At 71.2% G+C, this 84,191-nt stretch carries 91 protein-coding genes (1 of these 91 running past the window's edge); 54 read left to right on the top strand and 37 right to left on the bottom strand.

All coding sequences use genetic code 11. From position 1 onward, the window contains the following. Nucleotides 1-26: 26 nt before the first annotated feature. Nucleotides 27-884 carry an alpha/beta fold hydrolase gene (locus tag KK097_RS01575; RefSeq protein WP_214543471.1) on the bottom strand — a complete coding sequence of 286 codons (858 nt, stop codon included), beginning with the start codon at nt 882-884 and terminating at the stop codon, nt 27-29. Between the two features lie 86 nt (nt 885-970). Here KK097_RS01575 and KK097_RS01570 point away from each other — a divergent pair, with 86 nt between their 5' ends. After that, nucleotides 971-1,603, top strand: coding sequence for a TetR/AcrR family transcriptional regulator (locus tag KK097_RS01570; protein ID WP_214543470.1), 633 nt, complete (start codon nt 971-973; stop codon nt 1,601-1,603). 72 nt (nt 1,604-1,675) lie between these two features. Here KK097_RS01570 and KK097_RS01565 read toward each other — a convergent pair whose 3' ends face one another. After that, nucleotides 1,676-2,251, bottom strand: a complete 576-nt coding sequence (locus KK097_RS01565) for a TetR/AcrR family transcriptional regulator (RefSeq protein ID WP_214543469.1) — start codon at nt 2,249-2,251, stop codon at nt 1,676-1,678. Between the two features lie 49 nt (nt 2,252-2,300). On the opposite strand from KK097_RS01565, the gene KK097_RS01560 reads away from it, so the two are divergent. Next, nucleotides 2,301-3,167, top strand: coding sequence for an SDR family oxidoreductase (locus KK097_RS01560; RefSeq protein WP_181433254.1), 867 nt, complete (start codon nt 2,301-2,303; stop codon nt 3,165-3,167). A gap of 35 nt (nt 3,168-3,202) precedes the next feature. Next, nucleotides 3,203-3,916 carry an SDR family oxidoreductase gene (locus tag KK097_RS01555; protein WP_214543468.1) on the top strand — a complete coding sequence of 238 codons (714 nt, stop codon included), beginning with the start codon at nt 3,203-3,205 and terminating at the stop codon, nt 3,914-3,916. 25 nt (nt 3,917-3,941) lie between these two features. Here the strand turns inward: KK097_RS01555 and KK097_RS01550 are convergent, their stop codons facing one another. Beyond that, entirely contained in the window at nt 3,942-5,345 is a 1,404-nt protein-coding gene (locus tag KK097_RS01550) for a hypothetical protein (RefSeq protein WP_214543467.1), read from the bottom strand. Nucleotides 5,346-5,483: 138 nt separating this feature from the next. Between KK097_RS01550 and KK097_RS01545 the strand changes: the two genes are divergently transcribed. Further along, nucleotides 5,484-6,206: an SDR family NAD(P)-dependent oxidoreductase gene (locus tag KK097_RS01545; protein WP_214543466.1), complete on the top strand. Its 723-nt coding sequence runs from the start codon at nt 5,484-5,486 to the stop codon at nt 6,204-6,206. A gap of 16 nt (nt 6,207-6,222) precedes the next feature. Here the strand turns inward: KK097_RS01545 and KK097_RS01540 are convergent, their stop codons facing one another. The 4 genes from KK097_RS01540 to KK097_RS01525 form a co-directional block, all read right to left on the bottom strand. Further along, nucleotides 6,223-7,185, bottom strand: a complete 963-nt coding sequence (locus KK097_RS01540; protein ID WP_214543465.1) for an AraC family transcriptional regulator — start codon at nt 7,183-7,185, stop codon at nt 6,223-6,225. A gap of 62 nt (nt 7,186-7,247) precedes the next feature. Next, entirely contained in the window at nt 7,248-7,682 is a 435-nt protein-coding gene (locus KK097_RS01535; protein ID WP_214543464.1) for an F-actin-capping protein subunit alpha, read from the bottom strand. Next, a complete protein-coding gene (locus KK097_RS01530; RefSeq protein WP_214543463.1) occupies nt 7,679-7,870 on the bottom strand; it encodes a hypothetical protein in 192 nt (63 codons plus the stop codon). Before KK097_RS01530 ends, KK097_RS01535 begins: the two co-directional genes overlap by 4 nt. Beyond that, nucleotides 7,867-8,085: a hypothetical protein gene (locus KK097_RS01525; protein ID WP_214543462.1), complete on the bottom strand. Its 219-nt coding sequence runs from the start codon at nt 8,083-8,085 to the stop codon at nt 7,867-7,869. The genes KK097_RS01530 and KK097_RS01525 overlap by 4 nt, the downstream gene beginning before the upstream one ends. A gap of 245 nt (nt 8,086-8,330) precedes the next feature. Between KK097_RS01525 and KK097_RS01520 the strand changes: the two genes are divergently transcribed. The 3 genes from KK097_RS01520 (at nt 8,331) to KK097_RS01510 (ending at nt 11,137) form a co-directional block, all read left to right on the top strand. Beyond that, nucleotides 8,331-9,023: a DUF6766 family protein gene (locus KK097_RS01520; protein WP_307858398.1), complete on the top strand. Its 693-nt coding sequence runs from the start codon at nt 8,331-8,333 to the stop codon at nt 9,021-9,023. A gap of 129 nt (nt 9,024-9,152) precedes the next feature. Beyond that, nucleotides 9,153-10,496, top strand: coding sequence for a sensor histidine kinase (locus tag KK097_RS01515; RefSeq protein ID WP_214543461.1), 1,344 nt, complete (start codon nt 9,153-9,155; stop codon nt 10,494-10,496). Next, nucleotides 10,493-11,137, top strand: coding sequence for a response regulator transcription factor (locus tag KK097_RS01510; RefSeq protein WP_214543460.1), 645 nt, complete (start codon nt 10,493-10,495; stop codon nt 11,135-11,137). Before KK097_RS01515 ends, KK097_RS01510 begins: the two co-directional genes overlap by 4 nt. 83 nt (nt 11,138-11,220) lie before the next feature. On the opposite strand, the gene KK097_RS01505 is transcribed toward KK097_RS01510, so the two are convergent. Beyond that, on the bottom strand, nt 11,221-11,616 hold the full coding sequence (locus KK097_RS01505; RefSeq protein ID WP_214543459.1) for a MerR family transcriptional regulator: 396 nt from the start codon (nt 11,614-11,616) through the stop codon (nt 11,221-11,223). 95 nt (nt 11,617-11,711) lie between these two features. On the opposite strand from KK097_RS01505, the gene KK097_RS01500 reads away from it, so the two are divergent. Together KK097_RS01500 and KK097_RS01495 are read left to right on the top strand one after the other, a co-directional pair. After that, a complete protein-coding gene (locus KK097_RS01500) occupies nt 11,712-12,413 on the top strand; it encodes an SDR family oxidoreductase (RefSeq protein WP_214543458.1) in 702 nt (233 codons plus the stop codon). Between the two features lie 158 nt (nt 12,414-12,571). Continuing rightward, nucleotides 12,572-13,558: a matrixin family metalloprotease gene (locus KK097_RS01495; RefSeq protein ID WP_214530657.1), complete on the top strand. Its 987-nt coding sequence runs from the start codon at nt 12,572-12,574 to the stop codon at nt 13,556-13,558. A gap of 75 nt (nt 13,559-13,633) precedes the next feature. Here KK097_RS01495 and KK097_RS01490 read toward each other — a convergent pair whose 3' ends face one another. After that, complete coding sequence (locus tag KK097_RS01490; RefSeq protein ID WP_214543457.1) at nt 13,634-14,284, bottom strand: SDR family oxidoreductase; 651 nt, start codon at nt 14,282-14,284, stop codon at nt 13,634-13,636. Between the two features lie 152 nt (nt 14,285-14,436). Here KK097_RS01490 and KK097_RS01485 point away from each other — a divergent pair, with 152 nt between their 5' ends. Then, entirely contained in the window at nt 14,437-14,922 is a 486-nt protein-coding gene (locus KK097_RS01485) for a DUF4126 family protein (RefSeq protein ID WP_214530655.1), read from the top strand. A gap of 97 nt (nt 14,923-15,019) precedes the next feature. Continuing rightward, on the top strand, nt 15,020-15,991 hold the full coding sequence (locus KK097_RS01480) for an NAD-dependent epimerase/dehydratase family protein (protein ID WP_214543456.1): 972 nt from the start codon (nt 15,020-15,022) through the stop codon (nt 15,989-15,991). Nucleotides 15,992-16,000: 9 nt separating this feature from the next. Here the strand turns inward: KK097_RS01480 and KK097_RS01475 are convergent, their stop codons facing one another. The 3 genes from KK097_RS01475 to KK097_RS01465 form a co-directional block, all read right to left on the bottom strand. After that, on the bottom strand, nt 16,001-17,194 hold the full coding sequence (locus tag KK097_RS01475) for an MFS transporter (protein WP_214530653.1): 1,194 nt from the start codon (nt 17,192-17,194) through the stop codon (nt 16,001-16,003). A 219-nt stretch (nt 17,195-17,413) separates the two neighbouring features. After that, nucleotides 17,414-18,292 (bottom strand): helix-turn-helix transcriptional regulator, encoded by an 879-nt coding sequence (locus tag KK097_RS01470; RefSeq protein WP_214543455.1) that lies wholly within the window; start codon nt 18,290-18,292, stop codon nt 17,414-17,416. Nucleotides 18,293-18,347: 55 nt separating this feature from the next. Then, complete coding sequence (locus tag KK097_RS01465) at nt 18,348-19,505, bottom strand: PQQ-dependent sugar dehydrogenase (protein WP_214543454.1); 1,158 nt, start codon at nt 19,503-19,505, stop codon at nt 18,348-18,350. A gap of 109 nt (nt 19,506-19,614) precedes the next feature. On the opposite strand from KK097_RS01465, the gene KK097_RS01460 reads away from it, so the two are divergent. Next, nucleotides 19,615-20,013, top strand: a complete 399-nt coding sequence (locus KK097_RS01460) for a (R)-mandelonitrile lyase (protein ID WP_214543453.1) — start codon at nt 19,615-19,617, stop codon at nt 20,011-20,013. Next, the gene (locus tag KK097_RS01455) at nt 20,010-20,681 is read left to right on the top strand and encodes an SDR family NAD(P)-dependent oxidoreductase (RefSeq protein ID WP_214543452.1); all 672 of its coding nucleotides are present in this window, start codon (nt 20,010-20,012) and stop codon (nt 20,679-20,681) included. Before KK097_RS01460 ends, KK097_RS01455 begins: the two co-directional genes overlap by 4 nt. Nucleotides 20,682-20,824: 143 nt before the next feature. Here KK097_RS01455 and KK097_RS01450 read toward each other — a convergent pair whose 3' ends face one another. From KK097_RS01450 to KK097_RS01420, 7 genes are all read right to left on the bottom strand, one after another. Next, the gene (locus tag KK097_RS01450) at nt 20,825-23,647 is read right to left on the bottom strand and encodes an ABC transporter permease (RefSeq protein WP_214543451.1); all 2,823 of its coding nucleotides are present in this window, start codon (nt 23,645-23,647) and stop codon (nt 20,825-20,827) included. Beyond that, the gene (locus KK097_RS01445; protein ID WP_027466859.1) at nt 23,644-24,372 is read right to left on the bottom strand and encodes an ABC transporter ATP-binding protein; all 729 of its coding nucleotides are present in this window, start codon (nt 24,370-24,372) and stop codon (nt 23,644-23,646) included. The genes KK097_RS01450 and KK097_RS01445 overlap by 4 nt, the downstream gene beginning before the upstream one ends. Continuing rightward, entirely contained in the window at nt 24,369-24,974 is a 606-nt protein-coding gene (locus KK097_RS01440; RefSeq protein WP_250896308.1) for a PadR family transcriptional regulator, read from the bottom strand. Before KK097_RS01440 ends, KK097_RS01445 begins: the two co-directional genes overlap by 4 nt. A gap of 158 nt (nt 24,975-25,132) precedes the next feature. Next, the gene (locus KK097_RS01435) at nt 25,133-26,014 is read right to left on the bottom strand and encodes an aldo/keto reductase (RefSeq protein ID WP_214530648.1); all 882 of its coding nucleotides are present in this window, start codon (nt 26,012-26,014) and stop codon (nt 25,133-25,135) included. Nucleotides 26,015-26,101: 87 nt separating this feature from the next. Next, entirely contained in the window at nt 26,102-26,689 is a 588-nt protein-coding gene (locus KK097_RS01430; protein ID WP_214543450.1) for a YdeI/OmpD-associated family protein, read from the bottom strand. A gap of 228 nt (nt 26,690-26,917) precedes the next feature. Continuing rightward, nucleotides 26,918-27,460 carry an acyl-CoA thioesterase gene (locus tag KK097_RS01425; protein WP_214543449.1) on the bottom strand — a complete coding sequence of 181 codons (543 nt, stop codon included), beginning with the start codon at nt 27,458-27,460 and terminating at the stop codon, nt 26,918-26,920. A gap of 123 nt (nt 27,461-27,583) precedes the next feature. Further along, nucleotides 27,584-27,820 carry a hypothetical protein gene (locus tag KK097_RS01420; RefSeq protein ID WP_214530645.1) on the bottom strand — a complete coding sequence of 79 codons (237 nt, stop codon included), beginning with the start codon at nt 27,818-27,820 and terminating at the stop codon, nt 27,584-27,586. A gap of 111 nt (nt 27,821-27,931) precedes the next feature. Between KK097_RS01420 and KK097_RS01415 the strand changes: the two genes are divergently transcribed. Then, on the top strand, nt 27,932-28,918 hold the full coding sequence (locus tag KK097_RS01415; RefSeq protein WP_214543448.1) for an aldo/keto reductase: 987 nt from the start codon (nt 27,932-27,934) through the stop codon (nt 28,916-28,918). A gap of 165 nt (nt 28,919-29,083) precedes the next feature. Here the strand turns inward: KK097_RS01415 and KK097_RS01410 are convergent, their stop codons facing one another. Then, entirely contained in the window at nt 29,084-29,566 is a 483-nt protein-coding gene (locus KK097_RS01410) for an FBP domain-containing protein (RefSeq protein ID WP_214543447.1), read from the bottom strand. A 239-nt stretch (nt 29,567-29,805) separates the two neighbouring features. Next, nucleotides 29,806-30,513 (bottom strand): class I SAM-dependent methyltransferase, encoded by a 708-nt coding sequence (locus KK097_RS01405; RefSeq protein WP_214543446.1) that lies wholly within the window; start codon nt 30,511-30,513, stop codon nt 29,806-29,808. 38 nt (nt 30,514-30,551) lie between these two features. Here KK097_RS01405 and KK097_RS01400 point away from each other — a divergent pair, with 38 nt between their 5' ends. Next, the gene (locus KK097_RS01400; RefSeq protein ID WP_017887883.1) at nt 30,552-30,755 is read left to right on the top strand and encodes a hypothetical protein; all 204 of its coding nucleotides are present in this window, start codon (nt 30,552-30,554) and stop codon (nt 30,753-30,755) included. 63 nt (nt 30,756-30,818) lie between these two features. On the opposite strand, the gene KK097_RS01395 is transcribed toward KK097_RS01400, so the two are convergent. The 3 genes from KK097_RS01395 to KK097_RS01385 form a co-directional block, all read right to left on the bottom strand. Further along, nucleotides 30,819-31,730: a helix-turn-helix transcriptional regulator gene (locus tag KK097_RS01395; RefSeq protein ID WP_214543445.1), complete on the bottom strand. Its 912-nt coding sequence runs from the start codon at nt 31,728-31,730 to the stop codon at nt 30,819-30,821. Nucleotides 31,731-31,966: 236 nt separating this feature from the next. Continuing rightward, nucleotides 31,967-33,226 carry a hemolysin family protein gene (locus KK097_RS01390; RefSeq protein WP_214530641.1) on the bottom strand — a complete coding sequence of 420 codons (1,260 nt, stop codon included), beginning with the start codon at nt 33,224-33,226 and terminating at the stop codon, nt 31,967-31,969. A gap of 145 nt (nt 33,227-33,371) precedes the next feature. Then, the gene (locus KK097_RS01385) at nt 33,372-34,496 is read right to left on the bottom strand and encodes a M23 family metallopeptidase (protein ID WP_214543444.1); all 1,125 of its coding nucleotides are present in this window, start codon (nt 34,494-34,496) and stop codon (nt 33,372-33,374) included. A gap of 162 nt (nt 34,497-34,658) precedes the next feature. Between KK097_RS01385 and KK097_RS01380 the strand changes: the two genes are divergently transcribed. After that, nucleotides 34,659-35,153 (top strand): hypothetical protein, encoded by a 495-nt coding sequence (locus KK097_RS01380; RefSeq protein ID WP_214543443.1) that lies wholly within the window; start codon nt 34,659-34,661, stop codon nt 35,151-35,153. 3 nt (nt 35,154-35,156) lie between these two features. Here the strand turns inward: KK097_RS01380 and KK097_RS01375 are convergent, their stop codons facing one another. Continuing rightward, nucleotides 35,157-35,522 carry a hypothetical protein gene (locus tag KK097_RS01375; protein ID WP_214543442.1) on the bottom strand — a complete coding sequence of 122 codons (366 nt, stop codon included), beginning with the start codon at nt 35,520-35,522 and terminating at the stop codon, nt 35,157-35,159. A 193-nt stretch (nt 35,523-35,715) separates the two neighbouring features. Here KK097_RS01375 and KK097_RS01370 point away from each other — a divergent pair, with 193 nt between their 5' ends. After that, nucleotides 35,716-37,926: an NADP-dependent isocitrate dehydrogenase gene (locus tag KK097_RS01370; RefSeq protein WP_214543441.1), complete on the top strand. Its 2,211-nt coding sequence runs from the start codon at nt 35,716-35,718 to the stop codon at nt 37,924-37,926. A gap of 170 nt (nt 37,927-38,096) precedes the next feature. Here KK097_RS01370 and KK097_RS01365 read toward each other — a convergent pair whose 3' ends face one another. Next, entirely contained in the window at nt 38,097-38,552 is a 456-nt protein-coding gene (locus KK097_RS01365; protein ID WP_214543440.1) for a DUF3817 domain-containing protein, read from the bottom strand. Nucleotides 38,553-38,652: 100 nt separating this feature from the next. Continuing rightward, on the bottom strand, nt 38,653-40,095 hold the full coding sequence (locus KK097_RS01360) for a DUF4832 domain-containing protein (RefSeq protein WP_214543439.1): 1,443 nt from the start codon (nt 40,093-40,095) through the stop codon (nt 38,653-38,655). A gap of 139 nt (nt 40,096-40,234) precedes the next feature. On the opposite strand from KK097_RS01360, the gene KK097_RS01355 reads away from it, so the two are divergent. Together KK097_RS01355 and KK097_RS01350 are read left to right on the top strand one after the other, a co-directional pair. Next, nucleotides 40,235-41,011, top strand: coding sequence for a ThuA domain-containing protein (locus KK097_RS01355; RefSeq protein ID WP_250896307.1), 777 nt, complete (start codon nt 40,235-40,237; stop codon nt 41,009-41,011). After that, a complete protein-coding gene (locus KK097_RS01350) occupies nt 41,008-42,165 on the top strand; it encodes a GAF domain-containing protein (RefSeq protein ID WP_214543438.1) in 1,158 nt (385 codons plus the stop codon). The genes KK097_RS01355 and KK097_RS01350 overlap by 4 nt, the downstream gene beginning before the upstream one ends. A 54-nt stretch (nt 42,166-42,219) precedes the next feature. Here KK097_RS01350 and KK097_RS01345 read toward each other — a convergent pair whose 3' ends face one another. Next, nucleotides 42,220-42,663, bottom strand: coding sequence for a hypothetical protein (locus tag KK097_RS01345; protein WP_214543437.1), 444 nt, complete (start codon nt 42,661-42,663; stop codon nt 42,220-42,222). Between the two features lie 90 nt (nt 42,664-42,753). On the opposite strand from KK097_RS01345, the gene KK097_RS01340 reads away from it, so the two are divergent. The 8 genes from KK097_RS01340 (at nt 42,754) to KK097_RS01305 (ending at nt 49,700) form a co-directional block, all read left to right on the top strand. Next, nucleotides 42,754-43,404 carry a ScbR family autoregulator-binding transcription factor gene (locus tag KK097_RS01340; RefSeq protein WP_214543436.1) on the top strand — a complete coding sequence of 217 codons (651 nt, stop codon included), beginning with the start codon at nt 42,754-42,756 and terminating at the stop codon, nt 43,402-43,404. Between the two features lie 116 nt (nt 43,405-43,520). Beyond that, nucleotides 43,521-44,399, top strand: coding sequence for an aminoglycoside phosphotransferase family protein (locus KK097_RS01335; RefSeq protein WP_214543435.1), 879 nt, complete (start codon nt 43,521-43,523; stop codon nt 44,397-44,399). Between the two features lie 58 nt (nt 44,400-44,457). After that, a complete protein-coding gene (locus tag KK097_RS01330; protein ID WP_214543434.1) occupies nt 44,458-45,069 on the top strand; it encodes a DUF6197 family protein in 612 nt (203 codons plus the stop codon). After that, nucleotides 45,066-45,803: a DinB family protein gene (locus KK097_RS01325; protein ID WP_214543433.1), complete on the top strand. Its 738-nt coding sequence runs from the start codon at nt 45,066-45,068 to the stop codon at nt 45,801-45,803. The genes KK097_RS01330 and KK097_RS01325 overlap by 4 nt, the downstream gene beginning before the upstream one ends. 208 nt (nt 45,804-46,011) lie before the next feature. Then, nucleotides 46,012-46,659, top strand: coding sequence for an ABC transporter permease (locus tag KK097_RS01320; protein WP_214543432.1), 648 nt, complete (start codon nt 46,012-46,014; stop codon nt 46,657-46,659). Further along, nucleotides 46,646-47,917: an ABC transporter ATP-binding protein gene (locus tag KK097_RS01315; RefSeq protein ID WP_017887899.1), complete on the top strand. Its 1,272-nt coding sequence runs from the start codon at nt 46,646-46,648 to the stop codon at nt 47,915-47,917. Before KK097_RS01320 ends, KK097_RS01315 begins: the two co-directional genes overlap by 14 nt. Next, on the top strand, nt 47,914-48,678 hold the full coding sequence (locus KK097_RS01310; protein WP_214543431.1) for an ABC transporter permease: 765 nt from the start codon (nt 47,914-47,916) through the stop codon (nt 48,676-48,678). Before KK097_RS01315 ends, KK097_RS01310 begins: the two co-directional genes overlap by 4 nt. Continuing rightward, nucleotides 48,675-49,700: a glycine betaine ABC transporter substrate-binding protein gene (locus KK097_RS01305; RefSeq protein WP_214543430.1), complete on the top strand. Its 1,026-nt coding sequence runs from the start codon at nt 48,675-48,677 to the stop codon at nt 49,698-49,700. The genes KK097_RS01310 and KK097_RS01305 overlap by 4 nt, the downstream gene beginning before the upstream one ends. Nucleotides 49,701-49,900: 200 nt before the next feature. On the opposite strand, the gene KK097_RS01300 is transcribed toward KK097_RS01305, so the two are convergent. Further along, the gene (locus KK097_RS01300; protein WP_214530625.1) at nt 49,901-50,530 is read right to left on the bottom strand and encodes a TetR/AcrR family transcriptional regulator; all 630 of its coding nucleotides are present in this window, start codon (nt 50,528-50,530) and stop codon (nt 49,901-49,903) included. 80 nt (nt 50,531-50,610) lie between these two features. Between KK097_RS01300 and KK097_RS01295 the strand changes: the two genes are divergently transcribed. Beyond that, a complete protein-coding gene (locus tag KK097_RS01295) occupies nt 50,611-51,339 on the top strand; it encodes an ABC transporter ATP-binding protein (RefSeq protein ID WP_214543429.1) in 729 nt (242 codons plus the stop codon). After that, nucleotides 51,336-52,613 carry an ABC transporter permease gene (locus KK097_RS01290; protein ID WP_214543428.1) on the top strand — a complete coding sequence of 426 codons (1,278 nt, stop codon included), beginning with the start codon at nt 51,336-51,338 and terminating at the stop codon, nt 52,611-52,613. Before KK097_RS01295 ends, KK097_RS01290 begins: the two co-directional genes overlap by 4 nt. 298 nt (nt 52,614-52,911) lie before the next feature. Here KK097_RS01290 and KK097_RS01285 read toward each other — a convergent pair whose 3' ends face one another. Continuing rightward, complete coding sequence (locus tag KK097_RS01285) at nt 52,912-53,631, bottom strand: PD-(D/E)XK nuclease family protein (RefSeq protein WP_214530622.1); 720 nt, start codon at nt 53,629-53,631, stop codon at nt 52,912-52,914. A 394-nt stretch (nt 53,632-54,025) separates the two neighbouring features. Beyond that, nucleotides 54,026-54,742: a hypothetical protein gene (locus KK097_RS01280; protein ID WP_214543427.1), complete on the bottom strand. Its 717-nt coding sequence runs from the start codon at nt 54,740-54,742 to the stop codon at nt 54,026-54,028. 828 nt (nt 54,743-55,570) lie between these two features. Between KK097_RS01280 and KK097_RS01275 the strand changes: the two genes are divergently transcribed. The 11 genes from KK097_RS01275 to KK097_RS01230 all read left to right on the top strand — a co-directional run bounded on the left by KK097_RS01275 (nt 55,571) and on the right by KK097_RS01230 (nt 63,552). After that, complete coding sequence (locus tag KK097_RS01275) at nt 55,571-56,269, top strand: hypothetical protein (protein ID WP_214530620.1); 699 nt, start codon at nt 55,571-55,573, stop codon at nt 56,267-56,269. Nucleotides 56,270-56,457: 188 nt separating this feature from the next. Beyond that, nucleotides 56,458-56,823 (top strand): hypothetical protein, encoded by a 366-nt coding sequence (locus tag KK097_RS01270; RefSeq protein WP_214530619.1) that lies wholly within the window; start codon nt 56,458-56,460, stop codon nt 56,821-56,823. 100 nt (nt 56,824-56,923) lie between these two features. Next, complete coding sequence (locus KK097_RS01265; RefSeq protein ID WP_214530618.1) at nt 56,924-57,781, top strand: hypothetical protein; 858 nt, start codon at nt 56,924-56,926, stop codon at nt 57,779-57,781. Between the two features lie 36 nt (nt 57,782-57,817). Continuing rightward, complete coding sequence (locus KK097_RS01260; RefSeq protein ID WP_214543426.1) at nt 57,818-58,597, top strand: hypothetical protein; 780 nt, start codon at nt 57,818-57,820, stop codon at nt 58,595-58,597. Then, nucleotides 58,594-59,316 carry a hypothetical protein gene (locus tag KK097_RS01255; protein ID WP_214543425.1) on the top strand — a complete coding sequence of 241 codons (723 nt, stop codon included), beginning with the start codon at nt 58,594-58,596 and terminating at the stop codon, nt 59,314-59,316. The genes KK097_RS01260 and KK097_RS01255 overlap by 4 nt, the downstream gene beginning before the upstream one ends. Before the next feature lie 81 nt (nt 59,317-59,397). Continuing rightward, complete coding sequence (locus KK097_RS18280) at nt 59,398-59,529, top strand: hypothetical protein (protein ID WP_284730993.1); 132 nt, start codon at nt 59,398-59,400, stop codon at nt 59,527-59,529. 27 nt (nt 59,530-59,556) lie between these two features. Beyond that, a complete protein-coding gene (locus KK097_RS01250; protein ID WP_214543424.1) occupies nt 59,557-60,084 on the top strand; it encodes a GNAT family N-acetyltransferase in 528 nt (175 codons plus the stop codon). A 54-nt stretch (nt 60,085-60,138) separates the two neighbouring features. Then, nucleotides 60,139-60,807: a hypothetical protein gene (locus tag KK097_RS01245; protein ID WP_214543423.1), complete on the top strand. Its 669-nt coding sequence runs from the start codon at nt 60,139-60,141 to the stop codon at nt 60,805-60,807. 118 nt (nt 60,808-60,925) lie between these two features. Continuing rightward, nucleotides 60,926-61,618 carry a hypothetical protein gene (locus tag KK097_RS01240; RefSeq protein ID WP_214543422.1) on the top strand — a complete coding sequence of 231 codons (693 nt, stop codon included), beginning with the start codon at nt 60,926-60,928 and terminating at the stop codon, nt 61,616-61,618. A 39-nt stretch (nt 61,619-61,657) separates the two neighbouring features. Then, entirely contained in the window at nt 61,658-63,103 is a 1,446-nt protein-coding gene (locus KK097_RS01235) for a phytoene desaturase family protein (protein ID WP_214543421.1), read from the top strand. 5 nt (nt 63,104-63,108) lie between these two features. Further along, nucleotides 63,109-63,552: an SRPBCC family protein gene (locus tag KK097_RS01230; RefSeq protein WP_214530613.1), complete on the top strand. Its 444-nt coding sequence runs from the start codon at nt 63,109-63,111 to the stop codon at nt 63,550-63,552. A 75-nt stretch (nt 63,553-63,627) separates the two neighbouring features. On the opposite strand, the gene KK097_RS01225 is transcribed toward KK097_RS01230, so the two are convergent. Then, entirely contained in the window at nt 63,628-64,446 is an 819-nt protein-coding gene (locus tag KK097_RS01225; RefSeq protein WP_214543420.1) for a shikimate 5-dehydrogenase, read from the bottom strand. A 79-nt stretch (nt 64,447-64,525) separates the two neighbouring features. Here KK097_RS01225 and KK097_RS01220 point away from each other — a divergent pair, with 79 nt between their 5' ends. From KK097_RS01220 to KK097_RS01210, 3 genes are all read left to right on the top strand, one after another. Beyond that, nucleotides 64,526-65,452, top strand: a complete 927-nt coding sequence (locus KK097_RS01220; protein WP_250896306.1) for an NADP-dependent oxidoreductase — start codon at nt 64,526-64,528, stop codon at nt 65,450-65,452. Nucleotides 65,453-65,544: 92 nt separating this feature from the next. Then, entirely contained in the window at nt 65,545-65,739 is a 195-nt protein-coding gene (locus KK097_RS01215; RefSeq protein WP_214530611.1) for a PspC domain-containing protein, read from the top strand. A 56-nt stretch (nt 65,740-65,795) separates the two neighbouring features. After that, nucleotides 65,796-67,217 carry an L-serine ammonia-lyase gene (locus KK097_RS01210; RefSeq protein WP_214543419.1) on the top strand — a complete coding sequence of 474 codons (1,422 nt, stop codon included), beginning with the start codon at nt 65,796-65,798 and terminating at the stop codon, nt 67,215-67,217. 16 nt (nt 67,218-67,233) lie between these two features. Here the strand turns inward: KK097_RS01210 and KK097_RS01205 are convergent, their stop codons facing one another. Genes KK097_RS01205 through KK097_RS01185 form a run of 5 tightly spaced genes read right to left on the bottom strand, consistent with a single transcriptional unit; the run spans nt 67,234 to nt 71,939 of the window. After that, nucleotides 67,234-68,070 carry a class II fructose-bisphosphate aldolase gene (locus KK097_RS01205; RefSeq protein ID WP_214543418.1) on the bottom strand — a complete coding sequence of 279 codons (837 nt, stop codon included), beginning with the start codon at nt 68,068-68,070 and terminating at the stop codon, nt 67,234-67,236. Beyond that, nucleotides 68,067-69,044: a 1-phosphofructokinase family hexose kinase gene (locus tag KK097_RS01200; RefSeq protein WP_214543417.1), complete on the bottom strand. Its 978-nt coding sequence runs from the start codon at nt 69,042-69,044 to the stop codon at nt 68,067-68,069. The genes KK097_RS01205 and KK097_RS01200 overlap by 4 nt, the downstream gene beginning before the upstream one ends. Next, entirely contained in the window at nt 69,041-70,159 is a 1,119-nt protein-coding gene (gene nagA / locus KK097_RS01195) for an N-acetylglucosamine-6-phosphate deacetylase (protein ID WP_214543416.1), read from the bottom strand. The genes KK097_RS01200 and nagA overlap by 4 nt, the downstream gene beginning before the upstream one ends. After that, complete coding sequence (locus KK097_RS01190; RefSeq protein ID WP_214543415.1) at nt 70,156-71,061, bottom strand: ROK family protein; 906 nt, start codon at nt 71,059-71,061, stop codon at nt 70,156-70,158. Before KK097_RS01190 ends, nagA begins: the two co-directional genes overlap by 4 nt. Further along, complete coding sequence (locus KK097_RS01185; RefSeq protein ID WP_214530605.1) at nt 71,061-71,939, bottom strand: SIS domain-containing protein; 879 nt, start codon at nt 71,937-71,939, stop codon at nt 71,061-71,063. Before KK097_RS01185 ends, KK097_RS01190 begins: the two co-directional genes overlap by 1 nt. A 133-nt stretch (nt 71,940-72,072) precedes the next feature. On the opposite strand from KK097_RS01185, the gene KK097_RS01180 reads away from it, so the two are divergent. From KK097_RS01180 to KK097_RS01130, 11 genes are all read left to right on the top strand, one after another. Next, nucleotides 72,073-72,861: a DeoR/GlpR family DNA-binding transcription regulator gene (locus KK097_RS01180; protein ID WP_250893250.1), complete on the top strand. Its 789-nt coding sequence runs from the start codon at nt 72,073-72,075 to the stop codon at nt 72,859-72,861. 147 nt (nt 72,862-73,008) lie between these two features. Continuing rightward, a complete protein-coding gene (locus KK097_RS01175) occupies nt 73,009-74,232 on the top strand; it encodes a Gfo/Idh/MocA family protein (protein ID WP_214543414.1) in 1,224 nt (407 codons plus the stop codon). 23 nt (nt 74,233-74,255) lie between these two features. Further along, nucleotides 74,256-75,578: an ABC transporter substrate-binding protein gene (locus KK097_RS01170; RefSeq protein WP_214543413.1), complete on the top strand. Its 1,323-nt coding sequence runs from the start codon at nt 74,256-74,258 to the stop codon at nt 75,576-75,578. 9 nt (nt 75,579-75,587) lie between these two features. After that, nucleotides 75,588-76,565: a carbohydrate ABC transporter permease gene (locus tag KK097_RS17810; RefSeq protein WP_214543412.1), complete on the top strand. Its 978-nt coding sequence runs from the start codon at nt 75,588-75,590 to the stop codon at nt 76,563-76,565. Beyond that, complete coding sequence (locus KK097_RS01160) at nt 76,562-77,422, top strand: carbohydrate ABC transporter permease (RefSeq protein WP_250896305.1); 861 nt, start codon at nt 76,562-76,564, stop codon at nt 77,420-77,422. The genes KK097_RS17810 and KK097_RS01160 overlap by 4 nt, the downstream gene beginning before the upstream one ends. After that, nucleotides 77,419-78,192: a hypothetical protein gene (locus KK097_RS18525; protein ID WP_214530600.1), complete on the top strand. Its 774-nt coding sequence runs from the start codon at nt 77,419-77,421 to the stop codon at nt 78,190-78,192. Before KK097_RS01160 ends, KK097_RS18525 begins: the two co-directional genes overlap by 4 nt. Nucleotides 78,193-78,226: 34 nt before the next feature. Further along, nucleotides 78,227-78,421 carry a hypothetical protein gene (locus tag KK097_RS01150; protein WP_017887924.1) on the top strand — a complete coding sequence of 65 codons (195 nt, stop codon included), beginning with the start codon at nt 78,227-78,229 and terminating at the stop codon, nt 78,419-78,421. Between the two features lie 54 nt (nt 78,422-78,475). Further along, a complete protein-coding gene (locus KK097_RS01145) occupies nt 78,476-80,161 on the top strand; it encodes a bifunctional 3'-5' exonuclease/DNA polymerase (protein WP_214543411.1) in 1,686 nt (561 codons plus the stop codon). A gap of 43 nt (nt 80,162-80,204) precedes the next feature. Next, on the top strand, nt 80,205-81,023 hold the full coding sequence (locus KK097_RS01140) for a phosphatase PAP2 family protein (RefSeq protein ID WP_214543410.1): 819 nt from the start codon (nt 80,205-80,207) through the stop codon (nt 81,021-81,023). A gap of 123 nt (nt 81,024-81,146) precedes the next feature. Continuing rightward, nucleotides 81,147-82,730 (top strand): serine/threonine-protein kinase, encoded by a 1,584-nt coding sequence (locus tag KK097_RS01135; RefSeq protein WP_214543409.1) that lies wholly within the window; start codon nt 81,147-81,149, stop codon nt 82,728-82,730. 46 nt (nt 82,731-82,776) lie between these two features. Beyond that, a protein-coding gene (locus KK097_RS01130; RefSeq protein WP_307858322.1) for a GH92 family glycosyl hydrolase crosses the window boundary here: on the top strand, nt 82,777-84,191 show its 5' portion. It continues 1,738 nt past the right edge of the window; only the first 1,415 of its 3,153 coding nucleotides appear in the window; it begins with the start codon at nt 82,777-82,779; the stop codon falls past the right edge of the window.

The following is an 84,191-nucleotide window of genomic DNA, read 5'->3' as shown; positions in this document are numbered from 1 at the left end:
GGTCTGGGGGTCTGGGGGACGGGGGGCTACTGGCCGAGCAGGTCGCGGACCGCGTCGACGACGGCCGTCCGGTCCTGGGAGACGACGCCGTGCCCGGCATCGGGGACGATCCGCACCGAGGCGTGTGGGAACCGATCGCGCAGGACGTCGACGTTGGTGACCGGGACCATCCGGTCGGAGTCGCCGTGCACGAGCAACGCGGGCCTGGTGAACCCGGACGGCGTCGGCACGAGGGGCCGATCGCCCCACCGGCGGACCGCGCGGAGTTGTGCCCGGAACACGGCTGGGCTGATCGCACGGTCTCGGTCCGCACGCGGACGGGCGAGTCGTGCCCGGTAGGCGGCTGCGGCACGGCGTCCGGTCGGTGTCCTGGTGAAGAACAGCAGGGTCGTGGGATCGGTGGCGGTGACGAGTCCCCGCAGGATCGTGCGGACGACGACACCTGTCATGTGTGCGAGACCGGGCCCGCCAGCCGGTCCTGATCCGGCCAGCACGAGGTGCTCCACGAGGCCGGGGGCGCGCTCGACGATCTCCTGCGCGACCATCCCGCCCATCGACAACCCGAACAGGTCGATCCGGTCGAGACCGAGTGCCCGGATCGCTGCGAGGGCATCGGTGGCCATCTCCTCGATCGAGTCGCGGGCGCGTCCTCCGGCGCCGCCGACTCCGCGGTAGCCGAGCAGGACCACGCCGCCGTGCTCGGCGAGCGGCTGGACGAGCTCGGGGTCGAAGCTGTCGAGGTTGGCGGCGAGGTGCGTCAGGACGACGAGCGGGGTGCCCGCGGTGGTGCTGCCGAGCGTGCGGGCCAGGACGGTCCCGCCCGGGACGCCGATCGCGCGGGTCGTCGTCGACCTGGTGCGCTCGGTGTGCGGTTCGTCGTCCATCGCCGTCCTCGTCTCGTGTGGTGCGCCTCGGGTTATCCGAGTATGCTCAATAATGAGCACACTCAGTAACGTTGTCAAGGAGCGCGATGGATTCCACCCTCGGTCGGCGGGAACGCGGACGGCAGGACAAGACCCGGCGCATCCTCGACGCCGCACGCACCCTGTTCCTGGAGCGGGGCGTCAGCGGTGTCACCACGCAGCAGATCGCCGACCGGGCGGACGTCGCCGTCGGCACCCTGTTCCGGTACGCGGCGACCAAGGCCGAGCTGTTGATCATGGTGCAGAACGAGCGGTTCGCAGCGGCGATCGACGACGGTCTCGTGGCGGTCGCGGCCGCCCCCGACGATGCCGATGCCGTGCCGGTCGTGCTCGCGCTGCTCGGACCGGTGGTGCGCTGTGTCCGGGAGCACCCCGAGAACGGCCGGACCTACCTGCACGAGCTGGTGTTCGGCGATCCGGCAGAACCGAACCGGCACCGCGGACTCGCCCTGGCCCAGCGTCTCGAGGACGGGGTGGCCGCGGTGCTCGAGCGGCACGCCCGGGTCACGACCGTCGACGCCCCGGTGCTCGCCCGGGTGGTCACCGCCGTGCTGCACATCGGGCTCACCGCCACCGTCCACCAGGCATTGACGACCGAGGAGCTGCTGCAGGACCTCAGTGCCCAGACCACCGCGGTCCTCGGGCCCGCGCTGCGAACGAGTGGGCGTGCAGCACGGTGAGCACTGCGCTCGGGGGTGAGTCCGGTGAGTCCGGTGAGTCCGGTGAGCCCGGTGAGCCCGGTGCCGCCCGGTTCAGGGCCGTTCTGCGACGAGCTGGACCAGCGCGGCGACCACCTCGTCCGGCGTCGTCTGCCACATCTGCGGTGACAAGTGTCCACTCGCGTCCATGCTGGCGATCCCGTGCGCACTCGTGAGCAGCATCGCGCCGTAGAGGTGTGCTCGCTCGGTGCCGACCACGTCACCCACGATGGCCAGGAACTCGGCCTGGGCCCGCGCTGCAGCGGCGATGGCTTCGTCCGGGTCGTTGGCCGGCAGGGTGAACATCATCCGGTAGACCTCCGGCTCGTCCTTCGCCACCGTCATCAAGGCCTCGAGTGCCGCCCGGAGGATGGCCTCGGACGACCGGTGTCCCCCCGCCCCGATCTGTGCGAGCTCCTCGGCGATGCGGTCCCAGCTCTCGGCGCCGACCGCGGCGAGCAGGCTCTCCTTGTCCGCGAAGTGCCGGTACGCGGCACCACGGGACACCTGGGCTCGGTTCCCCACTTCGCGGAGGGTGACACGCTGCGGCCCGCCCTCGTCGAGCAGCGACCTGGCGGCGTCGAGGAGCGAACGGCGCGTGATCGCAGCGGATTCTGCTCGGCTGACCATCCCACGATCATACAGTTGACAATGTCATCCGAAGTGCTACGTTACCCAGATGACAACGTCAACTGAAACTGGTTCGCTCTTCGTCGTGACCGGAGCCTCGACCGGCATGGGTGCAGCGACCGTCCGTGCGCTCGCTGCCCGGGGCCACCGTGTGCTCGCCGGTGTCCGACGGCCCGAGGACGGCCACGCCCTGCAGTCCGCGACCGTGCGCCCCGTCATCCTCGACATCACCGACCCCGCGCAGATCGCGGAACTCGCCGCCGTGGTCGACGCGGACGGTCACCCGCTGGCAGCCGTGGTCAACAACGCGGGCATCGCGGTGAACGCGCCGGTCGAGGTGCTCCCCATGGACGAGTGGCGGCGCCAGTTCGACGTGAACTTCTTCGGCCACATCGCCGTGACGCAGGCCCTGCTGCCCGCGCTGCTCCGGAGTCGTGGTCGTGTCGTCATGATGAGCTCCCTCGGAGGTCGCTTGGCCCAGCCGACCTACGGCGCGTACTCCGGGTCGAAGTTCGCACTCGAGGCCGTCAGCGATGCACTCCGCCGAGAGCTCGCGGCAGACGGCGTCGGAGTCGTGATCGTGGAGCCCGGAGCAGTCAAGACCGAGATGGTGGGGCGCGGTGGCACGACCGCGCGGCGCCTGGCCGACGCGATGACTCCGGACCAGCAGCGTCGGTACGGCGGGCTGATCCACGCGATCCTCGCCCAGTCGGACACCTTCCTGCGCGACGGGGTCACCGCTGCCGTCGCGGCGGAGACCATCGTGACTGCTGCGACCCACCCGCGCCCGAAGACCCGGTACACGATCGGGCGTGACGCGGCGCTCCTCACCCGTCTGGCCCGGATCCTCCCGGACCGTGCCCTCGACCGCGTGCTCGCCCGCGCACTCCGCCCGCTGTTGCCGTCCGCCCGCTGATCATCGTCCTCCCCACTCGACAGGAAGCAGACCCCATGCCCTCCCTCAACGACGCCGTCGTCCTGGTCACCGGAGCGAACGGCGGGATCGGCACCGAACTCGTCCGTGTCGCGCTCGAACGCGGCGCCGCCAAGGTCTACGCGACCGCACGCACACCCCGCGACTGGGACGACCCTCGCATCGTGCCGCTGCGGCTCGACGTCACCGATCGTTCCTCGATCGCGGCCGCCGTCGCCGCAGCCCAGGACGTCACCGTCGTGATCAACAACGCGGGCGTCCTCCCGCCGACGGCGAGCATGCTCGACCTGGACGAGCGGGACCTGCGGCAGGTGATGGAGAGCAACTTCTTCGCACCGGTCCAGGTCGCACAGGCGTTCGCACCGCTCCTGGTCGCGGCCCGCGGCACAGCACTCGTCACCATCCACTCCGTCGCCAGCTGGCTGGCGTACGGCGGCTCCTACAGTGCGTCGAAAGCGGCACTCTGGGCTGCCACCAACGCCATCCGCCTCGAACTCGCGCCGGCTGGGGTGCTCGTGACGGGCGTGCACGTCGGGTACGTGGACACGCGGATGGCTGCGCACACCGACGCCGCGAAGACGTCCCCGGCAGCCGTCGCGGAGATGGTGCTGGACGGCGTTGAGCAGGACGAGTACGAGGTCATCGCAGACGACCTGAGCGCGCACGTGAAAGCGAACCTGGGAGCACCGATCGAGGTGCTCTACCCCGAGCTCGCCCGCGAGACGCCCTGACCGACGGCCCGGCAGGGCGAGCCCGTCAGATGTCGAGCACCCCGTCCACCGCGTCCGACCGGTCGGCGATGTGCCCGGTGGCGATCTCCTCCTCCAGGTGCACCGTGACGTACGTCCAGTCCTCCACGTGCCCGGTGTCGTCGAACACCCGGTAGCGCCGGCGGAGCCGCAGGTACGGCACGGCGCGGTGCTCGAACGACACCACGAGCTCGGTCGCCGGCCACTCCCCCTCGACGGTGACCTCGACCGCCCGGTAGTCGCTCGCCGACCGGCGGGGCTCGGGGTGGTCGCGGGTCCACAGGATGCCGGGCTGGTCGAGGGCTTCGAACACGGCCACGAGGTCTGCGACCGCGCGCTCCCGTGCGGCAGCGTCCAGGTCGTGCAGCGGCCAGTGCGCGCCCTCGACGTCGGTCAGGTCGAACCGCTCCGTCCACGGAGCGAGGGCTGCTTCCAGGCGCTCCCGTTCGTCCTCCCACGACGTCTCGTCCTCGTCGCTCGCGGGGCGGGACGGCAGGTCCTCCGTGGTCACGGAGGCGGGCAGGCCGCCGGTCACGTCGAGGTCGACCTCGCGGGAGACGTAGACGACGCTCCGGAACACGGACGCGTCGGGGTCCCGTCGCGGACCGGTTGGTGCGTACCGGATGGTGAGCACCGAGCCCGAGCGGCGGACGTCCTCGACCAGGTGGTCGACGGCGATCGTCGTCCGGCTGCCGTCGTTGCGGACGAGCACCAGTTCAGTCGACGGGGTCTGCAGGGGCGGAGCGGGTTCCGCCTGCGGTTCAGGCGGCGGGACGAAGCCGCCCTCGACGCCGCCGAAGCTGACGCTCCAGTACCGGGGCCCATCGTCGTCATCGTCGTCCAGCAGCTCGGGGTCGTCGTCCTCCGGCTCGTCGCCGGCCGCCAGCGTCGCCGCCCACTCCTCCGGCGACGGCCAGAACGGCTCCGACGGCGCCCACGGCAGGGTCTCCGGGTCGACGCCGTCGAGCGGGTCGTCCGAGTCCTCGTCGTCCTCGACTGCCTCGTCGTCCTCCGGATCCCCGAGGCCCTCGTCCTCGTCCTCACCCATCCACATCGACGCGTCACGTGGGTCGCCGATCCACAGCCCCTCGACGTCCGCCCCAAGCACCCGTCGATCCCCGAGGTCGACCGCGCACGTCACCCCGGTCGGCGTGACGTGCACGGCCGTCCGCGACTCTGTGTCGAGGTCGCCTTCAGCGTCCTCGCGCGACACGTAGACCACCCAAGCGCCCTCGTCGGTCGCGAAGACCCGGACCTCGTCGACCGCACCGTCCGGCAACGGGGCGTCCGGCCACGTCACCCACCGCACGTCGTCGCCCGTGACGACCGCCGCGACCGGCCGTGTGGCGTCCGGCACGATCGTCGCGTCACCGACGCCGACGGCGTTGATCGGCTCGAGGAAGCTGCTCATGCAGCGACCGTACCGCGGCCCTGTGGCCGGGCCGTGAACAGCCGGGAGGCTCGTGGCGGGCCCGCACCGCGCCTCCCGTCCGCCCGTTGCCGGTCCCCCTGCCGGACCCGCCGCAGCGGTCGGGCGCATGATGGGCGGATGGCACGCATCCTCGTCACCGGATCCACCGACGGCCTCGGGCGGGGAACCGCCGACTCGCTGCTCCGCAGCGGACACGACGTCGTCGTCCACGCGCGCAACCCGGCCCGCGCCGAGGCGGTCGCCGACCTGGTGGAGCGGGGCGCCGAACTCGTCGTCGCCGACCTGGCGGACCGCGACGCCGTGATCGCCACCGCCCGGGAACTCGACGCTGGCACCCCGCTCGACGCCGTCGTGCACAACGCCGGCGTGATCTCCGGCCGTTCCCTGGTGCCCGTGAACGTCGTGGCGCCGTACCTGTTCACTGCGTTGCTCCGCTCGCCGGAGCGGCACGTGTACCTGAGCAGCGGGATGCACCGGGGCGGCCGTCCGCGCCTTGACACCGTCGACTGGACCGGCGCTTCGGAGACGAACTCGTACTCCGACACGAAGCTGTTCGTGACGGCGCTCGCCGCCGAGGTGCCGCTCCGACGCCCGGGCGTGCTGAGCAACGCCGTCGACCCGGGCTGGGTGGCGACCAAGATGGGCGGGGCCGGCGCTCCGGACGACTTCGAGCTCGGACACCGCACGCAGGAGACACTCGCGACCGACCCGGACCAAACCGCGACGTGTGGTTACTGGTTCCACGGGGAGCGGCAGGAGCCGCACCCGGCGGTCGCCGACCAGAGGTTCCGCACCGAACTGCTCGACGCGCTGGCGACGGCCACCGGCGTCACGCTCTGAGTCGCGCGCACCGCCGTCAGGAGCGGCGGAGCGTCTCGCTGGGGTACTCGCCGTGCTGTTCCGCGTACGCCCCGGAGAAGCGGCCGGCGTGCGCGAAGCCCCAGGCGCGGGCGACGTCGGCGACGTTGGTGGTGGCCGGGTCGGACGCCAGCAGCTCGGTGCGGATGCGGTCGAGGCGCACCGAGCGGATGTAGGCGTTCGGGGACATGCCGAGCAGCCGCTGGAACGCGGCCTGCAGTGCGCGGAGGCTGAGGTGCGCCATCTGGGCCAGGTCGGTGCTCGTGATCGGCAGGTGCGCGTGCTCGTGGACGTACTCGACGGCCTGGCGGATCCGACGGTGCTGCGGCAGCAGGAGCCCGGGCGGCAGGTCGGCGGTGGCGCGGGGGTAGAGCTCGAGCAGGGAGACAGCGGCCAGCCGGCACATCTCGGCCTGCAGGAGCGGGGACGCCTGCCGGTCCAGCGTCGTCGACGAGATGAGCTGGACCGTCTGTCGCCACTGTCGCACCGCGTCGTCGTCGATCTGGGCGGTGTGGTCGAAGCGGCGGAGCGACAGCCCACGCTCGGCGGCGACCGCCTCGACGGCGGCACGGTTGACCTGGACGAGCCGTTGGTCGTAGTCCTCGAAGCGGAACGTGAACGCCTCGTTCGGCCACATCTGCGGCCGACCCGGCACGAGGTGGATGGCGCTCCCGCCGTCGCCCAGGATGCCGAGCCCGCGGGTGATCCACTGCACGACGAAGTCGTCGCCGGCGGGCATCTCTCCGGTCAGACGTCCGCCGAAGTGCACGGCTCGGAGCGTCATCGTCCCGTCGCCGGCCGCCGTGTAGCGGTAGTCGAAGTCGTCACCCGTGGTGTCGGCGTGCCACGCGATGCCGTCGTACGCCGTCGCGAGCGTCTGCTTCGCCGCCGCGAGGTCGGTTCCGCGTTCGTCGACGCGGATGCGGTCGGGCCGCTCAGGTTGCTCGGTGTGGTCGTCCATGGTCGCTCGAGCAGTAGTTTCACACCGCCGTTCGAGCACGGCGCACCATTGTCCAGAACGGGTCAGAAGAGCGCTTCGCCCTCGTACACCGCGAGCAGCATGGCCGCTGCCGTGCGGGCCGTCCTGGCCGGCTGCGCGGACCGGTGGACCGCTGCTCCGACCCGGGCACCCTGGACCAGGAGCGTCAGCGCCTGGCCGAGGTGCACCGGCAGCGCGGCGTCGGCACAGCGTTCCGCGATGTGGGCCTCGACCTGCCGGAGGTGTTCCTGCACGAGGTCCGGATCGCTGTCGTCGTCGCAGTGGGGCCGACCGCTCGTGCCCTCGCGCTCGAGGTGGTCGAACACGGCCAGCACCCGGTCGCGGGGGTCCACGAACTCGGCTTCCCGCGCCAGGAGCCCCTGCATCCACTCCCGGTGCCGGGACCGGACGGACTCCGCGACGAGCTGCCGCACGGACGGGGCGGGCAGCTGCTCGACCACCGCGGTCGTCGTGCTCACGCGGTGACGAAGAAGTCCGCGTACGTGGGGTCCGCCGGTACGCCCCGTACGACGCCGGCCAACCGCCGTTCGACGATCGCGTCGAGTTCGGACGGCGGTGTCATCCCCCGCCGGTGCCACTCACCCGGTCGGCCGCGGAGCACGTCGAGGAACGGGTCACCCGGGACGTGACGGCTCGCCGCGCTCATGCGCCGAGGCCGATCACGACGACGGCCGCGGAGGCGGCGGCTGTGACGGAGACGATGCCGGTCGTGGTCGCGGCGACCATCAGGGCGCGCGTCCGGGCCTGCTCGCGGACCTCGGTGAACGGGCTGCGCTCGGAGACGCAGCGCGCCCGGCGTGCCACGGCGGTCCGGGCGTGCCTCGGCTCGAGTCCGGACTCTGTGGTGGTGAACGTGGTCATGGTGCCCATTCCTCTCTGTGTCCTCGCCGCTGCCGGCGACCCGGTCGATCGGGCTGGGGACGACGGTAGGTCGCGCTCCGCCGCGGTCACGGACGAGCGCGGGCCCACGGCGAAAGTCGGACAGCCGGGATGCGGAAGGTGTCCGGAACCGGCTGCGGCACCAGCGCGATCCGGCCAGGACACTCCTGCGAAGGCGTTCGTAGCGCCCGGACGAGGATGGCGGCACACGACGAACGGAGGACCGGGTGACCCTCGCCCTGCACAACGGACCGAGCGGATGGCAGCGCGTGCGACGGCACGGCCTGCTCATCGCGAACGTCGCCGTCTTCCTCGTGTGCTTCGTCGGCATGGTGTTCGCCGGGTGGCGGGTCTCGGTCGAGGAAGCGCTCCAGCACGGCCAGGCCGTCGAGTCGCTCTGGGGGTTCCTGTCGAGCGGGGAGTTCGCCGAGGCCACGTTCGAGAACTGGGAGAGCGAGTTCCTGCAGATGGGCGCGTACATCGTGTTCACGGTGTTCCTGTTCCAGAAGGGCTCGAGCGAGTCCGAGCCCCTGGACGAGGAGAGCCCGCAGGACGAGGACCCCCGGGAGCACGCCGACGACCCGCGAGCTCCGTGGCCGGTCCGTCGGGGCGGGATCGTGCTCGTGCTGTACGAGAACTCGCTGCTGATCCTGTTCGCCGTGCTGTTCCTCGCCAGTGTCGTGGGGCACGTGATCGGTGGCGCTGCGGCCTACAACGAGGAGCAGCTCGAGCACGGCGGCAGTGTGATCTCGGCGTGGGGCTACCTGGGGACGAGCCAGTTCTGGTTCGAGTCGATGCAGAACTGGCAGTCGGAGTTCCTCGTCATCTCGGTGATGGTCATCGCCACCGTGTCCCTGCGGCAGCGTGGGTCGAGCCAGTCGAAGCCCGTGGCGGCGCCGACCGAGCAGACGGGCGCCTGACCGGACCCGGCTGACGACGATCGCGGGCTTTCCCCACCGACCACGGGGGCCAGCACCGGTGTGCGGGACGACCCCCGCGGCGAGGCTGGTGTCGGGCAATAAGCTCGTCACCGACACGAAGAGGTCCGCATGTACACCGCCGTCGCCACCCCGGGCGAACCCACCACCGTCCCCCGGTTCCGACCGTTCCGCGCCGTCGCCGACGCCAGCACCTGGCGGGCGTACGCGTTCCACGTGGCGCACCTGCCGATCGCGATCGGGGCGCTGGCCTGGTTCGTCGTCGTGCTGGCCGTCGGCATCCCGGTGTCGCTGACCTGGGTCGGCCTGGTCGTCGCCGCGTTCCTGCTCGGCGGGTCGAACTGGTTCGCCGCGATCACCCGCCGGATGTCGGCCGCGCTGCTCGGGCAGACCGTCGTCGCTCCAGCACCGCCCCGGCGTGCGTCGACGCCGCTCGGCACCGCGTTCGCGCGGCTGTCGGACGGCCCGACCTGGCGGGCGTTCGCGTACCTGCTCGCCGGGTTCGTGCTGACCACCACCACGTTCGCCGTCTCGACCGCGGTGCTCGTCAGTGGTCTGGGCGCCATCACCCACGCGGCGTGGGGGCACTTCCTGCCGGCCCAGGAAGGTGCGGACGGCGAGCTCCACCACGGCGCGCAGTTCTTCGGCGTCTTCGTCGACACTCCGCCGCTGCAGGTCGCGTTCGCGGCGCTGGGCCTGCTCATCGTGCTGTTCCTCTGGCCGGCCGTGAACCACGGGCTCGCGGCGCTGCAGCGGGTCGTCATCCGGTCCCTGCTCGGTGCCACGGCCCGCGACCTGCGGCTCCGCCAGGTCACGGCATCCCGCGACGCCGCCGTGCTCGACGCCGACACCACCCTGCGGCGCATCGAGCGCGAGCTGCACGACGGCACGCAGGCCCGGCTCGTCGGCCTCGCGATGACCCTCGGCGACGCCCGTGACCGTCTGCAGACCGGCACCGACCCGGACGCGGTCACCGCACTGGTCGACCGGGCGCACGCCTCGACCAAGGAGGCACTGGTCGAGCTCCGCGCCCTGGCCCGCGGGATCCACCCGCCCGTCCTCGACGAGGGGCTCGAGGCCGCACTGGCCTCGGCGTGCTCCCGGACGCCGTTCCCCGTCGCGCTGTCCGTGGACCTGCCCGTCCGGCCGTCCCGCGTGGTGGAGGGGATCGCCTACTTCGGCGTGCTCGAGCTGCTGACGAACGTGTCGAAGCACGCCGGCGCATCGGCCACCGCCGTCCGGGTCGGCATGCTCGGCACCGACCTGCTCGTCGAGGTCGAGGACGACGGCCACGGCGGCGCGCACGTCGCCCTCGGGACGCCCGACGGACACGGCACCGGACTGGCCGGGGTGCTCGAACGCCTGCGCGCCGTCGACGGCGACCTGCAGGTGGACAGCCCAGCCGGTGGCCCGACCCGCGTCCGGATGCGCATGCCGAGCGGAGCCGAACGGTGAGGATCGTCGTCGCCGACGACAACACGATCGTGCGGGAGGGGCTGACGTCCCTGCTGCGCGGTCGGGGGCACGAGGTCGTGCCGGTGTCGGACGGCGACGCCGCGGTGGCGGCCGTCGCGCACGGCGAGGTCGACGTGGTGGTGATGGACATCCGGATGCCGCCGACGCACACCGACGAGGGCGTGCGCGCGGCGATGCGGGTGAAGGACGTCCGGCCAGACGTCGGGGTGCTCCTGTTCTCGCAGTACGCCGAGGCCCAGTGGGCGCGGGCCCTGCTCGACGTCGCGACGGTCGGGGTCGGGTACCTGCTCAAGGACCAGGTCGCCGAGGTCGGTACCTTCATCGACTCGCTGCACCAGGTCGCCGCCGGCAACGTCGTGCTCGACCCGGAGGTCGCGGCCGCGCTGGTCCAGGCGCCGCGTGCCACGAGCGGTCCGCTCGACTCGCTGACCGCCCGCGAGACGGACGTGCTCCGCCTGATGGCCGAGGGCCGGTCGAACGCCGCGATCGCGGACACGCTCTTCCTGTCCGGCGGGACCGTCGAGAAGCACGTCACCGCCGTCTTCACGAAGCTCGGGCTCGAGGCGACGCCGAACGAGAACCGGCGGGTGCTCGCGGTCCTGCGGTTCCTGGCGGACTGAGCGGGGCCCTGGACGGGCCGGAGGGCGGACGGGAGGCCCGTGGCGGGCCCGCACCGTGCCTCCTGTCCGTCCCGTCCCGCGTCTCAGGCCGCGACCGGCTCCGCAGGTCGCTCGCGCAGCGCCGGGCAGTGCTCGGCGGTGGGGTGCTCGGTGATCGCGATGACCTCGTCGAGTCGCCCCCTCGCCGCCTCGAGCTCGGCCAGCTGCGCGGTGATCCGGTCGCGCTCGGCGATGAGCAGGGCGAACGACTCCGGTGTCGACTCGCCGCGGTCGACGCACGGCAGCAGCTGCACGATCGTGCGGCTCGCGAGCCCGGCCGCGAACAGCTGCTGCACGAGCTGGACGCGCTCGACGGCGGTGTCGGCGTAGACCCGTTGCCCGCTCGGGGTGCGCGACGCGGTGAGCAGCCCCTGCTCCTCGTAGTACCGCAGCGAGCGGACGCTGACGTTCGTCTCGGCCGCGAGGTCCCCGATGCGCATGTGTGCTCCGATCCGGGCTTGCCCCTGACATCGATGTGAGGTCTTAGCGTAACCGAGCCACCGTGGGACACACCCGCGCGGCAGGAGGAGACACCATGGACATCGCTGGATCGGTCGCACTCGTCACCGGCTCGAACCGCGGCATCGGACGCCGCTTCGCCCTGGAGCTGCTGGAGCGCGGGGCCACCAAGGTCTACGCGACCGCACGCCGCCCCGAGCTCGTCGACGTCGAGGGCGTCATCGCGCTGCCCCTCGACATCACCGACCAGGCATCGGTCGACGCCGTGGCCGCCGCTGCGGGTGACGTCACGCTGCTCGTCAACAACGCGGGCATCTCCACGCAGGGGTCCCTGGTGACCGACGACCTGACCATCGTGCGCGCGGCGATGGACACGCACTTCTGGGGCAGCCTGTCGATGATCCGCGCCTTCGCGCCGGTCATCGAGCGGAACGGCGGCGGCGCGATCGTCAACGTGCTGTCGGCGCTGTCGTGGTTCGCGGCCCCCGGTGCCGGTGGGTACGCGGCGGCGAAGGCGGCCGAGTGGAACATGACGAACGCGGTCCGGCTCGAGCTCGCCGACCGCGGCATCAGCGTGCAGGGCCTCCACCTCGGCGCGGCCGACACCGACATGATGGCCGACTACGACGGCCCGAAGACGGACCCGACCGACGTGGCACGCTTGGCGCTGGACGGTGTGGAGCAGGGCACGGCCGAGGTGCTGGTCGACGACTGGAGCCGCATGGTGAAGGCGTCGCTCGCCGACGCACCGGAGCGCTTCTACTCGCAGATGGCCTGAGCATCCCCCGGCGGCTGGGCACGCGCCCCTGACCGGACACGCGCCCCTGACTGGGGGCGTGTCCTCGCAGCGCAGTCCTGGACCCGGTGCGGGGTCATCAGCGAGCATGGACCCCGATCAGGAACGGGGGGCACGTCGCCCGCCGCTGGAAGGGAACCATGCGTCCAGTCAGGAACGCACTCAGCGCCGGGGCGATCGTCGCGATCCTCGCAGGCCTCACCATCACCGCGGCACCCGCCCAGGCGGCGACCCCGGGGGCCGGCACGAGCTGTGCCCCCGGGACGCTCTCGGTGCAGACGCTCGAGACCGGCTGCACGGCGACGTCCGGCACCGTCGTCACGCCCGACGGCCGCACCTTCGCGCTCCCCGCACCGGGTGAGAGCGTCATGGCGAGCAGCTCGGCCGCGCCCGGCGCAGCCGAACTCGCCGACGTCCTCATCGCGAACAACGGCTCGGCCGGTGTCGCCGTCCGCGTCGACGAGGCCTGGACCGGCTCGGCCCCCGCCGTCGAGCAGGAGCGCGCCCAGAGCGCGACCGCCACGACCCAGGCGGCCCCGAGCGCCGCGACCGCCGCGAGCACGAAGTGCACGAGCACGGCGTGGGCCCCGTCCGGCTACAGCTGGGCGAGCACGGTGAAGTGGTACTACAACCAGACCGACCAGAAGTCGACGTACGCCAAGGACGCCCTGCGCAAGGGAGCGAACGCGTGGATCGGCACGATCTCGGCCTGCGACCGCACCGTGACGTCGACGGCCAAGAACGACTACCTGCGCCTCGCGACCCAGAAGCCCAACCTCACCGACCAGGGCGGCTGCTCGCGGAACAACGGCTACAACGTGATGGGCTGGGGCAAGCTGCCCACCGGCACGCTCGGCGTGACCTGCGTCTGGTTCGACGGCAACGGCAACGCCCGTGAAGCCGACCAGCGCTACGCCACGGGCTTCAAGTGGAGCTCGACGGCCACCTGCTCGGGTGCACGCTTCGACACCCAGGTCGTCGCGACGCACGAGTGGGGCCACCTGTACGGCCTCGACCACGTCGCAACCGGCACCGGTCAGGTCATGGAGCCGTCCGGCGGGTACTGCGAGCTCGAGGGGCGCACGCTCGGCCGCGGTGACATGACGGGCATCTCGACGCTCTACTGAGCTCGACGCTCTCGTGGGACAGCGACGGGGTCGCGGCGGAGAACCGCCGCGACCCCGTTCGTCTGTGGGTCTCGCTCAGACCGCGTCGGCGCGCAGGAAATCCGCCACCGGGGTCGACCCCGTGTTGAAGCGGAAGGTGTTGCCGGCCGTGCCGGGGTTCTCGACGACGTCGGCGAGCACGTGCGCCACGTCGCCGCGCGGCACCTGGGTCGACGAACCGTCCCAGTCCACGGACCCGGTCGGCTCGTCGTCGGTCAGGGTGCTCGGCGCGACGATCGTCCACTGCAGCCCCGAGTCGCGGAGCACGGCGTCGGCGATCATCTTGGACTGCGCGTACGCGAAGAAGTCCTGGTCCTGCGGGATCCCGTGGTCGAGCTGCGAGCCCGAGAACGACACCATCACGTAGCGGTCGACCCCGGCCTGCTTCGCGCCCTGGATCGACAGGACGGCGGCGTCGCGGTCGATGGCCCACGTGCGGTCCACGGAACCGCCACCGGCACCGGCCGACCAGACCACGGCGTCGTGCCCGCGGACGAGCTCGGCGAAGTCGTCCAGGGTCAGCTGCTGGATGTCGGCGAGGTGCGGCTCGCCGCCGTGTGCCCGGATCTCGTCGGACTGGTCGGCGTTCCGGATGACGGACGTGACCGTGTGTCCGCGCTCGGACAGGATGCGGGTGGCGAGGAGTGCGACCTTGCCGTGGCCGCCGAAGACGATGATGTTGCTCATGGGCCGGACGCTACTCGGGGCGGCTCCGTGCCCGGGGAACGCCGGCGATGGCGCCTGGCGCCCGGCGCGTCTCGTGCGTCTCGTGCGTCTCGATGCTCGGAACACCCGAGGTCAGCGTGCGTACCGTCGGGGGCAACACGACAGGAGTCACGATGAGCAAGCAGCACGAGCAGCACACCCTGGTCCGCACCCTGGTCCTCGGCATCCTGAGCGGCGGCCGGAGTGCCACCCCGCTCGCCGTCCTCGCACTGAACCACGACCGGTCCTCGCTGAAGGGTTCGTGGCAGCAGTGGAAGGTCTTCAGCACCCCGGTCGGTCGCGGGCTGCTCGTGGCCTCCGCCGTCGGTGAGCTCATCGGCGACAAGCTGCCGAAGACCCCGAACCGCATCGCCCCGTCCGCGCTGCTCGGCCGCGTCGCGTCCGGTGCCCTCGCCGGCGCCGCGCTCGGCACCACGGGCAAGCGCGACCTGCGCATCGAGGGTGCGATCCTCGGTGGCGTCGGCGCCCTCGTCGGCAGCTTCGTCGGCTGGGGTGCGCGCAAGCTCCTCGGGGGCGCGGGCCTGCCCGACCCCGTCGTCGCGCTCGCCGAGGACGCCGCGACCATCGCCGGCTCCGTGAAGGTCATCACCGCCGACTGAGCGTGCCGCTTGCGCGTTTCGTGAGCAGGTCGGGTCGCGCCGCCGCACCCGACCGTTCCTGCTCACGATCCGCACGCCTCGGCCTACGGTGGCCCCCATGCACATCGTCGTCATCGGAGCCACCGGCCACATCGGCTCGTTCCTGGTCCCCCGTCTCGTCCGGTCAGGCCACCGGGTCACCGCCGTCAGCCGCGGCACGAGCATCCCGTACGCCGACGCCCCGGAGTGGGAGCAGGTCGAGCGGGTCACCGCCGACCGCGAGCAGGAGGACCGCGACCGCACGTTCGGCAGCCGCATCGCCGCGCTCGGCGCCGACGCCGTCGTCGACCTCGTCTGCTTCACGGAATCCTCGGCCGCCGCGTTGGTCGATGCACTCCGCGGCACTGGCACGCACCTGGTGCACTGTGGCTCGATCTGGCGCGCCGGTGTCTCGCACGTGCTGCCGATCACCGAGCAGAACGCGACCTCGCCGTTCGGCGACTACGGCGTGCAGAAGGACGCCATCGCCCGGATGCTCCAGGAAGAAACCGCATCAGGCGGTTTGGTCACGACGTCGCTGCACCCCGGTCACATCAGCGGTCCGGGCTGGACGCCGATCGGTCCGCTCGGCAACCTCGACACCTCGGTGCTGACGAAGCTGTCCGCCGGCGAACCGCTCGAGGTCCCCGGTCTCGGCGCCGAGACGATGGCCCACGTGCACGCCGACGACGTCGCGCAGGCGTTCCAGCTCGCGGTCGAGCACCGCGACGCAGCGGCCGGCGAGGACTTCTTCATCACCGCTCCGACGGCGCTCACCGCGCGCGGGTACGCCCACCTGGCAGCGTCGTGGTTCGGCCAGGAGGCCCGTCTCGACCCCGTCGCGTGGGACCGGTTCCGCGAGACCACGGCTCCAGAGCACGCGGACGCCAGCTGGGAGCACCTGTCCCGCAGCCAGGTCTTCAGCACCGAGAAGGCTGCCCGTCTGCTCGGCTACGCCCCGGCGTTCACCGCCGAGGAGACCGTGCTGGACGCCGTGCGTTGGCTCGTCGACCACGGCGAGCTCGAGGTCGCGAACCCCCTGGTCCCCTGAGCCCCGGGGTCAGGCGCGTTCCGGCTCGACCACGAGCCCCCGGTTCCGGTGCACGACCCAGACCGTCGCGGCGAACCCCGCCAGCACCGCGGCGCCGATCGTGACCGCCGTCCAGCCCCCGGCGTTCCACAGCACCGACGCCAGCGCCGAACCGATCGCGCCGCCGATGAAGTTCGAGGTGACGAACGCCGTGTTGAGCCGGCTCCGCGCGGCCGGGTCGACCGAGAAGAGCCGGGTCTGGTTGAGCACGTTCGCGGCCTGCACGGCGACGTCGAGCAGCAGCACGGCGAGCAGCACCACGACGATCGAGTGCGCACCGATCCCGGCGACGACCAGCGAGACGAGCAGGAGCATGATCGCTCCACCGGTGACGGGCACCGACAACCCCCGGTCGTGCAGTCGCCCGACCCGCTGCGCCGCCACGGCACCCGCGAGCCCCACCAGGCCGACCAGTCCGATGCTGCTGGTGGAGAAGTCGTAGGGGGCGCTGCTCAGCAGGAAGGTCAGGGCGGTCCAGAACATCGTGAACACGGCGAAGACCGACGAGCTGATCACCAGCGTGACCTGGACGGTCCGGTGGGTCCGGACTGCACGGAACACCGACAGGATGAGCTGCGGGTACGGCACCTTGCCGCGGGCTTCGAGCTCCGGGACGGCCCGCCGCAACAGCACGGCGAGGACGACCGCGACGACGGCGGCGAGCACGTAGATCGCACGCCACCCGAACGCGTCCGCGACCACGCCGCTGATCGTCCGCGACACCAGGATGCCGGTGAGCACCCCGGACGCGATCGTGCCGACCACGCGTCCGCGCTGCGCGGGGTCGGCGAGGTCCCCGGCCAGCGGGATGAGGAGCTGACCGGCGACCGTGGTGAGCCCGACCAGCGCCAGGGCGACCAGGAGCGTCGCGAAGGTCGGGGCGATCGCGGCGAGCAGCAGCGCGACGGCGGAGGCGACGAGCACCCAGGGGATGAGTCGACGGCGGTCGAGGACGTCGCCGAGCGGCACGACGAGCAGGATGCCGAGGGCGTAGCCGACCTGGGTCAGCGTGACGAGCAGCCCGGCGAGCGACGCCGAGGTGCCGAGCGACGATGCGATGTCGTCGAGCAGCGGCTGCGACCAGTACAGGTTGCCGACCGCTGCTCCGCCGGCGACGGCGAACAGCAGGGTCCGGCCCGTCGTCATCCCGTGATCCGTGCTCATGCGTCGGGTGCTCCTTCGTCCGGGAGGTCCAGCTTCTGCTGTCGACGGAACAGCGCACCCAGGTGCTACGGCCCCGGTGTCGTTCATGCGCTGGTCGCGCCCTTCCTCGTCGTGATGGTGGACAGCCGGCACGGCGGTGCGACGCGACCGGCACCGGTCTGGAGGCGCGGTGCGGGCCCGCGCCGCGCCTCCAGACCGTGGGTGGTCGCGACCACCGCGTCAGGCGAGTTGGCGCGCCCGTTCCGCGATGCCCTCGGTCGCCGCCCATGAGGCCAGCACCCGCAGGGCGTCGGCCGTCGGGCTGCCCGGCGTCGCCGGGTAGATGGTGAGCGCGAGCCCCGGGTCCTCGGCGAGTTCGAGCGTCTGGAAGTGGAGTTCCATCGGGCCGACCACGCTGTGCCGGAACGCCTTGACGCCGGCGTAGTGGCGTCGGACGTCGTGTGCCGCCCAGAGCTCGCGGAAGTCGTCGCTCCGCATCGACAGCTCGCCGATCAGTGCAGCGAGGTCCTTGTCGTTCGGCGTCCGGCCCGCTTCGCGGCGCAGGATCGCGACGTTCGTGTGCGCGGCCCGCTGCCAGTCCTGGTAGAAGTTCCGCGCCTGCGGGTCGAGGAAGATGAAGCGCGAGAAGTTCATCGGCCGTGCCGGTGCCGCGACCAGGTCCGAGTGCATCGCGAAGCCGAGCGCGTTCGCCGCGACGATGTCCTGCCGGTTGTTGATGATCATCGCCGGGGCGTCCGTGACCACGTCGAGCAGGTACTGCAGCTCGGGCCGGACGGCGGCCACCGGGACGACGCGACCGGCGCGGCGGGGGGTCTCGTTCTGGTGCCGCGCGAGGTCGCGCAGGTGCTCGTGCTCGGCGGCGTCGAGCTGCAGCGCCCGGCCGATGGCGTCGAGCACGCTGTCCGAGACGCCCTGCAGGTTCCCGCGTTCGAGCCGCGTGTAGTAGTCGATGCTGACGCCGGCCAGGCGTGCGACCTCTTCGCGACGCAGCCCGGTGACGCGACGCCGCGTGCCGAAGGTCTCGACGCCGGCCTGCTCGGGGGTGATGCGGGCGCGACGGCTGGAGAGGAAGTCGCGCGCTTCGTCGCGGTGGTTCATGCCGTCACGGTACTTCGCGCGGTTCCGCGCGAGCGAGGGGCTGCGGGAACCCCTTTCACGCGCGCGTGAACGGGACGGAGACGATCCGGTCGTCTCCGCTCGACGGTGTCCCGCGGCCGTCGGTGTTGTTCGTGACGAACCAGAGGGTGTCCGACGGGCCCTCGAGCACGGTGCGGATGCGGCCGAAGTCGCCCGCGAAGTACTCGGTCGCGGTGCCGGGTTCGTCGGCGGGGATCGCCCGCAGCACCTCGCCGCGCAGGTTGGCGACGAACACCGTGTCGTCGATGACGGCCAGGCCGCTCGGAGACGCCTCGTCGGTGGACCACTGCTGCACGGGGTCGACGAAGCCCTGGTCCTCGCCACCGGTGCCCTCGACCTCGGGCCAGCCGTAGTTCGACCCGGGCTCGATGACGTTGAGCTCGTCGCGGGTGTTCTCCCCGAACTCCGACGCGAACATCGTGCCGTCCGACGACCAGCCCATGCCCTGCACGTTGCGGTGTCCGAGGGTCCACACCGGCGACCCGTCGATCGGGTTGTCGGCGGGGACGTCGCCGTCCGGGGTGAGCCGCAGGATCTTGCCCGCGAGCGACTCCTCGTCCTGCGCGTCCGTGCTCGCACCGGCGTCCCCGACGCTCGCGTAGAGCATGTCGTCGGGCCCGAACGCGATCCGCCCGCCGTCGTGGAACGTGTTCTTCGGCAGGCCGTCGATGATCGTCGTCGCCTCGCCGAGCCCCCACGACCCGGTGCTCCCCGTCAGCTCGTACCGCTGGATCCGGTTGCCGTCGTCCGCCGTCGAGTACACGAACAGGTCGTCGTCGTGCAGTGCGAGTCCGAGCAGGCCGCCCTCGCCGCCGTGGCTGACGCCGTCGACCGTGCCGACCTCGCGGGTGGAGCCGTCGGACCGCAGCTCGAGCACCCGGGCCGAGTCGCGCTCGCTGACCAGCGCGTCGCCGTCGCGACCGGTCAGGACCACCGACCAGGGGGCCTCCAGGCCGGTGACCACGTCGGTGGTGTCACCGTCGAGCGCCACCTGACCGGCCGACAGGTCGGCGGGCGCGCTCGCGCGGGCCGACGGCGAACCGACCCGGTCGGATCCGTCCCGCTCTGCTCCGTCGCCACTCGTGCAGGCGGCGAGGGCCAGCGTCGCGACGGCGGCGAGGCCGGCCACCGACCAGAGGCGGCGGCTGCGGGGCGTTCCGGCGGGTGTGTCCACGATGATCCTCCCGGGTCGTGCGTCGATCACACACGCCGTCGTCGGGAAACCCCTGAGGGGGTCTGCCGGCACCTCCCGACGGTGCGCACACCGGCCTACCGTCGTCGGCATGCAGATCCAACCGAAGCAGCCGACCGTCAAGAACCCGGCGGCGCATTTCACCGGAGACGTGTACCTCGACGCGATCGCCTCGCCCCAGGAGCCCGGTCAGACGATGACCGTCGCCAAGGTCCGGTTCCTGCCCGGCGCCCGCACCGCCTGGCACGCGCACGCCAAGGGCCAGACCCTGCACGTCACCGAGGGCGTCGCGTGGATGGGCACCCGGGACGGCCGCGTCATCGAGGTGCAGGCTGGACAGACCGTCTACACGCCGGCCGGCGAGGAACACTGGCACGGCGCGACCCCGACGGACTACATGGAACACCTCGCGATGCTCGAGGCCGCCGACGACCCGGCGACCACCACCACCTGGCTCGAGCACGTGAGCGACGAGGAGTACACCGCATGACCACCATCGCCATCGTCGGGGCCGGCAAGGGCCTCGGCCTCGCCGTCGCCGAGCGCTTCGCCCGCGAGGGCTTCGCCGTCGCCCTGATCTCCCGCAACCAGGACCGCCTGGACGGGCTCGCCGCGGAACTGCGCGAACGCGGCCACACCGCAGCCGGCTTCGCCGCGAACGTCCGCGACGGGGACTCCCTGCGCACCGCACTCGAGCGCGCCACCGAGCAGCTCGGCCCCATCGAGGTGCTGCAGTACAGCCCACTGCCCGCCAAGGAGTACATGCGGCCCGTGCTCGAGACCACGGCGGACGACCTGGTCGGCCCGATCGAGTTCTCGGTCTACGGCTCGGTCAACGCCGTCCGCCAGGTGCTGCCCGGCATGCGCGCGCTCGGCCACGGCACGATCCTGTTCGTGAACGGCGGCAGCGCGGTCCGACCGGGAGCCCGCGTCACCGGCACGTCCGTCGCCTTCGCGGCCGAGAGCGCCTACGCGCAGCTGCTGCACGACGCCGTCCGCGACGAGGACGTCCACGTCGGCCAGCTCATCATCCCGTTCGGCATCGACGACGGGCAGCCCGAGCACTCCGGGGAGTCCATCGCCGACCGCCTGTGGGCGATCCACACGGAGCGCGGCGACTTCCGCACCTACGCGGAGGCGCTGCCCGAGCTCGCGTGAGCGCGGCGCTCGCCGCTTCGTGAGCAGGAATGGTCGGGTCCGGCACAGCGACCCGACCATTCCTGCTCACCATGTGACGGACTGGAGGCCCGTGGCGACGCCGCCACGGGCCTCCAGTCCGTCCCGTGTGTGCGTGACGCGAGTCAGTGCGCCCGTCGCACCGCCACCCGGCGCCGACCCCGCGAGGTCAGCCACGCCCCGGCGGTCACCACGAGGGGCAGGCCGATCGCGAGCAGGGCCAGTACCGGCCAGTCCGCCACGAAGGGCATGTGGTTCACCCCGACCGGACTCTCGGTGAACCGCAGGGTCAGGGCGCGGATCGGCAGGAGCCCGAGGAGCGTCCCGATCACCGAGCCGACCGTCGCCAGGATCGCCGCCTGCCAGGTCGACACCCCTCGGCGCAGGCGCGGGGCGGCACCGATGGCGTCGAGCACCTCGTCGTCCCGCCGGCCGTCGGACCGTGCGAGCCCGATCGCCACCGCCGTCGCTCCGATGGTGACGGCCGCGGCCAGGGCGAGCACGATCGCCCGGATGAGCGCATCGCTGTCGGTCGGACCGGCCTCGTAGGCGAACGCAGGGCCGCTCCACCGTGCACGGTCGTCGCCGCCGAAGCTCTGCCACGCCGAGCTCAGCTCGTCCGACTGCACCGGCTCAATGTCCTGCGGCAACGTCGTGACGAGCATGCCGTCGACCACGGGGACGCCGTAGTGCTCTGCGGTGGCCTTCGTCATGAAGACGCCGACCTGGATCCGCGGGGTCTGCACGTCGAGCACGGCCGGGATCGACACGCTGGCAGCCGGTCGGCTGCGCTCCGTGAGCGGCTTGCTGTCCCACGTGCGGTCGTGGAAGGTGTCGATGCGGACCGCACCGTCGTGGGCGTACTCCGGCCAGAGCGACACGGCCTGCCCGCCCTCGAGCGCGTCCCGCACGGCGGCGGACGGCCGGTGTCCGGTGAGCACGGCGTAGTCGTCGACGGTCCCGGTCCAGATGTGCGGGCTCGACACGCTCGCCGTGTCCAGGTAGTACGAGCAGCTCGTGGTGTCGTTCACCGGGCAGTCGTACGGGGTCCACCGGTGCGGGACCGTGATGGTCGACGGGGCCTCGCCGGGCGTCTCCTGCGCGACGCCGAGCACCCGGATGCGGTCCTGGTCGAACACCCCGGCCACCACCTTCGCCGCGTGCGCGGTCAGCGCTGCGTCGTGGCGGCCGGTGGCACCGCCCTCCTCCGTCTCGGTCTGCACCTCGGACGTCGCGACCCCGACGGCGGTCCGGTACTCGTAGCCGCGGACGTACTGGGCGTGGGTCGAGGCGCTCCACGTGATGACGACCGACGCCACGAACACGACGCTCATCACGCTCGCGAGCACCGGCACCGTGCGCACCGGGTTGCGACGGGCGTCACGGGCGGCCAGCCGTGCGGACAGCCCAGCCCGAGCGGTGAGCCGGGTCACCAGGGCGAGCAGCCACGGTGAGCAGACGGCGATCCCGAGCTGGATCAGGCACGGACCGATCGCGACGCCGGCACCGACGACGAACGCCCAGCGGTCCTCCTGCACCGGGCGGTCGTTGAGCATGAGCACGCCGACGCCGCACGCCATCGTCATCACGGCTCCGAGGACCATGAGCAGCGGACCCCAGATGCGCCGCCGACGACGGGCCGGACGGCTCACCGGCACGGGACGGAGCGAGCCCCGCAGCGCCGCGAGCACGTTGATCCGGGTGGCCGACCGTGCGGCGACGAGTGCGGAGACGAGTCCGGCGAGCACGCCGGCCACGGCGATCGACAGCAGCAGGAGCGGCGGCACGTGCAACCCGGGGAACGACACCACGTTGCCGTTGTCGATCAATCGGAACGCGAGCACGCCGATGCCGGTGCCGACCGCGACCCCGAGGACCGCGCCGACGAGCCCGAGCACCAGGCCGGAGCCGGCGACGATCGTGCGGACGAACCGCTTGTCACCGCCGACGCTCGTGACGATGGCGTAGGAGCGGGTGTCCGCCCGGGTGCCGACCAGGAACGCAGCCCCGGCGAGCAGGGCGACCTCGAACATCGCGAAGACGCCGAGCAGCGCCATCGCGCCGAGGTACCAGCCGAGCGACGAGCCCGCGGCACCACCCGGCAGGCGGGCGTCCGGCGGATCGAGCACGACCGGCCGCGACTGCACGACGATGCCGTGCGCGTTGAGCTGCCGGATCTCGGACCACGTCGGGGCGTCCGACGGCAGGTACACGGTGACGTCGGTGAGCCCGGCGTCGTCGGTGGTGTCGGTCGTCGAGAGCGTCGTGCCCCAGGGCAGGAACACGCCCTGCGAACCCGGGTCCGTCCCCAGGTCGGTCATGGTGCCGGTGATCGTGAAGCGCTTGGTGACCGGGTCGGTCAGGTCCACCGCGTCGCCGATCTGCGCCCCGAGCCGGTCGAGCGTCGCGGGCGTGACCATGAGCTCGCTGCGGGTGGTCGGCCTCGAGCCGTCGAGCACGTGCCAGTGCCCCTCGAGCGACGGGTCCCAGACGCTGCCTTCCACGGCCGTCAGCCCGATCGGACCCTTCGGCCCCTGGAGCACGACGGGCGCGCCGCCGACCGGGATCGCCAGCGCGCCGTCGGGCACGTGGGCCAGGACGTTCGCGAAGGGCGAGTCCTCGTCCGACTTCGTGACGGGGCTGTTCTTCTTCGAGTCCGTGGACTGCCACTCGACGGGGTCCTGCACCATGCCGGGCAGGTCCGGACCGGACACCCGCATCTGCGCCGATGCCTGGCCGAGGTCGTGGTCGAGCTGCTCGGTGACCGTGGCCTGCGTCGACTGCACCACGACGGCGACGGCGGCGAACCCGGCGGTGGGGATCCCGATGAGCGCGATGATCAGTGCCGCGCGGCCCGCCTTCGCGAACGCCAGCCGACGCCCCAGTCGGAGCGCCGGTCGGAGGGCGAACGGCGTCCGGGTGGTCCCGTCACGCCGACCGTGGCTCACGACGCGGTCCGGTCCGTCAGTGCTGCTTCGACACCCGAGTACACGGTCTCGTCGACCACACGGCCGTCGCGCAGGAACACGATGCGGTCCGCCCAGGCGGCGTGCCGGGCGTCGTGGGTGACCAGGAGCGCTCCGGCTCCGGCGTCGACGTGCCGACGGAGCATGCGGAGCACGACCTCGCCGGTCTGCGAGTCGAGCGCACCCGTCGGCTCGTCGGCGAGCACGAGTCGACGCTCACCGACCACGCCGCGGGCGATCGCCACGCGCTGCTGCTGTCCGCCGGACAGGTCGTCCGGGTAGGCGTCGGCACGGTGCGACAACTCGACGTTGTCGAGCGCGAGCTCCGCGGCACGGCGGGCCTGCGAGGCCTTCCACCCGTCGAGCTCGAGCGGCAGCGCCACGTTCTCGACCGCGGTCAGCGAGGGGATCAGGTTGAAGTCCTGGAACACGAAGCCGATCAGTCGGCGTCGCAGCGCCGCGAGCTCCTTGGCGGGACGGTCGGACACGAAGGCGCCGTCGATCAGCACCTCACCGCTCGTGGGCGGGAGCAGGGTGCCGGCGCAGGCGAGCAGCGTCGACTTCCCCGAGCCCGAGGTGCCCATCACGGCCACCATCTCGCCGCGCTCGACCCGCAGGTCGATGCCGGCCAGTGCCGTGACGGCCTTCGCACCGGATCCGTAGTGCACGCTCACGGCGTCGAGCTGCAGGAGCGGTGCGGCGGTCACCGTGCACTCCCCGCACCGGCAGGGGCAGCGGCAGACGATGCGGCAGCACCGGCAGCACCGGCAGCGGTCGGCGTCGCCGGGTGCTCGTCCGGCCGGTACCGCGCCACGCTCGACTCCACGTGGTCGAGCCAGCGCACCTCGGCCTCGGCCTGGAACACCATCGACTCGAGCACGAGCGACCATGCCAGGTCCGTCTCCGGATCGGTCGTGCGCTTCAGCCGGGTCAGGTCCTGCAGGTTGCGGATCGCGGCACCGCGCTGCACCTGCACCAGCCGGGCAACGTCGACCCCGGGCACCGTGACCGCGAGGGCGAACTTGATCGCCAGCTCGTCGCGGCCGCGCTTGGCCGGCACGGGCTCGCTGAACCAGCGGGCCACTTCCTCGCGGCCGGAGTCGGTCGCGGTGTAGACGACGTGTCCGTCGTCGTCGGTGTCGCCGCGGGCCACGAGGCCGTCGCGTTCCAGGCGGTCGAGGGTCGTGTAGACCTGGCCGATGTTCAGCGGCCAGCTCCCGCCGGTGCGGTGCTCGAACTCCCCCCGGAGCTGGTACCCGTAGCCGGGTCCGCCCACCAACAGCGCGAGTACGCCCATCCGAACGCTCATGACACTTCCCCTGTCTCGGGCCACCGTGGCCATACTGAGTATCCACATACCCGGTATGCCTGCGCAAGCGCGGATCTGGACAGGGCGGAAAAGCGGACGGGAGGCGCGGTGCCAGCTGGCACCGCGCCTCCCGTCCGTCTGCTGGTCACGTCCCGGGGTCAGTGACCCAGCTTCGCCAGCTCCTCGAACTCGTCGTCGGTCAGCTCGACGGTGGCACCCGCGAGGTTGTCCTCCAGGTGCGCGACGCTCGACGTGCCGGGGATCGGCAGCATCACCGGGGAGCGCTTGAGCAGCCAGGCGAGCGCGAGCTGCGCCGGGGTGGCGCCCTTGCGCTCGGCGATCTCGGTGAGCGGCGAGTCCTCGCCGGTCAGGCCGCCCGTGGCCAGGGGGAACCACGGGATGAAGCCGATGCCCTGCTCTTCGGACCAGTCGAGCAGTGCCTCCGAGGAACGGTCGGTGAGGTTGTAGAGGTTCTGCACGGAGACGATCGTGGCGATCTCCTGCGCGGCCTTGACCTCGTCGACGGAGACCTCGGAGAGACCGATGTGGCGGATCTTGCCCTCGTCCTGCAGCTTCTTCAGCTCACCGACCTGGTCCTCGAGCGGGACCTTCGGGTCGATGCGGTGCAGCTGGAACAGGTCGATGCGCTCGAGGCCCAGGCGGCGGAGGCTCATCTCGGCCTCCTGGCGCAGGTACTCCGGGCGGCCGACCGGCGGCCACTCGTTCGGGCCGGTGCGGGTCAGGCCGGCCTTCGTCGCGATCAGGACGTCGTCGCCGTACGGGTGCAGGGCCTCCTTGAGGAGTTCCTCGGCGACGTACGGGCCGTACGAGTCGGCGGTGTCGAAGAAGTTCACACCGAGCTCGACGGCACGCTTGAGGACGCGGATCGCCTCGTCGTGGTCCTTCGGCGGTCCCCAGACGCCGGGGCCCGTGAGCTGCATGGTGCCGTAGCCGAGTCGGTTGACCTCGAGGTCGCCGCCGATGCGGAAGGTGCCGGAGGACGCGGCCGGACGGTTCGTGGTGTCAGTGCCTGTGGTCATGTCCCCGGTCTACGCCCGAAGCGTTGCCGGTCCCTGAGTCGGTGTCCCCCGACCGCTTGCCGTGTTCGCAGGTCGCGGGCGTGCGTGTCACGGGCGGGTGGGCCGTGGGTACGGGGTCTCGCCCCGTTCGAGTCCGCCGACGAGCTTGGTGAGCCGGTTGCTCCGCACGGTGGCGTTCGGGGCGGTGGTGATGCGGTGCAGCACGGCGTACCGGTTCGTCGCGTCGAGCTCGGCGAACAGTGCGGCGGCTGCGGGGACGGCGTCGAGCGCGGCCTGCAGGTCTTCGGGAACCGTGGCGGTGGCCGAGCCGGCGTAGGCGCGGTCCCACCGACCGTCGCCCTTGGCGCGCTCGATCTCGGCGTGCCCGCGCTCCCGCATCCGCCCTTCGGCGATGAGTGCCGCGACCAGGCCGAGGTTCCGCTGCGACCACAGCGAGGCCTTCCGGCGCGGGGTGAACCGCTGCCGGAACGTGTTGTCGTCACGCCCGCGCCGCTGCCCGTCGATCCAGCCGGAGCACAGGGCCTCGTCGAGGGCCGTGTCGTACGTCAGGGTCGTCGGCTCCGTGACGCCCTTCTTCGCGAGGACGAGCCAGACGCCGTCGGGTTCGGCCTCGTGGTCGTCGAGCCAGGCGCGCCACGCGGCAGGGTCCGGCAGCACCAGGTCGACGATGTCCATGCGGTCATCGTAGGGCGCTGCCGGCCGTGGGCCCGGTCGAGTTTCGCGCTGAGCGACAGTTCACGGGGTGCAGGACGCGTGAGGTGTCGCTGGGGCCGAAACCCGGACCGCGCGCACCGTCCCCGGGCCGTCGTCAGACCCAGTGCGACCGACTCCGCCGGCGATGAGCGCGCGGCGTGAGGTGGCGGTCGTCCGGCGGGAGCCTGCTGGTTCGGTCACCGGACCTGTCTACGCCGCGCTGCTGCTGATCCGGGTCGCGCTCGCCCAGTCGTGCACCCAGTCCGGCACGGTCAGGTCACGGTCCGCCCCGCCCGCGGCCTCGAGCAGCTCCGCCGTCGACACCGTCCCACCGGAGCGCCGCAGGAACCGGGCCTGCACGACGGCACGAGCCATCACGGCACCTCGTCGCACGAACGTCTGCTCGAGGTACACGGCACGGTCGTCGACCCCGAGCACGTGGGTCCGGAGCTCGAACCGCTGCCCCAGTGTCAGCGACCGCTTGTACGTGATCGTCTGCGCGGACACGACCGGGTACCAGCCGTGCTCGGAGAGCGCCGCCCAGTACCCCGAGCGGAGCATCAGGTCGAGCCGACCGAGGTCGAGCATCGACAGGTACTTGCCGTTGTTGACGTGGCGCAGCGGGTCGAGGTCGGTGGGCACGACCCGGAACGGCGTCCGCACCTCGTCCCACAGCGATGTCCGGCGTCCGGCGACCCGGGGGCGCAGACGGATGCGGAGCTGCAGCAGGAGCAGTCGGAAGTACAGGTTCACGGGACGATCACACCAGTGCGCAGAGCACCCGTGCCAGCACCTTGGAGGAACCTCACGAAGCGCGAGCACCTCGGGTGACCGCCGACCGGCGGCTCCCGACAACCGCCGGAGCGGTCAGGTGGGTCAGCCCGGGAACATCCCGCCGGCGCCGCTGCCACCCGGGTGCGCGGCCTTCGAGACCCCTTCGGCCGTCGAGCGAGCCGCGTCCGCGTCGTGCATCGCGCGCGCGCCAGCAGTGGGGTCGGAGAAGTCCTCGAGGTCCGCGAGCGCTCGCCGCCGACGACGGTTCTGCACCTCGAGCACGATGAGCAGGGCGCCGAGCACGACGACCACGGCGATGACGATCCAGACGACGACCACGACATTCCCCCGAGCCCGGGGCGTCTGCCCCGTCCCTCGCAGCGTAGCGGTGCGGAGGCGGGTACAGCCAGTGCCTCCCGCCGTCCTGTGGACCGGGAGTAGACCTGCAGCATGCAGACACGCAAGCTCGCAGACCTCGAGGTCGGCCCGATCGGCCTCGGAACCATGGGCATGAGCGCCTTCTACACGGGCGCCGGCACCGACGACGACGAGTCGATCCGCACCATCCACCGCGCGATCGACCTCGGCGTCACCCTGTTCGACACCGCCGAGGCGTACGGCCCCTACACGAACGAGGAACTCCTGCGCCGCGCGCTCGAGGGCCGCCGGGACGACGTCGTCATCGCGACGAAGTTCGGGCTGTACCACCACGAAGCCGGCGAGGAGACGCCGACCCAGCAGCGCGGCATCTCCAGCCGGCCGGAGTCCGTGCGCGAGGCCCTCGAGGGCTCCCTCCGTCGCCTCGGCACCGACCACATCGACCTCTACTACCAGCACCGCGTCGACCCGGCCGTCCCGATCGAGGACGTGATCGGTCAGCTCGCCGGCTTCGTGCAGGAGGGCAAGATCCGGCACATCGGGCTGTCCGAGGCGAGCGCGGCGACCATCCGCAAGGCCCACGCCGTCCACCCGATCACCGCGCTGCAGAGCGAGTACTCGCTGTGGACGCGCGACCCCGAAGGCGACGTCCTCGACACGCTCCGCGAGCTCGGCATCGGGCTCGTGCCGTACTCGCCGCTCGGTCGTGGGTTCCTGACGGGTGCCATCACGAAGCCGTCCGACCTGGACTCCGACGACTTCCGCCTGGCGAACCCGCGCTTCCAGCAGGAGGCGTTCGAGCAGAACATGCGCATCGTCGAGGCGGTCAAGGAGATCGCGACCGAAGCCGGCGCCACCCCGGCGCAGGTGTCGCTCGCCTGGCTGCAGGCCCAGGGCGACGACGTCGTCCCGATCCCCGGCACGAAGCGGGTCTCCCGCCTCGAGGAGAACGTCGGCGCAGCCGACCTGACCCTCACCGCGGACCAGCTGTCGCGCCTGTCGGCGCTGCCCGTCCCGACCGGCGACCGCTACCCCGACATGTCGACCATCGGCCGGTAGACGCGACCACCTGACGGCCTGGAGGCCCGTGGCGGATCCGTCACGGGCCTCCCGTCCGTCGTTCAGTCGCGTTTGCGGACGCGAGACGCCGGCGTCAGCGTCAGACGCCCCCGAATTCGGCGGCGTCTCGCTGACTCGGCGGCGTCTTCCGAGGACGCCGGCGTCTCAGACCTCGGCGGCGAAGGACGCGGCCCGGAGCTGCAGGTCCTCGATGCGCCGGAGGCGTGCGGCCTCGACGTCGTAGCCCTCGTAGGCGGGCGGCGGCAGCTTCCGCACGTTCCGCGAGCACTGGAAGTCCTGGCAGACCAGGGTGCCGACGGTGTTGCCGTTCCGTCCAGCCGGCCCGGACCGCTTCGCGCTGTAGAACGCGACGTCGTTCGGCAGCGTGACGTCCTGGCACCACGAGCACTGCGCGCGGGAGCGGGGCGAGGCCTCGGCCTGCCGGAACAGGACGCCGATCAGCTCGCCGTCCAGGGTCGGCACGACGGCGTACGCACGCCGCCCGATCTTCGGGTCGCGCCAGCCGAGGTAGTCGAGCGCGTCCCAGTCGAGCGTCTCGAAGCCGGCGGGCAGCGTGAGGTCGGACACCTCCTTGCGTGAGGCGTTGACGAAGGACGTGCGGAGGGTCTTCTCCACGATGGGGAGCATGGATGATCGCTTTCGTGCGGGCCCGGGGCGTGCGGACGCACACCGCACCGGGCGGAGGAGGTCAGGGTTCGACGAGGGCGGCCGCACCCGAGGGCACGACCGAGGGCCTCACGCCCTGATGCCGGCGATACGGGCGCCGACCACCTCCTGGAAGCTCACCCGACCAGCCTACGACCGGGTGTCAAGCCCGGGCACGGTCGGGTCTGACCGGCCAGCGCCGCCGCTATGTTCGTCCGCGGTCAGTTCGGCGTCGCCGTGACCAGGACGAGCGACCCCTCGTACGTCGGGCGGATCCGGAGCGACCCGTGCCGTCGGTCCCACTCCCCCGATTCGAGCGCGGTCCGGAGCGCCGACACCGACCGCCGCACGGTGAACTCGTCGACCAGGCCCCACGCCGGGTCCGCCCGGCGCACGCCGGGGTCGAGCAGGCGCTCGGGGCGGGCGTAGTACGCCTCGGCGAACCCGTCGACGCACGTGAACGGGATCGGCAACGGGGTGCTCGTCACGGTGTCGTCGCCCAGTGCGTCGGCGATCCGCGGCAGTGCCGGATGGCGACGGGCGTCGGCCGACAGCACCTCGGGCGCGTACTCGGCGAGCCAGGAGCGCTCGATGCGGTCGGGGTCGAACGTCAGGACCACGATGGGGCCCCGGGTCACGCGACGCGCCTCGGCGAGCACGCGTTCGAGGTCGTGCCACTCGTGCAGCGAGAACGTCGTCATCGCGGCGTCGAAGGTGTCGTCGGCGAAGGGCAGTTCTCCGGCGGGCTCCACGGCGGTCACGTCGCGATCGGTCGGCGCGTACGAAGGGGAACCGGCACCGGCACCGATGTCGAGCACGGTCCGGGCGTCTCCGAGTGCCTTCGCGACCGCGCGGGCGAACGCGGGTTCGGGCCGGCGGTGCTGCCGGTGGTCCGCGTCCCCTGCTGAGCCGTCCGTGGTCCTCGTCACGTCCCCACCCTACGAACCCGCGCTGCTATGTTCGACGGATGCTCGCAGACAGTGGTCTCGGATTCGTCGTCGTCCTCTACGCCCTGTTCGTGCTGGCGCTCGCCGTGCTGGCCGTCGCCCTCATCGTGCTCGTGTTCGCCGCGATCCGTGTGCTGCGGTTGTCGGCGACGGAGCGGCAGCTGCGCATCGAGCGGATGCGCTCGCCGGAGCTGTTCGACGGCGACGTGCCGCCCCAGGCGTGACGGTCCGGCCTCGGGGCTGACGTTCCTGACGTTCCTGACGCTCCTGGCGGTCCGGGGTCGAGGTCAGTCGACCGACTCGGACTCGGACTCCGACTCGCGCAGGGCCGCGTACTGCTCGGCCCGCTCCGTCGCCGCCCAGCTGCCGAGCAGTGCGAGTGACCGCTCGGACTCGCTGCCCGGCTCGGCCGAGTACGAGAACAACGTCAGGCCCGGGTCGGCGACCAGGTCGAGCGCCTCGTAGGACAGCCGCAGCTCCCCCACGATCGGGTGGTCGATGCGCTTCTTGCCGGTCCGCTGCATCCGGACGTCGTGGGCAGCCCACCAGCCGCGGAACTCCTCGCTCCGGGTGGAGAGCTCACCGACGAGCGTGATGAGCCCGGGCTCGCAGGGGTTCGACACCGCGGCGGTCCGGAGCACGGCCACGGCGTCCTTCGCGGTCTGCGCCCAGTCCGGGAAGAAGTCGCGGGCCGCCGGGTCGAGGAACGTGAAGCGCGCGGTGTTCACCGGGCGTCCGGGGCCGGCGAAGAGCGGTGCGTAGAGCGCACGACCGAGCTCGTTCGTCGCGACGACGTCCCCGCGCTCGTTCCGCACCCAGGCGGGTGCGCCGGTGATGGCGTCGAGGAGCCGCTGGACCCCGGGGCGCACGCGGGTCGGCACGTTCCGGTGCATGACCTTGACGCCGGAGTTCGCCAGGCGCGTGAGGTCCCACAGGTGCGCGCGCTCGTCCTCGTCGAGCTGCAGGGCGCTCGCCAGACCTTCGAGCACGCTGTCCGAGACGCCCTTGAGCGAGCCGCGCTCGAGTCGCGTGTAGTAGTCGACGCTGACGCCGGCGAGCATCGCGACCTCGTGCCGACGTAGTCCGGGGACCCGTCGGACCCCGCCGCCGAACGACGGCATGCCGACCTGCTCGGGGGTGAGCCGCGCCCGCCTGGAGGACAGGAAGTCGCGGATCTCGTTGCGCACGTCGATACCCATGGGACGAGCGTACGTGCCCGGGCCGTGCGTCCGGCAGGCACGGGCGGTACCCGTCAGGCCCCGGTGCGCAGAAGCGACACTTCGCGGGTCGCCCTGCCGTCCGGTCGGCGAAAGCGACGGATCGTGCCCGAACGTTCGCGGGATTCTGTCGCTTCGACGGGGTGGACGCGACCAGGGCCGGTCGGGAGGGCCGTGGCGGGGCCGCCACGGGCCTCCCGTCCGACGCGGGGGCGCGATCAGGGCGCGGAGTCGGCTCCGATGCGCACGCGAGCCACGCGGTGACCGTCCATGGCGGTCACCTCGAGGCGGTGGGCTCCGACCAGGACGACGTCGCCGACCTCGGGCACGCGGTCGAGCTGCACCTGCACGAGCCCACCCACGGTCTCGTAGTCACCGTCCGGCAGCACCGGTCCCCCGTCGGCCGCCAGGTCCTCGAGCACGGTGGCGCCGTCGACGCCGTCGTGCTCGGCCACCGGTTCGTCGTACTCGTCCCGGATGCGGCCGACCAGGTCCTCGAGCAGTGCCTCGAGCGTGACCATGCCGGCGCTGCCGCCGTACTCGTCGACGACCAGGGCGATCTGGTGCCCGTCGGTGCGCATGTCCGCGATCGCGCTCGACAGCGACTTCGTCTCGGGCAGCGCGAGCACCGGGCGGACGAGCGTGGCGACCGGAGCAGCGGGGTCGACCGGACGGAGCAGGTCGCGGAGGTGCACGAAGCCATCGACCTCGTCGCGCCCACCGGAGGTCACGAGGTACCGGGTGTGCCCGGCCGCGATTGCCTGGTCGGTGGCCTCGGCGACGGACAGCCCGGCGTCGAGCGTCGACACGTCGTACCAGGGACGCATCGACTCGCGCAGGATGCGGTCACCGGCGTCCAGGGCGCTGCGGGCGATGCGGCGCCCCTGCTCGTCGACGCCGGTGTGCTCGTCGACCAGCCCGCGGAGTTCCTCGGTGCTCATCGACTCGCTGCGGGCGTCCGGGTCGCCGCCGAGCAGTCGCACCACGGTGTCGGTGGACTTCGAGAGCAGCCAGATCACCGGCCGCATCAGCACGGCGAAGCGCTCCAGGGTCGGGGCGACGGCCATCGAGAAGCCCTCGGCACGCTGCAGTGCGAGGCGCTTCGGCACGAGCTCGCCGAACACGAGCGACAGGTACGCGATGACGAGGGTCATGAGCACCAGCGCGACGGCTTCGGCCGTGCCCTGCTCGAGACCGAGACCCTGGAACAGCGGTGCGACGTCGGGCGCGATCGAGGACGCTCCGTACGCGGCGGAGAAGAACCCCGCGACGGTCACGCCGATCTGCACGGCGGACAGGAACCGGTTCGGGTCACGGCCGAGCTCGGCGACCCGCATCCCGCGGGGGCCACGGCGTTCGAGCTGCTGCAGCTGGGATTCGCGGAGGGAGACGAGTGCGATCTCGGCGGCCGCGAAGACCCCGCCGACGAGCACGAAGAGGATGACGAGCCCGAAGGCGATCCAGGTGTCGGCGCCCATCAGCGGGCTGCCGTTCCGGATCGACGACGGGCGGGCGGTCTGTGGGGATCGTCCATGCCTGTGAGTCTGCACAGGAGGACTGGGACATCACCGTGCTGCCGCTCGAAAGCGGCTGTGGATCCTGCCTCGCGACGGGGAGTGGTCGCTACAGCGTGAGCGAACGGCCGATGCGGGCTTCGAGCCACGCCTCGGGGTCGATCGGCGTGACGCCGTCCATCAGGACCTCGAGGTGCAGGTGTGCACCGGTCGAGACGCCGGACGACCCGACGAGCCCGATGAACTGCCCGGCAGCGACGGTGTCGCCGACCTTGAGCGGCGACGACCCGGGGATCATGTGGCCGTACAGCGTCGAGACCTGGCGGCCGTCGATCACGTGGTCGATGATGACCGCGTTGCCGTACGAGAAGTAGGTGCCGGAGACCCGGACCTTGCCGGCGGCGACGGCACCGATCGGCGTGCCCATGCCCGGAGTGAAGTCGAGTCCCTGGTGCAGGGACGAGCACGCGCCGCACGGAGCCGAGCGGTAGCCGAAGCCGGAGCTCATCTGCACCGGGCCGGGGAACGGCGAGCGGACGGCGCCACCGAACGAGACGGCACCGCCGGCGGTCCCGGTCGTGTCCGCGGAACCCGCGGTCTTCGCGGTGACGGTCGAGCCTCCGCCGACGGTGAACCCGTCGCGGTCGAACCCGGCGGCCGTGACCGCCTGGGTCACGGCGTAGTCCTGGGTGCGCACGATCGGCGCGATGGTCGAGGTGGCCATCGAGGTGCCGGCGCTGGCGTGTGCGGGCATCGCCGACGCGGCGAACATGGCGATGGCGGCGGCGGCGCTGGTGAGCGTGATGCGACCGGCGCGGGCCGACCGGGAGGCCCGGGGTGCGCTGGTCGCGCGCGTCACCTTGGGTGCCGGGCGGCGGACGACGCGCTGGATGCGGTCGTCGACGTGCTCGGTGGTGGCGCGGGCGGCGGCGGCACGGCGGCCGGTCGGCTCGGCGGTGGAGATGGTCGACGTCGTGGCGACGACGACGGTCTTCGTGGCCTTCGGTGCCTTGGCGGGCTTCGCGACCTTGGCGGGCTTCGCGACCTTCGCCGCCTTCGCGACCTTGGCGGGCTTCGCCGCCTTGGGGGCCTTCTCGACCTGGGGGACCGGGGCCGCCTTGCTGCGACGCTGCGGTCCGCGGGCTGCGGCGCGCTCGGCCTCGAGGGCAGCGCGACGGGACAGGTGCACCACCGGGGTCTCCGGGTGCTGGTCGAGTTCGGGTGCAGTCGTCATGGCCGCCCACCATTCTGCACGACTCTGTCGCTTTGTACAGGGCCTACCGTGATCTTTTCGTTACCGAGTGTGCTGAGAGGCGCCTGATCACTCCGGGCTGCGGCGTCCCCCGGACCCCGTCGATCGGTACCGTCATGGGAAAGCGACGGAAGGACCCGCACCATGGCCCGATCGCCGCGTGAGCGGTACGGAACGGTCGACCTGGCGTCGGCCGACGTCGTGCTGGCCGGCACCCAGGAACTCCTGCCCGTCCTGCGGGCAGCGGCCGTTCGGGCCGGGATCGACGCCGCGCGGATGCGGGTCGTCGGGGTGGACGACCTGCCGGATCCCGAGGGCACCTGGGACGCAGCGCTGGCGGTCATCGCGATCCGGCGTCCCGGTGACGACCCCGCCTTCCACCGAGCCCAGGAGGCGGCCGAACTGATCGCGCCGATGCTCGCCCCGCACGCCGTGCGCATCGTCGTCACGGTGTCCGGGGTGACCCGGCTCGCGCCGAAGCTCGAGCGCACCCTGACCTCCGAGGTCCTGCACCAGATCGATGCCGCGTCGGCGTCGTCCGGGTTCCGGCGTCCCTTCCGTCCCCTGCGCATGCGGCTCGGGCTCGCCGGGCTCCGTGCCGCGGGCGTCCGGGTGTTCCGCGTCTCGATCGGCGACTGAGGCTCAGGCTCCGTCGGGGCCCGGACCGTGGACGGCACCGGCCTGCACCGAGTGCTGCGGCGGTGCGGTGTGCGCGACGACGGAGACGCTGCCGACCGCGAGCACGAGCGCCAGTGCTCCGGCGGTGCAGGCCGTACCGACCCGCCGCCGTCTCGATCGGCTGCCACGCTGTCGCGGTGCGAACCGGCGAGCACTCCCCCGGGGCTCCGGGCCGACGAGCCAGGGGCCGGACCCGTCGGGGTCGTAGGAGAAGGGTCCGGAGCCGTCCGGCGCGTACCGGTAGGGGCCGCTGCCGTCCGAGGCGTATGCGGACCGCAGGTCCTCCGCCCTCCAGCCGAAGTCGTCCGGGGTCTGCCGTGTCGTGGTCATGCGCGCTCTCCCTCGCTCTGGTGCTGCGGGAGGCCAGTCCACGCACCGTTCCTATGTGTCGACGGTGTGCCTCCAGGGTGTGGGCCGAGCATCTGCCGCGCGGAAGCAGGGGCCATGTATCTTGATGTCGAGACATCCTGCGCCACGAGTACCGTGGACGTACCGACGGTCGAACAAGGGAGTACCCGCCAGCATGGCCAAGATCATCTACACCCTCACGGACGAGGCGCCGTTCCTCGCCACCCACTCCTTCCTCCCGGTCATCCAGGCCTTCGCCGGCACCGCGGGTGTCGACGTCGAGACCCGCGACATCTCGCTCGCCGGCCGGATCATCGCCCAGTTCCCGGAGCGGCTCACTGCCGAGCAGCGCCTGGACGACGCCCTCGCCGAGCTCGGCGACCTGGCGAAGACCCCCGAGGCGAACATCATCAAGCTGCCGAACATCTCGGCGTCGATCCCCCAGCTCAAGGTCGCGATCAAGGAACTGCAGGCGCAGGGCTACGACCTGCCCGACTACCCGGACGAGGCCACGACCGACGAGCAGCGCGACGTCCGCGCCCGCTACGGCCGCGTCCAGGGCAGCGCCGTCAACCCGGTCCTGCGCGAGGGCAACTCGGACCGCCGCGCACCGCTCTCCGTGAAGAACTACGCCCGCAAGCACCCGCACCGCATGGGTGCCTGGTCGCGTGACTCGAAGACGAACGTCAGCACCATGGGCGTCGACGACTTCCGGTCGAACGAGAAGTCCTGGATCGCCCCCGCCGACGACGTCCTGACGATCACCTTCGTGGCCGAGGACGGCACCGAGCAGGTCCTCAAGCAGTCGATCCCCGTGCTGCAGGGCGAGGTCGTCGACGGCACCGTGCTGCACGTGGCCGCACTCGAGTCGTTCCTGCGGGAGCAGATCGAGCGCGCCGCGGCCGAGGACGTCCTGTTCTCCGTGCACCTCAAGGCCACGATGATGAAGATCTCCGACCCGATCATCTTCGGCCACGTCATCAAGGCGTTCTTCCCGTCGGTGTTCGAGCGCTACGGCGCCGACCTCGCCGCCGCGGGCCTGACCCCGAACGACGGTCTCGGCTCGATCCTCGCCGGCCTCGGTGCACTGCCGAACGGCGCCGAGATCGAGCGCGCCTTCAAGCAGGGCATCGCCGACGGCCCCGAGCTCGCCATGGTCGACTCGGACAAGGGCATCACGAACCTGCACGTGCCGAGCGACGTCATCGTCGACGCGTCGATGCCCGCGATGATCCGCACCTCGGGGCACATGTGGGGTCCGGACGGCGACGAGCACGACACCCTCGCCGTCATCCCCGACTCGAGCTACGCCGGCATCTACCAGGCCGTGCTCGACGACTGCCGCGCCCATGGCGCCTTCGACCCGTCGACGATGGGCTCCGTGCCCAACGTCGGCCTGATGGCGCAGAAGGCCGAGGAGTACGGCTCGCACGACAAGACGTTCGAGCTCCCCGGTGCCGGCGTCGTCCGCGTCACGACCGCCTCGGGTGACGTCGTCATCGAGCACGACGTCGAGCCCGGCGACATCTGGCGTGCCTGCCAGACCAAGGACGTCGCCATCCGCGACTGGGTGAAGCTCGCCGTCACCCGCGCCCGTGCCTCCGCGACGCCCGCCGTGTTCTGGCTCGACGAGACCCGCGCCCACGACGCCAACCTCATCGGGCTGGTCCGCACGTACCTCGGCGAGCACGACACCGAGGGCCTGCAGATCGAGATCCTCGCGCCCGAGGACGCCATGCGCTTCTCGCTCGAGCGCATCCGACGTGGCGAGGACACCATCTCCGTCACCGGCAACGTCCTGCGCGACTACCTGACCGACCTGTTCCCGATCATGGAGCTCGGCACCTCGGCGAAGATGCTCTCCGTCGTCCCGCTGCTGGGCGGCGGCGGCCTGTTCGAGACCGGTGCCGGTGGTTCCGCGCCGAAGCACGTGCAGCAGCTCGTGCAGCAGAACTACCTGCGCTGGGACAGCCTGGGCGAGTTCCTCGCGCTGGCCGTCAGCCTCGAGCACCTCGCGGGGGTGACGGGCAACGAGCGGGCGAAGATCCTCGGCGAGACCCTCGACCGCGCCACCGGCACCTTCCTCGAGGAGGACAAGTCCCCCGGGCGGAAGCTCGGCTCGATCGACAACCGCGGCAGCCACTTCTACCTGGCGAAGTACTGGGCCGAGGAGCTCGCGGCGCAGACCCAGGACACCGAGCTCGCGGCGTCGTTCGCGGACCTCGCGGCGAAGCTCGGTGAGCAGGAGCGCACCATCGTCGACGAGCTCGTCTCGGTGCAGGGGCACCCGGCCGACATCGGCGGCTACTACCGCCCCGACGACGCGAAGACGAGCGCGGTCATGCGCCCGTCCGCCACGTTGAACGCGGCGCTGGCAGCGCTCTAGCAGCGACCGGCCACGGACGGGAGGCCCGGTGCCAGCTGGCACCGGGCCTCCCGTCCGTCCGTGGTCGCCACCGCGGCCGCGCTTCGTGAGCAGGAATGGTCGGGTCCGCACCACGAACCCGACCATTGCTGCTCACGAAGTGACGCGTGGGGACGCGCGGGGGCGCGCGCTCAGCCGCGGGGCGGCACGGGCGGTCCGGCGGCCAGCAGCCCCGTGAAGACCAGGGCGACGGCCACGACCCCGATGCCGGCGGCCAGCGCGGGGCGACGCACCACGAAGAACAGCAGGCGGTCCCAGAACCCGGATTGAGCGTCGGGTGAGCGGCGCCAGGAGCCCTCGAGCATGCCGCGGCGGGCGACGGCGACCTCGAACGGCACCGTGGCGTACGGCACGACGGCACTGGCCCAGCCGAGCACGAGCGCACCGAACGACCACCGCTGGTTCACCGCGACGACGGTCGTGACCACCAGGTACGCCAGGAACACGAAGCCGTGCACACCGCCACCGATGCGGACGGCCCAGTCGCCGGCGTCCAGGCCGTACTTCAGCACCATCCCGAGGATGAGCAGGGTCCAGGTCACGAGTTCGGCGACCGCGGCGGCGCGGAACAGGGAGCGTGGGGTCATGGCGTCCATGGTGGCGGACCCTGGTTGACAGACAGCAGGACGCTCCGGCGGACAGCAGGGCGCCCCGGGCCGTTCGACCCGGGGCGCCCTCGACGTCCGATCAGTGCTGCACGACCACCGTCTGGCCGAGCCGGTTCACGCCGGTGTCCGCGTCCCACGTGCCCGTGTTCGCCGTCTGGATCGCGAACGCGGGGTCCGCGGTTACCGAGGCCTCCGGGGCGGGCAGGGCGAGGGCGACGCTCCAGCGTCCGTTCGGCACGTCCGCCAGCGACGCCCGGACCGTCACGGTCTGGCCCGGCTGCCAGGACGACGCGTCGGCGTCCACCGGCACGGTCACCCGGCGGTCGCCGTCGGTCAGCACGAGCTGCACCGGACGGCTGTTGTACGGCGCCGCCCAGCCGTCGTTCCGGATCGACACGGCCACCGACGCCTGCGCACCCGAGGTGGCGGTGCTCGAGGTCATCGTGAAGCGGTAGCCGAGCTTCTTGGCGGCGTCGGTCATGCCAGCCGTACCCCAGCTCGCCAGCACGTCCTTGTTGTAGTCGAGGTTGAGGTAGCTGTAGTGGTACTTCGCCATCTCGGCCGAGGCGGACGGGTACAGGGTCCGCGGAGCGTTCACGGCGCAGGTCTCACCACCGACTGGGACGTACCGCGACTCGGCCGCCAGGTAGTCCTGGTCGAGGGACAGCGGGTTGCTCAGGAACGTGCCGAAGTCGTCCGGCGAGGCGAGGAAGCAGTCGTTGTGGTGCCCGACGCGTGACGCTGCCGAGCCGTCGTGCGCCTGCTCCGGGGTGAGTGCCCCGGCCGTGCCCGACGGGGTGCGGAGGGCGTCCTGCTTCATCTGCATGGTGCGGGCCTGGACCGAGCGGCTCGACGGCAGGGCGGCGAGTTCGGCCTGGAGCACCTGGCGTCGGGCGTCCTTGTCGGCCTCGGTCAGCACGCCCGGGTTCGCCGGGTCGCTGGCGAAGTGGTCGGTGTAGTAGCCCTCGCCCCAGAGCCCGATGAAGCCCCCCTGCAGGGTCGGGATGACGTCGGCGTTCCGGCGGAGCGTCGGGGTGAGCTGCTCGATGTGCCCGAGCACGGTCGGCAGGTCGGCGTCGCCGTAGGGCGCGGTGTACGGCCCCGAGCCGCCCTGGACGTACGCGAACCGGGTGATCACGCCCACACCCGCTTGCCGTGCGGTGTCGTAGTCGTGCTGCACGAGGTCGAGCCAGGCCTGGCTGAGCTGTCGCTGCTCGGCGAAGGCCTCCATGTAGAACACCCGGACGACCTGCGTGACGCCGTCGGCCCGGTAGCCGCGCAGCGTCGCGGCGTCGAGCGGTGTGTACCCGGTGCCGTCGGCGCGGTAGTGCGTCTCGGTGGTGTGGTCGAACCCGCGTGAGGGGTTCGGGATGACCGCGTCGCTCGCCGTGTAGGTCACGGTCGAGGTGGTCGCGGTGCGGGTCGGGTGGTGACCGGTGGGCGAGGATGCCCATGCGGTGGTCGGTACGGCGAGTGCGAGTACCGCCGCGAGCGCGACGGTGGAGATGGTGCGGTGCTGCATCGGACGAGCCCCTGTCCTCGGCGCGGACGGTGATCGACGCCCCCTGGCGTCGCCGTCTGCGCGATAGTGATCCGAAGGTAGGTCAAACGATCAGAAAACGCCAGTGCCTGCGCGTACCGATCACGGGTAGCGTGGGCGCATGTCGCCGTCGACCGAGAACCGTCCCCTGAACATCGTCGTCTGGAACGAGAACGTGCACGAGACCCGCGGTGACGCGACGGTCGTCGGGCACTACCCCGACGGCATGCACGCCGTGATCGCCGAGGCGCTCCGGCGGCTGCAGCCCGGGGCCGACGTCTCGACCGCCACCCTGCAGGAACCCGACCACGGCATCACCGCCGAACGCCTGGCCGCCACGGACGTGCTGTTCTGGTGGGGGCACGCCGCCCACGACGAGGTGAGCGACGCCGCCGTCGACCTGGTCGTCGACGCCGTGCACGCCGGCATGGGCCTGGTGGTGCTGCACTCCGGCCACTACTCCAAGCCGTTCAAGCGCCTGATGGGCACGACCTGCTCGCTGAAGTGGCGGAACGACGGTGAGCGCGAACTCGTCTGGACCGTCGCACCCGAACACCCGATCGCCGCGGGGGTGCCGCACCCGATCGTCATCGACCGGCAGGAGATGTACGGCGAGTACTTCGACATCCCGCGCCCCGACGAAGAGGTGTTCCTGTCGACCTTCGCCGGCGGCGAGGTCTTCCGCTCCGGCGTCGCGTACCGCCGGGGCCTGGGGAAGGTCTTCTACTTCTCGCCGGGCGACCAGGAGTACCCCGTCTACCACCACCCGGACATCCAGCGCGTGCTGTCGAACGCCGCCGTGTGGGCTGCCCCGGTGTCCGAGCGCCGCGAGCTGACGGCCGACCCCCACCCGCGGGACTGGTTCCTGTCGGACGATCGGGGTAGACAGGCCGGGTGACCAACCATCTCCACGGTGCGGACAGGCGCACCGCGGTGGTCGAGGCGCTCGCCATCTTGGGATCAGGACCCGAGGAGCGTTTCGACCGCATCACCCGCATGGCCCACGAGGCGTTCGACGTCCCGTTGACCTTCCTCAACCTCGTCCACCACGACCTCGTCACCACGCAGTCGACGTTCGGCTGGCACCAGGGGTCGAGCGTCCCCGCCAGCGAGCAGTTCTGTGCGACGACGGTCCTCGCTCGCGAGCCCATGGTGATCCCGGACGCGTCGCTCGACGCCCGGTTCGCCGACACGGCGGCGGTGGCGGAGCACGGCATCCGGTTCTACGCCGGGGCACCGTTGACCATGGTCGACGGCACCCGGGTGGGCACGCTGTGCCTGATGGACGCCGTGCCGCGGGTGTTCTCGGACGAGGACCTCGCCCTGCTGCGCGACCTGGCCCGGTGGACCGAGCGGGAGCTCGGCGTCGCGATCGACCGCGGGCGGGTGCGCCGGGCGCTCGACGGCCTGGTGCCCGACCCGGTCGACGTCCCCGGGTACGCCCTCGACTCCCTGGTCGCCCAGCACGACGGCGGCGGAGGTGACGTCGCCGACTGGCGCGTCGCGCCGGACGGCGCCCTGCACGTGACCGTCGGTCGCGTCAGCGCCGCCGGACCGGCCTCGGGGCTGCTCGCCGCGGCGGTCCGCGGAGCGGTGGCGGCACGGACCGCGACCGGTATGCAGGACGCGATCGGCGGCCTGGAGGCGCAGGTCACCGCCGACCTGTCGGCTGCGGACGCCGTCGGCTCGCTCTTCCACCTGCGGCTCGACCCGACGTCGGGTCACGTCGACTTCGGCGACGCCGGGCACGGGCTGGCGGTGCTCGTCCGGGCGGACGGCTCCGCCCGGGTCCTGCACCCCCTCGACCTGCCGCTCGGCCTGCAGCCGGAGTCGATCCCCCGGTCGCCCGGGGCACTCGACCTCGCGCCGGGCGACCGGCTCGCGGTGTGCACCCAGGGCGTCCTGACGTTGGACGGGCTCCGGCACCTGGACGACCTCGCCGCGCTGGTGCGCTCGGCTCCGGACGGGGCCGCCGCGGTCGAACGGGTGCGCACGGCCGTCCCCACGGACGCAGTGGTCGACGTCACGCTGGTGGTGCTCACGCGGCACTGAGCGTGCGTGCCGCGCCATCCGGTCGTGCCGCGCCACCTGATCGTGCCGCGCGCGTCAGGAGCGGAAGCGGTCCTGCCGCGGGCGCGGAGTGCCGGTCAGCGCGACCACGAGCAGCGTGGCGAGCAGGGCGAACCCGGCGAGCTCGATGCCCAGGCCGGCAAGCTGCCAGTACGCGCTGCCGACGTGCTGCGGCTGCGTGATCGATTCCGGCCACCACGACTGGATGAGCGGGAACGAGCCCGGGAACGGGTCGAGGCCGAACACGACGAGCCCGCCGAGCAGCATCACCACGCCGAGGCCGGCCATCGCACCGCGCGACCGGCCGAGCATGTGCACGACGAGCGCCGCTGCCATGCCGGCGAGTCCGACGACGGCGATCAGGAAGGCCAGCACCACGATGGTCTGCGGCGCGAGCGCGACCCAGTCGAGCACCGCGATCGGCAGCAGCAGCCACCGCCCCGTCCGTGCCCAGCGCGCAGGGTTCCGCCATCCGTCCATGGCGACCGACCGTAGGGCACCCGGCCGAACGCCTGCCGAATGCGGCCAGGGAACCCCGGCCGTCGGATGCGCTGACTACGATCGGACCCCATGGCGCAGGACCGACCGACCCGGCAAGAGCGATCGCTCGCGACCCGCACCGCGATCATCGAGGGCGCGGCCGCGGAGTTCGACGAACGCGGGTACGTCGGCGCCTCGATGGACGGCATCGCCGAGCGCATCGGGATGACCAAGGGCGCGCTGTACTTCCACTTCACCTCGAAGGCCGACATGGCGGGCGCCGTGGTCGCCGAGCAGCACGCGATCTCCCGCCGGTACGGCGAGGCAGCGCTGGCTCGGGGCGCCACCCCGCTCGAGTCGATCATGTGGCTGTGCCAGGGGCTCGCGGTCCAGATGACCGCCGAGGTCGTCGTGAGCGCCGGTGTCCGGCTGTCGACCGACGTGGCCGCGAGCGACGTCGACCGGCGGGACCCGTACACCGACTGGACCGAGGTGATCGCCGGCTTCGCGCGCAAGGCGATCGACGCGGGTGAGATCGACCCGCGGTGGGACCCAGAGCTCGTCGGCCGGGTCGTCGTGCGTGCGTACACGGGCGTGCAGACGGTGTCGGACGCGATGACCCGCCGATCCGACATCTTCGAGCAACTGCGGGAACTCTGGACGGTCCTGCTGGACGCGTTCGTCTCCGAACGGCTGCGTCCGGAGATCCCGCGGCTCGTCGCGGTGATCGCTCCGGAGTGACGCGGGTCCCCCCAGGGAAACACCCACGTCACCTCGCTACGACAATACCGAGAAGGGTGTCGCGCCAACGGCCCCAGTTCGCGGGCGTGTGTCGTCCGGCCCACTAGCCTGACCCGGTGCCCACCCCGTCCGCCGAGGTCGACGTCGACGTCCCGCTCGTCCGGTCCCTGCTGCGCGACCAGCACCCGGACCTGGCCGGCCAGCCGCTCGAGGTCGTCGCGAACGGCTGGGACAACGTCGTGCTGCGCCTGGGCGACGACCTGGCCGTGCGGGTCCCCCGCCGGGCGATGGCCGCGCGCCTGGTCGAACACGAGCAACGCTGGCTGCCGGAGATCGCCGCCCGGGTCGGTCCGGTCGTGCCGGTCCCGGCACCGGTCCGCACGGGACGTCCCGCCCTCGGTTACCCGTGGTCGTGGAGCATCGTGCCGTGGCTGCCCGGCGCGCCCATCGGTGCACGGGCTGCCGGGGTGTCCGTGGCCGAGGCGCTCGCCGCGTTCGTCGGTCGCCTGCACGTCCCGGCTCCGGCCGACGCTCCCGCGAACCCGTTCCGCGGCGTCCCGCTCGCATCGCGCAGCGACGCCGTGCTGGCGCGACTCGACGGGCACGACGTGCCCCGTGCCGGAGAGCTGGCCACGCTGTGGCGGACCGCAGCGGCCGCGCCCGCGCACGCCGGGCCTCCCGTCTGGGTGCACGGCGACCTGCACCCCTTCAACCTGCTCGTCGACCGGGCACCGGACGGCGTCGACCGCCTGTCGGCGGTGATCGACTTCGGCGACGTCACCGCGGGGGATCCCGCCGTCGACCTCGCGACCGCCTGGCTGACGCTCGACCAGCGGGGGCGTCGCGCGTTCCGGACGCACGTCGTCGCCACGGACGTCACCTGGCAGCGCGCACGCGGGTGGGCCGTCGCGCTCGCGTCCGCGCTCGCGACCGCCGACGAACGCGCCTTCCGGAGCGTCGCACGACGGAGCATCGACGCGGTGCTGGACGACTGAGTCCCGGCGGGGCTATCGTGACCGCACCATCCGTGCACAGCCGATCGGAGGGGCCGCCATGACCCTCGAGCTCCGCGTCCAGCACGACGTCGCCACCGACGCCTCCCCCGTCCACGTCCGGCCCGAACGACGGGGACTCCGCGGTCTCCTCGACCGGCTCGCGGACCGTCGCGCCGCCGCACGCGCGCGTCGGGTCGACGACCGGGTCCGGGAACTCGCCGAACTCGTCCACCTGCTCTCCGACGCCCGCGCCGTCGTCGAACGCGGTTGGATCCAGCACGCCTGGTTCGCCTACCTCGACGAGCACGGCCGGGAGCGGAAGGCCTCGAGTGCCGCTGCGATGGACGTGCAGGGACGGCCGCTCGTCGGCGCCTGCCTGGTGGGGGCCGTCGTGTCCGCCGCCGGCGGGCCGCACGCGGTGCACGCGCCACGGGTGCAGCACGCGCTCGACGTCGTGTGGCACGCCCTCGCCCGCGACGAGGGCGAGCCCGTGCTGTGGTGCCCCGCGCCGGACATCCGGATGGGCCGCGTGCGTGACCTGACGAGCTGGAACGACGCCCCGGCACGCACCGGCGCCGAGGTCGCCGGGCTGCTGCTGACCGCCGAACGGGTCGCCGTGCAGGAGTCGACGCGCCTGCAGGAGCTCCGGGTGGCACGATCGGGGGCATGAGCGACGTCGAAGCGGTCCCCGAGGTGCACCCCGCGAGCACCAGCACCCTGGCCGCGAGCGGCAACGCCCTGCTGTCGGACGAAGGGTCCACGCGGAACCCCGACGCCGCGACGGTCGCGGACGGCGCGGTCACCGACGCCGCTGCCGCCGACGCCGCGGTGAAGCGGACGCTGCACCGGTACCTGCAGAAGCACCGTGCGGCCCTGCTGGCCAAGCTCGACGGGCTCGCGGAGCGGCAGGCCCGCTGGCCGGTGACGCCGACGGGGACGAACGTCCTCGGGCTGGTGAAGCACGTCGCCGGGGTCCAGGCCGGCTACTTCGGCGAGGTGTTCGGGCGGCCGTTGCCGGACCAGCCCGCCTGGCTCGAGTCGAAGGACGGCGAGGACATGTACGCCTCGCTCGACGAGACCATGGCCGACATCGTGGCCTTCCACCACCGGAGTGCCGCCCACGCCGACGCCACGATCGAGGCGCTCGACCTCACCGCCACCGGGACCGTGCCGTGGTGGCCGGAGGAGCACCGGGACGTCACGCTGCACCGCATCCTGGTGCACATGGCCTACGAGACCGCCCGGCACGCAGGCCACGCCGACATCGTGCGCGAGATGCTCGACGGCCTGGCGGGCGACGGCGACGGCAACCTGGCCGACAAGACCCCGGACGAGTGGGTCCGGTGGCGCGAGCAACTCGTCGACATCGCGGAGCGGGCCGGGTTGCGCAACCTCGACGCATAGCCGAGTGCGCTGGCCGATCGTTACCGTTCTCCCAGGCTCGGCAGGGTGAACCGGCCCTGACCAGGGGTTGTCTTCATCGCAACTGCGAGGGAAACCGCGGTCCTGACGGGGTTGCGTTGTACAACCGGTCCAGGTGTTGCATAGCTTTGGCCGAGCTCGTGCCCCGATCTGTGGGCAGTTCAGCCGACCGGAAGGGGAGCACCCACCCGTGTTCCAGTACGTCGTGGAGCGATGGAACCAGATCTGGTTCGCATCGTGGCAGCACTTCTCACTGGTCGTCCAGTGCGTCGTCCTCGCCACGGTCATCGCCGTGGTGCTCGCCACACTCGTCTACCGCAGCCCCCGCCTGACCTCGGTCGCGAACGGGGTGTCCGCCATCGGCCTCACCCTGCCGTCCTTCGCGGTCATCGGCCTGCTCATCGTCCCGCTCGGCTTCGGCGTCCTGCCGTCGGTCGTGACGGTCGTCTTCTTCGCCGCGCTGCCGATCCTGCGCAACGCGGTCGTCGGCCTCGCCGAGATCCCGCCTGCCGTCGTCGAGTCGGCGCGCGGCATCGGCATGGGGCGGTTCCGCACCCTGCTGCAGGTCGAACTGCCGATGGCGTGGCCGATCATCCTCAGCGGCGTCCGTGTGTCCGCGCAGATGGTGATGGGCATCGCCGCCATCGCCGCCTACGCGCTCGGCCCGGGACTCGGCGGCTTCATCTTCTCCGGGCTCTCCCGCCTCGGCGGCGCCAACGCGCTGTCCTCCGTCGTGGTCGGGGTGGTCGGCGTCGTCCTGCTCGCCCTCGTCCTCGACCTGCTCCTCCTCGGCCTCGGCCGCCTGACCATCTCGAGAGGTATCCGTGTCCAGCACTGACTCCGCCACCACCACCGCGCCCGACGGGGACGTCACCGGACGCAGCATCCTGCTCGACGAGGTCACGAAGCGGTACCCCGGGCAGTCGAAGCCCGCCGTCGACGGCATCACGCTCGAGATCCCGGCCGGCAAGATCGTCATGCTCGTCGGCCCGTCCGGTTGCGGCAAGACGACGACCCTCAAGATGATCAACCGCCTGATCGAGCCCACCCAGGGCCGGATCGTCGTCGGCGACGACGACGTCACCGGCATCGACGGCGACGAACTCCGCCGCCGCATGGGCTACGTGATCCAGGCCGGCGGACTCTTCCCGCACATGACCGTCGCGGCGAACATCGCGATCGTGCCGAAGATGCTCGGCTGGTCGAAGGAGAAGATCGCGGCGCGCGTCGACGAGCTGCTCGACCTGGTCTCGCTCGACCCCGACACCTACCGCGACCGGTTCCCCCGCGAACTCTCCGGTGGGCAGCAGCAGCGCGTCGGCGTGGCCCGTGCGCTCGCGGCGGACCCGCCCGTTCTGCTCATGGACGAGCCGTTCGGCGCCGTCGACCCGATCACCCGCCAGCGCCTGCAGGACGAGCTCCTGCGCATCCAGGAGGAGCTGCACAAGACGATCGTCATCGTCACGCACGACTTCGACGAGGCCGTGAAGCTCGGCGACTGGATCGTCATCTTCACCGAGGGCGCACACATCGTGCAGTACGACACCCCCGAGCGGATCCTGGCCGAGCCGGCGAACGAGTTCGTCGAGAACTTCATCGGTTCCGGCGCCGGCCTGAAGCAGCTCACGCTGAACCGCGTGCGCGACGTCGAGGTCGAGTCCGCTGTGACCTGCTCCCCGGGCGAAGAGGTCAAGGCCGTGCTGCAGCGGATGAACGAGGCCGGCGGGCACCAGCACGCCGTCGTCGTCGACCACCGCCAGCGTCCGATCGGGTGGCCCTCGCGCCGCCAGCTCGAGCGCCTCGACCGCATCCCCGACGGTGTCGAGCCCGGCCTGCCCGTCGTGGGCGAGGCCGCGACCCTCAACGACGCGCTCGACACCATGCTCGTCTCGAGCGCCGGCGCCGCACTGGTCACCGGTCGTCGTGACGCCTTCCGCGGGGTCATCACCGTCGAGACCGTGATGGAGGCGATCACCCGCTCCCGCGCGACCGCCGCCGGTGACCAGGCCTACACGCCGGTCGGCACGAACACGAACCCGATCGAGACCATGCCGTCGTCGCCGGTGTCGGCGATGCCCACCGGAGAAGACCTGTGAGCGCAGTCGCCGTCGCCGGCCCCGCCACCGGTGCGAGCACCTCGTGGAAGGGCCTGCTGTTCCAGCCGATCGCGATCCTGGTCGTCCTGGCCGGCTTCGCGGTGTGGCTCGCGACGGCGGACCTGACCCCGACGGAGCGCACGACGCTCAACCCGGCGGACATCCTCGCCCTGACCGGCCAGCACCTCGTGCTGACGCTCCAGTCGACGGTCCTGGTGCTCTTGATCGGCATCCCGCTCGGTGTCGTCCTCACCCGCGGGCCGCTGCGCCGGGCGAGCCCGTACGTCCTCGCCGTCGCGAACTTCGGGCAGGCGGCCCCGGCCGTCGGCCTCATCGTGCTGCTCGCCGCCTGGCTCGGCCTGAACAGCTCGTCGGCCGTCATCGCGCTCGTGCTCTACGCGATCCTGCCGGTCCTCCGGAACACCATGATCGGCGTGCAGAGCGTCGACGCGCGGCTGGTCGAGGCCGGTCGGGGCATGGGCATGAGCGCCTTCAGCGTGCTGATGCGCGTCGAACTGCCGCTCGCGGTGCCCGTGATGCTCTCGGGCATCCGGACCGCACTGGTGCTGCTCGTCGGCACGGCGAGCCTCGCCACCTTCGTCGGTGCGGGTGGCCTCGGCCTGCTCATCACCACGGGCGTGACGCTGTTCCTGCCGAAGGTGCTCATCGCCGGGGCGCTCCTGGTGGCCCTGCTCGCCCTCTCCATCGACTGGCTCGGCCGCGTGGTCGAGACGGTCGCACGACCGAAGGGACTCCGATGACCCGCCGCACCCGCAGCACCCGCCGCACCCGTACCCGGGTCGGAGCCGCCGCGTTCGTCGCCGGTGCCACCGCCCTCGTCCTGACCGGCTGCGGCCTGCAGCCCGCCACCTCGTTCGTGCCGGAGGCCGGTGCCGGCTCCATCCAGCGCATCGACGACCTGCCGGCCGACGCACACATCACCGTGACGTCGAAGAACTTCACCGAGCAGCTCGTGCTCGGCAAGATCGCCGTGCTCGCCGCCAAGGCCGCCGGGTTCGACGTCACCGACGAGACGAACGTGCCCGGCAGCGTCGCGGTCCGTGAGCTCATGACCTCACACGCGGCCGACTTCACGTACGAGTACACCGGCACCGCCTGGCTGACCTTCATGGGCCACGCGGAGGGGATCCCGGACAAGACCGAGCAGTGGACGGCGGTGAAGAAGGAGGACGCCGGCAACGGGCTGACCTGGCTCAATCCGGCGCCGATGAACAACACCTACGCGTTCGCGGTCCGCGACGAAGCGGTCAAGGAGCTCGGGGACGTCAAGACGCTCTCCGACATCACGAAGCTGCCGGTCGACCAGCGCACGTTCTGTGTCGAGTCGGAGTTCAACTCGCGTGCCGACGGCTTCAAGCCGATGCTCAAGAAGTACGGCTTGGAGCTCGGTGGATCGGGCGCGAACGGGGTGCCGAGCCGCAACGTCAGCATCCTCGACACCGGCACGGTCTACACGGCCACCGATCGCGGCAAGTGCAACTTCGGCGAGGTCTTCACGACCGACGGCCGCATCAAGTCGCTCGGGCTGACGGTGCTCGACGACGACCAGGGCTTCTTCCCGGCGTACAACGTCGCTCCGGTCATCGACTCGGAGACGCTCAAGGAGTACCCGCAGCTCGAGGGGATCTACGACCAGATCTCGCCGAAGCTCACCGACGCCGTGCTGCAGGAGCTGAACCGCCAGGTCGACGTCGAGGGGCGTGAGCCGGCCGACGTCGCCTTCGACTGGATGGTGAAGGAGGGCTTCATCACGAAGCCCTGACCGTTCTCGACGCACCCACCGACGGACGGGAGGCGCGGTGCCAGCCGGCACCGTCCCTCCAGGCACGGCCGTCACCCCGCTGGCGCGGTGTGCCGGTACCGGCTGGTGGGGCCCACCTCCAGGCACGGCCGTCACCCCGCTGGCGCGGTGTGCCGGTACCGGCTGGTGGGGCCCACCTCCCGTCCGTTCGTGGTCGCGTCTCAGGCCGCGGCGATGCGCGCTGCCGTGTCGCGGATCGACGCGACCACCGCGGCCCGCACCTGCTCCGGGTCGGACCCCTCGTGCCGGGCCGAGCTCCGCAACCCCGTCATGCACATGCCGAGCAGCATCTCCGCCGCCTGCGGGGTCGCGGCCTCGGGGCCCCAGGCCGGGTCGCGCTCGAGGATGGTGCGCACCGCGCCGGTCATCGCCTCGGCGACCGTGGTCATCCGCGCCACCTGCCGCCGCATCAGCTGGGGGAACCGCACGATGACCTCCTTGCGCTCGAGTCGCTCGTGCTCGTCACCGAACGACGACCCGAACACCAGGAACGCCAGGTCGACCACGGCCTGCGCCGCCGGTTCGCCCGCGACGGCTGCCAGGTGCGCCTCGAGGGTGGCGGGATCGAGGTCGAGCTCGGTGTGCCCGAGGACCGCGTCCTCCTTGCTCTCGAAGTAGTTGAAGAACGTCCGCGGGGACACGTCGGCGCGGGCGGCGATCTGCTCGATCGTGGTGCCGTCGACGCCCTGCTCGAGCGCCAGGGACCGAGCCGCGTCGGCGATGCGGTTGCGGGTCTCGATGCGCTTGCGGTCACGGAGACCGAGTTCGGACGGCGTCGCGGAGTCGGGCATGGCCCGACTGTAACCGGAACGTCACATGATCTACGGCAAACGCAAACTTGCAGTCGTGCACCGGACACTACGGTGAACCCATGACCACTCCCGTGCTCGAGGCCCGTGACCTCGCCAGGACCTACGGCCGCGGCGCGACGCGGTTCGACGCCCTCAAGGGGGTGTCGCTGGCGGTGCACCAGGGCGAGAGCCTGGCCATCGTCGGCAAGTCCGGCTCCGGCAAGTCGACGCTCATGCACCTGCTGGCGCTGCTGGACAAGCCGTCGGCCGGGCAGGTGCTGCTCGACGGCACCGACGCGGCGACGCTGGGCGCGCGACAGGTGAACCGCACCCGCAACAGCACCTTCGGGTTCGTGTTCCAGCAGTTCTTCCTGACGCCGAAGACCTCGGTGCTCGACAACGTCGTGCTCCCGCTCAAGATCGCCGGTGTCTCCGGCGCCGAGCGGAAGCGCCGGGGCATGGCGGCGCTCGACGCCCTCGGCCTGGCCGACAAGGCGAAGAACGACGCGAACGACCTGTCCGGTGGGCAGAAGCAGCGCGTGGTCATCGCCCGTGCGCTGGTCGGCGAGCCGAGCGTCATCTTCGCCGACGAGCCGACCGGCAACCTCGACACGAACACCGGGCAGGTGGTCGAGGACATGCTGTTCGGGCTGCAGCGCGAGCGGGGGATCACGCTCGTCGTGGTCACGCACGACGAAGAGCTCGCCGCACGTTGCGACCGCAGCGTGAACGTCCGCGACGGCCTGATCGTCGGCGGCTCGGACGACGCGGTCGACGCGTCGGCCACCCACGGAAGGCACTCCGCATGAACGTCCTCGACCTCCTGCGCACCGCGGTCGCCAACACCTTCCGCTCGAAGCTGCGCACGACCCTGACCGTCATCGCGATCTTCATCGGCGCGTTCACGATCACGCTCACCTCGGCCATCGGCACGGGCGTCAGCAACTACATCGACAGCCAGGTCTCCTCGATCGGTGACGACGGCACCCTCGTCGTCACGAAGGCCGTGGACAGCACCTCGACCGACAGCGGCCCGGCCAAGTACGACCCCGAGGCGTCCGGTCAGAGCGTCGACCGCGGGCCGGCGTCGTTCGCGTACCTGTCGCAGTCGGACATCGACGCCATCGAGAAGACCGACGGCATCACGAGCCTCCGCCCCGCGGTCGCCCTCGCGCCGAAGTACGCCGAGTACGGCGACCAGGGCAAGTACGTCGTCTCGCTCACGGCCAACGCCGGGGAGCTCGACGCCGACCTGGCGAGCGGGAAGCAGCTCGACGACCAGACCGACACCAACCAGGTGATGCTGCCGACCGACTACCTGAAGAACATGGGCCTCGGCAGCGCCTCCGCCGCCGTGGGCAAGGAGCTCACGTTCGCCGTCGACGACTACCAGGGCAAGGCGCACACGCTCACCGCCACGGTCGTCGGGGTGCAGAACGAGTCGCTGTTCGGCAGCGGAGCCGGTGCGAACGCCGCACTGACCGACGCGATGCAGGCCGCGCAGGAGATCGGCAAGCCCGACTCGATCGCGACGTCCTACGCAAGCGCCACCGCGACGCTCGACTCCGACGCCTCCGTCACCGCGGTCAAGAAGTCCCTGGCCGACGACGGGTACCTCGGCCAGACCATCCAGGACCAGCTCGGCCAGTTCCAGACGGTCATCAGCGGCATCGTGGGGGTCCTGAACGCCTTCGCGGTGATCGCCCTCATCGCCGCCGGCTTCGGCATCATCAACACCCTGCTCATGAGCGTGCAGGAGCGCACCCGCGAGATCGGCCTGATGAAGGCGATGGGCATGGGCGGCGGCAAGGTCTACACGCTGTTCTCGCTCGAGGCGGTGTTCATCGGGTTCCTCGGCAGCGCGATCGGGGCCGGGGCCGCGATCCTGCTCGGCACGGGCATCTCGAACGTCCTGGCCGGCACGCTGCTGAAGGACCTGCCGGGGCTGCAGATCATGCAGTTCGCGCCGGGATCGGTCGCGACGATCATCCTCGTCGTGATGTTCATCGCGTTCCTGGCGGGCACCCTGCCGGCACGACGAGCCGCACGGCAGAACCCGATCGAGGCGCTCCGGTACGAGTGACAGGCAGGGGTGCCTAGCGCCGGAACGCGAGGCCATCGCCCTGCACACGGAGCGGCTGCTCGGTCAGTTCGCGAAGGACCGCGCGCTGCCCTGCGCCGTCCGCGCGGACCACCGGGTCTTCATCGCTCGGCTACTGGGTGGACGCCGGACAGGAGGGCCGTGGTGTCGTCCGGCGGGCCACCACCGTGCTGATCGGGGTCGCCCGGGCGCGCGGGTTCGCACGGATGGAGATCAAGGTCCTCACCTTGCGCAAGCCCGACCCGCCCCAGCCACCGGACCACGACAGATGCGATCCGTGTCAGACCGCGATGTCCTGCCACGGCGACCAGTGACGTGTGGGCCGGCCCTTCGCTTGCCCCACGAACAGCAGCCGGCCACGCACGCGTCGACCGGTGCCCTCCATACCTACCCGAACCGCTTCGAGGTAGCGGTGCAGCTGCTCCGTATCGCGCTGGATGACCCACTCTGGCGGCTTAGCGTTGCCGAACTTGAGATCCACTACCTCAACATCGCCATCCGACCGGTAGATCAGCAGATCCGCACGCAAGTGCTCTGCATCTGGTGACAACACACCGTGAGTCCCAGCGATCGCGAACAGCGGCACCTCGCTCCACGCGTGGGTAAAGGGCTTTCCCGTAACTGAGCGTGTGCCGAATCGGACGGCCAACGCCTGCGCAGCGTTCGCAACCATCGGCCGCAACCCGTCCAATACCGCGTCCCGCTGGCTCGCAGAGAGCTTCCGCCACTCCGCGACGAACGAGTCAGCCCCATCGTTGGGGCCATCGACGTTCAACAGCCCCTGTGCGACGTGCCGCCGCGGCTCAGACGAGGGCTCCGCGGTCACCGCCCGGAGCGCTGCCTCGAGCACATCGACTGCGACATCCGTCTCACCTACGAAATGCTCGCCGTCATGGAAGAACTCGAACCGCTTCCCATACAGCGGCCTCACGAACGGCCAGAGCACCGCTCGGTGCGCCAGGATGCCCTTCATTGTGAACTCCGTGTGTCGATCCACCATGCCACCAACCTTGCACACACCCGCCGACACAGCGTTCGCGTTATCGAACTCCGTACCTACTGATGAGGCGTGAACTCCTGCCTCCGTCGAACCTTCGGAGCCCCACACCGCCCGGTGTACGGTTCAAAAACGGTCAACTACCTCGATGATCGGCGGAGACTAGACGAGGGGGATTGGGTCACCCTCTACAAAAAGTCAATGCGTAGGACGGCCCGGGAACACCTCTGCGGCTGACCGACTTCGCAGCGGGAGAAGAAGGGTACGCCACGGGCCGCCGGAACGTTTACAAGGATTCGTATGATTCGGATTCAGCGTTGCTGCGCCGTGGTGACGAATCGTTGGTAGAACCGACCTACAAGGGCGAATACCAGATCGACGACGACAGCATTAGCCGTCAGAAGTAGTCCGGCAAAAAGTGGAATTGCCGATAGCTCTTTCGGACGTTGAACCTGCCGCCATCGAGACGGCGCTGCACAAGCACAACGATGGTGTCGACGTCGTTCGGACGCATGCCCAGCGCGCGGCACTTTGCGCGGACCTGATCAGGCGAGACGCCGTCCCATCGGGACCTGCGGTTCATGAGATCCGCCTTGAGCTTGTCTTCCTCGTTCCACTTCAGCCCCGACGAGTAGCCCGCTGCCTGCGACGCGAGGTACTCGAGGATCCCATCGATGCCGTTCGGCAGAGCCTGCAGGGGGTCGGCCAGGATCGGCGCAGTCGGGTGTAGGCCATCGGCGAGCAGCCGCGTCGGTTGCGCATCCTCAATCCAGTCGTGGGTGTCCCGCTGACCGTGCTCAATGACCGCGAGGGCGTCCAGCTGTATGCCCCACAGTCCATTGAGGAGGTCCCGATCGGGCCAGGCGAGGAGGACGCGGCTTCGTGTGAGCGACCCTATCGAGAGACCACGCCACGACAGGTGCGTCACTCCAGCCGACGCCGCGAACGCTTTGACGACACCGCGAACGTCTTTCCGCGGTGTGACGACGACAACCGGGCCGCCCTTCTGCGCACGCAACCACGCGATTGCGCGGGCGTCGCGCGCGGCAGGGGTATCGCCTTCACTCACCTGCGACACCGCGGCGGGGTATGGATAGCTTTCGGTCGGCATCACGGCCCTCCCGGTCCCTGGGCACGCTACCGGCCCCCTCCGACATCCCTTCCCTTACCCTGCGAGCCCATTGCCTGATCGACTCGGAGGCCAAGGGTACGAGTCACGACAATGACCGCTCCCACGGCGATGACGCCCAACGGGACCCAGGAAAGGAGTCCTCCGTCGCCGCCGTGCAGGAAGCCAGTGATCAGCAGGCCGTAGAGGGCGGCCATGAGCGAGAGTGTTGAGAGCAGTTCACTTGTCAGCGTCTGTGATCGCCGTCCGATTACGCGGAGCACCACGAACTGAACCTCATCCGAGGCTCGGAGAAAACACCGCACGTCGTCGCGCGTGACATGGTGCGTCCGCCCCTTGGAAGGAGCGTTGCAACAGGCGCTATCCGCGACCATTCCCACGTCTTGCTCACCGCCCGTACGTCCTGCGATCGGCGACCGCGGTCACGGACTGGAGCTCGCCGACCTTGACCGTGGTCTGTGACTGCACGTTCAGGGCCGCGATCGGGCCGTCCACGTCGCCACCGCGCCCCCCCCAGGGCGAAGTCGCCGTAACAGGGAACGTGCCGCCCTTGGACGGGTGTTCGGCGGTCGTGTGGGCTGTGGCTCGCGGGGTGTCTGTGGCTGTTTGTGCTGCGGTGGTGGGGAATCGGGTTGCGACGGATTCGCCGTCGTGTGGGCTCCGGCATCAGCACAGAACTGCTGAACTGCTGAACACGTCACTGGACTACGGAAATACTCCACACACGGAGCTACAACACCCCCCACCGCGACAAGATGAGGGATGGCTATCTCTCTTAGTGCGCAGCACGAGGCCGGGCTTCGACACCTTGTGTTGCTCGAGTTCGCGACCGACCGTCATGTGGCCGCTGCCGCCGTGGCACAAGTCAGTCCCTTTCGTGGACTCGGACTGTCCGGCGTCTTCGGGCTTCACCACATCGCTGACGATTTAGTGGCGCTAGGCCTCGCGACGAGCGAGCGCGGCGGCTATGTACCCACGGATGCTGGACACCGGGCGCTCGCAAATATTGACGCCGCGACAGAGGCCGCCGCACGCCGCACGCCCGACAGTGCGCCGGTGGCCGTCATTGGCGTGGCACGAGAGCGTGTGTTCTACACCGCCATCCTCGGACAGCTCATCGACCTCACCGACGTGCTCGTCGTCGACCCGTACCTTGGCGCAGACGACGTGCAGGTACTCACGCGCATCACGTCGGTGTCCCGCGTCCTGACCGGACCCCGACCCGTGCGGGACCGCAACGAAAAGGACGAGACCTCACGACGCGACCACCTAGCACTCGCTGCGGGTAGCCGACCAGGCTTGGAGGTCCGGCTGACGACCGCGATCCACGATCGATACATGCTGCCGAGCGAGGGGGCCGGCCTCATGCTCGGCGCGTCCCTCGGCGGCTCCAAGGTGACCACCGCGGTCGAGCTCTCCGACGACACCACCGCGGAGCACCGGAGCACGTTCGACACGATCTGGGCCGGCGCCGACCCGGTGGATCCGATCATCATCCCGGCTAAGTACTGACCTGCTGAGATGAAGTCTTCGCCCGGGAGTCGGCGACTGAGCTCCCACGTAGCCATCCTGAACGAATCGAGGCATCTGATGCTGCTTCATAATGCGTGGGTCAGTATCTACAGGGTTCAGTGGCTACTGACCTGTGGCGCTGATGTGCCGGAGCTGGGGTGTCGGTGGGTGCTGGCACAATGCACCCTATGCCTTGGGAGTCGGTGGAATCGGAGTGCGTCGTGAAGCGCTGCTCGGAGCAGGCCACGCATTTGTGGGACGCGTACCTGGTCTGTGGCTTCCACGCGACTGCGTTGAGCGAGGGTGAGCTCTACGCGATCGAGGACATGAACGTGCTCCCCATGAACCTGCTGATGGGTCAGGATATGCCGCCAGAGGTCGTCAGCGTGCAGCTGCACCAGTCGATGAAGAGTACGCCGGTGGCCGTGTTGCAGGTTGGGCACGACGGTGTGCACGAGCGTGACATCACTTTGCGGATCAGTCTCGCGCAAGCCCGCGGGCTGGTCTTCATGCTCGAGCGGTGGGACACCCGGCCCGATAGTCAGCCCGAATAGCGCCCCGCACGTAGGGCACTGAGCACTGACCTGTGGGCGAAGACGACCGACAGAGCTAGGGACCCCGGCAGTTCCGGGGGTTGGAGGGACCAGGGGATCAATGTTCGAAGCGCGCAACGGGATCACCGACGACACAATCACCGCGCAAGAATTCGAGCACGCCGCCGATCGCCAAGCGATCGCTCTGCGCCTGACTTGCCTCGGCTGCGGTGCGGACGCGATGTTCCGACGCCAGTCGATCGATGGGCGCAAGGCGACGTTCTGGGCTCGTCATGCAAAGAGTGATTGCCTCTACGCATCGGGCGGTGCGGGCGACACCGAGTATCGGGCGCTCCAAGAGACCGAACCGAGAACTCCAGCCGAGAACGTGGTCAAGGTCCGCCCGGCCCAGCGCGGAGGGGCCGCGGCAATGGGTCCGCGCCTCGAGCATGATCCCGACGCTCCCCCAGCTGAGCCGGGAACGCGCAGCCGTCGCACCGCGCCTGGTGAGACTGCTACCGAAGCCATCCCGACTCAAGGGCTTCGTGCGATCCTGCGTTCGCTGATCCGCAACCCGAAATACCGCACCAGCTCGAAACAGCTCCTCTTGCCCGGACGCGACAAGGATTACACCCAGCTGGTTCGACGGGCTTGCGTGCGCACGCTCGACGTCACAACCGAGCATGTCGAACTGCCTCGGAGGCGGCTGTACTGGGGTGAGATCCGCTGGGCCGCCGCCGCCGGTGGCTCCTACTGGCTCAACACCGAACGCTGGGGCACCCTCACTGTGCGCGTCCCCCCGGATGCGATGGCGGACCTGCTCACGACCTACCGGCTCGACGACGTCGAAGACCTCATCGGTGCCCGTTTCATTGTCTACGGCTGGCTGAATACCAAGGACGATCGCTCGTTCGTGCACGTCAAGGACCCGGAGTGGTTCGACGTCCGGCTCCCTGCCGAAGATCCCGCGATCGCGTAGCGACGCTGAAGAATCATTCGATAGGAGCAACACTCAATGGACAAACCCCCGCCGACGTGGGACAAATTCAAGTCCGCTGTGCGCAAGATAGATCGTGACAGTTTGCTTGTGCATGCCGCTGCAACGAGCGCGTTGCTCGCGAGCGACGAAATACCCGAGGATTTGCGGCGCCGTGGCTTTACTCCGTGGAACGTGGCAGATGTGGCGCGGACAGCATTAGCTTGGGGACGGTTTCAGGCCAAGCGTGCCGACAGCGAAACCTTGCTCCGGCTCGCGAACATGAACGTCCAGATCACTGACGCACCGCCCGCGAAAATTGACCCCTCCGAACGACTAGCGCGGATCCTGGCGCGCATATTCTTCGAGCAATTCCCGTCACAACGCTCAGATCTAGCAGAGTTTGTGCGGACCATCCTCCTATTCGGCTCAGCAGCAGAGACGCCGCACAACTTCAATCCCGAGGCAATGACACAAGGGTGGTTCGAGAACGCCGCGGACGGGCTCACCCTCGATGAGTATGTCGAGTCCATATTTCTCATTTCTGTGGGCGCAATTAGTAACAACGGCCAGTTTGACCCCAGCTGGCTCGATGGCCCCCAGTTCAAGCCGATCGGAGACCTCGTTTCCCTCGAAGCCCTGGGAAACCGTTTAGAGACCGACTCCTCACAACAGTGGGCGGTTTCAAAGCGGCGAATAGAGCAAGTCAGGCGTCACTGCCTGACAATGAAAAGAAATTTGCCTTCAATCCGCTCGATGATAAGCCTTTCATCGCGGATGTTGCGGCCACGCCGATCACCCCTGCAGTTCACGCAGTGATCGCGAAAGCGCGACCGCCGGCGATTTACCATCTCGGGGTCGAGGCATATGGGGTAGCTTTCACCCGTGACCTCGGACACGTCTTCCAGCATTACACCGGGCGGCAGCTTGAACTCATCAGTGGTGATCGAACGGTCCTACCGGAGGTCCCCTACGGCCCGCGCAAGGAGCGCTTGGACTCTTGCGACTGGTTCCTCGATCTTCCTGACCTACTAGTTCTGATTGAGTGCAAAGCCCGGCAACCGATTGAATCACTTAGGACGGGCGGCGCCGATTGGCTGCAATCAGTTGAGGGAAGTATCGGTAAGGGCATCAGGCAGCTCAATCGTTCAAACGCTCATATTGACCGTATCAGCGATGCGTCGGAGGCCATCGACCGCACTAAGCGGCGCGTGGGACTTGTCGTGACTCTTGAGCCGTTTTATTTGAACCAAAACCGGTTCGTTTGGGATCGTTTAGGGGCGCGGGATCTGCCCATCGGCGTTATCTCGATCAGTGAACTCGAATCTCTGGTGTGCCTCGACGCGGAGGAGCTCGCACAGGTTCTGACGGACGCGGCCAACACAGCCGTCGAGGGGGCTCTTTTGCTGGTGGACGCTCTCAACACAGTGGCCGCTACCGATCGGGAGAATTCGCTGCTTGTCGAGACCTGGGATGCGGTTGGAATGTTCACCCGTTTGGATGGCGTCGCCGAATCACTCGGGTCATCACCTGAATAGTGCAGACACGTTCGGGATGAGAAACCGCAGAGCAGTCCTCCCTTGATGGGTGGAGGGGCGCTCTAGGGTGACGACTACGCCTTGTCGCAGTTCGCGCCGGGGTCCGTCGCCACGATCATCCTCGTCGTGATGTTCATCGCGTTCCTGGCGGGCACCCTGCCGGCACGACGAGCCGCTCGGCAGAACCCGATCGAGGCGCTCCGGTACGAGTGACAGGCAGGGGTGCCTAGTGTCTGGGCGGTGACGACGTTCGGACGCGACCTCGGTGACGGCTACGCGCTGACGCTGCGCGACCTGACGACGGTCGACCAGGTACTCGCACTGGTGCACGCCAACACCGATCGTCTGCGGGCCGCGGAGCCCTGGGCCTGGGATCCCCAGACCCGCGAGGCCATCGCCCTGCACACGGAGCGGCTGCTCGGCCAGTTCGCGATGGACCGCGCGCTGCCCTGCGTCATCCGCGCCCACGACCGGATCGTCGGGGTGGCCTCGCTGACGTTCGACCCGTACCTGGGACAGGCATCGCTCGGCTACTGGGTTGACGCCGGACAGGAGGGCCGGGGTGTCGCCCGGCGGGCCGCCACCGTCCTGATCGGGGTCGCCGGGGCGCGCGGCGTGGCACGCATGGAGATCCGGACGGCCGTCGACAACGTCCGGAGTCGCGGGCTCGCCGAGCGGCTCGGCTTCGCGCACGAGGGCACCCTGCGCGGCGCCCTGCCGCTCGGACCGGAGCGGGTCGACGTGGCGGTCTACGGCCTGCTGCTCTGAGCCAGCCCGCCCTCGTGCAGACGGACCGACACCGGTCGCCGGTATCGTCGGAGCATGGCCCTGTTCGGACGACGCAACCACGACGTGCGCGATCGACCCATCAGCCAGGTCGAACTGAAGCGGGCGGTCGACGAGGGCTTCCTCATCGCGAAGGCCGCCGTCACGATCGCGGTGGCCAACCGCATCATCACGAACGCCCTGCGCGACCAGGGGTACTTCGACCACGCGCTCATCGCCGAGGCCACGCGGCAGGAACTCCACCGCATGGCCGAGGAACAGCGGGGTGACGCCGAACGCATGCGCGCGATCCGGTCCACCTCGAGCAAGCAGAAGGGCCGCTCCCGCCACCAGCACGACTACCGGCGGGGCGACGATCTGAAGCTCCGGATGCGCGAGGCCACGTACGAGCAGCTCGCTACCATGCTCGACAAACGACGCGACGACCAGCACTTCGTCGACGGCATCGTCCTCGCCGCCCGGGCCCGGGCCTGGGACGACATCGGCACCACCGTCGTGGGTCGGCTGGGGTGGGCGCAGCGCCCGGCGGACGACTACGAGATCGGTCGCGACGACCGGCTGCAGCAGATGCTCGACGAGGACTTCGCCGAGCTGCTCGCCGAGCACCCGGTCGGCTCGACCCCGGTCGGCTCCGACGAGCCCGACGACGCGGACGGTGACCAGGACGAGTCCGACCCGGCCGATCCGGACGCGTCGCGCACCTGACCGGTACTTGATATACCGACTCGTCTTCGATACGCTCATCGAGTAACGCCCCAGGACCATTCGGCTCGCCGGACTCCTGGGGCGATTGCTGTGTCAGAGGGGTGCGACGAGGGGCGCGATGATCGATCCAGCCACGCTGCAGGCACTCCCGAGGCTGCTCAGCGCAGCGCGTTTCGGCCGTTACGCCGCTCGCTACGACGGCCGTACCGACCTCGCTGCCCGGCTCTACGCCTGGAACTCAGAGATCGCGTCGGCGTTCTGGGGTCCCGTCGGTTGCCTCGAAGTGTTCGTCCGGAATGCCCTCCACGACGAACTCCGCCGGGGGCGTCGGGACGACTGGTGGAACGACCCCGCAGTGCACCTGCTGGAACGCGAACGCAGAGCGGTCGACGACGCCACTCGAACCCTGCGTCGACGGGGCTTCTCCGATCCAGAACCGGATCAGGTGGTCGCTGCGACGAGCTTCGGTTTCTGGGTCGGCCTCACCGATGCGGGCATCCCCCGAGACCCGATCTGGAGCTACGAGACGACGCTCTGGCAGCCCCGGCTCGTGCACGCGTTCCCCGGCCTGGGGGCGGTCCGACGCAAGCAGCTGCACCGGCGACTCGATGCCGTGCGGAGATTCCGGAACCGGCTCGCTCACCACGAACCCATCCACAACGCGCCGTTGGCGGCCATCCGCGACGACATCGTCGCGATCGCCGGAGCGATCGATCCCGACGCAGCGGCCTTCATCACCGGTGCGCACCGTATCGACGACGTCCTGGCTCGGAAGCGGATGGCGGTGTCGACAGGCGCTTCGGTGATCTGACCGACACCACACGCAGTCACGAGTCCCTAGGCTCGGTGCATGGTTGATGCGGTGGTCGTCGGTGCCGGACCCAACGGGCTCGCGGCAGCGGTGACGCTCGCGCGCGCCGGGCTGTCGGTCGAGGTCGTCGAACGGAACGACACGATCGGCGGCGGCGCCCGCACGGCCGAGCTCACCCTGCCCGGCTTCCTGCACGACGTCTGCTCCGCCGTGCACCCGATGGCCCTGCAGTCCGAGTTCTTCCGGCTGTTCCGCATGGAGGAGCGCATCGAGCTCCGCCTGCCCGAGGTGCAGTACGGCCACCCGCTCGACGGCGGCCGCGCGGGCATCGCGTACCAGGACCTCGACCGCACCGCCGCTGAACTCGGTGTCGACGGACCGGCCTTCAAGCACCTGATGGCCCCGCTGTCCCGGAACGCCGACCAGGTCGCCGACTTCGCGACCGACGCGCTCCTGCACGTGCCGCGCCACCCCCTCACCGTGCTGCGGTTCGGTCTTCGGGCGCTCGAGCAGGGCACCGCCGCCTGGAACCTGCGCTTCCGTGGTGAGGCCGCGCCCGCGATGGTGTCCGGCGTCGCCGCACACTCGATCCAGCACCTGCCCTCGCTCTCCACCGCCGCGGCCGCCCTGTCGCTCGGCTCGTACGCGCACGCCCGCGGGTGGCCGGTGCCGATCGGCGGCAGCCAGGCGATCGTCGACGCGCTCGCCGCGGACCTCGTCGCGCACGGCGGTCGGATCGTCACGGGGCAGGAGGTCCGGTCGCTCGGCGACCTGACCCCGGCCAAGGCGGTGCTGTTCGACACGAGCGTCCCGGGCATGCTCCGGATCGCTGGCAAGCAGATCCCGACGCCGAAGCGCGGCGCACTCCGCCGCTTCCGGTTCGGCAACGCGGCGGCGAAGGTCGACTTCGCGCTGTCGGACCCGGTGCCGTGGACCAACGACGACCTCCGCCGCGCCGGGACGGTGCACATCGGCGGCACCCGGGCGGAGATCGCGGCAGCCGAACGCGCCGTCGCGCACGGGCAGCACGCCGAGCGCCCGTACGTGCTCGGCGCGGAGCCGACGGTGGTCGACCCGACCCGGGCCCCGAAGGGCAAGCACGTCTTCTGGGCCTACGCACACGTCCCCGCCGGGTCGGACGTCGACCCCACTGAGGCCGTCACCCGCCAGATCGAGCGCTTCGCGCCGGGGTTCCGCGACACGATCCTGTCGTCGAGCTCGCGCACGGCCGTGCAGATGGGCGAGTACAACCCGAACTACGTCGGCGGCGACATCGCCGCCGGTGCCGCGAGCTTCTGGCAGCTCGTCAAGCGGCCCGTCCTGTCCAGTGACCCGTGGCGGATGGGCGGTGGCATGTACCTGTGCTCCGAGTCGTCCGCCCCCGGCCCCGGTGTGCACGGCATGGCCGGGTGGCACGCCGCGAAGAGCGCACTCCGGCACACCTTCGGGTTGCCGGAGGACGTCGACCTCACCCCGGAAGGCTGAACCACATGGCGAAGAACGTCCGCATCCTGCACTGCCGCCCCGAAGCCGTCTTCGACGTGCTCGGTGACGGCTGGCTCTACACGACCTGGGTGGTCGGGGCCTCGCGCATGCGCCAGGAGGAGTCCGAGTGGCCCCAGGTCGGCGCCCGGCTGCACCACTCGTTCGGCGCGTGGCCGATCGTGATCAACGACGTCACCACCTCGCTCGTCTGGGATCCGCCCCGCCGCATGGTCATCCAGCCCCAGGGCTGGCCGATCGGTGAAGCCCGCGTCGAACTCACGGTCGAGCCGCACCGGCACGGCTGCAAGGTCACGATCGTGGAGAACGCCGTGGCCGGTCCCGGCTCGTACGTGCCCGACTTCCTCATGCAGCCGCTCATCTGGATCCGCAACCGCGAGACGCTCCGCCGCCTCGAGTGGGTGTCCGTCGGGCGCGCGGCCAACGCCTGAGACGTCCCAGCAGACGGACGGGAGGCCCGTGGCGGCGTCGCCACGGGCCTCCCGTCCGTCCTGTGGGTGCGTCGACTACTCAGCCCGCGAGAACTCGCTGGCGCGCGCCACCTGGTCGTCGGTCAGGGCGACGCCTGTGTACCGCTCGAACTGGCGCGCTGCCTGCAGGGCGATGACCTCGGCGCCGGTGATGACGTGCTTGCCGGCATCGCGGCCTGCGCGCACGAGCGGGGTCTCCGACGGGAACGCGACCACGTCGAAGACGGTGTGTGCCGCCTCGATCCGTTCCGGCGCGAAGGCGAGCGCGTCCTGCTGATCGCCGCGCATGCCGAGCGGGGTGACGTTGACCACCAGGTCCGTCTCCCCCGCCTCGCGTTCCTCGGCGACCCACTCGTAGCCGTACTGCGACGCGAGCGCCGGGCCGGTCTGCTCGTTCCGGGCGACGACCGTCAACCGGTCGAAGCCGGCACCGCGGAACGCCGCGGTGACGGCCTTGGCCATGCCGCCGGAACCACGCAGCAGCACGCGCGACGTGGGGTCGACCCGGTGGGAGCCGAGGAGCGCGGCGATCGCCTCGTAGTCGGTGTTCGACGCGGTGAGCACACCGTCGTCGTTCACGACCGTGTTGACCGACTGGATGGCGGCGGCGGAGTCCTCGATGTGGTCGACGAGCGGGATGATCGCCTCCTTGAAGGGCATCGACACCGAGCAGCCGCGGATCCCGAGCGCGCGGATGCCGGCGACGGCGCCCGGCAGGTCGGTCGTGGTGAACGCCTTGTACAGGAAGTTGAGCCCCAGCTCGTCGTACAGGAAGTTGTGGAACCGGGTGCCGATGTTGCTCGGTCGGGCGGCCAGCGACATGCAGACCCGCATGTCCTTGTTCAGGATGGGCATGTCCACAGTCTCCCACTCCCCCGCCGATGGAGCGGTCCACACGGACCGGTCGCGGCGCTCCGGGGTAGCGTCGGGGGTGATGACTGAGATCCCGGAGACCATGCGCGCTGTCCGCTTCGACGAGTGGGGTGACCGATCGGTCCTGCACGTCGCCGAGGTGCCCGTCCCCGAGGTGTCGCCCGGTCGGGTGCTCGTCCGCGTGCGCGCGGCGGGCATCAACCCCGGCGAGTCGGCGATCCGCCAGGGCGCGTTCGGCGGCGACCTCCCGTCCGGGCAGGGCACCGACTTCGCCGGCATCGTCGTGGCCGTCGGCGCCGAGGTCGACGGCGTCGACGAGGGCGAAGAGGTCATCGGCTGGTCGTGGGACCGTGCGAGCCAGGCCGAGTACGTCTCCGTGCCGGCCGTCCAGGTCGTGCAGAAGCCTCGCTTGCTCGACTGGACCGTCGCCGGCGGGCTCGACGTGGTCGCGACCACCGCGGCCGCCGCCGTCCGCGCCGTGGATCCGCGTCCCGGCGAGACCGTCGTGGTGTCCGGCGCCGCCGGTGGGGTGGGCGGCTTCGTCACCCAGCTGCTCGCGAACGAGGGCATCGACGTCATCGCCGTCGCGTCCGAGGCGAACCACGAGTGGCTCCGGTCCAAGCGTGCGCGGCCGGTCGCGTACGGCGACGGGCTGCAGGAGCGCATCACCGAACTCGCGACGAACGGCGTCGACGCGGTGATCGACACCCACGGCGCCGAGTACGTCCGGCTCGGCATCGCCCTCGGGGTACCGGTCGACCGCATCGAGACGATCATCGCGTTCGACGAGGCCGCCGAGGTCGGGGCGAAGACCTCGGGCAGCGCGGACACCGCCGACCCGGAGATCCTCGGGGCGCTCGCGCTCGAGGTCGCGAACGGCGCGATCGAGGTGCCCGTCGCCGCGACCTACCCGCTCGACCGCGTGCAGGACGCCTTCGCTGAGCTCGAGCAGGGCCACACCCGCGGCAAGATCGTCCTCATCCCCTGATCGTCCGCCCGGCGGACCCGGGGGTTTCCCCCACCACACTCGGGGTGCGCCCCGGATGCGCGGGGTCGGCGGGGTTGCGTAGCGTCGTCCCCATGAGCACACTCTCCCGTCCCCGCAACGGTCGTCTCCTCGCCGGTGTCTGCGCCGGTCTCGCCGACCGCTTCAACCTGTCCCGCACGCTGCTCCGGGTGGTCTGGGTCATCCTGAGCTTCTTCCCCGGACCGCTGTGGATCGCCTACGTCGTGCTGTGGTTCGTGATGCCGCCCGAGGGTGGCCGTCGGCGCTGAGTCCTTCCGCGCCGGGCGCTGGGCACCGCGCCGTCCGGACGGGTTAGTGTGGCCGCGTGCCGGTCTCCGTCTTCGATCTGTTCAGCGTCGGTGTCGGCCCCTCGAGCTCGCACACCGTCGGGCCGATGCGGGCCGGTGCCGAGTTCGCCGCCCTCGTCCGTGACCTCCCGGTCGCGTCCGTCGTGGTCGACCTGTACGGGTCCCTCGCATCGACCGGGCAGGGTCACGGCACCCTCGGCGCCGTCGTCGCCGGGCTCATGGGGTCGCACCCGGAGACCGTCGACCCCGATGCGATGGTCCTCGCGCTCGAGACCCTCGAGCGCGACGGTGTCCTGCGGCTCGACGGTCGTGCGACCGTGCCGTTCCGCCTCGCCGACATCGTCCTGCACCCCCTGACGATGCTGCCCCGACATCCCAACGCCATGCGGCTGCGCGCCCGTGACGCCGCGGGCACCGACCTGGCCGACGAGACGTACTACTCGATCGGTGGTGGGTTCATCGCCCGGGACGAGGAGGCCGAACCCCGGGGCCGCACGGATGCCGACGGCGCGTCGGCCGCTGTCGCCGGGGCCGCCATCCCCGTGGACGACACCGTGCCGTACCCGTTCTCGAGCGGTGCCGAGCTGCTCGCCGCCTGTGCGCGCTCGGGCCTGCCGATCAGCGGCGTCGCGCTCGCCAACGAGGCCGTCACCCGCTCGGTCCCCGAGGTCCGCTCCGGGCTGCTCGGCATCCACGGTGTGATGGAGTCGTGCGTCGAGCGCTCCGTGCTCCGCGGTGGCTGCCTGCCCGGCGGGCTCGACGTCCGACGTCGAGCCGCCACCTGGTACGAGCAGCTCACCCGCGAGGACCCCGACCACGACCCGCTGTTCGCGATGGAGTGGGTGAACCTCGTCGCCATGGCCGTCAACGAGGAGAACGCCACCGGTGGCCGCGTCGTCACCGCTCCGACGAACGGCGCCGCCGGCATCATCCCCGCGGTGCTGTACTACGTGCTCACGTACGTGCCGACGGTCTCCGGGGCCTCCACGGCGGAGCGGGACGACGCCGTGGTCCGGTTCCTGCTCACCGCCGGGGCGATCGGGTCGATCTACAAGGAACGGGCGTCGATCTCCGGAGCCGAGGTCGGGTGCCAGGGCGAGGTCGGGTCGGCCGCCTCGATGGCCGCGGCCGGGCTCGCCGAGGTCCTCGGCGGCACCCCGGAGCAGGTCGAGAACGCCGCCGAGATCGCGATGGAGCACAACCTCGGGCTGACCTGCGACCCGATTGGCGGCCTCGTGCAGATCCCGTGCATCGAGCGGAACGCGATCGCCGCGAACAAGGCCGTCAACGCCGCACGGATGGCCCTGCGCGGCGACGGGGTGCACCACGTCTCGCTCGACCAGGTCGTCGAGACGATGCGGCAGACCGGGGCGGACATGTCGTCGAAGTACAAGGAGACCGCGATGGGCGGGCTCGCGGTGAACGTCCCGCTCTGCTGAGCGTCGCGGTCGCGCCTCAGGCGTGCAGGAGCGTCAGCAGCCGTGCGGTCTCGGTGGCGATCGCGTCGCGGCCCGCCGACACGTACTTGCGCGGGTCGACGATGTCCGGCCGCTCGTCGAGCACGGTACGGAGCGCCCGGGTGAACAGGCCGTTCAGGTGCGTCGAGATGTTGATCTTCGTCATCCCGGCGTGCACGGCGCCGCGGAGTTCGTCGTCGGACAGACCCGAGGACCCGTGCAGCACGAGCGGCACCGGCACCGTGGCACGGAGCCGCTCGACGAGGTCACGGTCCACCGAGGCCTCGCGCGTCTGCATCGCGTGCGAGGTCCCCACCGCGACCGCCAGGGCATCGACCCCGGTGTCGGCCACGAACGCGGCGGCGTCGGTCGGATCGGTCCGGACGCCCGGCGCGTGCACGCCGTCCTTGCCGCCGACCTCACCGAGCTCCGCCTCGATCGCGACGCCGGCGACGTGGCAGCGCTCGGCGAGTTCGCGGGTCGCAGCCACGTTGGCCGCGAAGTCCAGGTGCGAACCGTCGTACATGATCGAGTCGACGCCGAGGTCGACCCCGGCGACGACGAGTTCCGGGTCCTCGATGTGGTCGAGGTGCACGAGGACCTCGACGTCGGCGGCGCGGGCGATGGCCTGGGTCGCGGTCGTGATCGGTGCGAGACCGCCGTGGTACCGGACGCAGTTCTCACTGATCTGCAGGATGACCGGCAGTCCGGCCAGTTCGGCGCCGGACACGATCGCCTCGGCGTGCTCGAGCAGGACGACGTTGAACGCGCCGACGCCGCGGCGGGCCGAGCGGGCGGTGTCGAGCAAGCCGGTGAGGGCGAGGTCGGTGATCATGCTGGGGTCCTCGTTCGGTCGTGGGCGGGATCGGGCGGGGTGGACAGGAACCGGTCGACGTCGGCCGGGTCGACCTCGCCCGCCACCGGTCGGAGGACGGCGGCGGCCCCGAACGCTGCGGCCGACCGCAGTGCGCGGAGCAGGGTCGCGTCGTCGGTTGCGATGTCGGTCTCGGCACTCGTGAGGGCACGGACGAGCCCGGCGGTCGCGGCGTCACCGGCACCGGTCGGGTTGCCCGAGACCCCCGCGACCGCCGGGACCTCGAGGACGTGCTGGGTGGTGTGGGCGGCGATGCCCTCCGAGCCGCGTGAGACCACGACGACGGTCGCGCCGAGTCCGAGGAGACGGAGTGCCCCGGCGCGTTCGTCGTCGGTGCCGGTGGCGTCGAGCAGTTCCTCGCGGTTGGGCTTGCAGACGGTCACGCCGGCCGAAGCGGCTGCCACCAGTGCCGCACCGGAGCAGTCGACCACGGAGGGGACGCCACTTCGGCGAGCGGCGGCGACCCAGCGGGCGACGACCGCGGGATCGGTGTCCCGGGGCAGGGAACCGGACACGACCAGGGCAGTGGCGTGGGGGGCACCGGATGCACCGCCGTCGAGCAGCGTTCCGACCGCGGTGGTGACGGCGTCCCACTCGTCCGGGCTGAGCACGGGTCCGGGCTCACCGAACATCGTCGGGTGTGCGAGGTCGTCCACCACCGTCACGGTCGTGCGGGTCTCGCCGAGCACGTCGACGTCGGTGTGGGCGAGTCCGAGGGCGTCGAGGGTGTGGCTGATCCAGCGCCCGCCGTCGCCGCCGAGGGGCAGCACGGCGTGGGTCGGGACTCCGGTGGCCGCGAGGACCCGGCCGACGTTCAGCCCCTTGCCGCCGGGTCGCCGCTGGACCTCGAGCACGCGCTGGGTCTCGCCGATGCGCTGTTCGGCGACCCGGTAGGTCACGTCGACCGCCGGGTTCGGGGTGACGACGAGGATCACGCGACCACCGCCGTCGGCAGGGCTCGGACGCTGCCGTGCACCGGGTCGACCACGAGCAGGTCCGCCGGGGCACCCACGCTGAGCGGTGCCGGCGACCCGAGCAGCTGCGCCGCACGCCCCGCGGACGCGGCCACGACCTCGGGAAGGGGTGTCCCCGCCTCGAGCAGGTGGCGGACCGCGTCGGCGACCGTGATCGTGCTGCCCGCCAGCGATGAGCCGTCGGCGAGGACGGCGACACCGTCACGGACGGACACTGCCGACCCGGCGACCGTGTAGGAGCCGTCCGGGCAACCGGTGGCGGCCATGGCGTCCGAGACCAGGACCATCCGACCCGGAGCGCTGCGCTGGACGACGTCGACGGTCACCGGGTCGAGGTGGTGCCCGTCGACGATGCACTCGAGCAGCACACGGTCGTCGGACAGGGCGACCCCGACCGGCCCGGGTGCACGGTGGTGGAGCGGCGGCATCCCGTTGAACAGGTGGGTGACGAGCGAGGCACCGGCGTCGATCGCGCGGCGGGTCTGCTCGGCGGTGGCGTCGGTGTGGCCGATGGCGACGACGATCCCGGCCGCGACGAAGCGGGCGACGGCGTCGAGCGCGCCCGGGAGCTCCGGTGCCAGCGTGACGATCCGCAGTGCGCCGTCCGCTGCGTCGCAGTAGGCGTCGACCTCGGCCGGCTCCGGTGCGTGCAGCAGGTCGACGCGGTGAGCCCCGCGCCGGGCCGGAGCGAGCCACGGCCCCTCCAGGTGCAGTCCGGCGAGCGTGCCGTCCGCCACGAGCGGCCGGAGTCGTGTGAGGGCTGCGACGGTGTCCGCGCGCTCCCCCGTGGCGACCGACCCGACCAGGGTGGTGGTGCCGCGCGACCGGTGGTGCGCGGCGGCGGCGCGGGCGTCCTCGGCGGAGCACCCGGCGAAGTCGTGCCCCAGGGCCCCGTGGGCGTGCAGGTCGACGAACCCGGGCAGGACCGCGCCGTCGACCGTGACGGCGGTGTCCGTGCGCATCGGGGACCCGGTGCCGGTCGCCAGGACGGTGTCGTCGTCGCCGATGACGAGCCAGCCGTCGTGCAGGTCGGCTCCGGCCGTCACGATGCGCGGGGCGCGGACGAGGGTCGTCACAGCAGGACCCCCGTGTCGAGCAGCGCCCGTGCGAGGAGCCCCGCGCCGATGGCACCGGCTGCATCGCCGTGCCGGGCCGGGGCGATGACGGGGACGCGGACGCCCTGGAGGCGTGCCGTCACGGCGGCGCGCAGCGGGTCGAGCAGCAGCGGGCCGGACTCGGCGAGTCCCCCGCCGACGATGATCGTGTGGCAGCCGGCGACCGCGGTGGTCCAGGCGAGGGCATCGGCGAGCACCCCGACGCAGTCGTCCCAGACGGCGGTGGCTGCGGGGTCGCCGTCGCGGACCCGGAGCATCACGGCGTGCGCGGACGGAGCCCCGGCACGGCGTGCGACTCCCCCGGCGGACGCGATCTCCTCGACGCGGCTGCCCGCGTGCGGCCCGCTCTGGATCCGGACCTGTCCGATCTCCCCGGCCCAGCCACCGCCGGGGACGACGGCGCCGTCGACCACGAGGGCGCTCGCCAGCCCGGTGCCGACCGGCACGAAGGAGACCGACCCCCGAGCGAGTTCGGGGTCGCCGGCGCGGACCTCGGCCAGTGCGCCGGCGCGGACGTCGTGGCCGAAGGCGAGCGGGACGTCGATCCCCCGACGCAGGAGTTCGGCGCGGACGACACCACGCACGGGCACGTCCCGCCATCCGAGGTTGACCGACAGGACCACGGTGCCGCGGGTCTCCTCGACGACGCCCGGGGTCACCAGTCCGATCGCCCCGAGCGGCGTGCGCTGCGAGGCCCGTACAGCCAGTTCGGCGACGACCGTGGCGAGCCGTCCGCCGTCCGGGTCGTCGCGAGGCGTCGGTACCCGGGTCTCGTCGAGGACGAGTCCGTCGGCATCCGTCAGCCGGGCCTTGATGCCCGTGCCGCCGACGTCGACGCCGAGCACCGCGCCTGCGCCGCCCATCAGGTGAGGATGACCGACCGGGTCAGCGACCGGGGGTTGTCCGGGTCGAGGCCGCGCCCTTCGGCCAGGGCGACGGCGAACCGGTGCACCACGACGAGTCCGGCGATCGGGTCGAGGTCGTGCTGGACGAAGCGGGCGCCGGTGGCTGCGACCTCGTCGGCCAGGCCGTCGGGTGCGGCACCGAGCGACCACACGAGCCGGCCGGGCTGCGCGATCGCGATGGGTCCGTGCCGGTAGTCCATCGCCGGGTAGGACTCCGCCCAGAACTGTGCGGCCTCACGCGTCTTCAGCGCGGCCTCGAACGTCAGGCCGACGGCGGCACCACGACCGACGAACGAGACCTGCTCGGCGTCGAGCAGGTCGTCGATGGGCAGCGTGAGCGCGGTCTCGGCCTGGGCCGCGAGCGCGTCGACGTCGTCACCGATGGACGCCCGCAGCAGCGCGAGCGCCGTGGTGGCGAAGCGGGTCTGGACGACCGAGCGCTCGTCGGCGAAGGGCAGCGCGACCACCTGGTCGGCGACGGCTGCGGCGGGGCTGTCTGCGACGGCGGTGATCAGGACGGTCCGCTGGGACGGCAGGGCCTGCAGCAGGTCGACGATCTCGGTCGTCGTGCCCGAGCGGCTGATCGTGAGCACGCGGTCGTACTCACGGGACGCGGGGTACTCGGACCCGGCGAAGGCGTCGGTCACGCCGAGGCCTGCCTGCTCACGTGCGACGGCGTAGCTCATGGCGATGAACCAGCTCGTACCGCAGCCGACCACGGCCACGCGTTCGCCCGGCTGGGGGAGCGCGTCGGCGAACGTCGGCAGGAGTGCGGCGGCTGCGCGCCAGGTCTCCGGCTGCGAGGCCAGTTCAGCGCTCACGAAGGTGTCGGTCATGGGAGCCTTCCGGGTCCGGATCGATCCGGGTGATCGATGATCAGGAAGCGTAGCGAGCGATCGTGCGCAAGGGAAGGGCAAAACGTCATTTCCGATCACCGGGCGTCGGTGGCGACGCCGTAGGATGACGGGCATGACCCCCCAACAGCGGCTCAACGCCCTGCTCGAACTGGTGAGCGAACGCGGCAACGTGTCGATCGCCGAGATCGGGGAGCTGCTCGGGATCTCCGCCGCGACGGCCCGACGCGACCTCGCCATGCTGGCCGACCAACGGCTCGTCACGCGCACGCACGGGGGAGCGGCAGCACTCGGCGCCGGGTACGAGCTGCCGCTGCAGTACAAGATCGCCCGCCAGGCCGAGGCCAAGACGGCGATCGCCCGTGCCGCGGCCCGGCTGGTGCAGCCCGGCGAGACGGTCGGGCTGAACGGCGGGACGACGACGACCGAGGTCGCGCGTGAACTCGGCAAGAGCGAGCGGTTCATCCGCGCCGACGGCGAGTTCGGCATCACGATCGTGACGAACGCCCTGAACGTCGGGTACGAGCTCTCCGTCCGCGCGAACGTCAAGATCGTGGTCACCGGCGGTGTCGCCAGGCGGCAGTCCTACGAGCTCGTCGGGCCGCTGGTCCGGGACACCCTCGACGAGTTCGCCCTCGACCTCGTGGTCCTCGGCGTCGACGGGCTCACCGGGCAGTACGGGGCGACGACCATGCACGAGGGCGAGGCCGAGGTCAGCCGGCACTTCGCCTCGGTCGGGCGACGCGTGGTCGTTGTCGCCGACTCCACGAAGATCGAACGCGCGACCTTCGCCCGGATCTGCCCGCTGGACCGCATCGACGTCCTGGTCACGGACCAGCCGGTGCCGTCGTCGTTCGCCGCCGACCTCTCGGCCGCCGGCGTGGAGCTCGTCGTCGCGGACTGACCGTTCTGCCCGCCCCGGCGGGACCGGACCCGACGTTTCCATCGTGTAAAACCCTGCTCGGCGTGGATGCGTGAGCGATCCGTGAGCGCCTATTGTGCATTCATGATCGATTCGGCATCATGGTCGTCACATTCACGCAAGGGAGCGATGAGCATGGGCGCTGACAACGCAGGACTCCGCGTCGCGGTGATCGGGATGGGCCAGCGGTCCGCCATCGCGCGGCACGTGGCCGACGCCACGGCCACCGACCCGGCGCTGGCCGCACGGGTCGTCGCCGTCGCGGACGTCACCGCGGCGGGCCGGGAGCGTGGGCACGCCGAGTACCCGGACGCCGTGGTGGTCGGACACCACCGCGACCTCACCGGCCACGTGGACGCCGCGATCGTCACCACGCCGGACTGGACCCACGCCGAGATCGCGATCGACCTGCTCCGCGCGGGGATCGCCGTCTACCTCGAGAAGCCACTGGCCATCACGGTCGAGGACGCCGACGCGGTGCTGAACACCGCGGCCGAGACCGGGACGCCGCTGTACGTCGGCCACAACTTCCGGCACGCCGCCGTGGTCCGCCTGATGCGCGAGGTCATCGCCCGTGGCGAGATCGGCGAGGTCAAGGCCGTCTGGTGCCGGCACTTCGTCGGCAACGGCGGTGACTACTACTTCAAGGACTGGCACGCCGACCGCACCAAGGTGAACTCCCTGCTCCTGCAGAAGGCGAGCCACGACCTCGACGTGATCCACGCCCTCGGCGGTGGCGACACGGCCCGCGTCGTCGGCATGGGCTCGCTGTCCGTGTACGGCGAGGTGACCGATCGGCGCGACCGCAGCGGTGAGCTCATGGGGGACTGGTTCTCCCACGACAACTGGCCGCCGCTCGCCCAGACCGGGCTCAACCCCGTCGTCGACGTCGAGGACGTCTCGATGGTGATGATGACGCTCGACAACGGCGTGCAGGCCAGCTACGAGCAGTGCCACTTCACCCCCGACTACTGGCGGAACTACACCGTCATCGGCACCGAGGGGCGTCTCGAGAACATCGGCGACACCGGCGGCGGCGTCGTGAAGGTCTGGACCCACCGACGCGGCTGGGACACCGCGGGGGACCGGGAGTACCCGATCGACGGCGTCGAGGACGGCCACGCCGACGCCGACCTGCTCACCATGACCGAGTTCCTGCGGTCCGTCGCCCTCGGCGAACCGGCGGAGCTCTCCCCGATCGCGGCCCGCGCCGCGGTCGCCGCCGGCGCGCTGGCCACGCGCTCGCTCCGCACCGGGTCCGTCCCCATCGACGTCCCGCCGCTGCCGGCCGAGACCATCGCGCACTTCACCCACCCCACCACCACCCACCCCGCCCAGACCGTCGGCTCCTGACGGCCGTGCGAAAGGACCTCCCGATGACCGCACACATGCCCACCCGAGGAACCGGCGTGCGCCGCGCCCTCCTCGGTGCCGTCGCCGCACTCGGCGCGGCCGCACTCCTCGCCGGCTGCTCCTCGTCGTCCGGGGCGTCGAGCTCCGGCGACTACGAGGCCGCGCCGAAGGACACCAAGGCGTCCCTGACGTACGCCGTCTGGGACGAGAACCAGGTCAAGGCGATCAAGGCCAACCTGAAGGGCTTCAACGAGGAGTACCCGGACATCAAGGTCAGCGTCGACGTCACGCCGTACGCCAACTACTGGACGAAGCTGCAGACGCAGGGCTCGAGCAACACGCTGCCCGACCTGTTCTGGATGAACGGCCCGAACTTCCAGCTCTACGCAGCCAACGGCAAGCTCGCGCCGATCACCGGCGAGGTCGAGTCCGGTGACATCGACGCGTCGAAGTACTCGAGCGCGCTCAACGACCTGTACACGTACGAGGACACCCAGTACGGCGTGCCGAAGGACTTCGACACCATCGGTGTCTGGGTCAACAAGTCGCTGTTCGAGCAGGCCGGCATGGACCTGCCGTCGAAGGACTGGACCTGGGACGACTTCCAGCAGACCAGCGCCGAACTGTCCGAGAAGCTCAAGGCGAAGGGCGCCTACGGGGCGGCCGGCGGCATGGACGGGCAGACCACGTACTACAACACGATCCTGCAGGCCGGGGGAGCGGTCCTGAACGCGGACGGCACGGAGTCCGAGTACGCCACGAAGGCCTCCGAGGACGGCCTGCGGTTCTGGACCGACCTGATCGACTCCGGCGCCTCGCCGTCGATCAAGCAGCTCACCGACACCACCGCCGACCAGTGGTTCACCTCGGGCAAGCTCGCGATGTACCAGGGCGGCAGCTGGTTCCGATCGGCCCTGACCGGCACCGAGCTCGAGCAGGACGTCGTCGCCTACCCGCTGCCGAAGGGCAAAGAGCAGGCGACCGTCATCCACGGCGTCTCGAACGTCGTGTCCGAGGCGAGCAAGGACAAGGCCGCGGCGCAGGCGCTGCAGGTCTACCTCGCGGGCAAGACGGCCCAGCAGCAGCAGGGCGACATGGGCGCGGTCATCCCCGCGTACGAAGGCACGCAGGGCGCGTTCACGAAGACGATGCCCGACGCGGACCTGCAGGTGTTCCTCGACGCGGTCGACTACGCGAAGCCGCTGCCGGTGTCGAAGAACACCGCCGCGTGGAACACCCTCGAGACCACCCTGCTGCCGAGCGCCTTCGACGGGTCGAAGCCCGTCGACCAGGTGGCGGAGGACCTCGCACAGAAGATGGACGCCGCCCTCGCCAAGGAGAAGTAGGTCCCACCCGTGACGATCAACACCGAGCGGCCCCCGGCCGCAGCCACCCCCGCCCGGACGACGCGTTCGTCCGGGCGGGGTGCCCCCGGCCCACGAGCCGACGGCGGGCGAGCACCGCGACGGACCGACGGCTGGTGGCCGTGGCTCTTCGTCCTCCCGCTGCTCGTCGGAATCGGCACCTTCTACATCTGGCCGATCATCCAGACGTTCTGGTACTCGTTCACCAGCTGGGGCGTCTTCGGCGGAGCGACGTTCACCGGGGTCGCGAACTACGTCCGGCTGGTCGGCGACCCGCAGCTGTACCAGTCGCTGCTCAACACGGTGATCTACACGCTCGTCGTCCTCGCCGGCATCCCGATCGCGGTGTGGCTCGCCAGCCTGCTGAACACCCCGGGGCTGCGGTTCGCCCAGTTCTACCGGGTGCTCTTCTTCCTGCCGTACGTCGCCATGCCCGCGGCGATCGCCCTGGTCTGGCGGATCATGTACAACGGCGACTACGGCATCGTGAACTGGTTCCTCGGGAACTTCGGCATCGACGGCCCGTACTGGATCTCGACGCCCGGGTTCGCGCTCGTCGCGGTGAGCCTCGTCGGCCTCTGGTCGTCCCTCGGGTTCTCGATGATCATCCTCGGCGCCGGACTCAAGGACATCCCGCCGGAACTCTACGAGGCCGCGGAGCTCGACGGCGCGAGCCGGTGGCGGCAGTTCCGGTCGGTGACCGTGCCCCTGCTCAGCCCGAGCATCTTCTTCGTGGTGATCGTCACGACGATCTCGAGCTTCCAGCTCTTCGACCTGCTGTACGCCATCCTCGGCAGCACCAACCCGGTGATCCCGAAGACGATGTCGCTCGTCTTCTACTTCTACAGCGCCGGGTTCATCGACAACGACAAGGGCTTCGCGGCCGCGATCGCCATGGTGATCTTCCTGCTCATCGGCATCGTCACGCTCGTGCAGTTCCGCGTCCAACGGAAGTGGGTGCAGGGATGACCGCCACCGTCACACCTCCTCGGGCCGCACGTCGGCCGGGCCGTCGCGGCGGCAGCCACTGGTGGATCCACGTCGTCCTCGGCATCGGCGGGTTCGCGATGGCGTTCCCGTTCCTGTGGCAGATCATCATGTCGTTGTCCACGAACACGCAGGTGCAGTCCGTCACGCCGGTCTTCTGGCCGGGCGAGCTGCAGTGGCAGAACTACGCGCAGGTCTTCGAACGCCTGCCGTTCCTCAGTCAGCTCGGCACGTCGGTGTACGTCACGATCATCCGGACGCTCGCGCAGATCGTCCTCTGCACGCTCGCCGGGTACGCCTTCGCGCGGATGCGGTTCCGCGGCCGGGCGGCCCTGCTCGCGATCGTGCTGTCGATCCTGCTCGTGCCCTCGCAGGTCTACCTGATCTCGCAGTACCAGATCGTGCAGGGGCTGGGCTGGCTCGACACCCTGATGGGGATCGTGGCGCCCGGACTGTTCAGCGCGTTCGGCACCTTCCTGATGCGGACCGCGTTCCTGAACATGCCGCCCGAGCTCGAAGAGGCCGCGCGGATGGACGGCGCGAACCCGTTCCAGACGTTCTGGCGGATCATGCTGCCCCTGGCCCGGCCCTCGATCAGCGTGCTCGCGATCACGACCGTGCTGTGGTCGTGGAACGAGCTGCTCTGGCCGCTCGTGGTCTCCACCCGAGCCGAGGACATGCCCCTCGCGGCTGGCCTGGCGACGCTGTCCAGCGACCGCACGATCGACTACCCGGTGCTGATGGCCGCCAGCCTGATGGCGATGGCGCCGGTGCTCATCATGTTCGTCGTGCTGCAGCGTCGGGTGATGGACGGGCTCGCGTCGTCCGGTCTGAAGTGACCCCCGCGACCCCCGGCCTGGAGGCCCGTCCCGCGTCCGTCGCGGTCCTCGCCGCCGCCGTGGGGTCACCGGACGACTCCGCCACGGTGGCGGCCGCGCTGGCCGCCACCGTGGCCGACGCCCGACCCGCGGAGCGGGACGCGCTGCTGGTCGCAGCGCTCCGCGCCGCCGTGCCGGACACCGCCGTCGCCCTCGCGGAGCGAGGGTTCCCGCGGAGCCTGGCCGAGGCGTCGGTCGCCGACGTCGACCGGAAGCTCGCACGCTACGGGCTGCAGGGCACGGGGCTGGAGTGGCTCGTCGCGGTGGCGACCGGGCGCGTGGTGGCCGTGGGGCGCCTCCAGTTCGAACTCGGCGACCACCTGGCGGACGGCACGCCTGCCTGGGGCGTGCACGTGCCGGAGACCGGCCCGCTCGACCCCGCCGCCTGTGACCGGTCGTTCGCCCGCGCACCCGAGGTCCTGCGTGGCCTCGCGCCGCAGCTCGCCGCGGACCGGTGGCAGTGCCGCTCCTGGATGCTCGATCCGGGGCTGCCCGCCGCGCTCGGTCCCGACGCCAACCTCGTGCGCTTCGCCCGGCGCTTCCGCCTCGTCGCGCCAGGGGAGCACGACGCGACCGAGGGGGACGCCAGCGTGGCCAAGTTCGTCTTCGGGGTCCCGCTGGTGACCGCACGTGCCGCGGCGCCGACCGGCCGGTTGCGTGCGGCCGTGCTCGACCGGTGGGCGAGCGGCGCGCACTGGACCGAACGGACCGGCACCGCACCGGTGACCTGATCACCCGACGCCGAGGCCGCGTACCGTGCACGGCATGACGAAGCCCGACCACGACCACCTCGACGACGGCGTCGACATGACCTTCGAGGAACGCCGGCAGGACACGTTCCGCCGCATGTCCGGATCCGACGAGCACGACGCCGATCCGCGGGTCGAGGTCTCCCGTGCCGAGGACGGCGACGTCCGCATCGACGTCGCCGACACCGCGGCGGTCCGACCCGGCGAGTGACGCCCGTTCCTGCCCTGGTCCGTCGGGGTCGGTGGGGCACGGCATGATCGTGTCGTGCACCTCGTCCTCCGCCGCGTCGACGGCGGCGTCCTCGCGACGCCCCTGACCGACGCGGGGACCGCCGGGGGCGAGCCGGTCCGCCTGGACGAGCCGGGCCTCCCGGCCTTCGTCGCGGCCCACGACGCACCGGGCGTGCGCTGGGTGTGGGACGACACCGCGCGCTGGTACCCGGCCGTGCTGGCCGCGGGCGGCCGGGTCGGTCGCTGCGTCGACCTGCGGCTCGGTCGTCGCGTGCTGCGTGCTGCGCTCGCAGCACGGGGGTCAGCGCTGGCCGCGGCACCCCCCGATGCCCTCGACGCGCCCGTCGCGGAGGCCCGGGTCGTCCGGCCGACGCAGGCCCAGCTCTTCGACGACGCCCTGTTCACCGCCTCCGTGCCGGACGACGAGGTCGACCCGGTCGCGGAGTTCCGGGCGCAGCTCGCCGCCGTGGCCGGGTCGACCGCTCCCGGAGCGCTCCGCCTGCTGCTCACCGCCGAGTCCGCAGGGGCCCTCGTCGCGGCCGAGATGTTGCACGCCGGATTGCCGTGGCGCGCCGACGTGCACGAGCGCCTGCTCGAGGACGCCCTCGGACCGCGCGTGCCCTACGGCGTCCGGCCGCGTCGCCTCGAGGAGATCGCCGCCGTCGTGCGCGAGCGCCTCGACGACCCCGGGCTCAACCCGGACTCGCCCGCCGACGTCCTGAAGGCGCTCCGCCGGGTCGGCCTGATGGTCACCAGCACCCGGAAGTGGGAGCTGCAGGAGATCGAGCACCCCGTCATCGAGCCGCTGCTCGAGTACAAGCGGCTGGCACGGCTGCTCACCGCCAACGGTTGGACCTGGCTGGACGACTGGATCCGCGACGGCCGGTTCCACCCGAAGTACGTCGTCGGTGGCGTCGTCACCGGGCGCTGGGCGGCCGACGGTGGGGGAGCGATGCAGTTGCCGAAGGGCATCCGCGGGGCGGTCGTCGCCGACCCGGGGTGGAAGCTCGTCGTGGCCGACGCCGCGCAGCTGGAGCCCCGGGTGCTCGCCGCGATGTCCGGCGACCGGGCGATGGCGGCGGCCGGCGACGGGCGCGACCTGTACGACGGCGTGGTTGCCTCGGGCGCCGTCGAGACCCGGCAGCAGGCGAAGGTGGCGATGCTCGGCGCGATGTACGGGGCGACCCAGGGCGAGGGCGGTCGGCTCGTGCCACGCCTGGTCCGGGCGTTCCCGCAGGCGCTCGACATGGTGGAACGGGCCGCACGGGCGGGGGAGCGCGGTGAACCCGTGACGACGCTGCTCGGGCGGACCTCGCCGGTGCCCGAGGACTCGTGGTTCGAGGCGCGGAACCAGGCGTACACGGTCGAGGGCACACCGGCGATGCAGCGTGCGGTCGAGTCCCGTGCCCGGAGCTGGGGGCGGTTCACCCGGAACTTCGTGGTGCAGGGGACCGCCGCGGAGTGGGCGCTCGCGTGGATGGGGTCCCTGCGGTCACGGTTGCTCGCGCGGTTCCCCGGCGCGGTGACGGACGGGCCGCACCTGGTGTTCTTCGTGCACGACGAGATCGTGGTGCACGCGCCGGCGGAGCACGCCGAGTGGGTGGCGCAGCAGATCCGGGAGGCCGCGGTCGATGCCGGACGGCTGTTGTTCCAGGACTTCCCGGTGACGTTCCCACTGTCGGTCGGGGTGGTGGGGGCGTACTCGGAGGCGAAGGACTGACGCGGCCGGGACGGCTCCCGGCGGCTTCGGGCAGGGTGGACGGATGCACACCGAACACGGGGACGCCGCCGACCGCACCGTCGGCGAAGTCGACCTGACCCGCTGGCGCTCCCGTGCCGGCCGCAGTGTCGCCGGTGCGTGGACCGCGCTCGGCAAGCGCTTCGGGGCCATGCCGCTCCTGCTGTTGACGCTCGCCATCGGGCTGGGTGTCGCCGTCCTCGCCACGTGGATCGCCTCCGAGGTCTACGACGCCGTCCGTGAAGCCGACGACGTCGCGGTGCTCGACCGACCCGTCCTCGACTGGGCGCTCACACTCCGATCACCCACGGCGGACACCCTCGTCACCTGGTGGACCGACATCGCGGGGACGATCGGGATGCCGATCGTCGCGCTCGGGTTCCTGGTCGGCTTCACGATCCAGCGCCGTGCGTGGACGCCGCTGGTGCTCCTGGTCGCCGCGAGCGGTGGTTCGCTGCTCATGACGATCGCGGGCAAGGACCTCATCGGTCGGGCTCGTCCGCCGCTGTCCGACGCGGTGCCGCCGTACGAGACGTCGCCGTCGTTCCCGTCGGGGCACACGCTCAACTCCACGGTGATCGTGGGCACCATCGTGTACCTGCTGCTCCTGCGGCAGTCGCGCGTCGTCACCCGGGTGTGGACGATCGTCGTGGGCACCCTGTTCGTGCTGTCGGTCGGGGCGTCGCGGGTGTTCCTCGGGCACCACTGGCTGACCGACGTGCTGGCGGCGTGGGCGCTCGGGCTCGCCTGGCTCGCCCTCGTGATCACGGCGCACCGGTTGTACCTGACGGCGCTTCACCGCGGTGCCGAGCCCGCGCCGGACGTCGACCGCATCACCTCGTGAGCAGAAGACGTCGGGTCGTTCGGCCGCACCCGACATCTTCTGCTCACGAAGTCGCCAAGCCCCGCCCCGCGCACCCGGCCCAACGGCAGAGCGCCGTCAGCCGCGACCGGTAGGTTGCCGGGCATGGAAGAACGGGTCTTCGGCGGCAGGTACCGCGTCACGGGCACGCTCGGACACGGTGGCATGGCGTCCGTGTACCGGGCGGTCGACGAGCAGCTCGGTCGCGAGGTCGCGGTCAAGGTGTTCCGCATCGGCCCCGTCGACCGCGGTGAGCGCGCCCGCGCCGAGGCGGAGATCCAGACCCTCGCGACGCTGCGTGCCCCGGAACTCGTCACGCTCTACGACGCCGCACTCGACGACGTCGACGGTGACTCGTACCTCGTCATGGAGCTCGTGCCGGGCAGCGACCTCGCCACCCGTCTGCGCGAAGGGCCCCTCGACCCCGCGACCGCCGCCCGCCTGGGTGCGCAGGTCGCCGACGGCCTGGCCGCCGTGCACGCGCAGGGGATCGTCCACCGTGACGTGAAGCCCGCGAACGTGCTGCTCGAGAGCGACGGCCGGCACGTCAAGCTCGCCGACTTCGGGATCGCCCTGCTCCGGGACGCCTCACGCGTGACGGGGACGGGGACCGTGATGGGGACGGCCGCGTACCTGGCCCCGGAGCAGGTCCTGGCGAAGGAGATCACCGGCAAGGCCGACGTCTACTCGCTCGGGCTCGTGCTGCTCGAGTGCATGACCGGTCGTCAGCCGTTCCCGGGCAGCGCCGTCGAGTCGGCCACCGCTCGGCTCACCCGTTCGCCCGAGATCGACCGGCAGCTGCCCACGGCCTGGCGCACCCTGCTGCACGTGATGACGGCGCAGGACCCGGCGGAGCGACCGACCGCTGCCGAGGCCGCCGAGCGTCTGCGTGCGCTGGGCCGTGACGAGCCGACGAACGCCACGCAGCTCCTGCCCGGCACACCCGGCGCGGTGACCGCAGCGGCTGCCGGTGCGGCGGGTGCCGCAGTCGGGGCCGGTGCCGCAGCCGCCGCGAACGCCGACGACCGGACGCAGGCGATGGCGGCGAGCGAACTGCCGAACGGCGGCGCGCGTCCTGGCGACGACGCCACGCGTGTCCTCGACACCCAGCGGCCGAACCCCGCCGACGACGTCTCGACGACCGTCCTCGGTGCCCAGGCGAACGACCGCGGCGCATCGGGTCCGAGCGGGCCGACCCCGCCGCCGGTCGCGCCCCGCCCGGTCCGGGGCGATCTGCCAGACGACCAGCCGGAGAAGAAGAAGCGCGGGCCGCTCGTCGCCGCCATCGTCGTGATCGTCCTGGTGCTCATCGGCATCGGGGTCGCGGTGTTCGCCCTGAACGGCGACGACGACGGCACACCGGCCCCGACGGACACCACCTCGACGGCTCCGACCGAGCAGCAGCCGAGCGAGGACCCGGGCGAGGAGCAGCAGCCGAGCGAACCGGCCGAGGAGCAGCCGTCACAGCCTGAGCAGCAACCGTCGCAGCCTGCCGAGCAGCCGAGCGAGGAGCCGAGCGAACCGACCGAGCCGGAGCAGCCCACGCAGGACCCGCCCGTCGGCCCCGAGCCGAGCGCCCCGGCGTCGAACCCCGTGCAGGAGCCGCAGGACGGCACCGGCGCGGTCGACACCTCGTCGGACACCGCTCCCGGCAAGTCCGGCAGCGCCCCAGGGAAGAACAAGGACTGACACGCTGGGGTTTTCGTCCAGTCCCTGGAGCAAATAGGCTCGATCCGTGCGAGAACTGCAACGGAGCGGTGGTCCGACGACGGCCGTGGCCGCTCGGAACGGTGTCGGCTTCGACTGTGCAGAAGGTTGGCTCGTCGAACGACCGGCGGGCGTGTCCGTGGCCGAGGCGATCGTCCCCGGGTTCTCCGGTCGAACGATCGCGTCCGGTGACGAGCTCTCCTGGGTCTGGTTCCCCGAGCGGACCCTGCCCGACGGGGCATCGGAACCGACCGAAGCCGACCTGCTGCACTTCTGGGACGCCACCGCCTTCGCCGTCGACGTCGTCTTCACCGACGGCTCGCGGCTTCGTGACCACGTGGCGACCCGAGACCAGTACGGCGATGCGGTCACCCCGGACGCGCAGGACGCGGCCCGCAAGCAGTGGGTGGACCAGTGGAACCGTCGCGTGGTCGACCTCACGCCGTTCGCGGGGTTGGTCGTCGACCGCCTGGAGGCCCGGCTCGGCTCCGATGCACCGGCTACGGACGCCGACGGTGCGCGTCCGGCGCTGCGCGGCTGGCTCGACGCCGTCCGCATCGCCCCCGCGCGCCCGATCCCGACGACCCCGCTCGACCACGTCCGGACGACCCGCGGCACCCAGGCGTCCTCGCGGTTCTCCCGCGGGAACAACGCTCCGCTCGTCGGCGTCCCGCACGGTGGGGTGTTCGGCCTGCCGATGACGGACGCGTCGAGCAACCGCTGGCCGTACGCGTACCAGGAGCACGACCGGCTCGACGACCATGGACGACTCCGTCCGGCGATCCAGGCCTTCGCGACGAGCCACATCCCGTCGCCGTGGATGGGGGACCGCGGGGTGTTCCAGGTGATGCCCTCGCCGCTCGACACCCCCGACGTCGACCGGGCCGCCCGCGCGCTCGGGTTCGACCACGAGGACGAGCAGGACGGCCCGCACCGCTACCGCGTCGCCCTCGAGCACGGTGTGACCGCCGAGCTGACCGCGGGGGAGTTCGCCCTCGGGTTCCGGTTCACCGGCACCCGCAGCGTCGTGCTCGACCACCACGGCCGGGTCTCCGACGTCTCCGTGACGATCACCGACGGCACCGCCGTGGTCGAGGCGGTCCTCGACGACCGACCAGGCACCCCGCCGCACCACGTGCACCTCCGGATCGCGGGGGTCACCGCCGACCACACGACGATCGGCGAGCACGAGCTGCGCGGCTGGCTGTCCGTCGGGGAGGCCGGGGGCACGGACGGTCCGGTCGACGTCCTGCTCGGCATCTCGACCGTCTCGATCGAGGACGCCCGCGCGAACCTCGACGTCGCCGGCTCGTTCGACGCCATGTGCTCCCGGGCCGAGGCGCTGTGGACGGAGAAGCTCGCGACGCTGACCTTCGACGGCGCGACACCCGACCAGTTGACGAGCCTGTACTCCGGCCTCTACCGGCTGTTCCTCTACCCGAA

This window comes from Curtobacterium flaccumfaciens (genome assembly GCF_018598405.1).
Taxonomy (GTDB): Bacteria; Actinomycetota; Actinomycetes; order Actinomycetales; family Microbacteriaceae; genus Curtobacterium; species Curtobacterium aurantiacum.
This window is presented reverse-complemented; position numbering and strand designations above follow the sequence as displayed.

Bases quoted from the DNA above. Each gene is read 5' to 3' on its own strand.
- KK097_RS01340 (WP_214543436.1), top strand. From the start codon at position 42,754: ATGGCGCAGGACCGACCGACCCGGCAAGAGCGATCGCTCGCGACCCGC.
- KK097_RS01345 (WP_214543437.1), bottom strand. From the start codon at position 42,663: ATGGACGGATGGCGGAACCCTGCGCGCTGGGCACGGACGGGGCGGTGG.
- KK097_RS01290 (WP_214543428.1), top strand. From the start codon at position 51,336: ATGAACGTCCTCGACCTCCTGCGCACCGCGGTCGCCAACACCTTCCGC.
- KK097_RS01375 (WP_214543442.1), bottom strand. From the start codon at position 35,522: ATGACCACGACACGGCAGACCCCGGACGACTTCGGCTGGAGGGCGGAG.
- KK097_RS01140 (WP_214543410.1), top strand. From the start codon at position 80,205: ATGCACACCGAACACGGGGACGCCGCCGACCGCACCGTCGGCGAAGTC.
- KK097_RS01560 (WP_181433254.1), top strand. From the start codon at position 2,301: ATGACAACGTCAACTGAAACTGGTTCGCTCTTCGTCGTGACCGGAGCC.
- KK097_RS01430 (WP_214543450.1), bottom strand. From the start codon at position 26,689: ATGGACATCGTCGACCTGGTGCTGCCGGACCCTGCCGCGTGGCGCGCC.
- KK097_RS01435 (WP_214530648.1), bottom strand. From the start codon at position 26,014: ATGACCACAGGCACTGACACCACGAACCGTCCGGCCGCGTCCTCCGGC.
- KK097_RS01380 (WP_214543443.1), top strand. From the start codon at position 34,659: ATGGCCCGATCGCCGCGTGAGCGGTACGGAACGGTCGACCTGGCGTCG.
- KK097_RS01415 (WP_214543448.1), top strand. From the start codon at position 27,932: ATGCAGACACGCAAGCTCGCAGACCTCGAGGTCGGCCCGATCGGCCTC.
- KK097_RS01160 (WP_250896305.1), top strand. From the start codon at position 76,562: ATGACCGCCACCGTCACACCTCCTCGGGCCGCACGTCGGCCGGGCCGT.
- KK097_RS01545 (WP_214543466.1), top strand. From the start codon at position 5,484: ATGGCACGCATCCTCGTCACCGGATCCACCGACGGCCTCGGGCGGGGA.
- KK097_RS01565 (WP_214543469.1), bottom strand. From the start codon at position 2,251: ATGGTCAGCCGAGCAGAATCCGCTGCGATCACGCGCCGTTCGCTCCTC.
- KK097_RS01295 (WP_214543429.1), top strand. From the start codon at position 50,611: ATGACCACTCCCGTGCTCGAGGCCCGTGACCTCGCCAGGACCTACGGC.
- KK097_RS01190 (WP_214543415.1), bottom strand. From the start codon at position 71,061: ATGGGCGGCGCAGGCGCGGTGCTCGGCGTCGACGTCGGCGGCACGGGC.
- KK097_RS01440 (WP_250896308.1), bottom strand. From the start codon at position 24,974: ATGAGCGTTCGGATGGGCGTACTCGCGCTGTTGGTGGGCGGACCCGGC.
- KK097_RS01150 (WP_017887924.1), top strand. From the start codon at position 78,227: ATGACGAAGCCCGACCACGACCACCTCGACGACGGCGTCGACATGACC.
- KK097_RS01245 (WP_214543423.1), top strand. From the start codon at position 60,139: ATGGCCCTGTTCGGACGACGCAACCACGACGTGCGCGATCGACCCATC.
- KK097_RS01225 (WP_214543420.1), bottom strand. From the start codon at position 64,446: ATGCCCATCCTGAACAAGGACATGCGGGTCTGCATGTCGCTGGCCGCC.
- KK097_RS01390 (WP_214530641.1), bottom strand. From the start codon at position 33,226: ATGGGCGCCGACACCTGGATCGCCTTCGGGCTCGTCATCCTCTTCGTG.
- KK097_RS01495 (WP_214530657.1), top strand. From the start codon at position 12,572: ATGCGTCCAGTCAGGAACGCACTCAGCGCCGGGGCGATCGTCGCGATC.
- KK097_RS01500 (WP_214543458.1), top strand. From the start codon at position 11,712: ATGGACATCGCTGGATCGGTCGCACTCGTCACCGGCTCGAACCGCGGC.
- KK097_RS01525 (WP_214543462.1), bottom strand. From the start codon at position 8,085: ATGACCACGTTCACCACCACAGAGTCCGGACTCGAGCCGAGGCACGCC.
- KK097_RS01360 (WP_214543439.1), bottom strand. From the start codon at position 40,095: ATGCAGCACCGCACCATCTCCACCGTCGCGCTCGCGGCGGTACTCGCA.
- KK097_RS01370 (WP_214543441.1), top strand. From the start codon at position 35,716: ATGGCCAAGATCATCTACACCCTCACGGACGAGGCGCCGTTCCTCGCC.
- KK097_RS01470 (WP_214543455.1), bottom strand. From the start codon at position 18,292: ATGAACCACCGCGACGAAGCGCGCGACTTCCTCTCCAGCCGTCGCGCC.
- KK097_RS01185 (WP_214530605.1), bottom strand. From the start codon at position 71,939: ATGACCGACACCTTCGTGAGCGCTGAACTGGCCTCGCAGCCGGAGACC.
- KK097_RS01205 (WP_214543418.1), bottom strand. From the start codon at position 68,070: ATGATCACCGACCTCGCCCTCACCGGCTTGCTCGACACCGCCCGCTCG.
- KK097_RS01325 (WP_214543433.1), top strand. From the start codon at position 45,066: ATGAGCGACGTCGAAGCGGTCCCCGAGGTGCACCCCGCGAGCACCAGC.
- KK097_RS01475 (WP_214530653.1), bottom strand. From the start codon at position 17,194: ATGAGCACGGATCACGGGATGACGACGGGCCGGACCCTGCTGTTCGCC.
- KK097_RS01515 (WP_214543461.1), top strand. From the start codon at position 9,153: ATGTACACCGCCGTCGCCACCCCGGGCGAACCCACCACCGTCCCCCGG.
- KK097_RS01365 (WP_214543440.1), bottom strand. From the start codon at position 38,552: ATGACCCCACGCTCCCTGTTCCGCGCCGCCGCGGTCGCCGAACTCGTG.
- KK097_RS01400 (WP_017887883.1), top strand. From the start codon at position 30,552: ATGCTCGCAGACAGTGGTCTCGGATTCGTCGTCGTCCTCTACGCCCTG.
- KK097_RS01505 (WP_214543459.1), bottom strand. From the start codon at position 11,616: ATGCGCATCGGGGACCTCGCGGCCGAGACGAACGTCAGCGTCCGCTCG.
- KK097_RS01170 (WP_214543413.1), top strand. From the start codon at position 74,256: ATGACCGCACACATGCCCACCCGAGGAACCGGCGTGCGCCGCGCCCTC.
- KK097_RS01485 (WP_214530655.1), top strand. From the start codon at position 14,437: ATGAGCAAGCAGCACGAGCAGCACACCCTGGTCCGCACCCTGGTCCTC.
- KK097_RS01300 (WP_214530625.1), bottom strand. From the start codon at position 50,530: ATGCCCGACTCCGCGACGCCGTCCGAACTCGGTCTCCGTGACCGCAAG.
- KK097_RS01230 (WP_214530613.1), top strand. From the start codon at position 63,109: ATGGCGAAGAACGTCCGCATCCTGCACTGCCGCCCCGAAGCCGTCTTC.
- KK097_RS01285 (WP_214530622.1), bottom strand. From the start codon at position 53,631: ATGGTGGATCGACACACGGAGTTCACAATGAAGGGCATCCTGGCGCAC.
- KK097_RS01270 (WP_214530619.1), top strand. From the start codon at position 56,458: ATGCCTTGGGAGTCGGTGGAATCGGAGTGCGTCGTGAAGCGCTGCTCG.
- KK097_RS01260 (WP_214543426.1), top strand. From the start codon at position 57,818: ATGGACAAACCCCCGCCGACGTGGGACAAATTCAAGTCCGCTGTGCGC.
- KK097_RS01490 (WP_214543457.1), bottom strand. From the start codon at position 14,284: ATGAGCAACATCATCGTCTTCGGCGGCCACGGCAAGGTCGCACTCCTC.
- KK097_RS01215 (WP_214530611.1), top strand. From the start codon at position 65,545: ATGAGCACACTCTCCCGTCCCCGCAACGGTCGTCTCCTCGCCGGTGTC.
- KK097_RS01550 (WP_214543467.1), bottom strand. From the start codon at position 5,345: ATGAGCAGCTTCCTCGAGCCGATCAACGCCGTCGGCGTCGGTGACGCG.
- KK097_RS01540 (WP_214543465.1), bottom strand. From the start codon at position 7,185: ATGGACGACCACACCGAGCAACCTGAGCGGCCCGACCGCATCCGCGTC.
- KK097_RS01480 (WP_214543456.1), top strand. From the start codon at position 15,020: ATGCACATCGTCGTCATCGGAGCCACCGGCCACATCGGCTCGTTCCTG.
- KK097_RS01235 (WP_214543421.1), top strand. From the start codon at position 61,658: ATGGTTGATGCGGTGGTCGTCGGTGCCGGACCCAACGGGCTCGCGGCA.
- KK097_RS01240 (WP_214543422.1), top strand. From the start codon at position 60,926: ATGATCGATCCAGCCACGCTGCAGGCACTCCCGAGGCTGCTCAGCGCA.
- KK097_RS01410 (WP_214543447.1), bottom strand. From the start codon at position 29,566: ATGCTCCCCATCGTGGAGAAGACCCTCCGCACGTCCTTCGTCAACGCC.
- KK097_RS01460 (WP_214543453.1), top strand. From the start codon at position 19,615: ATGCAGATCCAACCGAAGCAGCCGACCGTCAAGAACCCGGCGGCGCAT.
- KK097_RS01555 (WP_214543468.1), top strand. From the start codon at position 3,203: ATGCCCTCCCTCAACGACGCCGTCGTCCTGGTCACCGGAGCGAACGGC.
- KK097_RS01265 (WP_214530618.1), top strand. From the start codon at position 56,924: ATGTTCGAAGCGCGCAACGGGATCACCGACGACACAATCACCGCGCAA.
- KK097_RS01455 (WP_214543452.1), top strand. From the start codon at position 20,010: ATGACCACCATCGCCATCGTCGGGGCCGGCAAGGGCCTCGGCCTCGCC.
- KK097_RS01180 (WP_250893250.1), top strand. From the start codon at position 72,073: ATGACCCCCCAACAGCGGCTCAACGCCCTGCTCGAACTGGTGAGCGAA.
- KK097_RS01175 (WP_214543414.1), top strand. From the start codon at position 73,009: ATGAGCATGGGCGCTGACAACGCAGGACTCCGCGTCGCGGTGATCGGG.
- KK097_RS01220 (WP_250896306.1), top strand. From the start codon at position 64,526: ATGACTGAGATCCCGGAGACCATGCGCGCTGTCCGCTTCGACGAGTGG.
- KK097_RS01355 (WP_250896307.1), top strand. From the start codon at position 40,235: ATGTCGCCGTCGACCGAGAACCGTCCCCTGAACATCGTCGTCTGGAAC.
- KK097_RS01330 (WP_214543434.1), top strand. From the start codon at position 44,458: ATGACCCTCGAGCTCCGCGTCCAGCACGACGTCGCCACCGACGCCTCC.
- KK097_RS01385 (WP_214543444.1), bottom strand. From the start codon at position 34,496: ATGACGACTGCACCCGAACTCGACCAGCACCCGGAGACCCCGGTGGTG.
- KK097_RS01575 (WP_214543471.1), bottom strand. From the start codon at position 884: ATGGACGACGAACCGCACACCGAGCGCACCAGGTCGACGACGACCCGC.
- KK097_RS01570 (WP_214543470.1), top strand. From the start codon at position 971: ATGGATTCCACCCTCGGTCGGCGGGAACGCGGACGGCAGGACAAGACC.
- KK097_RS01395 (WP_214543445.1), bottom strand. From the start codon at position 31,730: ATGGGTATCGACGTGCGCAACGAGATCCGCGACTTCCTGTCCTCCAGG.
- KK097_RS01305 (WP_214543430.1), top strand. From the start codon at position 48,675: ATGACCCGCCGCACCCGCAGCACCCGCCGCACCCGTACCCGGGTCGGA.
- KK097_RS01135 (WP_214543409.1), top strand. From the start codon at position 81,147: ATGGAAGAACGGGTCTTCGGCGGCAGGTACCGCGTCACGGGCACGCTC.
- KK097_RS01530 (WP_214543463.1), bottom strand. From the start codon at position 7,870: ATGAGCGCGGCGAGCCGTCACGTCCCGGGTGACCCGTTCCTCGACGTG.